Source organism: Thiobacillus denitrificans ATCC 25259 (assembly GCF_000012745.1).
In the GTDB taxonomy this organism is placed as follows: domain Bacteria; phylum Pseudomonadota; class Gammaproteobacteria; order Burkholderiales; family Thiobacillaceae; genus Thiobacillus; species Thiobacillus denitrificans_B.
Genome location: NC_007404.1, coordinates 455,119 through 567,119 on the forward strand (window position 1 = coordinate 455,119; position 112,001 = coordinate 567,119).

Sequence of the window (112,001 nt, forward strand, 5' to 3'; positions counted from 1 at the left end):
TCGAGCGTCTCGCGGTTATAGCGCGCGCCGTGGCAGACGTCGCAGGGCACGTAGATGTCCGGCAGGAAATGCATCTCGACCTTGATCACGCCGTCGCCCTGGCAGGCCTCACAGCGCCCGCCCTTGACGTTGAAGCTGAAGCGGCCGGGGCCGTAGCCGCGTGCGCGCGCCTCGGGCACGCCGGCGAAGAGTTCGCGGATCGGCGTGAAGAGCCCGGTATAGGTCGCCGGGTTCGAGCGCGGCGTGCGGCCGATCGGCGACTGGTCGACGTTGATCACCTTGTCGAAGTACTCGAGGCCCTGGATCTCGTCGTGTGGCGCGGGCTCCGTGCTCGAGCCATAGAGATGGCGCGCGACCGCGGCGTAGAGCGTGTCGTTGATGAGCGTCGATTTGCCCGAACCCGACACGCCCGTGATGCACACGAAGAGCCCGACGGGGAGGCGCATCGTGACATTCTTGAGATTGTTGCCGCGGGCATTCGTGACGACGAGCTGCCGTTCGGGATCGGCCCGCCGCCGCTTCTTCGGGATGTCGATGCGCAGCCGTCCCGACAGGTACTGGCCGGTCAGCGAATCGGCGCTGAGCCGGATTTCCTCGGGACTGCCCTCGGCGACGACTTCGCCGCCATGGACACCCGCGCCCGGACCCATGTCGACGACGTAGTCCGCCGCGCGGATCGCATCCTCGTCGTGCTCGACGACCAGCACCGAGTTGCCGATGTCGCGCAGGTGCTTGAGCGTCGCCAGCAGGCGATCGTTGTCGCGCTGGTGCAGGCCGATCGACGGCTCGTCGAGCACGTACATGACGCCCGTGAGGCCCGAGCCGATCTGCGAGGCCAGACGAATGCGCTGCGCCTCGCCGCCCGAGAGGGTGTCGGCCGAGCGGTCGAGCGAGAGGTAGTCGAGGCCGACGTTGTTGAGGAAGCCGACGCGGGCGATGATTTCCTTGACGATCTTGTCGGCGATCTGCGCCCGCTGGCCGTCGAGCTCGAGCCCTGCGAAGAAGGCCTGCACCTGTTTCAGCGGCAGGGCGCTGACCCGGTAGATGGGCGCGCCGCCGACCATCACGTGGCGCGCCTCTTCGCGCAGGCGCGTGCCGTCGCAGGCGGGGCAGGGCTTGTTGTTCTGGTATTTGGCGAGTTCCTCGCGCACCGCCATCGAGTCCGACTCGTGGTAGCGCCGCTCCATGTTGGCGAGCACGCCTTCGAACGGGTAGCGCTTGGTCGTGAAGCCGCCGCGCGGCGCGAGCGTCTGGAACGCGATCGCTTCCTTGCCGCTGCCGTTCAGGATCACCTCGCGGATGCGCGCCGGCAACGCGTCCCACGGCGTGTCGAGGTCGAAGCCGTAATGCAGCGCGAGGCTCTGCAGCATCATGTAGAAGAATTGGTTGCGTTTGTCCCAGCCCTTGATCGCGCCGCTCGCGAGCGAAAGATGCGGAAAGGCAACGACCCGCGCCGGGTCGAAGAAGGTGATCGAGCCGAGGCCGTCGCAGGTCTCGCACGCGCCCATCGGATTGTTGAACGAAAACAGGCGCGGTTCGAGTTCGGGCAGCGCGTAGCTGCAGACCGGACACGCGAACTTCGCGGAGAAGAGATGCTCCTCGCCGCTGTCCATCTCGACCGCGAGCGCGCGGCCGTCGGCATGGCGCAGCGCGGTCTCGAAACTCTCGGCGAGACGCTGCTTGGCGTCGGGCCTGACCTTGAGGCGGTCGACGACGACCTCGATCGTGTGTTTCTTGTTCTTGTCGAGCTTGGGGACCGCGTCGATCTCGTGCACCTTGCCGTCGACGCGCACGCGCACGAAGCCCTGCGCGCGAAGCTCGGCGAAGAGTTCCAGGTTCTCGCCTTTGCGGCCGACGACGAGCGGCGCGAGGATCATGAGCTTCGTGTCCTCGGGCAGCGCGAGCACCGCGTCGACCATCTGCGAGACGGTCTGCGCGGCGAGCGTGATGCCGTGCTCGGGACATTGCGGATCGCCGACGCGCGCATAGAGCAGCCGCAGGTAGTCGTGGATTTCGGTGACCGTGCCGACCGTGGAGCGCGGGTTGTGGCTCGTCGCCTTCTGCTCAATCGAAATCGCCGGACTCAGACCCTCGATCAGGTCGACGTCGGGCTTTTCCATCAATTGCAGGAACTGCCGCGCGTACGCCGACAGCGATTCGACGTAGCGCCGTTGCCCTTCGGCGTAGAGCGTGTCGAAGGCGAGCGAGGATTTGCCCGACCCCGACAGACCCGTGATCACGACCAGCTTGTCGCGCGGTAGGTCGAGGTTGACGTTCTTGAGATTGTGCGTGCGTGCGCCGCGGATGCGGATGAATTCCATGGGATGACGGCCATCGGTTAGGGCGGCGGGCGTAATTCGCAACCTGCTAATATAACGGACTTCCGCAATTCACCGAATCCAGTCGTGGCCCACATCGACCTGAGCGAGAGCATGAACCGCGCTGAGAAGCGCGCCGCATCCGGTCTCGCAGTGATTTTCGGGTTGCGTATGCTGGGCATGTTCCTGATCCTGCCGGTGTTTGCGCTCTATGCCGAACACCTGCCGGGGGGGCAGAGCCACACCCTCGTCGGGCTTGCGCTCGGCATGTACGGCCTGACCCAGGCCATACTCATGATTCCCTTCGGCATGGCGTCGGACCGCATCGGGCGTAAAAAGGTCATCATCTTCGGCCTCGTCCTGTTCGCCCTCGGCAGCTTCGTCGCCGCCGCGGCCACCGATATCTACTGGACGATTGCCGGCCGCGCCTTGCAGGGCGCCGGGGCGATCTCGGCGGCGGTGACCGCGCTGCTGGCCGACCTCACGCGCGAGGAGCATCGCACCAAGGCGATGGCGACCATCGGCTCGACGATCGGCGTCGCGTTCGCGCTGTCGCTGGTCGCCGGTCCTGCGCTCAACCGGGTGATCGGCGTACCGGGCATCTTCGCGCTTACCGGCGTGCTCGCGCTCACCGCGATCTGGGTCGTCAAGGCCTGGGTGCCCGATCCGGTCGACACCCATTTTCATGCCGACGCCGAGGCCAATCCGGCGAAACTCCTCGACGTTCTGAAGGACGCGCAGCTCCTGCGGCTCGACTTCGGCATTTTCTCCCTGCATGCCGCGCAAATGGCGATGTTCGTCGTGGTGCCGGTGGCGCTCAAGAATAGCGGCCTCGACGCCGCGCAGCACTGGATCGTCTACCTGTCGGTATTGCTCGGCTCCTTCGTACTGATGATTCCGGCGATCGTCTACGGGGAAAAGCGCGGCCAGTTGAAGCCCGTCTTCGTCGGCGCGGTCGCGCTGATGTTGCTGGCCCAGATCGGCTTGGCGCTCGGCATCAGCCACTTCTGGGGCATCGTCTGGGCGCTATTCTTCTACTTCGTCGCGTTCAATCTGCTCGAAGCCAGCCTGCCCTCGCTGATCTCCAAGCTTGCCCCGGCGTCGGCCAAGGGAACCGCGATGGGGGTCTACAACACGGCGCAGGCGCTCGGACTCTTCTTCGGCGGCGTATTCGGCGGCTGGCTGGCGCAGCACTACGGCTTCAGCGCGGTCTTCGTGTTTTGCGTGATCCTGATGGCCATCTGGCTGCTCGCCAGCGTGTCGATGGCGTCGCCCCCGGCGATCAAGACCCGCATGTTTCGCGTCGGCACGATGGCGAGCGATCGGGCGGCCTTGCTGAAGGCTCAGCTCGCGGGTGTGCCGGGCGTCGTCGAGGCCGCCGTGCTTGCCGAAGAAGGGGTCGCCATGCTCAAGGTCCGGATTTCGGGCTGGGACGAGGCGGGCGCGCGGAGCCTGCTGGAAGCGGCCACCGCCTGAAAGCCGGCCTGATAGAATTCGCAGGGCCCAAGCGCGCACAATCCAACTCATCACGGGGAAAAACATGGCATCCGTCAACAAAGTCATCCTGGTCGGCAATCTCGGACGCGACCCCGAGATGCGCTACCTGCCGAGCGGAGAGGCCGTCGCCAACCTCGCGATCGCGACGACCGACAAATACAAGGACAAGAGCGGCCAGATGGTCGAGCAGACCGAGTGGCACCGCGTCAGTTTCTTCGGCCGTACCGCCGAGGTGTGCGGGCAGTACCTGAAAAAGGGTTCGCAGGTCTACGTCGAAGGCTCGATCCGCACGCGCAAGTACACCGACAAGGAAGGCGTCGAGAAATACGCGACCGAGATCCGCGGCGACCGGATGCAGATGCTGGGTAGCCGCAGCGGTGGCGGGGGTGTGGCCGACATGGACGACGGCTTCAACCAGGCGCCGCAGCGCAGCCAGCCGCGTGGCAACGCCCCCGCCGGCTCGCAGCGCCCGGCGAGCAGCGGATTCGACGACATGGACGACGATATTCCGTTCTGATCCCATCCCGCAGGGCCGGCGCACCACGGCGCATACAACGATAACGCGGGGAGAGCGCACATCGCGCAGAAGAAAGTGGACAGCACGAGGCTTGCCGGCGTTTGGTTGATCGGGACATTGCTTCTCGGTCAGGGTAGTGCGTTCGCGCAGGTCGATGAAGCCGATTTCTTCGACGAACTGCCTGTCGTGCTGTCGGCGTCGCGCCTGTCGCAGCCCGTGAGCGACGCCCCCACCGCGGTGAGCGTCATCGATCAAGAGATGATTCGGGCGTCGGGGTTTCGCGACATCCCCGAGTTGCTGCGCCTGGTGCCGGGTTTTTCGGTCGCTTACACCGAGGACAACACCTGGACCGCGGGCTACCACGGGCTCGCCGACGCCTATTCGCGGCGCTTTCAGGTGCTGGTCGACGGGCGCTCGATATACAGTCCGCACTACGGCGCGGTTTACTGGACCGACCTGCCGCTCTCGATCGACGACATCGAGCGCATCGAGGTCGTGCGCGGCCCCAATGCGGCGATTTACGGCGCGAACGCTTTTGTCGCCGTCATCAACATCATCACCAAGGCGGCTGCGCAGGTTCCGGGCGCCTTCGTGTCCATGCAGGCCGGCGAGCAGGACATGCGCGGGATCACGGTGCGCCAGGGCGGCGGAAGCGGCGACCTGCGCTACCGGCTTACGGCCTCTGCGCAGCAGCGCGACCGCTTCGAGCGTGACGTGGTAGGCAAGCTCGATCCAGAAGGCCCACTTTCCGACGACAACGGGCGCTACTTCGAGGCGAGCAGGACCTATTTCGTCAACGGCCGCGTCGATCGGCAAATCACGAGGGATTCTGACCTGATGCTGCAGTTCGGCCTCTCGCGCGGTGACTGGAAAGGCGGCTCGCGTACCGCCGCGCCCGGGTCCGTGCTCGAACCGATCGACCAGGATTCGCGCGCACTTTACCTGCAACTGGCTTATCACAAGGTCGAGTCCGAGCGGCGCGAGTGGCGGCTCCAGGCCTACCACAGCCAGAACCGGTTCGACGCCGACGCCGCCGGAGACGTCGGCGTAAACGTGGTCGTGGACCAGTATCTGACCCAGTCGCGCAGCAACATCGAGCTGCAGGTGACCGAGCAGTGGACGCCGACCTTGCGCGCCGTCTGGGGCGGCGAAGTCCGCCAGGAGTCGGTCAAGAGCCCCCAGGGTTACAACTCGGACAGGACGCTGCGCGGCGAATTGGCGCGCAGCTTTGCGAACCTGGAATGGCGGGCGACCGGGCGCCTGCTGGTTCAGGGCGGCGCGATGCTCGAACACCACTACTTCACCGGCACCGACGTCTCCCCGCGCGTGGCGGCGAACTTTACCTTGGCGCCCGGGCACGTGCTCCGCCTTGGTATTTCCCAGGCCTATCGCTCGCCCACGTTTTTCGAGCAGGAGGGTAATCAGGTCATTGTCCTCGACGACGGCACGGTCGGCGACGTGGTGACGGTGCCTTCGCCGCGCCTCGCGCCCGAACGCATACTGTCGCGCGAGATTGGCTATGTCGGTTATTGGCGCCCCGCCCGGCTGGAGTTCGATCTGCGCGTGTTCCGGGACAAGATCGGAAATTTCATCGGCCAGCAAAAGAGCGATTTCTTTAGCGGCGATGCCATCCGGGTCAACGAGTTCAGATACGAGAACATCGGCCAGGCGTGGTCCCAAGGGGGCGAATTTCAACTGCGCTGGAAGCCCGTCCGACGACTGGATGTCCACGCGCACTTCGCCCGCGTCTTCACGACCGCGGACACACGGCGGGAAAACTACACCGTGGACATTCCGCTCTCCACTCCGCGCAGTTCCTGGGGTGTGCTGGCCACCTACCGGTTCGACAACGGGTGGGAGACGAGCGGCGGGGTCTGGGGAACCGACGCCGTGAAGTGGCTCACCGAGGGAGACACTACCCGGCGCTATACGCGCGTCGATGCCCGTCTTGCGAAACGCTGGAAGTGGCAGGGTCGCGAGGTGGAGGCTGCCTTGGTCGGCCAGAATCTCGGCGACGACTACGAGGAGTTTCGCGACACCAACCGCTTCAGCCGTCGCGTCTACGGCAGCCTCGCTTTGGCATGGTAGCCGCCGAGGGCGCAGCCCTGCGGCCCCGCATCTTGGGGACTTGCGGGCTGGCGAGTATAATTTGCGCAACTTCTTGATTGTCGGAGAATTTTCATGCCGATCTATGCCTACAAATGCAGTGCCTGCGGCTTCGCCCAGGATGAAATGCTAAAAGTGTCCGACGCGCCGTTGACCGTGTGTCCATCGTGCGGCAAGGACGCCTACGCCAAGCAGCTCACCGCGGCAGGGTTCGCGCTCAAGGGAACCGGCTGGTACGCCACCGATTTCAAGGGCGGTTCGAGCAAGCCCGCGGAGACCAAGACCGACGCGCCTTCGCACGCCTGCGGCACCGGTGCGTGTCCGGCATGTAACTGACGGCGCGTGCGTCAACCGGGAAGCGGGCGGTGCGAGCCGTCCGCTTCTTTGTTTCCGACGGAAGCATGAAGCGTTATTTCATTACCGGCCTGCTGATCTGGGTCCCACTGGGGATCACGCTGTGGGTGCTCGATCTGCTGATCGGCACGCTCGACCAGAGCCTCATGGTGCTGCCGGCCGAATGGCAGCCCGAAGCGTGGATCGGCATGCGCATCCGCGGCCTGGGCGTCATCCTGACGCTGCTCGTGATTCTGCTCACCGGCGTGTTCGCGACCAATTTCTTTGGCAACAAGATCATCGGCCTGTGGGAGCGCCTGTTGATCCGCATCCCGGTCGTGAAGACCATATACGGCGGGGTTAAGCAGGTGTCCGACACCCTGCTCTCGGGCAGCGGCCACGCCTTCAGGAAGGTCTTGCTCGTGCGCTATCCGCATGCGCAGGCGTGGTCGCTCGCGTTCCAGACCAACGTTCCCGACGAGGTCGCGCGTGCCTTGCCGGACGAGCACGTCGCCGTCTTCGTCCCGACCACGCCGAGCCCGGTCAACGGTTTCTATTTTTATGTGAAGAAGAGCGAGGTGATCGAACTGGCCGTGCCGGTCGACCGCGCGCTCAAATATATCGTCTCGATGGGCGTCGTTTCCGGCGACCCCCGGGGTAGCCAATAGGAAAAACGAACATGCGTACTCACTACTGCGGCGCGGTCACGGCCGCCGACGTCGGCAACACGGTCACTTTGTGCGGATGGGCGCACCGGCGACGCGATCACGGCGGCGTGATCTTCATCGACCTGCGCGACCGTGAGGGCATGGTTCAGGTCGTGGTCGACCCCGATACGCCGGCGGCATTCAAGCTCGCCGAGGACGTGCGCGCCGAATTCGTGCTGAAGATCGAAGGCAAGGTTCGTCCGCGTCCGGCAGGGACGGAGAATCCGCACCTGCCGACCGGGATGGTCGAGGTGTTGACGCTCGATCTGGACGTGCTGAACCCCTCGCTGACGCCGCCGTTCCAGATCGACGACGAGACCATCAACGAGAACATCCGACTCCAGTACCGTTACCTCGACCTGCGCCGCGAGCCGATGCAGAAGAACCTCAAGCTGCGCTATCGCGTGTCGAAGATCATGCGCGACTACCTCGATACGCACGGCTTCATGGAGGTCGAGACGCCGATGCTGACGCGCTCGACGCCCGAAGGCGCGCGCGACTATCTGGTGCCGAGCCGGGTGCACGACGGCATGTTCTACGCGCTGCCGCAGAGCCCGCAGCTCTTCAAGCAGCTTCTGATGGTCTCCGGCGTCGACCGCTACTTCCAGATCACGAAGTGCTTCCGCGACGAGGACTTGCGCGCCGACCGCCAGCCCGAGTTCACGCAAGTGGATTTGGAGACCTCGTTCATGGGCGAGGAAGCGATCATGGGCCTCGTCGAGGGCATGATTCGCGACATGATGCAGAAGGCCCAGGGCATCGAACTTCCCGCGGCCTTCCCGCGCATGAGCTACGCCGAGGCGATGAATCGATACGGGTCGGACAAGCCCGATCTGCGCGTCACGCTCGAAATCGTCGACGTCGGCGACGTCATGAGGGACGTCGCGTTCAAGGTCTTCGCCACACCTGCCAATGATCCGAAAGGTCGTGTCGCGGCGCTGCGGATTCCGGGCGGCGCGACGCTCTCGCGCAGCGAAATCGACGGCTACACCGAGTTCGTCAAGATTTACGGCGCCAAGGGGCTGGCCTACATCAAGGTCAACGACGTCGGCCAGTTGAACGAAGCGGGCCTGCAGTCGCCGATCGTCAAGAACCTCTCAGAAGCCGCCTTGCACGCGGTGATGGAGCGGACCGGCGCGCAGAACGGTGACCTGATCTTCTTCGGCGCCGACCGCGCCAAGGTGGTCAACGACGCGCTCGGCGCGCTGCGGCTCAAGATCGGCCACGAGAAAGGTCACGTCGACGGTCGCGCCTGGGCGCCGCTCTGGGTCGTCGACTTCCCGATGTTCGAATACAACGAGGACGAGAACCGCTGGGACGCGCTGCACCATCCCTTCACCGCGCCCAAGGACGGCCACGAGGACTGGCTCGCCACCGACCCCGGCAAGTGTCTGTCCAAGGCCTACGACATGGTGCTGAACGGTTGGGAAGTCGGCGGCGGCTCGGTGCGTATCCACCGCGAGAAGGTGCAGGAAAAGGTCTTCGCCGCCCTCAACATCGGCGAGGAAGAGCGCCGCGAGAAATTCGGCTTCCTGCTCGACGCCCTGCAATACGGCGCGCCGCCCCATGGCGGCCTCGCATTCGGGCTCGATAGATTGGTCACGCTGATGGCCGGGGCCGAGTCGATCCGCGACGTCATCGCCTTCCCCAAGACGCAGCGCGCCTCGTGCCTGATGACCAACGCGCCCAACGTCGTCGACGAAAAGCAGCTGCGCGAGTTGCACATCCGCCTGCGCAATCCGATCGCCGCCGACAAGGCAGCCTGAGCCGAGATGAAATTCGCCGATACCCTGAACACCCTGCCAGAGTTCACCGGCGAAGCGGTGGTCCTGAGCGACGCGGCCGGCGCCGAGCTCGGTCGGATCGCCAACGCGCCGGGCACGGCCGGCTCGTTTCGCGTCTATGCCTATCTCGCGCAGCGCTACGGCGCGATCGATGCCGAGGCGGCCGCCGAAGGCCTGGCGATCTTTGCCGAACATACCGAGGACGCGGCACGCCACCCGGGTAAGCATCCGAACGTGGACCGCCTGGTCGATATCCTCAAGACGGGCGTTCCGCTCGCGGCCCGCGTGATGTGACGCCGCACAAGATTCCCGTTTCGGTACTCGTCGTCATCTACACGGTCGACGGCGAGGTCTTGCTGCTCGAACGCGCGGACGCGCCCGGTTTCTGGCAATCGGTGACGGGTTCGCAGGATGAAGGCGAAACGCTGGAACAGACCGCGATCCGGGAAGTGCGCGAAGAAACCGGGCTCGATGCCGCACAGTTCGAGTTGAGTCCGTGGGACATCGAAACCCGCTTCGAGATCTACGAACGCTGGCGCCACCGTTACGCGCCGGGCGTGACGCACAACACCGAGCACGTGTTCGGGCTGCGGCTGCCGTCGCGCCTGCCGGTGGTACTGGCGCCGCAGGAGCACCTGCGCTATCTGTGGTTGCCGTGGCCGCGCGCTGCGGAACGCTGCTTTTCGCCTAGCAACGCAGCCGCGATTCGGCTCGTCCCCAGGCGCCTATAATTCCGGCATGAGCCAAGCGCTGCACATCGCGAGCTACAACATCCACAAGGGCATGTCGCAATTCAACCGCCGCCTGATGGTGCACGAGTTGCGCGACCGCCTCGGCGGGCTGGGAACCGACATCGTTTTTCTGCAGGAGGTGCAAGGCAGCCACGGCCTGCGCGCGAGCCGATTCCAGCACTGGCCCGGCCGCCCGCAGCACGAATTCCTCGCCGGCCAGATATACACCGATTTCGCCTACGGCAAGAATTGCGTCTACGACACCGGGCATCACGGCAACGCCATCCTGTCGCGCTACAAGATCACTTCCTGGGAAAACGAAAACATCTCGGCCCACGCTTTCGAAAGCCGCGGCATGTTGCATTGCGAGATCGAGGTGCCCGGGCTCGGCACGCCCGTGCACTGCATCAACGTTCACCTGGGCCTGACGGCGCGCGGCCGAAAGCGGCAACTCGCGATGATCGCCGACCGCGTGCACAAACTGGTCCCCGACGACGCGCCGCTGATCCTCGCCGGCGATTTCAACGACTGGCAGATGCGCGCGTGCCGCTATTTCAACGACGAGCTCGGGCTGTCGGAAGTCTTCGGTACCCACCAGGGCAAGCCGGCGCGCAGCTATCCGTCGATTTTTCCGCTGTTCCAGCTCGACCGTATCTACGTGCGCCGCTTCACGGTCAAAGCTGTCGAGGTCCATTCGGGTACCCTGTGGCGCGGGGTCTCCGATCACGCTGCGCTGACTGCGACGCTTAGCGCCGCAGCATGACCCCGCGCGGTCCCTGGTCGCGGCTGTTTTTTCGCCGCGTCGACATGGTTTCGGGCAACCACCTGCGGCTGTTGCAGAGCGGGGCCGACTACTTCCCTGCGCTGATCGCCGCGTTCGACGCCGCCCGCGCCGAAATCTATCTTGAAACCTATATCTTCAACGCCGACTCGACGGCCGAGGCCGTGCGCGACGCGCTCGTTCGCGCCGCGCAGCGCGGCGTGCAGGTGCGCGTCCTGATCGACGCGATCGGTTCGCGTGAACTGCCTGCCGCGTGGCTGGAAGCACTGAAGACGGCGGGCGTCGCCGTCCTCAAGTACCGGCCGCTGGTCACCGGCTGGCGCTCGAATCCGAAAAGTCTGCGCCGATTGCACCGCAAGGTCGCGGTCGTCGACGCGCGCATCGCTTTTGTCGGCGGCATGAATCTGCTCGACGATTTCGAGCCGATTCGCTTTCCTGTCGCGCGTTTCGACTTCAGCGTCGAAGTGCAGGGGCCGCTGATCGTGGCGATCCATCAAAGTGTGCACCACCTGTGGCGTCTGGTCGCCTTGAGCCAACTGCAGCCAATCGACCGCAAGCATTCGGTTCACCCTTCCTGGCCGACCGACGGCCGCGTCCGCGCGGCTTTCGTGACGCGCGACAGCTTTGCCCATCGGCGTGACATCGAGCGCAGCTACCTGACGGCGCTTGCGCTCGCGCGCAGCGACATCCTGATTGCGAACGCCTATTTTCTGCCCGGCAACCGCTTCCGCAAGCTGCTGAAAAAAGCCGCGGCGCGTGGGGTGCGCGTGCAGCTGCTCGTGCAGGGGCATACCGACCATCCTTTTTTTCAGGCGGCGTCGCGCGCGCTCTACCAGGATCTTCTAGTCGCCGGCGTCAGCATCCGCGAGTATCAGGCGAGCGAGTTGCACGCCAAGGTCGCGGTCGTCGATGACCACTGGGCGACGGTCGGGTCGAGCAACATCGACCCGTTCAGTCTGATGCTCGCGCGCGAGGCGAACATCGTCGTCGACGACGTGGGGTTCGCCGCCGACCTGCGCGAGCGCCTGCAGCGCGCGGTGGACGAATCGGCCGCGCTCAGTGCCGCCGACTGGAAGATCCGTCCCTGGCGCCAGCGCCTGGCCTCGCGGCTTGCCTACGGGCTCGTGCGCTTTCTGCTTGGCGTCGCGCGGCTCGGGCGCTGGCTGTAACGCTGTCGTCCCAGCCGGGTTGCGTCGGGGGCGAGGCGCTGTAGCAGCAGCGTCGCCAGCATGGCGCAAGCCGCGTCAGAGCTTCGCCGCCTCGAATGTATCGCATTGCCCCGGGTCGCCTGTCTGCATGCCGCGCGCGAACCAGCGCATGCGCTGTTCCGACGCGCCGTGCGTGAAGGATTCGGGCACGACCGTGCCACGCGTCTGCCGTTGCAGGCGGTCGTCGCCGACCCCGGCCGCAGCGGCCAGCGCCTCTTCCGCATCACCCGGTTCGAGCACCTGACGCGTCTTGTCGGCGTGATGCGCCCAGACGCCGGCGAAACAGTCGGCCTGCAATTCCATGCGCACCTGCATCGCGTTGCCCGCGGCCTCGCCGGAGCGCTGACGCGCGGCGTGTACCTGCTGCGAGACGCCGAGCAGCGTCTGCACGTGGTGGCCGACCTCGTGGGCGACGACGTAGGCCTGGGCGAAATCGCCCGGTGCGTCGTGGCGCTGCGCGAGATCGTCGAAGAAGCTCATGTCGAGATAGAGCTTCTGGTCGCCCGGGCAGTAAAAAGGCCCCATCGCCGCTTCGGCAAACCCGCACGCCGACTGCACCGCACCCGAAAACAGCACCAGCGTCGGTTGCCGATATGGCTGGCCCGACTGCTGGAACAACGTGCCCCACACATCCTCCGTGTCGGCGAGCACGACGGACATGAATTCCTTGAGTCGCTCCTCCTCGGGCGACTGCGCGACCTGCTGCTCGGTCGCCGCCGGCCCGCCCACCTGGTTGAGCACCACCGACGGGTCGACGCCGAAATACATCGCGACGAGCGCGAGCACGATCGCGCCGATCCCGCCGCCGGCCAGCCCGCGGCCGCCGATCCGCATGCCGCGCCGATCTTCGATGTTGCTGCTGCGTCGTCCGCGTTCCCAGCGCATGGCGGTTTCCTCAAGAGGTACACCCGCTTCATTGTAGCCAGCACCCCGGGAGCGGCGCAGTCGCCGGAATGGCGACGGGCCTAGCCCGCGGGGGCCCGCTGAGGTGCAACAAAACAACACTTTTTTCGCCGGCAGCGTAAAAAACAACAGCTTTTCTTGCCGGGCTGAAGCGAGTCTGGATAATCGACCTCGTCCATCAAGCGCCTTGCATGTCGGACAGCTCTGCAGAGCTTCAATCGGTTTTATTTTTCTTTATTAGGAGAAAAGCAATGAAAAAATCCCTGATCGCCCTGGCCGTCGCCAGCGCCGTCTCCGCCCCGGCTTTCGCGGCCACCAGCAACGTCGACGTCTACGGCGTGCTGAACTTCGCCGTCGCGAGCATCGATTCCGACACCGGCACCGAAGATCGCCAGCTCTCGCTTGCTTCCCAGAACAGCCGCATCGGCTTCAAGGGCGCCGAAGACCTCGGCGGCGGCCTGTCCGCGATCTGGCAGATCGAGTCGACCGTTTTTCTGGACGAAAGCGGCGGCCCCTTCGCGACCCGCAACACCTTCGTCGGCCTCAAGGGCGGTTTCGGTAGCGTTCTGCTCGGCCGTCACGACACCCCGGTCAAGATGCTGCGCGGCAAGGTCGACAACTTCGGCGACACCCTGGCCGACTCGCGCAACCTGCTGGGCGCGAACGCCGTTTCTGGCTCGTCCTCCTATGATCTGCGTCCCAACAATACCGTGGTTTACATTTCCCCGAACCTCAGCGGCCTGACCCTGATGGCAGCCTACACTGCCGATCACGGCGTTTCTGGTGCGAGCGCAACCTTCCCCAGCTGCGTGGCCGGTGCGGATTGTAACGATCGCGACGGCTACAGCGTGTCCGCCGACTACGCCAACGGTCCCCTGATGCTGGGTCTGGGCTATGAGCGTCACAACACGCTGATCAATGCGACCAACGACGAAATCGACCGCAGCATCTGGCGCGCCGTCGCCGGCTTCAACATCGCCGATTTCAAGCTGGGCGCGGTGTACGAGCGCGCGTCGGGCGACGCCGCACTGGCGTCCGACGATCGCAACGGCTGGGGCCTGTTCGCCAACTACGCGCTGGGCAACGTCGTCCTCAAGGCCAACTACCTCACGGTCGGCGACTATGAGGGTGTGAACGACAGCGGCGCCAAGCAGTACACCGTCGGCGTCGACTACAACCTGTCCAAGCGTACGACCGCCTCCCTGTTCTACGCGCAGATCAAGAACGACACGAACGCCGGATTCGACATCGGCCGCGCCCAGGGCGTGAGCGACTCGACCACTGTCGCAAATGGCGCGGATCCTTCGACCTTCGGCCTCGGCCTGAAGCACTCCTTCTGATTCAACGCCGGGGCAACCCGGTTAGAAAGACGAAGTTTAAGCGGGCTCCTTCGGGGGCCCGTTTTGTTATTGCCTGCCGATGCCGTTTACGCCACCTTCACCTCCAAGTCGTGCATGATCTCGGCGACCTTGCCGAGCAAGATCGACGCCGAACAATAGTTGTCGGCGGAGAGCTTTACGACCGCTCACGCGATTGGATCGAGCGACGCGGATGGTCGTCTGTGGCCGATGAAACGCTTCTTTGTTTGTTACACTGGGGAAGTGAAATTCACACAGTATTTTCTGTCCATGCGGCAACGGCCGGACAGGGCCTCGATCCAACTGGAGTGGATTCAGTATGTGATCGATCACCCCGAGCGGGAGGTGATTCAGTCCGATGGGCGAATTCGCCGTTGGGCATCCATAGCGGAGGTCGAAGGCCGTTACCTGCGCGTGATTCTTCTACCGGACCGGGAAACCGTCCACAACGCATTTTTCGATCGGAGATTCGTGCCATGAAGATCAAATATTTCCAGGATACCGACACGCTTTATATCGAGTTCAAATCGACCCCGGTGAGCGAAAGCAGGGATCTGGATGAGAACACCCTGCTTGACCTGGACGCGGATGGAAATGTGTGTGGCATCACGGTCGAACATGCGCGCGATCGGGCCGATATTCCGAAATTTTCTTTCGAGCAAATCGCAGCGTAGCGATTGCTGCTCGGTGACGACGACGGGCGCTTCCGCGCCCGTTTGCATTTCTAAGCTTCCACTACCTCGAAATCGTGCGTGATCTCGGCAGTCTTTCCGAGCATGATCGACGCCGAGCAGTATTTCTCGGCCGAGAGCTTGACTGCCTGCTCGACGCGCTTGGGATCGAGCGATTTGCCGGTGACGGTGAAGTGCACGTGAATGCGCGTGAATACCTTGGGATCGGTCGGCGCGCGCTCGGCGTCGATGTCCGCGACGCAGTCGCTCACCTGTTGCCGGCCCTTGCGCAGAATGTGGACGACGTCGAAAGACGAGCAGCCGCCGAGACCCAGCAGCAGCATTTCCATCGGCCGCACGCCGAGGTTCTTGCCGCCTGAATCGGGCGAGCCGTCCATCACGACGGTGTGGCCGGATTCGCTCTGGCCGGCAAAGCTGACGCCTTCGATGAGTTTGACGCGGGCTTTCATGGGGTCCTCGGGTGGATGGGTTCAGTGTGTGAAGCAGCCCTCTGCGTGAACAGCGCTGCTAGAAATTCGAGCGGAGTTTGTACCACAGAATGCCCAGCCATTCGTGCAAGGCGAAGCTGCTGTCGCGCAGACCCGCCGGCGTCGGCAGCAGATCGAGAATGCGGTCGAGGTCGGTGCTGGCGAACTGGATGCCGGCGGGGATGACTTCGAGTTCTTGCGCCTCGAACAGCGGCACCGCACGGCGCAGGTGCCAGGCGTGGGTGACGAGCGCAATGCGATGGACGCCACTCTTTTTGAGCAGCGGCGCGGACAAGCGCGCGTTGTCCCAGGTCGTGAGCGCGGCGTCCTCGACCCAGCGGGGTTCGATCCCGTAGTCGTCGCGCAAGACTTGGGCGAGGATCTGGCCTTCGGCGAGCGTTCCGCCGCCGGGGTTGCCGCCGGTGACGAGCAGCGGCAGGCCGGTCGCGCGGTGTAGCCGAACTGCGTAGCGCAGGCGTTCGAGGCTGATGCCGTTGAGCGTGTCGCCGCCGTATTCGCGCGACGCCATGCGTCGGCCGCCGCTCAAAACGACGATTGCGTCGGCCTGCAATCGTGCAGGGTCCACCGGCACGCTGATCTCGAGGCTCTTGAGCAGCAGCCCGCCGACCCAGGGGGTGGACAGGGCGTAGAGCGCGGCGGTCGATACAAGGATCAGCGACATGGCAAGACGGGGGTTACGGCGGCGAATGGCGATGCCGGCGCCGAGCACGATCACGAGCGAAAGCGGCGGCAACAGCGCAATGGCGATCAGGTCGGTGGCGAGCCAGGCTGTCATGGCGCCGATTGTATGCGAGGTGGCCGCGCGACTTGCATCCGGCGTTTGACTTTGCGCGGGCGCCGCGGTTAAAATGCCCGGCTTTCCGAGAATGTCCTCTGTGCAGAGGTTGGGTCATGAAAACCTTTTCCGCTAAATCGCATGAAGTCAAACGCGACTGGTTCGTGGTTGACGCTGATAACAAAGTGCTGGGCCGCCTCGCGTCCGAGATCGCGCGCCGTCTGCGTGGCAAGCACAAGCCGGAGTTCACCCCGCACGTCGACACCGGCGATTACATCGTTGTCGTCAATGCGAGCAAGATGGTCGTGACCGGCAACAAGGGCCTCGACAAGAAATACTATCGCCACTCGGGCTATCCCGGCGGTATCTACGAGACCAACTTCGACAAGATGCAGGCGCGCTTTCCGGGCCGTGCACTGGAAAAGGCGGTCAAGGGCATGCTCCCCAAGGGCCCGCTCGGCTATGCCATGATCAAGAAAATGAAAATCTACGCGGGCGCGGACCATCCGCACGAGGCGCAACAGCCCAAGCCCCTCGACATCAATGTTAAGGCTGCATCATGATCGGTAACTACAACTATGGTACGGGTCGTCGCAAATCGTCGGTCGCCCGCGTGTTCATCAAGGCCGGCAGCGGCAAGATCGTCGTCAACGACAAGCCCGTCGACGAGTATTTTTCGCGCGAGACCGGTCGCATGATCGTGCGTCAGCCCCTCGTCCTGACCGACAACCTCAATCGCTTCGACATCATGGTCAACGTCGCCGGTGGCGGCGAATCCGGCCAGGCCGGTGCGGTTCGCCATGGCATCACCCGTGCGCTGATCGATCTCGACGCCGGAATGAAGCCGACGCTGAAGGCAGCCGGCCTCGTCACCCGCGACGCCCGCGAAGTCGAGCGGAAGAAGGTCGGCTTCCACAAGGCCCGTCGCCGCAAGCAGTTCTCGAAGCGCTGATCGCTTCGGCGCCCGAAAAAAGCCGCCCCGAACCGGGCGGCTTTTTTTGTGCCCGGGCGAGCGGCTACCTTACAATTACTCATCCATCGCAAGGAAGTTTCACCATGATCAAGGTCGGAATTGTGGGCGGCACGGGTTATACGGGCGTCGAGTTGCTGCGACTACTGGCGCGTCACCCCGAGGTCGAATTGAAGGCGATCACCTCGCGCAAGGAGGCTGGCATGCCGGTCGCCGACATGTTTCCCAATCTTCGCGGCCGGGTGGGTCTGGCTTTTTCCACACCCGAGGAAGCAGGGCTCGAGACGTGCGACGTCGTGTTCTTCGCCACGCCCAATGGGGTGGCGATGCAACAGACGCGTGCGCTGCTCGACGCTGGCGTCAAGGTGATCGATCTGGCCGCCGACTTCCGCATCAAGGACGTCGCCGAGTGGCAGAAGTGGTACAAGATGGAGCACGCCTGCCCCGACCTGGTCGACGAGGCGGTCTATGGTCTGCCCGAGATCAACCGCGACAAGATCAAGGCGGCACGCCTGATCGCCAACCCCGGTTGCTACCCGACTGCGGTGCAGCTCGGGTTTCTGCCGCTTCTGGAAGCAGGCGTCGCCGAAACCGGTACCCTCATCGCCGACGCCAAGTCCGGCGTGTCGGGGGCGGGCCGCAAGGCCGAGACCCATATCCTCTTCGCCGAGGCGGCCGACAACTTCAAGGCCTACGCGGTCGGCGGCCACCGTCATTGGCCGGAAATCAAGCAGGGGCTGGAGATTTTTGCAGGCGGACCTGTGGGTTTTACCTTCGTGCCGCACCTGACGCCGCTCATCCGCGGTATCCACGCCACGCTCTACGCCAGGGTGAGCGCGGACGTCGACCTGCAGGCCTTGTACGAGAAGCGTTACACGGACGAGGCTTTCGTCGATGTCATGCCGGCCGGTGCCTGCCCGGAGACCCGCTCGGTCCGTGGGGCGAACGTCTGCCGCATCGCCGTGCACCGCCAGCAGGGAAGCGACATGGTGATCGTGCTGTCTGTGATCGACAACCTGGTCAAAGGCGCCGCGGGGCAGGCGGTGCAGAACATGAACATCCTGTTCGGGCTGGCCGAGGATACGGCGCTGTCGGACGTCGGCATGCTCCCCTGAGCGCGGAACTCCGCGGCCCGCTCAGGGTCTTTGCTTGACGCAAGACGGGTGAAGCGGATAATCACCCCACACTTTTTCAAGGAGCATCACCATGAATGCAACCACCGAGATGGAATCCCCGCTCGTCTTCACCGACAGCGCCGCAAGCAAAGTCAAAAGCCTGATCGACGAGGAGGGTAACCCTGACCTCAAGCTGCGCGTGTTCGTGTCGGGCGGCGGCTGCTCGGGCTTTCAGTACGGCTTCACCTTCGACGAAGCACAAAACGCCGACGATACCGTTATGGTGAAAAACGGCGTGACCCTGCTCGTCGATTCGATGAGCTTCCAGTATCTGGTCGGCGCCGAAATCGACTATTCGGAAGGCCTCGAAGGCGCGCAGTTCGTGATCAAGAACCCGAACGCCACGACCACCTGCGGCTGCGGCTCGTCCTTCTCGGCCTGAGGCGCTGCGCGCCCGGCAGAAAGCGGCTTCGGCCGCTTTTTTCGTTTCCGGTCCGGCTTCAGGCCGGATGGATCGCGCCGAGTATGCGTTCCCCGCATGCGCCTGTCACGGCAGGCAGGTTGCCGGCTTCGCCGTGCATCGTCTGCCGGGCGAGCCAAGCAAACGCGAGCGCCTCGACCCAATCCGGGTCGATGCCCAGGTCGGCAGTCGTCGTGACGCGGACGTGCGGGAGGAGCGCCGCGATGCGCCGCATCAAGGCGCCGTTGTGCGCGCCGCCGCCACAGACGTAGAGTTCTTGCGCGCCGCGGCACTCCTGCGTCACGGCGTCGCAGAGCGAGACGGCGGTAAATTCGAGCAGGGTGGCCTGTACCGTGCCCGGCTCGAGCCTCTGCCCTAGTCCGGCCAGCGTCGTGTCGAGACTTTCCAGGTTGAACTGCTCGCGCCCGGCGCTTTTCGGCGGGCGCTGCTCCAGGTAGGGGTGGCGCAGCAATGCTTGCAGGAGTCCGGCGGCCACGCTGCCCTCGGCGGCCCAACTCCCATCGCGATCGTACCGGCTTCCCTGATGCCGATGGATCCACGCGTCCATGAGCATGTTGCCCGGCCCCGTATCCCAGCCCCGGATCGGGCCATTCGGCGGAAGGTCCGTGATGTTCGCGATCCCCCCGACGTTGGCAATGACCCGGTGAATCTCGGGATGGGCCAGCACGCGGGCGTGGAAGGCCGGGACCAGCGGCGCGCCCTGGCCGCCCGCCGCGATGTCGCGGCTTCGGAAGTCCGAGACGACGGCGATGCCCGCGAGTTCGGCCAGCAGCGACGCGTTTCCGATCTGGATCGTATAGCCGTCCCCCGGCCGGTGGCGCAGGGTCTGGCCGTGGCAGCCGATCGCGCGGATTTTGGCCGGATCGATGCCCTCAAGCAGCGCTCCGACCGCTTCGGCGTAGAGACGTGCCAGAGCGTTGGCGGCAAGCGCCGCGAGATGGACTTCGTCGGCCTGCGGCGTATGGAGCGCGAGCAACTGCGCGCGCAGGTCGTCGGGATAATGGATGTATCGGGTACGGAGCAGGCGAACTTGGTTGCCGGTGCCGATCTCGGCCAGGACCGCGTCTATGCCGTCAAGGCTGGTGCCGGACATGAGGCCGACGTAGGGTTCGGCCTCATGCGTGGGAACTGCGCTCAATCGAGTGCGGCGAGATTGGTGCCGCGCAGCAGGTGGAGTTTTTCAGACCAGGCGGCGGTCTGCTGGAGGAAGCGCGCGCGCTGCGCGTCGGCCAAGGGCGGCGACCCTGGCAGCTTGACGGTCATCGGGTTCTGCGGACGTCCGGCGATACGGACCTCGTAGTGGAGGTGCGGACCGGTTGAAGCCCCCGTCGAGCCGACATAGGCGATGAGCTGGCCCTGAGCGATGCTGCGCCCCGGGCGGATGCCGGTAGCGAAGGCGCTCAGGTGTGCGTAGTAGGTTTCGAATCCGTTGGGGTGTCGCAACACGACGAGATTGCCGTAGCCGCCGCGGCGCCCGGCAAAGACGACGGTCGCGTCGCCGGTGGCCTTGACCCGCGTGCCCGTCGGGGCGCCGAAATCGACGCCGGTATGGGCGCGGTGGAAGCCGTAAACCGGATGCTTGCGCGAGTTGCTGAAGCTCGAGGTTACGCGGGAAAACTCGAGCGGCGAGCGCAGAAAGCCTTTCTTGAGCGACTCGCCCTCGGGCGTGTAGTAGTCCTCACGTCCGAACGGATCCTGGAAGAGCACGGCGCGATACGGCTTGCCGGCGTTGACGAACTCGGCTGCCAGCAGCTTGCCGGGCGAAACCGGTTCGCCGTTGCGATAGTTGACCGTATAAATCACCGAGAAGCTGTCGCCGCGGCGCAGGTCCTCGCGGAAGTCGAGATTCGTCGAGAACGTCTCGGCCATCTGGTCGGCGATCTTGTCCGGTATTCCGGCGGCGTCGGTGGCGCCGTACAACGACAGCAGGATGCGGCCCGAGCGCATCACCACGCGAGTCTCCAGCGCGTCACTGGCCTCGGTCGCCACGTAGCCGTCGCCTTCCCGGGTCACGGTCATTGTCGGCGCGCCGCGCCGCTCGAACCGCAGCGACACGAGCTGGCCGTCCTGGGTGGTCGTCGCCTGGATGCGCTTGCCGGCGCGGATTTCCGCCGCGAGCGGACGCAGCGCCTTGTTTGACACGAGCTGCTGGATCTCCAGGTCGTCAAGCTGCAGGCGGGCGAGCGCGCTCGAGAGCGTGTCGCCGGATTGGATGGTGCTCTCGCGCTCGAACGTCATGTCCCCGCTACCGGCGTAGGAAGCGGGCAGGGCGATGCCTTCGATGACCGTCTGCGGCGTAATGCTGTTGGTGTTGGTGTCGGGTGCAAGGCCGAAGGCCGCGACGACCCCAAACAACGGTAGGCTCGACAGCGTGACCAGGGTACGCAATTTGAAGCGGCGTTCCGCTCCCGTCATGCGATCGGTTAAGATTCTCAGTTTGGTGAGCGGCATGGACCGTTTCCCTTCTGTAATCGAGCCGGGAGTCTACCACAAATGCCCCTCGGCGACTTTTTTGAATTCAAACAGCGGCTTACACACGCGTTTGAGCAAGCGGTGTTGCAGGATTACGGCCAGGATCGAGTGAAACTTGACCGGTGCGGGAGAGGAATTTGATGGAGCACGCATTGCAGGAGATCAAGCGTGGCGCGGACGAACTGCTGGTCGAGGCCGAGCTCGTCGAGAAGCTGAAAACCGGGCGGCCGTTGCGCATCAAGGCAGGATTCGATCCCACGGCCCCCGATCTCCATCTTGGGCATACGGTCTTATTGAACAAGTTGCGACAGTTCCAGGTTCTCGGTCACCGGATTGTTTTCCTGATCGGGGATTTCACCGGGATGATCGGCGACCCTACCGGCAAGAATGCGACCCGCCCGCCGTTGACGCGGGAGGCGGTCGCCGAGAACGCCAAGACCTATCAGGAGCAGGTATTCAAGGTGCTCGACCCGGCCTTGACCGAGGTGCGCTTCAACTCCGAGTGGATGGAAGGCTTGGGATCGGTCGGGATGATCCGGCTCGCGGCAACGCATACGGTCGCGAGAATGCTGGAGCGGGACGACTTCCAGAAACGCTACAGCAGCCAGAAGCCGATTGCGATCCACGAGTTCCTCTACCCCCTGATCCAGGGTTACGACTCGGTCGAATTGAAGGCCGACGTCGAACTGGGCGGCACCGACCAGAAGTTCAACCTGTTGATGGGCCGGGAATTACAGAAGCACTACGGGCAGCCGCCGCAGTGCATTCTGACCATGCCGCTTCTCGAGGGCACGGACGGCGTCAACAAGATGTCGAAGTCGCTCGGCAATTACATCGGGATCAACGAGGCGCCGGGGCAGATTTTCGGCAAGCTCATGTCGATTTCTGACGCGCTGATGTGGCGTTATATCGATCTGCTTTCGTTCGAGTCCATCGCCAGGATCGAAGGCTGGCGGTCCGACGTCGCGGCCGGCCTGAACCCGCGTGAGGTAAAGGTTGCGTTCGCGCAGGAAATCGTCGGCAGGTTCCACGGGGACAAGGCCGCACGCGACGCTGTGGCCGAGTTCGAGGCGCGATTCCAGCGTGGGGTCTTGCCAGACGATATGCCCGAAGTGGATCTGCACGGCATTGACGGTGGCCTCCCGGTGCCGCAGCTGCTCAAGCAGGCGGGACTCGTTTCCAGCACCTCGGACGCGATCCGCCAGATCGCCGGCGGCGGGGTCAGGCTCGACGGCGAGCGGGTGACGGACAAAGGCCAGAGCGTGCCCGCCGGCGCGACGGTCGTCGCGCAGGTCGGCAAGCGGAAATTCGCTCGCGTGACGGTCATTTGAAAAAAGTTCTGCGATAGCTGTTGACGAAGCTTTTTTGCTCTGTAGAATGCGCACCTCTTCGATGAACAACGCAGTCGTGCGTCGAAGCAGTAACAAGGATTGACGCCGTTTAGAAGCGGCGGGTTTCGAAAATAAGTGTTGACGTATTCTGTAAGTTCTGTAGAATGCGCACCTCTCGAAACGGCGACGCTGAGTTGTGGTGTTGTTGCAATCGATTGATCTTTAACAATTTACAGCCGATAGGTGTGGGTGTTGTTGCGGCGGTCGGGCCTGGTTTTCCGGGCCTGACGACTAGCATAAATGCTCACACTTGAATCAAGAGTCGCCGAGAGGCGGCTCGAGTTTGAGTTGAGCGCCGAAGTATTTGAAGTAATTGCAGTGATTGAACTGAAGAGTTTGATCCTGGCTCAGATTGAACGCTGGCGGAATGCTTTACACATGCAAGTCGAACGGCAGCACGGGAGCTTGCTCCTGGTGGCGAGTGGCGAACGGGTGAGTAATGCGTCGGAACGTACCGAGTAATGGGGGATAACGCACCGAAAGGTGTGCTAATACCGCATACGCCCTGAGGGGGAAAGTGGGGGACCGCAAGGCCTCACGTTATTCGAGCGGCCGACGTCTGATTAGCTAGTTGGTGGGGTAAAGGCCTACCAAGGCGACGATCAGTAGCGGGTCTGAGAGGATGATCCGCCACACTGGGACTGAGACACGGCCCAGACTCCTACGGGAGGCAGCAGTGGGGAATTTTGGACAATGGGCGAAAGCCTGATCCAGCCATTCCGCGTGAGTGAAGAAGGCCTTCGGGTTGTAAAGCTCTTTCAGCTGGAAAGAAACGCTCCGGGCGAATATCCCGGGGTAATGACGGTACCAGCAGAAGAAGCACCGGCTAACTACGTGCCAGCAGCCGCGGTAATACGTAGGGTGCGAGCGTTAATCGGAATTACTGGGCGTAAAGCGTGCGCAGGCGGATTGTTAAGCAAGATGTGAAATCCCCGGGCTTAACCTGGGAATGGCATTTTGAACTGGCAGTCTAGAGTGCGTCAGAGGGGGGTGGAATTCCACGTGTAGCAGTGAAATGCGTAGAGATGTGGAGGAACACCGATGGCGAAGGCAGCCCCCTGGGATGACACTGACGCTCATGTACGAAAGCGTGGGTAGCAAACAGGATTAGATACCCTGGTAGTCCACGCCCTAAACGATGTCAACTGGTTGTTGGGGGAGTGAAATCCCTTAGTAACGAAGCTAACGCGTGAAGTTGACCGCCTGGGGAGTACGGTCGCAAGATTAAAACTCAAAGGAATTGACGGGGACCCGCACAAGCGGTGGATGATGTGGATTAATTCGATGCAACGCGAAAAACCTTACCTACCCTTGACATGTCCGGAATCCTGCAGAGATGCGGGAGTGCCCGAAAGGGAATCGGAACACAGGTGCTGCATGGCTGTCGTCAGCTCGTGTCGTGAGATGTTGGGTTAAGTCCCGCAACGAGCGCAACCCTTATCATTAGTTGCTACGCAAGGGCACTCTAATGAGACTGCCGGTGACAAACCGGAGGAAGGTGGGGATGACGTCAAGTCCTCATGGCCCTTATGGGTAGGGCTTCACACGTCATACAATGGTCGGTACAGAGGGTTGCCAAGCCGCGAGGTGGAGCCAATCCCAGAAAGCCGATCGTAGTCCGGATTGTTCTCTGCAACTCGAGAGCATGAAGTCGGAATCGCTAGTAATCGCGGATCAGCATGTCGCGGTGAATACGTTCCCGGGTCTTGTACACACCGCCCGTCACACCATGGGAGTGGAATCTGGCAGAAGTAGGTAGCCTAACCGCAAGGAGGGCGCTTACCACGCTGGGTTTCATGACTGGGGTGAAGTCGTAACAAGGTAGCCGTAGGGGAACCTGCGGCTGGATCACCTCCTTTCTAGAGAAAGCTGCTGCAACACTCACACCTATCGGTTGTCGATAAGAAGCTGTTTCGATGGATGGAACGGCGAGACCGGGCTTGTAGCTCAGTTGGTTAGAGCACACGCTTGATAAGCGTGGGGTCGCTGGTTCAAATCCAGCCAGGCCCACCAGATAGCGTGGTGGCTTGGCCGGATGCTGATTGGCTCTGAACTTTGAGAGTCGAGCAGCGCAAGGCGCGAGACGCCGCCGTGTGCTGGTGCACACAAGGCGTTGAGCAACGCCGCGATGCGAAGGCTATCGAAGTTCAGAGGGGGATTAGCTCAGCTGGGAGAGCACCTGCTTTGCAAGCAGGGGGTCGTCGGTTCGATCCCGTCATCCTCCACCACTATCCAGGGATCAGGGGTCGGGATTAAGGGTCGGGAAAAACGCAGTACCTATCTGTGTGAATCTGTGTGAATCGTAAGCAGTGAAGTCGCTGACTTTAGTGCTTACGCGTTATGCGTAACGGCTGTTCTTTAACAATTTGGAAGAAGGTGATGCATTTGTGATGAATGCATCAACATGGGTTGAAATTGTATCGACCCTGTCACCTGGAATATTGGGTTCAGTGATGAGCCTGATGCCGAGCTGGGTGGTGGGGTAGCAAACACATCTGTAATGCGAGACTGGATGATCGCAAGAGAATTCAGTCCTCAAAATTATAGGGTCAAGCGACTAAGTGCATGTGGTGGATGCCTTGGCGACTACAGGCGATGAAGGACGCGTAAGCCTGCGATAAGCTTCGGGGAGCTGGCAATAGAGCTTTGATCCGGAGATTTCCGAATGGGGGAACCCGGCCCTTTGGGCCACTCCCACCTGAATACATAGGGTGGGTAGAGCGAACGCAGTGAACTGAAACATCTAAGTAGCTGCAGGAAAAGAAATCAACCGAGATTCCCATAGTAGTGGCGAGCGAATTGGGAAGAGCCTTCATGATTTAGCATTCTTGTTAGTGGAACAGTCTGGAAAGTCTGGCCATAGTGGGTGATAGCCCCGTACGCGAAAACAAGAGTGTGGAACTAGGCATGAGACAAGTAGGGCGGGACACGTGAAATCCTGTCTGAACATGGGGGGACCATCCTCCAAGGCTAAATACTCGTAGTCGACCGATAGTGAACCAGTACCGTGAGGGAAAGGCGAAAAGAACCCCGGGAGGGGAGTGAAATAGATCCTGAAACCGCATGCATACAAACAGTGGGAGCCCCTGCTTCAAGCACCTTCGATTCTTTCGAGGAGCGAGCGCAAGCGAGCGACTCAAAAGTAATTAAGAAGGAGTGAAATGGGTGCTGCAACGCGCAGCGTTGTAGTGGCCCTGCGAGAACACCCGGAGGGTGTTTGAAGCAGGGGTGACTGCGTACCTTTTGTATAATGGGTCAGCGACTTACGTTCCGTTGCGAGCTTAACCGAATAGGGGAGGCGAAGCGAAAGCGAGTCTTAATAGGGCGCATAGTAGCGGGGCGTAGACCCGAAACCGGATGATCTATCCATGGCCAGGATGAAGGTGCGGTAACACGCACTGGAGGTCCGAACCCACTAATGTTGAAAAATTAGGGGATGAGCTGTGGATAGGGGTGAAAGGCTAAACAAATCCGGAGATAGCTGGTTCTCCTCGAAAGCTATTTAGGTAGCGCCTCATGTATCACTCACGGGGGTAGAGCACTGTAATGTTAGTGGGGGTCATTGCGACTTACTGCGGCATAGCAAACTCCGAATACCGTGAAGTGCGAGCATGGGAGACAGACATCGGGTGCTAACGTCCGGTGTCAAGAGGGAAACAACCCAGACCGACAGCTAAGGTCCCAAATGACGTGCTAAGTGGAAAACGATGTGGGAAGGCATAGACAGCTAGGAAGTTGGCTTAGAAGCAGCCATCCTTTAAAGAAAGCGTAATAGCTCACTAGTCGAGTCGTCCTGCGCGGAAGATGTAACGGGGCTAAGCACGTAACCGAAGCTTCGGATATGCACTTTGTGCATATGGTAGAGGAGCGTTCTGTAAGTCTGCGAAGGTGTCCTGTAAGGGGTGCTGGAGATATCAGAAGTGCGAATGCTGACATGAGTAGCGATAAAGGGGGTGAAAGGCCCCCTCGCCGAAAACCCAAGGTTTCCTGCGCAACGTTCATCGGCGCAGGGTGAGTCGGTCCCTAAGGTGAGGCAGAGATGCGTAGCTGATGGGAAACGGGTCAAAATTCCCGTACTTTCGTTTACTGCGATGTGGGGACGGAGAAGGTTAGGTGAGCCGGGTGTTGGATGTCCCGGTTTAAGTGCGTAGGCAGATCCCTTAGGCAAATCCGGGGGGTTAATGTCGAGACACGATGACGGTGCTCCATTGGAGCCGAAGTCACTGATACCAAGCTTCCAAGAAAAGCCACTAAGCTTCAGGTAAACGAGAACCGTACCGCAAACCGACACAGGTGGGTAGGATGAGAATTCTAAGGCGCTTGAGAGAACTCGGGTGAAGGAACTCGGCAAATTGGTACCGTAACTTCGGGATAAGGTACGCCCCGGTAGGTTGTAGCGACTTGCTCGCGAAGGCCGATGGGGTTGCAGTGAAATGGTGGCTGCGACTGTTTAATAAAAACACAGCACTCTGCAAACACGAAAGTGGACGTATAGGGTGTGACGCCTGCCCGGTGCCGGAAGGTTAATTGATGGGGTGCAAGCTCTTGATCGAAGCCCCGGTAAACGGCGGCCGTAACTATAACGGTCCTAAGGTAGCGAAATTCCTTGTCGGGTAAGTTCCGACCCGCACGAATGGCGTAACGATGGCCACACTGTCTCCACCCGAGACTCAGCGAAGTTGAAATGTTTGTGAAGATGCAATCTCCCCGCGGCTAGACGGAAAGACCCCATGAACCTTTACTGTAGCTTTGCATTGGACTGTGACGGGACTTGTGTAGGATAGCTGGGAGCCTGTGAAGCGAGGTCGCTAGATCTCGTGGAGGCGTCGTTGAAATACCAGCCTGGTGTCGTTGCGGTTCTAACCTGGGTCCATTATCTGGATCGGGGACCGTGCATGGTGGGCAGTTTGACTGGGGCGGTCTCCTCCCAAAGTGTAACGGAGGAGTACGAAGGTCTTCTAGGTACGGTCGGACATCGTACTGATAGTGCAATGGCAAAAGAAGGCTTGACTGCGAGACTGACACGTCGAGCAGGTGCGAAAGCAGGTCATAGTGATCCGGTGGTTCTGTATGGAAGGGCCATCGCTCAACGGATAAAAGGTACTCTGGGGATAACAGGCTGATTCCTCCCAAGAGTTCATATCGACGGGGGAGTTTGGCACCTCGATGTCGGCTCATCACATCCTGGGGCTGTAGCCGGTCCCAAGGGTATGGCTGTTCGCCATTTAAAGTGGTACGTGAGCTGGGTTTAAAACGTCGTGAGACAGTTTGGTCCCTATCTGCCGTGGGCGTTGGAAGATTGACGGGGGCTGCTCCTAGTACGAGAGGACCGGAGTGGACGTGCCTCTGGTGTACCGGTTATGACGCCAGTCGTATCGCCGGGTAGCTAAGCACGGAAGAGATAAACGCTGAAAGCATCTAAGCGTGAAACTTGCCTGAAGATAAGTCTTCCCTGGCACCTTGAGTGCCCTGAAGGGTCGTCGAAGACCACGACGTTGATAGGCGGGGTGTGGAAGCGCAGTAATGCGTTAAGCTAACCCGTACTAATTGCCCGTGAGGCTTGATCCTATAATTTTGAGAAGCAGTGCAAAGTGTGAAAGCACGGTACAGCTCAACCCAACACCTTCTTCCAGACACACCAAACGGTGTGATCGAACAGCCAACCAGACAATCCGAATGCGGGATTGAGGACAACCTCTCTCCCCACCCCTTTGTCTGACGACCATAGCAGAGTGGAACCACCCCTTCCCATCCCGAACAGGACGGTGAAACGCTCCCGCGCCAATGATAGTAGGCATTCGCCTGTGAAAGTAGGTCATCGTCAGACTCCTTATACCTCCGGCATCAACACCGGATACCGAAAACCCCCTCCCACAAAGAGGGGGTTTTTTATTGCGCGACGCGGGAACCGGAGCCGCGCGCTACAGCGATGTAGAATCGTCCCGTGCACACACGACTCCACAAGGACCTTTTCCCGATCCTGCGCCGTCTCGGCGACGGCCGCTTCCACTCCGGAGAAGGGCTTGCCCAGGAATTCGGCCTCTCCCGCTCCACGGTTTTCAACGTGCTTGCCCAGGCCCAGGAAATGGGTCTCACGATCCATGCGGTCCGCGGCCGGGGCTACCAGGTCCCGCGCCCGGTCGAATGGCTCGACCGGCGAGCGCTCGAGCGGGCGCTCGGCGCCCGGGCGGCACGCTATTCGTTGCACCTGCTCGATGACGTCGAGTCGACCAATGCCTGCGTAATGAGCGCAGCGCTAGGGGGCGCCCCCGACGGCACGCTCTACTGCGCCGAGCATCAGGCAAACGGCAGGGGACGGCGCGGCAGGCGCTGGCATTCGGTGCTCGGCGGCGGGCTGACCTTTTCCCTGCTGTGCCGTTTCGAAACCGGATTGCAGTCGCTGGCCGGCCTGAGTCTTGCCGCGGGACTCGCCGTCGCGCGCGCCGTCAACCGTCACAGCCGGCACCCGGCGCGTTTGAAGTGGCCGAACGACGTGTTGGTGGACCACCGGAAGCTCGCCGGGATACTCGTTGAAGTGCAGGGCGACATGCATGGGCCCGCTTTTGCGGTCATCGGTATCGGGATCAACGTGCGGCTCGACGCGGCACAAAGAGACGCGGTCGACCAGGCCTTGATCGATCTCGCCGAGATAGGCGTGACGGTCGGGCGCAACCGTTTGCTCGCGGACTGTTTACTCGAACTGGATACCGTCCTGGCGCAATTCCGCCAGCAGGGCTTCGCCGGCTTGCGTGAGGCGTGGCTCGCGCTCGACGCCTACGCCGGACGGTGCGTGACCCTCAGCCTGCCCGATGCGCGCAGCGTGAACGGCGTCGCCTCCGGCGTCGACGAAACGGGCGCCTTCCTGTTGCAGGCGCCAAACGCGAGCGTGGCGCCCTATAGCGGTGGCGAAATCAGCCTGCGTCTGGACGCGCGCCGATGAGCGGATGCCGTATCTTGCTCGACGCCGGTAACTCCAGCCTCAAGTGGGCCGTCGTCGAGGACGGAACATGGCTCGCCCGCGGCCGCAGCGACTACAGTGACCTGTCGGCCGTAGAGGCGGAATTGGACGCGGGGTCGGAATGCTTCATCGCGAGCGTGGCAAGCCGGGTCTACGAGGAGAAGCTGGCGGCCCTGCTGACGGCGGCCGGCTGTTCGGCCGTCTGGCTCAAAAGCGAAGCGGCTTTCGACGACGTGACGAACGACTATCGTGATCCGACACAGCTCGGCGTGGATCGCTGGATGGGTCTGGTCGCGGCGCGCGCGCGCCGACGCGCCCCGACGCTCGTCGTGTCGGCCGGAACGGCGATGACGGTCGACGCCTTGTCCGGCGACGGCAGCTTCCTCGGTGGACTCATCGTGCCGGGGGTGGCGTTGATGCAGCGGTCCCTGCAACAGGGGACGGCGGGCGGCGCAGCCGCCGGTGGCGCGTGGCAGGCGTTTCCCCGTTGTACTGCGGATGCGGCATATAGCGGAATCATCGCCGCGCTATGCGGGGCCGTGGAGGGCCAGCACGTGCGGCTGGCGGCGCATGAGGGCATCTCGCCGGCCTGCCTGATCACCGGCGGCGGGGCCGAGACACTGCTTCCGCATTTGGGGGTCGACGCCGAGCACGTGCCCACGCTCGTGCTCGAAGGTATCGAGCGCGTCGCGCGCGCAGGGGGGCGAGGATGAAACGTCTGGCATGGTCCCTGCTGATCGCGAACGTGCTCGCGGCCGGTTTCTTCCTCGCACGCGATCACTGGCCGACGGCGAGCGCGCCGCACAGTGCACCTTTCAACGTCGACCGGCTCAGCCTTCGCCGCGGTGACGCACCGGCTGCGACCCCGCGGCCGAGTGCGCTGCCCGTCGAGGCCTTGTGCATCGAATGGCGGGGACTTGCGGCGGACGAATTCGCCCGGGTGCGCGAACAGTTGAAGACGATGGCCGGTGAGCGCGTCATGTCGTTCACCGAGATCCCCCTCGCCACGCGCCAATGGGTGCTTTTCCCGCCGCTGCCGAGCGCCGAGGCTGCCGCCGCGAAGGCGGATGAACTCGCGGCGGCGGGCGTGCAGGACGTCTTCGTCGTGCAGGACGGACCGTGGCGTAACGCGATTTCGCTCGGCCTCTACGGCAACGAGGAGGCGACCGCGCGGCGCGTGCGCGAACTCGAGGGCAAGGGGGTGTTCGGCACGCGGGTCGAACTGCTGCCGCGTCAAGGGACGGATTTCTACTTCGTGGTCCGCAGCGACGATCCCGACACGCTGAAAGACCTCGGCGCGATCAGGCAGGCGTATCCCAACAGCCAGCAGTCGCGCATCGCCTGTCCGCGCTGAAGCGGGGCTACGGAAAAAGGGAGCCGGAGCGCAGCAGGAAGTGAAGAACGATGCCGCCGAAGACCGCGGCGCCGAACCAGGTGTTGTGCAGGAACGCGCGGAAGCATTGGCGGGGATCGCGCTCCCGGATCAGCCGCAGGTGATAGACGGCGATCGCTCCGGCCGCCGCCAGCCCCGCGTAATACCAGCCGCTGAAGTCGCGCAGCGCACCGACCCAGGCGAGCAGTGCGAGCGTCGCGGCATAACAGAAGGCGATCGCCGTGAGATCGAAGCGGCCGAACGTGATCGCGGAGGTCTTGATGCCGATCTTGAGATCGTCCGCACGGTCGACCATCGCGTACTCGGTGTCGTACGCGATCGCCCAGAACACGTTTGCCGCCAGCAGGAGCCAGGCCTCGGCCGGCACCTCGCCCCACAGCGCCGCGTAGCTCATCGGGATGCCGAAGCCGAACGCGACGCCGAGATAGGCCTGGGGGATCGCAAAGAAGCGTTTCGTGAAGGGATAGCTCCCGGCAAGAAACAGCGCGATGAGCGAAAGCTTCAGCACCAGCGCATTCAAGGGCAGGATCAGCAGAAACGCGAGCAGCGACAGGCCGGCGGCGAGCAGCAGCGCTTCCTTCGGTGACACCTTGCCAGCAGCGATCGGGCGGTCGCGCGTGCGCGCGACGTGCGGGTCGAAATCCCGATCCGCGTAATCGTTGACGACGCAGCCCGCGGACCGCATCAGCACGACGCCCATGACGAAAATCCACAGGATCAGCCAGTCCGGGTCGCCGTTGCTCGCGAGCCATTGCGCCCACAGCGTCGGCCAGAGCAGGAGCAGGATGCCGATCGGCTTGTCCAGCCGCGCCAGTTTTTCGTAAAGCGAGAGACGCTCGGTAAGTGTCATGGCGTTAATAGGGCGGGCAAAAAGACTTCACTGACCAGCAGTGGGTGGCCGTCCAGGCAAAATACCGAGCGCCGCGCCCACAGTGCGCGCTCGGCGACCTCGGCATGGCGGCGCGCGGCGCAATAAAGCGGGTGCCGCGCGTCGACCCGGCGCATCGTCATGGCCAGACGGCGGACACGGGGGGTGCGAAACAGTGCTTCGCCGAGCGGTCTCGTGCCGAGCCGGGCGATGCCGTTCCATCCGCCGCGCAAGGCCGCGCGCGGCAGCACGCTGTGCGCGAAAACGCGGGCCTTGCCATCGCCGAGGAGCAGGACGTCGCGCACGTAGGCGCTTGCATCGCGCGCGAGGCCGAGCGCGCCGCTTTCGTCGGGAAAAGGCGCCGCGACGCCGCGCAGCACCGGAAGCACGCGGAAATCACGGTAACGGGACCGCAGGCGCTGGGTGAGCGAACCGCGATCGGACAGCCAGCCGCGCAGCGTCCGCGGCGCCTGGAAGGCATGGGGCAGCCAGCCATACTGCAGACCGGCCTGCCGGCAAACGTCGTCGCGCGTGGCGATCACTGCGAATCCAGGGCAAAACGCGCATTATGCCAAAGACGACGCCGTCCCCGGGCGGTGCTAGCATGGTGCCCGCCATTACGCGACCAGGAGGAGACCTGATGCCCTTGCCGATTTCGCTGCGCGCGGCGCTGGCATGCGCGGTGTTGCTGTCGCTGTTCGGCTGCTCGGGAAGCAAGCTCGTCGCGCGCGGGGCCGGACCGCTCATCGAGCACGGGGTCAGGGCGATGAACCGTGAAACCGATATCGAACTCGCCCGTGCGAGCCTCCCCGCGCAGTTGAAGATGATCGAGGCGCTGCTGCTCGCCGATCCCGGCAACGGCGCGTATCGCGTGCAGGCGGCGATGGGATTTCACGGCTACGCGCTCGGCTTCGTCGAAGCTGACGACCCGGCGCGGGCGCTCGCGCTCTACGAACGTGCGCGCGAACACGCGTTTCTCGCGCTCGAGACAGACGCCGGTCTCACGCGCGCCGCGCTTCTTGGTGATCTGACGGGGCTCGACGCAGCGCTCGCGCGCCTCGACACGGAAGCCGCGCCGGCGCTGTTCTGGGCCGCGTCGGCGTGGGCCAAGTGGATCGAGCTTCAACTCGACGAACCGGCGCGGCTCGATGAGTTGCCGCGCGTCGAGCACATGATGCGGCGCGTTCTCCAACTCGACGAGACCTATTATCACGGCGGCGCGCACGTATTTTTCGGCGTGTACTACGGCGGCCGCGCCCCCATGTTCGGTGGCGATTTCGCACGCGCGGAGACGCATTTTGCGCGCGCGAGGGCCCTGGCGCCGGGCTTCCAGTGGGTCGATGTGTACCGGGCGCGTTACCTGTTGCGCCAGCGCGGCGAGCGTGAGGCCTTTCACGCCGCGCTGACCGCCGTACGCGCGGCGGCCGCCGCTGCCGATCCGGAACTCAATCTGGCGAATGCGCTGGCCAGGAAGCAGGCGGAAGCGCTGCTCGCGCAAGAGGAGGAATTGTTTTGAGGATACGAAATGTCGTCCTGTTCGTGGGTGCCTTCTTCGCCGCGACCAGCAGCCACGCCGCCGACGCCTACGTCCTCAAGTTCGCGACGCTCGCGCCGGCCGGCTCGACCTGGATGAAGGCCTTCGACGCTTGGGGCAAGGAACTCGCGCGCGCGAGCCAGGGGCGGCTGGTCGTGAAGTTCTACCCGGGCGGCATCGCGGGCGACGAACCCGACATGCTGAAGAAGATACGCTTCGGCCAGTTGCAGGGCGCGGCGCTCGCGGGTCACGGCATCGGCGAGATTTTTCCCCCGGCGCGTATCCTCGAAGCGCCCTTCCTGTTTCGTGATCATGCCGAGATCGACGCGGTCCGTGCCCGCGTGCTGCCCGCGATCGAAAAAGGCTTTCGCGACAATCAATACGAGTTGCTCGCCTGGATGGAAGTCGGCAACGTGCACTTCTTCTCGACCAGGCCGCTCGCGAACCTCGACGAGCTCGCGCGCCGCCGCATCTGGCAGTGGCAGGGCGACCGCTTCATCGCCGCATTTTTCGACGCCAACGGCTGGGCGGCCGTGGCGCTGCCGATCACCGAAGTCTACCCGGCGCTCGCGACGGGACTCGTCGACACCGTCGTGAGCACGCCCCTCGCGAGCATCGCCCTGCAATGGTCGGGGAAGACGCCCTATATGAGCACGCGCGCGATGGCAACCGGAATCGGCGCCGTGGTCGTCTCGCGCAAGTTCTTCGGCGGTCTGCCTGCCGACTTGCAGGCCTTGCTGAAACGTACGGGCGGCCCGTTATCGCAAAGGCTGATCGCCGACACCCGGCGCGACGACAGCAAAGCGCTCGCGCTGCTGGCCCGCCGCACGCAGCCGATGACGGCGTTCCAGCAGGTCGACCTCGCGGCGCAGGCCGCGCGTGCACGCAAGACCGTCGAGGCGCTCGAAGCGGCGCGTTACCTCTCCGCCGAACTCGACCGCCAGGTGGACACCGCGCTCGCCGACCACCGCCGCGGCGCGGACTGAGGTGCCGCGCCTTCTGGGGGCCTTACGCCAACTCGAGCGGGCGCTGACCCGGCTCGAACTCGGCGTCGCGCTGCTCGCCTTCGCCGCCATGCTCGCGCTCTCACTCGCCGATATCGTCGGGCGCAACCTGCTCCATGCGACCGTGCCGGCGGGCGACGTCGTGCTGCGTCACCTCGTGCTGTGGGTCGCCCTGCCCGGCGCCGCGCTGGCGGCCGCTGCAGGCCGCCATCTGCACCTCGATCCTGCCAACCTCGCGGCCTGGCCGCGCTGGCGCAGGCTTAGCGCAATCCCCGTCAATCTGGTCGCCGCTGTCGTCTGCACGTTCCTCGCGCGTGCCGCGTGGGCGTTCTGGCTCGACGAATGGCGGCACCCCTCGGGCCAAGCCTGGCTGGCCTGGCTGAGCCTCATCCTGCCCGCTGCGTTCGCGCTGCTGACGCTGCATTTTCTGCTGCGGGCCGTCCTCGCCCGCGACGTGAAGACGCCATGACGCTGTTGCCGTTCGTGGCGCTGGCCTTGCTCGGCGTGCCGCTCTTCGTCGTGCTGGGCGCGGCGGCGCTCGTCGCGACCCGCGATGCGCAACTCGATTCCGCGCTCCTGATGGTCGAGTTCGCGCGGCTCGCCGCATCACCCAATCTGGTCGCGATTCCGCTCTTCGTGCTCGCCGGCGCGACCATGGGGCACGGCGGCGCCGGGCGCCGCCTGGTCCGCTTCTTCAACGCCTTGCTCGGATGGATGCCGGCGGGCATCGCCTGGGTTGCCGCCGCGTCGTGCATGCTCTTCACCGCTTTTTCCGGCGCGTCCGGCGTCACGATCCTCGCGCTCGGCGGTCTGCTGTATCCGATGCTCAAGGACGAGGGTTACCCGGAACGCTTCGCGCTCGGGCTCATCAGTTCGGGCGGCTCCATGGGGCTGCTGCTGCCGCCCAGCCTCGCGGTGCTGCTCTACGGCGTCGTTGCCCAGGTCGATATCGGCGATTTGTTCGTCGCCGGCCTGCTGCCGACGCTGCTGCTGTTCGTGATGGTCGGGAGTTATGCCGTCCGGCGGGGCGCGCGCGGGGCGCCGCGTCACCGCTTCCGATGGCGCGAACTCGCGGCCGCGGCGCGCGCGGGCTGGGCCGATCTGCTGCTGCCGATCGGCGTCGTTGCGGGCCTGGCTGCCGGGCTGTTGACCGTCGCCGAACTCGCCGCATGCAGTGCGCTCTACGCGCTCGTGCTCGAAACAGTGGTTCACCGCACGATCCGCGCGAAAGAACTCGCGTGGGTGGGCTACGAAGCGGCGACGCTGGTCGGCAGCATCTTCGTCATACTCGGCTTGAGCCTCGGACTGACCAATCTGCTGGTCGATGCCCAGGTGCCGATGCGCTTGCTCGATTGGGTCGTCGAGCAGGTGCACAGCCCGCTCGCTTTCCTGCTCTGGATGAACGCCGTCCTGCTCGTGGTGGGCTGCATGATGGATATCTTTTCCGCGATCGTGATCGTCACGCCGCTGCTCCTGCCGCTCGCGACCCATTTCGGGATCCACCCGCTGCACCTCGGCATCGTGGTTCTGGCGAACCTCGAGATCGGCTATCTGACACCGCCCGTGGGCATCAACCTCTACCTTGCCAGCCAGCGCTTCAAACAACCCGTGCTCACGGTGTTCCGTGCGACGCTGCCGTTCCTGCTGCTGCTGCTCGTCTGGCTGCTACTCCTCACCTACGTGCCCGCGCTGAGCCTCTGGAATCAAGGCATGCACGGTGCGGCGGCTCAGCTTCCGCTGTAGGCCTGGCGGCTTCCGAGCCAGCGCTCGACGTGGCGCGCGGCGACCTCGGGGCGCTCGCGCAGGCAGCGTTGCGCGAGGTCGCGCGCGCGCTCGAGCAAGGCGACATCGCGCTCGAGGTCGGCGAAACGCAGCATCGGCAGACCGCTCTGCCGCTGGCCGAGCAACTCGCCCGGTCCGCGCAGCAGCAGATCCTGGCGCGCGATCTCGAAGCCGTCGCTGTGTTCGAAAATCACCTTGAGCCGCGCCCGCGCGAGTTCGGACAGCGGCGTCTCGTACAACAGCACGCACACCGATTCGCGGGCGCCGCGCCCGACCCGCCCGCGCAACTGATGCAATTGCGCGAGCCCCATGCGCTCTGCGTGCTCGATCACCATGAGCGCCGCGTTGGGCACGTCGACGCCGACCTCGATCACGGTCGTCGCGACGAGCAGGTCGATCTCGTGAGACTGGAACGCCGCCATGACCGATTGCTTGTCCTCGGCCTTGAGCCGGCCGTGCACGAGGCCGATGCGCAGCCCGGGCAGCTGCTCGACGAGCGTGCCGTAGGTGTCCTCGGCGGTCTGCAGCTGCAGCTTCTCCGATTCCTCGATCAGCGGGCACACCCAGTAGGCCTGTCCGCCGCCCACACAGGCGTCGCGCACACGGGCGAGCACCTCGTCGCGGCGCGCGGCACTGACCAGCTTGGTCACGATCGGCGTGCGCCCGGGCGGGAGTTCGTCGATGGCCGAGACGTCGAGGTCGGCGAAAAAGCTCATCGCGAGCGTGCGTGGAATCGGCGTCGCGCTCATCATCAACTGGTGCGGCTCGGTGCCTTTGCCCATCAGCGCAAGGCGCTGGCCGACGCCGAAGCGGTGCTGTTCGTCGACGACGACGAGGCCGAGCCGGCAAAAGTTTCCGGCCTCCTGGAACAGGGCATGCGTGCCGAAGGCGAGGTCGGCCTCCCCGGCGGCGATCGCGCGCCACGCGGCTTCGCGTTCGGCACGGCGCTGGCTGCCCGAAACCCACCCGCTGCGCACGCCGAGCGCCGCAAGCGTCGGCGCGAGCTTGCGGTAGTGCTGCTCGGCCAGGATCTCGGTCGGCGCCATGAACGCGGCCTGCATGCCGTTCTCGACTGCCTGCAGGCAGGCGAGCGCCGCGACCACGGTCTTGCCGCTGCCGACGTCGCCCTGCAGCAGCCTGCGCATCGGATGCGGCGCGGCGAGGTCGGTACTGATTTCCTGCCAGGCGCGGGCCTGCGCCGCGGTCAGTTCGAAAGCGAGGGTGTCGACGAAGGCCGCGGTCAGGCGGCGCCGGTGCGGAAGCGGCAAAGTCGTGCGCGCCTCGCGCGCCTGGCGGGACGTCGCCAGCGACAGCTGCTGCGCCAGCAGTTCGTCGAAGGCGAGCCGCTGCCAGGCGGGGTGGGCGCGCGATTCGAGCGCATGCTGCGCGCAGCCGGGCGGCGGCTGGTGCAGCAGGCGGATGCTCGATTCCAGTTCCGCGAGGCCCAGTTCTTCGCGCCATTCGGGCGGCAGCGTCTCATCGATGGGCGCGGCGAGCGCGCGCTCGATCAGCTTGCGCAGGCTCGCCTGGCCGAGTCCGGCGGTCGTCGGGTAGACCGGCGTCAGCCCGGCCGGCAGCGGGGTGTCGTCGTCGGCCTTGGCGAAACGCGGGTGCACCATCTCCAGACCGAGGAAGCCGCCGCGGACTTCGCCATTGAAGCGGAAGCGCGCCCCGGCCTGGAACGCCTTGAGGTGGCTGGGATAGAAGTGCAGGAAGCGGACGCCGAGCACGCCGCTGTCGTCCTCGACGATCAGCGTCAGCATGCGCCGCGGACGATAGGTGACCTTCGCTTCGCGCACGCAGGCCTGCACCTGCGCGGTCTGTCCCGGCAGCAGTTCGCCGATCGGCGTGATCCGCGTTTCGTCTTCCCAGCGCAGCGGCAGGTGGAGGATCAGGTCGCTGTCGCGCTTGAGACCGAGCTTGGCGAGCTTGGCCGCAAGCGCCGGACTGACCGGAAAGGAAAACGGCGAAGCCGTCTTCAAGCGCGCGATCTAGGCAAGGGCCATGACGGCGTCGGCCTCGACCAGTGCGCCGCGCGGCAGGGCAGCGACGCCGACCGCAGCCCGCGCCGGGTAGGGGGCCTTGAAGTAGGCCGCCATGATCTCGTTGACCTGCGAAAAGTTTCCGAGGTCGGTGAGGAAGACGTTGAGCTTCACCACGTCGGCGAGCGAGCCGCCGGCCGCCGCGGCGACCGCGGCGAGATTTTTGAACACCTGATGGATCTGCGCTTCGATGCCGTCGACCAGTTGCATGGTCGACGGATCGAGCCCGATCTGCCCCGACAGGTACACGGTGTTGTCCACGCGGATTGCCTGCGAGTAGGTACCGATCGCGGCGGGGGCGTCGGCGGTCTGGATGATGCGCTTGTCCATGCTGGATCCTGAAGCAGAAGAATTTATTGGAGGGGGGCCGCGCGGCCGTCTTTCTTGCCCTTGATGCGGAAGATCCGGACGACGTCGGGCAGCATGCGCAGGCCGCGCATGACGCGCGCGAGGTGGGCGCGATTTTCGACCTGGACCGTGAAGAACAGCACGGTGTACGGGCTGCCGTCCTCTTCCTCCATCGACACGTTGCCGATGTTCGAGCCGTGTTCGGCGATCGAGGCGGCGACCTTGGCCAGAACGCCGCGCTTGTTGCCGACGACGACCTTGATCGAGACGTCGAACATGCGGCCCGGCTCGGCCTCCCATTCGACGTCGAGCCATTTCTCGGGATCGGTGCGGAAGGCGCGGATCGACGGGCAGTCGTGGGTGTGGATGATGAGGCCGCGGTCCTTGTGGATGAAGCCGAGAATCGGGTCACCCGGAATCGGATGGCAGCACTGCGCCAGTTCGACCGCGATGCCTTCGGTGCCGCGGATGCTGATCGCGTGCGGATGCGCGGGCTCGCCGGTCTTCTCGCCCTGAACGTGCAGCAGCTGGTGGGCGACGACGAGCGGCAGCTTGCGGCCGAGGCCGATCCCGGCGAAGAGTTCGTCGCGGGTCTGCAGGCCGTAGTCCTTGACGACGCGATCCCACACCGTGGGGTCGGCTTCGGCGCCCGGATGCAGCGCCTCGATCGCGTTCCTGAGCAGGCGTTCGCCGAGCGCCGCGGCTTCCTCGACCCGCGTGTTGCGCAGGTAGTTGCGGATGTGCGAGCGCGCCTTGCCGGTGACGACGAAGTTGAGCCAGGCGGCGTTGGGGCTCGCGTTCGACGCGGTCAGCACCTCGACGTGATCGCCGTTCCTGAGCTGCGTGCGCAGCGGCATCAGCTCGTAGTTGATCTTGACCGCGATGCAGCGGTGGCCGACGTCGCTGTGCACGGCGAAGGCGAAGTCGACCGCGGTCGCCCCGCGCGGCAAGGCCATGATCTTGCCCTTCGGCGTGAACACGTAGACCTCGTCGGGGAAGAGGTCGACTTTGATATGTTCGAGGAATTCGGGCGAGTCGCCGTGGTCGGCCTGGATGTCGAGCAGCGACTGCAGCCAGCGGTGGGTGCGCGTCTGCACGTCGTTCAGCGCGGTGTCGGCCGATTTGTACATCCAGTGCGACGCGACGCCGGACTCGGCGAGACGGTTCATGTCGACGGTGCGGATCTGGACTTCGATCGGCGTGCCGTTGGGGCCGAACAGGATCGAATGCAGCGACTGGTAGCCGTTGGCCTTGGGGATCGCGATGTAGTCCTTGAACTTGCCCGGAATCGGCTTGTAGAGCGCATGCAGCGCGCCGAGCGCGAGGTAGCAGGCGGGCTGGTCCCGCACGACGACGCGAAAGCCGTAGATGTCGAAGACCTCGGAAAACGCGAGGTTTTTCTCCTGCATCTTGCGGTAGATGCTGTAGAGGTGCTTTTCGCGGCCGCTGATCGCGGCCTCGATCTTGCATTGCTCGAGCTTTTCCTGCAGCGCGACCTTGACCCGTTCGACCAGCTCGCGACGGTTGCCCCGCGCGGCCTTCACCGCCTTGGCGAGCACCTGGTAGCGGTTGGGATGGCTGTAGCGGAAGCCGAGATCCTCGAGTTCCTGGTAGACCGAGTGCAGGCCGAGCCGGTTGGCGATCGGCGCGTAGATCTCCAGCGTTTCGGTCGCGATGCGGCGGCGCTTTTCGGCGGGCATCGCGCCCATCGTGTGCATGTTGTGCAGGCGATCGGCGAGCTTGACCAGGATCACGCGGACGTCCTGCGCCATCGCCAGCAGCATCTTGCGGAAGTTTTCCGCCTGCGCGTGCTGCTCGGATTCGAAGGCGAGCTTGTCGAGCTTGGAGACGCCGCCGACCAGCACCGCGACGGCCTTGCCGAAGCGGGCTTCGATCTCGCCGGCCGTCGCCGGCGTGTCCTCGACGACGTCGTGCAGCAGGGCGGCGCAGAGGGTCTGGGCGTCGAGATGCCAGTCCGCGAGGATCGCGGCGACGGCGAGCGGATGGGAGATATAGGGTTCGCCGCTCTTGCGAAACTGCCCTTCATGGGCGCTGCGGCTGAATTCGTAGGCCTGTTCGAGCTGAGCGACATCTTCCGGCCCGAGGTGGGCCAGATGCTCGCGCAGTGTGTCGAAGCCGTGCGTCATTGCCGGCGCACGCGGGGCGGGCGCCGGCTTGCGGGTGCGCGAGTTTTCAGGCGCGGCCCCGGTTGAGGATTTCACGACCGACCTTGCCTGCCGCGATCTCGCGCAGCGCGGTGACGATGGGTTTGTCCTTCGATTCGACCATGGGCTGCGAGCCCTGGGCCAGCTGGCGGGCGCGGTAGGTCACGGCCAGCGTGAGTTCGAAACGGTTGGGGATGTTGTCAATGCAATCATCGACGGTGATGCGGGCCATGGGGATACTCCTGCTTCGGGCGTTTCAAATGCGTCGGAATTCCCCGAAAAGGGCGGCGTGGCGTTTCAGCTGGCGCTGCGCTTCGAGGCGAATGCTGCGGGTGATCGCGACCAGATCCTGGAGGGCGTGGTCGAAGTCATCGTTGACGATTATATAGTCGAACGCCTCGGCATGAGCGACGTCGTGCGCCGCCGCGGCGAGCCGGCGCTCGATGATTTCCGGGCTGTCCTGGCCGCGTCCGGTCAGGCGCGTGCGCAAGGCGCTGAAGGTCGGCGGCAGGATGAATATCGACGTCGATTGCGGGAAGTGCCGCTTGACCTGCTCGGCGCCCTGCCAGTCGATCTCCAGCAGAAGGTCGCGCCCGGCGTCGAGTTCCTGCCCGATGCGGCCCCGGGAGGTGCCGTAGAAGTTGCCGTACACCTCGGCGTGTTCGAGAAATTCGCCGTCGGCCAGCATTTTCTCGAAGGTGTCGCGCGCGACGAAGTGGTAGTCGCGGCCGTCGCTCTCGCCCGGACGCGGGGCGCGCGTGGTGTGGGAAACGGACAGGCGGATCGCCGGGTCGCTCTTCAGCAGCGCCTTGACGAGGCTGGTCTTGCCGGCGCCGGAGGGGGCGCTGACGATGTAAAGAACACCAGGGCTGGCGGGGGGGGTCATGGTTGCTCCGGATCGCTCATTCAATATTCTGCACCTGCTCGCGCATCTGCTCGATCAGCACCTTGAGTTCGAGCGAGGTGCGCGAGGTCTCGACCGCGACCGACTTCGAGCCGAGCGTGTTCGCTTCGCGATGCAATTCCTGCATCAGGAAGTCGAGGCGCTTGCCGACCGCGCCGGACTGATCGAGCACGCGCCTCACCTCGGTGAAGTGGGTAGCCAGGCGCGACACTTCCTCGTCGACGTCGACCTTCTGGGCGGCGAGCGCCACTTCCTGGGCGAGCCGCTCGTGGCCGGCCTCGCCGAGGGCCTCGCGCAGGCGCTCGCCGAGTTTCTCGCGCTGGGCTGCGGCAAGAACGGGCAGCAGCGGCTTCAGGACGGCGACCTGCGCCTCGGCGGCATCGAGGCGATCGAGGATGTGCTGCCGCAGCTTGGCGCCTTCGCGGCGCCGGCTTTCCACGAGTTCGTCGAGGGCTGCGCGAAACCCGGCGAGCGCTGCCTCGTCGAGCGTCGCCTGCGATACCACGGCGTTTTGCATCGCCCCCGGCCAGCGCAGCACTTCGTTGACGCTCAAGGGGGCGGCGCCGGGGAGCCGCTCGAGCACGTCGTCCTGCCAACGCACCAGCCGCTCAAGAATGGCCGGATTCAGGCCGTTATCGGGCGGGGCGGCGGACAGGTGCGCCAGGCCGATCCTGCACTCGACCTTGCCCCGCGCCAGGCGCTGCTGAAGCAGTTCACGCAGCTGCGTTTCGAGCGGACGGAACTCATCGGCGAGGCGGAAGTGCAGTTCGAGATAACGTTGGTTGACGCTTCGCAGCTCGACATTGACGCTCGCATGGTCGACATTGAAGCTGTGGGCGGCGAACCCGGTCATGCTGGTGGTCATGGATGCAGGCTTTGAAATTGTTGTGGGCGCGGTCCGGGAGCGGTTGTCTGCCGGGCCTGCCGGAGATTTGACGAGATAATAGACGTTCGACTATGGCGACTCAACCTAACCAGGCTCTGCCCAACGGCTACCGTCTCAACGAATACACGATCATCCGCAAGATCGGCGGCGGCGGCTTCAGCATGGTCTACCTGGCGCGGGACGACGCCAACCAGTCGGTCGCGATCAAGGAGTACCTGCCGGGCGCGCTGGTGCTGCGCACCGAAGGCTCGGTCGTCGTGCAAGCGAGTTCGACCGAGAACAACAACATCTTCCGTCACGGCATGAAGTGTTTTTTCGAGGAAGGCCGTGCGCTCGCCCGTATCGATCATCCCAATGTCGTGCGCGTGGTCAACTTTTTCCGTGCCAACGACACGGTCTACATGGTCATGCGCTTCGAGCGCGGCAAGACGCTGCAGCAACATATCCAGGCCAACCGTGGCAGCATCCGTGAAAGCTTCATCCGGCGCGTGTTCGCGCAACTGCTCAACGGCTTGCGCGAGGTGCACACCCATAAGCTGCTGCATCTCGACCTCAAACCGTCCAACCTCTATATCCGGCTCGACGGTTCGCCCGTGCTCATCGACTTCGGCGCGGCGCGGCAGACGCTGACGCAGGAGGAAAGCAAGCTGCAGCCGATGTATACACCGGGTTTCGCCGCGCCCGAGCAGTATCACAATCGTGAGCGCCTCGGGCCGTGGACCGATATCTACAGTGTCGGCGCGAGCCTGTACGCCTCGCTCGCGGGCTACCCGCCGCAGGCCGCTGACGCGCGTCTGCTCAACGACAAACTGGTGCCGGCCACGGTCAACTGGCGCGGCGCCTACTCGGACCAGCTCCTCGAGACGATCGACAGCTGCCTCAAGCTCAACTACATGGAACGTCCGCAGAGCGTGTTTAGCCTGCAGAAGGTGCTGATGGACCGCAGCGCGATGATGCCGCCGCGCTCGTCCCTGCTTTCCAGCCTCAGGCGCCAGTTGAACCGCGAATTGTTCTAAAGTATCGGCCATGAAATTCACGATCTACCAGGCTTCGCGTCAGGGCGGGCGCAAGAATAATCAAGACCGCGTCGCCTATTCCTACAGTCGCGATGCCCTGCTGATGGTCGTGGCCGACGGCATGGGCGGACACATGCACGGCGAAATCGCGGCGCAGATCGCGGTGCAGACGCTGACCGAGCAGTTCCAGAAGATGGCCAAGCCCCGGCTCGGCGATCCGCTGGCCTTCCTCGCCGACACGATCACGCGCGCGCACTACGCGATCAACGATTACGCGGTCGAGCAGGACCTGCTCGAAATCCCCCATACGACGATCGTCGCGGCGATGATCCAGGACAATACGGCGTACTGGGCGCACGTCGGCGATTCGCGCCTCTATCTCTTCAGCGACGGCGACCTGATCGCGCGCACCGAGGATCACACCGCGGTCGCCCAGCTCGTGCGCGACGGCATCATTAGCGAGGAAGAGGCCGGCCATCACCCCGAACGCAACAAGGTGTCGAATTGCCTGGGCGGCTACATGACGCCGCAGGTCGAATGCAACGCGCCGATCCCGCTGCACGACGCCGACACCATGCTGATCTGCACCGACGGCATATGGGGCATGATCAGCATTCCCGAAATCTCGGCGCTGCTGCATGCGTACACGCTCGAAGACGCGGTGCGCCACCTGATGGACCACGCGGAATTCCGTGGCGGCGAGCACGGCGACAACCTGAGTCTGATCGCGATGACCTGGGGCGAGGCGCGCCTGCCGAGCAAGGATTCAATCTCGACGCTGGCCTTGCCTGACGGCGGGGTCACGACGCAAATCAATGCCCTGCGTCCCTTGCCCGGTGCCGCGGTCGTCTCCGACGACGAGATCGAGCGCGCGATCGCCGAGATCCAGCAGGCGATCCAGAAAATCTCCGGCAAATAGCACGCGCTGGGCCGCGATCTGGCGGCCTCGCCGCGCGGTAGAATCGGTGCTTTCGTTTCCGATTTCCGCCCCATGTCCGAATTGACCGCCCGCCCCAGCGGCCGCGCGCCCGACGCGCTCCGTGCGCTGCGCTTCACCCGTCGCTTCACCAAGCATGCCGAAGGCTCCGTGCTCGTCGCCATGGGCGATACCCAAGTCCTCTGCACGGCCAGCGTCGTCGACAAGGTCCCGCCGCACAAGAAAGGCAGCGGCGAGGGCTGGGTCACCGCCGAATACGGCATGCTCCCGCGCTCGACCCACACGCGCAGTGATCGCGAGGCGGCGCGCGGCAAGCAGTCGGGGCGCACGCAGGAAATCCAGCGCCTGATCGGGCGCAGCCTGCGCGCGGTCGTCGACCTGAAGAAGCTCGGCGAGCGCACGCTGCACATCGACTGCGACGTGCTGCAGGCCGACGGCGGCACGCGCTGCGCGAGCATTTGCGGCGCCTACGTCGCGGTCGCCGACGCGGTCTCCTGGCTCGTGCGCGAAGGGGCGCTCGTCGAAACGCCGCTCGTCGACAGCGTCGCCGCGGTCTCGGTCGGCGTCTACCAGGGGCAGCCCGTGCTCGATCTCGATTACCTCGAGGATTCCGCCTGTGACACCGACATGAACGTCGTCATGACCGGAAGCGGCGGCATCGTCGAGGTGCAGGGGACGGCCGAAGGCGTGGCGTTTTCGCGCACCACCCTCGAAGCCTTGCTCGACCTGGCCACGGCCGGCATCGCGCAGATCAGCGCGGAACAGGTCAGGACACTGGGGCAGCCATGAGCAAGATCGTCATCGCGTCCGGCAATCCCGGCAAGCTGCGCGAAATCGCGCGCATCCTCGCGCCGCTCGAGATCGAAGCGGTGCCGCAGTCGGATTTCGACGTGCCGGACTGCCCCGAGCCGCATGTCACCTTCGTCGAGAACTGTCTTGCCAAGGCGCGTCACGCGAGCAGGCACAGCGGCCTGCCGGCGCTCGCCGACGACTCCGGCATCTGCGTCGAGGCACTCGGCGGCGCGCCGGGCGTGTTCTCGGCGCGCTACGCCGGCGAGCCCAAGTCGGATGCGCGCAACAACGAGAAACTCATCGCCGACCTGAAGGGCAAGTCCAATCGGCGCGCGCATTACACCTGCGTCATGGTCTACGTGCGGCATCCCGACGACCCTGAGCCGGTGATCGCCGAAGGCCGCTGGTACGGTGAGATCATCGACACCCCGCGTGGCGAGAAGGGCTTCGGCTACGACCCGTATTTCCTTGTCCCAGAATTCGGCAAAACCGGCGCCGAGCTCGACGAGGACGTCAAGAATGCAGTCAGCCACCGCGGCCAGGCGCTGCGCGACCTCGTCGACAAGCTCAAGCGCCTGAAGCGGCTTGGCTGACGCCGTCGTTCGCGTCGCGGGGCGCGGGCTCACGGTCCCGCCGCCGCTGTCGCTCTACATCCACCTGCCGTGGTGCGTGAAGAAGTGCCCGTATTGCGACTTCAATTCCCACGCCGCGGAAGGCATCCCCGAAGCTGCCTACGTCGACGCCTTGCGGGCCGACCTCGAGCACGCGCTGCCCGACATCTGGGGCCGCAAGATCCACACGGTGTTTTTCGGCGGCGGCACGCCGAGCCTGTTCTCGGCCGAGGGCATCGACCGGATTCTCGCCACAGTGCGCACGCTGACGCCACTGGTGCCCGGCGCGGAAATCACGCTCGAGGCGAATCCGGGCACCATCGAAGCGGCAAAGTTCGCCGGCTTTCGTGAGGCCGGAATTACGCGAGTCTCGCTGGGCATCCAGAGCTTCGATCCGCGCCATCTCAAGGCGCTCGGGCGCATCCACGACGGGACCGAGGCGCGCCGCGCAGCCGAGCTTGCGGCCACGCATTTCGATACTTTCAATCTCGACCTGATGTACGCGCTGCCCGGGCAGACGCTCGCCGAAGCGCTCGCCGATGTCGACGCGGCGCTCGCTTTTCAGCCGCCGCATCTGTCGGCCTATCACCTCACGCTCGAGCCCAACACGCCGTTCGGCCACGCCGCCCCGCCCAACCTGCCCGACGACGACCTCGCCGCCGACATGCAGCTCGCGATCGGGGCGCGGTTGATCGACGCCGGCATGCAGCACTACGAAACCTCCGCGTATGCGAAGCCCGGCCACGCCGGTCGTCACAACCTCAACTACTGGCAGTTCGGCGACTACCTCGGGATCGGTGCCGGCGCGCATTCCAAGTTGAGCTTCCACGACCGCATCGTACGCCAGATGCGCACCAAGCATCCGCAGCAGTACATGACGGCCGTACACGGCGGCGCCCACGTCGCCGACACGCGCGCCCTCACGCGCAACGACCTGCCCTTCGAGTTCATGATGAACGCCTTGCGCCTCACCGAAGGCGTGCCGGCTGAGTTGTTCGAGTTGCGTACGGGGTTGCCGCTCAACGTATGTGCCGCCGCGCTCGCACAGGCGCGCGCGAAGGGCTTGCTCGGGGTCGAGCTCGGCCGCCTCGAGCCGACGCTGCAGGGTCAGCGCTTCCTCAACGACCTGCTGGAATTGTTTCTGCCCGCTTGACGCGCTTTCGCGGCCGCCTGCGACGTGATCCTGCCTTGGGGGGCGTCGCGCCGGCGCTGCGGACATCGAGGCCGGGCAAAAGACGCGCCCCTGCCGCGGTTGTTATCCCGCGGTGCGGCGCGGTATGCTTTTCGTTCACTCAATCTGGCCGCCTGCGGTCACCCCAGGAGATGCCCATGAAAACTGCCCTTGCGTTGTCGCTGTTGATGTTCACGTCTTCCGCCCTCGCTGCCGTGATCGGCAAGGACATCAGCTACAAGGCCGGCGATACCGTGATGAAGGGATTTCTCGCCTATGACGACGCAGTCGCGGGCAAGCGTGCGGGCGTGCTCGTGGTGCCGGAATGGTGGGGCGCGAACGACTACCCGAGAAAGCGTGCGCGCATGCTCGCCGAGGCGGGCTACGTCGCACTCGTCGTCGACATGTACGGCGAGGGCCAGGTCACCGACAATCCCAAGGATGCGGGCGCGCTCGCGGGTAACGTGAACAAGAATCCGCAGCTGGCCTACGCGCGCGTCGACGCCGCGCGCGAATTTCTCGACCGGCAGCCGCACGTCAAGAAAGGTGAAACCGCTGCCCTCGGCTACTGCTTCGGCGGCGGCGTCGTGCTCAACGTCGTGCGCGCGGGCATGCCGCTCAAGTCGGCCGTGAGCTACCACGGCGTGCTCGCGACCGACATCGCGGTGAAGCCGGGTGACATCGAGGCGAAGCTGCGTGTCTTCCATGGCGAAGCCGATCCGATCGTTCCGCCCGAGCAGGTCGAGGCGTTCAAGACCGAGATGGACAACGCCAAGGCCGACTACATGTTCGTCTCCTATCCCGGCGTCAAGCACACCTTCACCAACCGCGAGGCCGACAGCTATGCCGCCCAGTTCGGCCTGCCGCTCAAGTACGACAACGCGGCGGACAAGGACTCGTGGATACGCACGCTCGAATTCCTCAAGGTGACCCTGCACTGATGGCCGACGCCTGCGACCACGACGGCTGCCACACGCCGACGCGCGAAGGCGGCGTCGGCATCCCGCAGACCGGGGCTTTCGACCCGGTCGCGTTCGAGCGCGCGGTCAACGACATGCTCGCGGCGTGCGGCGTCGCCGCGGACTCGGTGCATACCGGGCGCACCGCGCAGCGGGTGCGCGAACTGTGGCAGAAGCGCCTGCTTGGCGGTTATGCCGTGACGCCCGCCGACGCACTCGGGGAAGGGTTTGCCGACGACCGCGACGACATGGTCGTGGTGCGCGGCATCGCGGTTCACGGGGTATGTCCGCACCACCTCGTCCCGTTTCGCGGCGTCGCGCATGTCGCCTACGTCCCGGGCGGCCGCTTGCACGGCTTCGGGCGAATCGCGCGCATGGTCGACGCGATCGGCCACCGCTTCACCTACCAGGAGTGGATGACGCGCGACATCGCCGAAGCGCTGACGACGCACGGGCAGGCGCGCGGGGCGGCATGCATCATCGAAGCCGAGCAACTGTGCCTGCTGCTCGGCGAGGACCGGCGCGGCGACGAGCGCGTCGTCACCCAGGCATTCACCGGCTGCTTCCGCGACAGCGACCAGTTGCGCAACGAATTGCTGCGCGCGACGAGCCAGCGCGAAGTGCGCTGACAGCCGGCGACGCCGAACCGACCGCACGCCAGCGGTTTGCTTGACACATACCAACCGGTATGTATGATCAAGTCATGCATGCCTCCGCCAAGACGCCCGACCTCACGCGCCAGACGCTGCTCGAAGCGGCCTTTGCCGAGATTCATCGCAACGGCTTCCAGGCTGCGTCGCTCGCGCAGATCCTCGGCGACACGGGGCTGACCAAGGGCGCGCTCTATCATCACTTCCCCGACAAGAAAGCCCTTGGCCTCGCGGTCGTCGACGAAGTGATCCGGCCGCACCTCGCGGCGATGATGTTCGCGCCGCTCGAGGAAACCGACCGGCCGCTCGAGGCGATGCAGGCCTTGCTTGCCGCGAAGGCGGCCGAGGACGACCCCGCGGTCGTTGCCTTGGGCTGTCCGCTCAACAACCTGATGCAGGAGATGAGCCCGGTCGACGAGGACTTCCGCCTGCGTCTGAATCGGGTGTTCGAAGCTTGGGTCGCGGTGCTCGCCGCAGCGCTCGGGCGCGGCCTCGGGGCAGGCCACGTGCGCGCCGACGTCGATCCCGCGGCCACCGCATTTTTCATCGTGTCGGCGCTGGAAGGCTGCGTCGGCATGAGCAAGAACACGCAGTCGGTCGCGGCTTACCGCAACTGCCTCGGGCAGTTGGCCCATTTCCTCGATACGCTGAAACCCGCGACCCATGCACCCGATCGCTGAATCCATCAGTGGAAGCCGCTACGCCAGTCTGGCCGCAGCGGACGCGGGGACGCCGCTGGCCGCGCTCGAGCAGTTCTATGCCGCGTTCAACGCGCGCGACCTGGGCCTGATGGCGCGGAACTGGGCCCGGACCGACGACATCGCCCTCGACAATCCCCTGGGCGGCATCCGTCGCGGCTGGGCCGAGATCCAGCCGCTATACGAACGGCTGTTCTCCGGGCCGGCCCGGGTTTACGTGGAGTTTCATGACTACACGTTGCACGCCGGCCCGGAGCTTTTCTATGCCGTGCGCCGCGGGCGCGGCCACTTTCGCTGCGGCGGTCACGAGATCGCCCTGGCGATCCGAACCAGCCGCGTGTTCCGCGATGCGGGCGACGGCTGGAAACAGGTGCATCATCACGGCTCGATCGAGGCTCCCGTGCTGCCCCGCTATCGGGCGGCGGTGCTGGGCGCGCAGTCCGGCCCCGGTGCGGTGAATGGAGGACGAAACGGTGAAGGATGAGGCGCGTCGACCGCGCACCTGGATCTTGCCGCCGGCGCCGTATGCGTTGGCGCTGCTGGCCGGTTGGTGGATCGATCGACATCTCTTTGCATGGCCGCTCGACCTCGGTGCCGCGACGCGCGCGAGCGGCTGGTCGCTGGTCGGCGTCGGCCTGGCCCTGTTCGCCTGGACGCTGTGGACCTTCGCGCGCCGCCATACGACGGTCAATCCCTATGCCGCGGCGTCGGCGCTTTGCACGAGCGGGCCCTTCCGCTTCAGCCGCAACCCGATTTATCTCGGCGACTGGTTCCTGCTCGGCGGCATCTCCACCCTGATCGGAACGTGGTGGCCGCTGGCCTTCGCGCCGCTGATCTGGGCCACGCTGCGTTTCGGCGTGATCCGGCACGAAGAGGCGCATCTCGAAGCCCGGTTCGGCGACGCGTACCGCGTTTACAAGACGCGTGTGCGGCGCTGGATATGACGGGCGAGCACCACTTAACCCAAGGAGGCGACATGAGTATTCTCGACACCGTCACACCCGACAACGCGACCGGCGAAGTCGCCGAGATCTACGGCCAGATTCGGCAGGCCTGGGGCCACGTCCCGGCTGCGATCCAGGTGTTCAGCGCCAACCCGTTTCTGCTGCGCCACCAGTGGGAATACTACGGCAGCATCATGCAGCATCCGACGCTCTCGCTGCCCTTGACCGCGTGCATCCGGATGCTCGTCTCACAGGCCGGTAGCTGCGACTACTGCATCGACATGAACGCCGGCATGCTGATCAACGTCGCCGGCTGGACCCCCGACGAGGTCGCCGCGACCCGCGCCGACTTCAACGACAGCCCGCTCAGCGCGCCCGAAAAACTGCTGCTCGGACTGGTCCTGAAGGCGACGCGCGACGCCCGCAGCGTCAGCACCGCCGACCTCGCGATGGCGCGCGGCGCGGGGTGGTCGGACAGCGACATCCTCGACGCCGTGAATCACGGCGCGCGCATGGTCGCCGGCGACATCGTCATCAGCGGCTTCAAGGTCGAGCGCGACTTCTGAGGCGAGGCCCTTCGCTACAGCGGCGGCAGCGACGGCCGTAGAAGCAATATGTCCGTTCTTCGGGAGACGCAATGCACGTCATCCTGCACGATAAGCCCGTCGACATACGCTTGAGCGCCGCCGCCGCGAAGGCATTGGCCCGTCGCAGCGTCCCGCTGGTCGCCGAAATGGAGCTTCTGTTTTCCTGCTTGCTGCGCAAGCGGGTCCATTTCGGCGAGCGCAGCGAGAACGCGACCGCGGTGGATGCGCGTCTCGCGGTGCGCTTCACGCCGATCATGACGCGGCGCTGCAGCGTCGCCGAGGGCGGCGCGACCCCACCGTCGGAAGGCTTTCCCCTCGAAAATCCGCGTCCCTATGTTCCCGACTGGCTCGCGATCGACTACCGGCGCGGCGAGTGGGTGGGTGAGTTCGGCTACGCGCGGGGCCCTGACTGACGGAGGCCTGGCTAAAGTATTGCCGCTGGGAGGCCGATACGAGAAGGCGAAACAGCGACAGGATGCGGCGTCTCGCTGCGGCTCCTGACAAACTCCATCGCCGGCGTAGCCGGCTTTTTTTCCGTCCGCGTCATTAGAAACCATGCACCCCGACCGTAACGCTGTCGATCTGGAATTGCAGCAGTGTCACATCCGGCTCTTCGTTCCGCTGCCGATCCTGTTTGCGTGGTATCTGTTTTGGACGGTGAAGGGGCACCCGCAGGCGAGCAACGGGCTGGCGGTCGCCGGCGCGTTCCTGGTCTTCGCATTCGTGCATTGGCTGCGTGTCAGGACGAACCCCGGGCCTTATCCCGGTCGCCAGTTCACGGCAATTGCGGTTGATCAGACGGCCTGCATGATTGGCATGATCCTCACGGGCGAACTCGGTGCAATCATCGCCTTCGTGAATCTGTGGATATCCCTGGGGAATGGCATCCGCTTCGGGGTGAAATGGATGGCATTGTCGGCCTTGTTCGCGACGACGGGCCTGATTGCAGTGGGCCTGCTGTCGGACTATTGGACGCAGCATCCGATCTGGATATTCAGCCTGCTATTGCTCAACGTCGCCATCCCCGCCTACGTCGCGAGCCTGATCCGCGGATACCACGAAAGTCGGGCCCAGCTTGCGCGCTATGCGGGAGAGATGGAGGAGATTGCGCTGACCGACACGCTCACCGGTCTGCCCAACCGGGCGGCGTTTTTTTCCCAGTTGCAGAAGGCGGTTTCGCATGCCCAGCGTACGCAGTCTTCCATTGCCCTTCTCTATTTCGACCTCGACGGCTTCAAGCAGGTGAACGACAGCCTCGGGCATGCGCACGGGGACAGCTTGTTGAAGCAGACGGCCCTGCGCGTCGGGCAGTGTTTGCGCGGAGAAGACGTGCTTGCCCGTCTCGGTGGCGACGAATTCGTCGTGCTGCTCAACGCCCAGGACAAGGAAAAGCGCGTGGAAAAGGTCGCGGCGCGGATTCTTCAGGCCGTCGCGTCGATCGATCAGGTCGACGGCCACCGCGTCGAGGTCACGGCGTCGGCCGGGATCGTCCTCGTCAGCGGCGCGCACGCCGCCGCACTCGGATCGGAAGGCATGATCCACGAGGCGGACAAGAACATGTACGCCGCGAAAAAAAAGGGCAAGAACCAGACCGTCCTGTCGTCTTTTCCTGCCGAACTCCGCCTCGTCGCCGGCCTCGACCGCTGAGGGCTTTTTTGAGCTGTTCAGGCCGCGGCCAGCGCCAATACCTCGCGCGCGTTCTGCGTCGTGACGCGCGCGACGGTTTCGGTATCCACACCGCGTAACTCGGCCAGCGTGCGCGCGATCCCCGGCAGTTCTCCTGGAGAGTTCCTGCCGCGCCCGACCCAGGCCGGCGGGATGTCGGGGCTGTCGGTCTCGAGCACGATCGCCTCGAGCGGCAATTCGACGGCGAGGCGCCGCAGCTGGTTGGCGCGTGGCCAGGTGAAGGCGCCGCCGAAGCCGAGCTTGAATCCCAGCTTGATGAATGCGTCGGCCTGCTGGCGGCTGCCGTTGAAGGCGTGGGCGATACCGCGCACAGGAATACGGCGCAGCTGCTTGAGCAGCAGGTCGCTCGCGCGGCGGCCGTGCAGCAAGACGGGCAGGTCGTAGTCGCGCGCGATCTTGAGCTGCTCGACGTAGAAATATTCCTGCGTCGCGTAGTCGAGCTCGCGCACGAACAGATCGAGCCCGATTTCGCCGACCGCGACCGGGCGCTGCATCTCGATCTGTGCGCGCAGGTCGCTCAGATGTTCGGGGCGGTGCGCGCCGATGAGCATCGGATGCAGGCCCCAGGCGGGCAGGCAGCCGCGGTAGCGCGCGCAGGTCGCCGCGACCGCAGCGAAGTTGTCGCGGGTGACGGCCGGCACGACCTGCACGACGACGCCGGCGGCAAACGCGCGCGCGTGGATCGCGTCGCGGTCGGCGTCGAACTCGGCCGCGTCGAGATGGCAGTGGGTATCGAAGAAATCGGGCATCGGGCGCCGGGTCTGGCGGCTGAAAAAACAACGGCGCCACACGGACGCCGTTGTTTCCGAAGCAGCTGACCCTAGTCGTTGCTGGCGAAGCCGAGCAGATGCAGCAGGCTCGTGAAGAGGTTGAAGATCGCGACGAACAGGGTGACGGTCGCCATCACGTAGTTGGTCTCGCCGCCGTGGATGATGTTGCTGGTCTCGTAGAGGATGAGACCCGACATCAGGAGCACGAACATCGCCGAGACCGCGAGCGACAGCGCGGGCACCTCGAAGAAGATCGCGCCGAGGCCGGCGAGGAAGGCGACCAGGATGCCGACCATCAGGAAGCCGCCCATGAAGCTGAAGTCGCGGCGGGTCGTCATGACGTAGGCCGACAGGCCGAGGAAGATCGCCGCCGTGCCGCCCATCGCCATCATCACGACCTGGCCACCGTTCGGCAGCGCGAGGTAGGCGTTGAGGATCGGTCCGAGCGTGTAGCCCATGAAGCCGGTCAGGGCGAAGACGAAGGCGATGCCGAGGCCGCTGTCGCGGAATTTGGTCGTCAGGAACAGCAGGCCGAAGTAACCCACGAGCGTGATGATGAGGCCGGGATGCGGCAGGTTCATGGCCATCGACAGGCCGGCCGTGAGTGCCGAAAACGCCAGCGTCATCGCCAGCAGCATGTAGGTGTTCTTGACGACCTTGTTGGTCGAGGTGACCGCAGTCTGGCTGCGGCCGAGGGTGGTGACTTGCGGATTCATCTAGGCTCCTCTTGAATGATTGCAACGTCGTATCGTACAGAGTCCTGAGCGCGGCACAGGTTCCCCGATGCGTCGTGCCGCGAGCATACCGTGACGGTAGCCAGCGTGCCAGCGCAGACCCTGCCGCCGTCGCGGTCTAGCATTCGGCTATTTGTCGGCCGGGCTGGGTCGCATCATCAGGTTCATGAGCTCGCCCGGCATCGGGAAGACGATCGTGTTGGAACGGTCGCCCGCGATGCTGGAGAGGGTCTGCAGATAGCGCAGCTGCATCGCCTGGGGTCGGCCGGCGAGCACTTCGGCCGCGGCGAGCAGTTTTTCCGAGGCCTGCAGCTCGCCTTCGGCATGGATCACCTTGGCGCGCCGCTCGCGCTCGGCCTCGGCCTGCCGCGCGATCGCGCGCACCATCGATTCGTCGATGTCGACGTGCTTGATCTCGACGTTCGACACCTTGATTCCCCAAGCGTCGGTTTGCGCGTCGAGGATCTGCTGTACATCCTGGTTGAGCCGCTCGCGCTCGGCGAGCATGTCGTCGAGTTCGTGCTTGCCCAGCACCGCGCGCAGCGTCGTCTGCGCAAGCTGGCTCGTCGCGACCAGAAAGTCCTCGACCTGCAGGATGGCCTTCGCCGGGTCCATGACGCGGAAGTACACGACGGCGTTGACCTTGACCGAAACGTTGTCGCGCGAGATCACGTCCTGGCTGGGCACGTCGAAGACCACGGTGCGCAGGTCGACGCGCACCATCTGCTGCAGGCCCGGAATGACGATGACGAGGCCCGGGCCCTTCACCTTCCAGAAGCGGCCGAGCATGAACACGACGCCGCGTTCGTACTCGCGCAGGATGCGCACGCTCGCGACCAGAAGCGCGATGAGCGCGAACACGACAGTCAAGCCGCCAAATTCAAACATGGTCGTTCTCCTTGTCCGGTTCCACTTCGAGGATCAGGTCGTGGCGGGCGCGCACGCGCACGCGATCGCCCCGTTTCAGCGGCGTGCCGCTGCGCACCCGCCATTGTTCGCCGTGTATGCGGGCCCAGCCTTCGCCGGCCATGTCGTCGATGACCTCTCCGCGCGCGCCGAGCATTTCCTCGGCGCCGGTCACGACGGGGCGGCTGCGGGCCTTCAGCGCCATGCCGACGGCGAAGAAGCTGAACAGCGCGCTCGCCAACGCCACCGGCACGACGAGCATCCACGGAATGCCGTAGCCCGGCGCCTCGGTGTCGATCAGCATGACCGAGCCGATCGTGAAGGCGACGATGCCGCCGAGGCCGAGCGCGCCGAAGCTCGGGATGAAGGCCTCGGAGATCATCAGCACGATGCCGAGCACCATCAGCGCGAGTCCGGCGTAGCTGATCGGCATGACCTGCAGCGCGAACAGCGCGAGCAGCAGGCAGATGCCGCCGACCACGCCCGGGAAGAACATGCCGGGGTTGGAGAACTCGTAGATCAGACCGTAGATGCCGAGCAGCATCAGGATGTAGGCGATGCTCGGATCGCCAATCACGGCAAGCAGGCGGCTGCGCCAGTCCGGCACCACCGGCTCGACCTGCGCGTCGGCCGTCGCGAGCGTCACCTCGCCGGTCGCGGTTCTGACGACGCGGCCGTCGATCTGGCGCAACAGATCCTCGATGCTGGCCGCGATCAGATCGACGACCTTGAGTTCGAGCGCTTCGGGCGCCGACAGGCTCACGGCCTCGCGCACCGCGCGTTCGGCCCACTCGGCATTGCGTCCGCGCAGCTCGGCGAGGCCGCGGATATAGGCGGCGGCGTCGTGCACGGCCTTGCGCATTTTCGGGTCACCGGGCGGCTCGCGGGCTTGGTCGCCGGCCGGCTGCGCGGGCTTGTCGCTGCCGCCAGGAGCGAGTTCGACCGGGGTCGCCGCGCCGAGATTCGTCGCCGGCGCCATCGCGGCGATGTGGCTCGCGTAGAGGATGTAGGTGCCGGCACTCGCGGCACGCGCGCCGCGTGGCGAGACGTAGGTCGCAACCGGGACCGGCGAGGCGAGGATGGCCTTGATGATGTCGCGCATCGAGGTGTCGAGGCCGCCCGGGGTGTCCATCTCGATTACGACGAGCTGGGCGCTGTCCTTGATCGCCTTGTCGATTCCGCGCAGCAGGTAATCGGCGCTCGCCGGGCCGATCGCGCCCTGTATGGTGAGGACGCGAACGGTCGCGGCCGCGGCAGGCGCGCCGAGCACGAACAGCAGGGCCAGACCCAGCAGGATTCGGAAGGGATGCGCCATCCCCTCAATCTAGACGCCCGAATCCCCGCGGTCCAATCGGGCGGCCGGGGCTTACTCCGGGTCGCGGGGCGGGCGCTCAGGGTCCGGCGGCGGAGCGAGCGAGCGCAGCCTGAGGTGCAGCGCGGCCTTGGCGAGCAGGTGGGCGGAGACCGGGGCGGTCATGAACAGGAACAGCGTCACGAGCACCTCGTGCAGGCTCAGCTCGGCCGTGACGCTGAAATGCAGCGACGAGGCGATCAGCAGACAGCCGACGCCGAGCGTCGTCGCCTTGGTCGGGCCGTGCAGGCGCGTGTAGAAATCCCTGAGGCGCGCGAGGCCGAGCGAGCCGACGAAGGTGAACGCCGCGCCGGTCAGGATGAGGAAGGACAGGACGAGGTCGAGCATGACTATTCGATGATGTCGCCGCGCAGCAGGTATTTGCACAGCGCGACCGTGCCGACGAAGCCCATCATCGCGATCAGCAACGCGGCCTCGAAATAGATCGGGTTGCCGAGGTCGATGCCGAGCAGCACGAGCAGCGCGATCGTGTTCACGTACAGCGTGTCGAGGCCGAGGATGCGGTCGGGGGCGTCGGGACCGACGATCAGCCGGAAGAAGCTGAACGCGAAGGCGAAGGCGACGAGGCCGTAGGCGATGGGAATGACGGTGTTCAGCATGATTCGAAAATCGCCTTCAGCGGCGCCTCGTAGCGGTGTTTGATCTCGGCGACCATGGCCGCGGCGTCCGCCGTGTCGAGGCTGTGGACCGTGAGCGTGCGGCGATCCGCGCTCACGAGGACCGACACGGTGCCGGGCGTGAGCGAAATGGTGTTGGCCAGCAGGCTGATCGCAAGATCGGTTTCGAGTTCCAGCGGGATGGTGATGAAGGCCGGGCGCAGGCTCGACGGCCGGCCGAGGATCAGCCGCGCGACGCGCACGCTGCCGACGACGATGTCGTACATGACGACGACGAGGTAGCGCAGCAGCACCGGCACGTTGCGCACGCGGACCGATTGCGCCCACAGCGATGCGGTCGCGAACGGGATCAGCCAGCCGAGCAGCGCGCCGAGCACCGCATGGCCGGCCGAGAAGTCGTTGACCAGCAGCAACCAGAGCAGGGCCAGCGCGAGTGTCAGCAGCGGGTGCGGCAGCAGGCGCCTCATGGCCGGTCTCCGAGCACGGCGTCGATGTAGGTCTGGGGGGCGAGCAGTTGCGCCGCCGTCGCTGCGCTGTAGTCGGCGAGCGTTCCGGCCCAGATCACCATGCCGAGTACGAGCAGCAGCAGGCCGGCCGCGGGCAGCCATTCGATGGGGCGGGGCGCGGAGAGCACCTCGGGGGTCGAGTGCGTGCGGTAGAACAGCAGGCTGCCGCTGCGCGCCAGGGCGATCACCGCGAAGAGGCTCGTCGTCAGCACGATCGCCCAGACCCACGCCAGCCACGGCGAGCCGAGTGCCGCGCGCAGCAGCATGAATTTGCCGAGAAAGCCCGACAGCGGCGGCAGGCCCGCGAGCGCGATCGCAGCGACGAAGAAGAGACCGCCGAGCACGCGCGCGCCCGGCATCGCGGCCCCCGAGTCGAAGCGGTCGCCGAGCGTGCCGCGCGCGCCCGCGATCGGCGCCGCGAGCAGGAAGAAGGCCGCCGTGCCGAGGGTCGTATGAGGCAGGTAGTAGAGGCCCGCCGCGATACCTTCGGCGCTGTCGAGGGCGAAGGCGGCGAGCAGGGTGCCGACCGAGGCGATGACCAGATAGGCGATCTGCTGGCGCAGGCTCGTGCTCGCGACCGCGCCGAGCGTGCCGGCGACGAGCGTCGCCAGCGCGAGCGGCATCAGCCAGTCGGCGAGCAGGTTGGCGACCGCCCCCGCCTCGGCACCGAACATCAGGCTGTAGACGCGCAGGATGCTGTAGGCGCCGACCTTGGTCATGATCGCGAACAGCGCCGCGACCGGCGCGCTGGTGTGTGCGTAGGCGGCGGGTAGCCACAGGTGCAGCGGCAGCAGTGCGGCCTTGAGCGCGAAGACGCCGAACAGCATGAGCCCGGCTGCCTCGACGAGCGCCAGATTCTCGGGAACCGTGCGCGCGAGCTTGACCGCCAGGTCGGCCATGTTGAGCGTGCCGGCGACGCCGTAGAGCGTGCCGACGGCGAACAGAAAGAGCGTCGAGCCGACCAGGTTGATGACGACGAAATGGAGACCCGCCTTGACGCGCAGCCTGCCGCCGCCGTGCAGCAGCAGGCCGTAGGAGGCGAGCAGCAGGATCTCGAAGAACACGAACAGGTTGAAGAGGTCGCCGGTGAGGAAGGCGCCGTTCAGGCCAAAGAGCTGCAGCTGGTAGAGCACATGGAAGTGGCGGCCCTCGACGTCGGTGCCGGCGAGCGCCTGCAGCAGGGCGAACAGCGCGACCAGCGCGGTGGCCATCAGCATCCAGGCGGCGAGGCGGTCGGCGACGAGCACGATGCCGAAGGGCGCGTCCCAGTCGCCGAGCTTGTAGACGAGCTGGGTGCCCTCGCCGGCCGTGCCCAGCAGCGCGAACGCGAGCGGCACCAGGGCCGCGGTCGCGACCAGGCTCGCGGCGCGCTGGAGCACGAGCGGCGCGCCGCGCAGCGCCAGCAGCACGATGCCGGCGACCAGCGGCAGCAGCACGGGCAGGATCGGCAGGTGCGTGCTCAGGCCGCTCATCGCGCCGTGTCCTCCCCGCTGTGGGTGCCGTCGACATGGTCGTTGCCGAATTCGGCGCGCGCCTTCAGCGCGAGCACGATGACGAAGGCCGTCATGCCGAAGCTGATCACGATGGCGGTAAGGACCAGCGCCTGCGGCAAGGGGTCGGTGTAGGCGGTCGCGTCGGAAATCACGGGCGGGACGCCGACCGCGAGCCGCCCCATGACGAACAGGAACAGGTTCACGGCGTAGGACAGGAAGGTGAGGCCGAGCACGACGGGGAAGGTCTGGCCGCGCAGTGCGAGGAACACGCCGCAGGCGGTGAGCACGCCGATGATAAGTGCGATGAGGGCTTCCATCAGCGGCGCGCCTTTCGGATGCGGCTGTCGTGCAGCGCGCCGAGCTTGACCAGGATCAGCAGCGTGGCGCCGACGACGACGAGGAAGACGCCGAGGTCGAAGGCCATCGCCGAGGCAAGTTCGAAATCGCCGACGACGGGCCATACCAGATGCCCGAAGGTCGACGTCAGGAAGGGATACCCGAACGCCCAGCTCGCGAGCCCGGTCAGCGTGGCGAGGCCGAGCCCGGCCGCGATCAACGGCTGGGTCGAGGCCGGGAAACGCTCGTGCAGGTGGGTGCTGCCGCGCGCCAGATACTGCAGGATCAATGCGACGGCGGTGACGAGCCCGGCGATGAAGCCGCCGCCGGGCTGATTGTGGCCGCGCAGCAGGATGAAGACCGCGACCAGCAGGGCGAGCGGCAGCAGCAGCCGGGAAAGCGTGGCCATGATCAGCGGGTGGCGGTCGCGGTCCCAGGCGCGGCCCGCACTGTCGCGGTCGGGTGCGTCGAGGCGCAGCGTGTCGAGCAGCGCATAGATGCCGAGGCCCGCGAGCGCAAGCACGGTGATTTCGCCGAGCGTGTCGTAGCCGCGGAAGTCGACCAGGATGACGTTGACCACGTTCTTGCCGCCGCCGCCGGGCACGCTGTTGGCGATGAAATAGCCGGCGATGGTCTCGTAGGGCCGCGTCAGCACCGCCCAGGCGAGCAGGGCGGCGCCGCCGCCGGCGACGAGCGCAAGCGCGCCGTCACGCCAGAGCCGTGCCGCGTCGCGCTCGCGGGCCGCGCGCTCCGGCAGGAAGTAGAGGGCAAGGAGCAGCAGCACGATGGTCACGACTTCCACCGACAGTTGCGTCAGCGCGAGGTCGGGCGCGGAGAATTTGACGAAGATGAGCGCGACGACGAGACCGACCACGCCGAGCGTAATGAGGGCGACCAGGCGCTGGCGGTGGTACCAGACGGTGGCGAACGCGGCAACGACGAGGCTCGCGCCGGCGAGCAGGCTCACCGGGTCGAGCGCAAGCCCCGCCCGCGTGCCCGTGAGCGGCGTCGTGCTGCCCAGCCACGGGGCGACGCCCAGGCCCAGGGCGGCGAGCAGGACAAGGAAGACCTGACGTTGCAGCGCGCCCGTGTCGAGCGCGCGGGTGATCCAGCCGGATAGCGAAAACAGGCCTTGCAGCAGCATGTTGTAGGCCACGCGCGCGTCGACGCGCTCGAGATAGCGTTCCTGCAGCGCAAACAGCGGCCGACGCAGGCGGTAGATCGTCACTCCGCCGGCCAGCGCGAGCAGGCTCATCGCCAGCGCGGGGTTGAGGCCATGCCAGAGCGCGAGATGGTATTCGGGCAGCGGAGCCTGCAGCGTGCCCGCCGCCGCAACGGCCAGCAAGGGGCCGACCGTCGGCGCCGGCACGATCCCGACGACCAGACACAGCACGACCAGGATCTCGACCGGCACCTTCATCCAGCGCGGCGGCTCGTGCGGGGTGCGCGGCAGGTCGGTCGGCTTGCCGTTGAAGAACACCTGATGGATGAAGCGCAGCGAATAGGCGACGGCGAGCGCGCCGGCCAGCGTCACGAGCGCCGGAAACACCCAGCCGCCGAGGCGGTGCTCGGACAGCAGCGCCGCTTCGGCGAAGAACATCTCCTTGGAGAGAAAGCCGTTCAGCAGCGGCACCCCCGCCATCGCCGCGGCGGCCACCATGGCCAGCGTCGCCGTGTAGGGCATGTAGTGCCACAGCCCGCTCAGACGCCGCAGGTCGCGCGTTCCCGCCTCGTGGTCGATGATCCCCGCCGCCATGAACAGCGAGGCCTTGAAGGTCGCATGGTTGATGATGTGGAACACGCCGGCCACGGCCGCAAGCGGTGTCGACATGCCGAACAGCAGCGTGATGAGTCCGAGGTGGCTGATCGTCGAATACGCGAGCAGCCCCTTGAGGTCGTGCTTGAACAGCGCGACGTAGGCGCCGAGCAGCAGCGTCGCGAGCCCCGCCCCGCTGACGAGCCAGAACCATTCGGGCGTCCCCGACAGCGCGGGGTAGAGCCGCGCGAGCAGGAACACGCCGGCCTTGACCATGGTTGCCGAGTGCAGGTAGGCCGATACCGGAGTCGGTGCCGCCATCGCGTGCGGCAACCAGAAGTGGAAGGGAAACTGCGCCGACTTGGTGAATACGCCGAGCAGGATCAGCGTGAGCGTCGGCCCATAGAGCGGATGCGTGCGGATCATCTCGCGCGCGGCGAACACGTCCGACAGCTCGTAGCTGCCGACGATGTGGCCGAGCAGCAGCACGCCGCCGAGCAGGGCGAAGCCGCCGAGTCCGGTCACGGCGAGCGCCATGCGCGCGCCCTGGCGCGCCTCCTCGCGATGCTGCCAGTAGCTGATGAGAAGAAAGGACGACAGGCTCGTGAGTTCCCAGAAGACGACGAGCTGGATCAGGTTCTCCGACAGCACGATGCCGAGCATCGAGCCCATGAACAGCATCAGATACGCGTAGAAGCGCCCCATGCTGTCGCGCGGCGACAGGTAATAGCGGGCATAGACCACGATCAGCAGGCCGATGCCGAGGATCAGGCCGGCGAACAGGAGTGCCAGGCCGTCGAGGCGGAAGGCAAGATTGAGTCCGAGCGCCGGCACCCAGTCGTGCTGCTGGATCAGCGTGTCGCCGGCAAAGGGCAAGGGGAAGAGCGGCGCGAGCAGCGCGAGCGCTGTCAGCGTGACTGCGCCGGCGGTCCAGGCGGCGCGAACGCGGCCGAAGTGTGCGGCCAGAGCGACCAGTGCGGCACCGAAAAAGGGGGTCAGTACGGCGAGGAAAAGCGTCATCGAAAGCGATCAAATGGCATGGGTCGCATGCCGCTGGGGTCGGCGTATCTTAACGTGACTTGGGAAGTCGGCCCTACGGCCAGGATGTCCGAGCGAATCGGCCGCGGCCGGAGCCACTCGGCGGGGCGTCGCGGCGCGCCCGCTCAGGCGTTGCGTTCCGTGGCTCCCGCGAGCGTGTGCAGCGCTTCGGGTGGCGTCGCGCGAAGAGAGGGCCCGATCAGGGCGTGGCGTTCGAGCAGGCGGTACATCGTCGCGCGCGAGACGCCGAGCTCGCGGGCGGCTTCCGAGACGTTGTGCTGGCAGCGGCGCAGGGCCGAGCGGATCGCATCGGCTTCGGCCTTGGCGCGCGCGCCGTCGAGCGTGAGGCCCGGTGCGCAGGCGGCGCGTCTTTCCATTCCAAGATCCTCCGGCGTCAGATAGGGGTGTTCGGCCATGATGATGCCCTGCCGGATGCGGTTGACCATCTCGCGGACGTTGCCCGGCCACGCGTACTGGTTCATCGCGCGCAGCGCCTGCTGGCTGAAGCCCTTGACCTTGCCGAGCGTCTCCCATGAAAACTTGTCGAGCAGCGCCTGCGCGAGCAGCTCGATGTCGCCGTGCCGGTCGCGCAGCGGCGGGACGACGAGTTTGACGACGTTGAGCCGGTAGTAGAGGTCTTCGCGGAACAGGTCTTTCGCCACGGCGTCCAGTAGGTCGACGTGCGATGCGGCAAGGACGCGGATGTCGAGCTGCACCGACTGCGTCGACCCCAGGCGCTCGATCACCTTGTCCTGCAGCACGCGCAGCAGATTGGCCTGCAGGCTGAGCGGCAGGTCGGCGATCTCGTCGAGGAAGAGCGTGCCGCCGTCGGCCGCTTCGATGCGGCCGATCTTGCGCTGGTGAGCGCCGGTGAACGCGCCCTTCTCGTGGCCGAACAGTTCGCTCTGGATCAGATGGGGAGGAAGCGCCCCGCAGTTGACCGCGACGAAGGGTTTTCGCGCACGCGAAGACATATCGTGGATCGCGCGTGCGGCGAGTTCCTTGCCGGTTCCGCTCTCGCCGGCGATCAGTACCGGTGCGTCGGTCTTGCTCGCCTTGCGCAGCATGTGAGCGAAGCTCAGCATTGCCGGGCTGCTGCCGACGATGCCGTATTCCTCGAGGGTCTCGAACGGCGCCTCCGGGTGCTGGAGCAGCTGCCCCTTGCCCCAGGCATGACCGAGCGAGATCGCGAGCCGCTGGCTGTCGACCGGCAGGGAATGGAAGTCGTAGACGCCGGCGAGAAAGTTGCGATGCTGGGGGCCGGGCCGCCAGAAAGCCGGGTCGGACAGCGCGATCCATTGCAGGGACCGCTGCCGGCCCACGAGCTCGAAGAGACGGTTGTTGCCGGCGCGCTGAAGTTGCACCAGACCGGCGTGGAAGGTATGGCCTTGAAGCTGCTTCGCGAGGTCCTGAAGCCCCGTCGCGCGATGCACGCGCCAGCCCTCCGCGCAGAGAAACCGATGAATCTCGCCGTGCACGCAGTCGTCGACCAACGCGACGACGTCCCGCTCAACCCAAGCCATTCTGTCTCCTCTCGGAATGACGATGCACCGCGACCGCGCATCGGCCCGGCCGCGATGTGAGCCGCGCCCGGGGCCTCCGACGGGCGCTGCCGCCATCCACAAAGTGTAGGACATCGGCTGCGGGCGGTCGGTAGGCAGGCCCTGTCACTGGTTCGCCGGACGCGGCGCCTCCTGCCTTGCCTGTCCATGGGTTTCATGCAAGCATGAAGCACCGCCTGCGGCGGGCCGTCATGAGGCTTGAGCCCCTTGCTCGGACAACGCGGTGCGGCCGCCGGGCGTAGTCGGCGGGTCTCTGAAGAATCATCAAACCCCTACACGGGCTGTCGGCCCGACCGGCTTGCCCCGGCCTGCGCCGTAAAACTACCGTGGATATTTTTCTGGAGCCATTGATGAGAACGTCGACTCAAGCGATCGCAGCGTTTCCGGTCGCGGCCGCGCCGAGGAGTGCGAAATGGATGCGCTAACCCAGTATTTCCCCGACCTCGAGACCTGGCGCGGGCCGCTCGTGAGCGTCCTGCACGTCGTGCTGATACTGGTCCTGGCCTGGCTCGCGCTGCGACTGTCGCGCAGGGGGCTCGCCCGTCTGCGCATGCGCCTGCAGCAGGATCTCGACGACTCCGAGCGCATCAAGCGCCTCAATACGCTCGAGCAGGTCTTCCGCTACGTGCTTGCGGTGCTGATCATCCTCGTCGCCGGCATGCTCGTGCTGTCGGAACTCGGCATCTCGATCGCGCCGGTGCTCGCCGCCGCCGGGGTCGTCGGCATCGCGGTCGGCTTCGGCGCGCAGAGCCTGGTCAAGGATTACTTCACCGGCCTGTTCCTGCTGCTCGAAAACCAGGTGCGCCAGGGCGACGTCGTCGAAGTCGGCGGCAAGGGCGGGCTGGTCGAGGAGATGACGCTGCGCTACATCCGGCTGCGCGATTACGAGGGGAGCGTGCATTACGTGCCCAACGGCATCATCGACACCGTCACCAACCGCAGCCGCGGCTTTGCCTTCGCGCTGATCGACGTCAGTGTCGCCTACCGCGAGGACGTCGACGCCGTGTGTGCGGTGATGCGCGAGGTCGCGGCCGACCTGCGTGCCGACCCGGAACTGTCGAGCAAGATCGTCGAGGACATCGAGATCGCAGGCGTCGAACAGTGGGCCGACTCGGCGGTCGTGATCCGGTGCCGCTTCAAGACCCTGCCGCTCGAGCAGTGGAACGTGCGCCGTGCGTATCTGCAGCGGCTCAAGAAGGCCTTCGACGCGGCGGACATCGAGATTCCGTTTCCGCATCTCACGCTTTACCAGGGTCAGAACAAGGACGGCAGCGCGCCGCCGCTGCGCCTGGAGCGGGCGCGCGGCGGGCGGACGGCGGAAAATCCGCATGCTGGCGCGGCCAGGCTGACTTCGGTCAATCCCGGCACCGGGCGCTGAGCTCGCTGCCGCCGGCGCGGCGGGCAGGCCGGTAACAGGGTGAATCCTGGAAAGATTTTGGGCATCCTCCCCGGGGGGAGGTCTACGTCCGATCGTCGCGGCTGCGCCGCGTGCGGCAGGGCGCTCAGCGCTTGCGATCGAGTTGCGTCGGGATGCGTAGACCGACCCGGGTGATACGGCCTTTGACGACGGTGCGCACGACGAACTCGAGTTTGCCGAGGCGCACGCGGTCGCCCGGGCCTGGATGACGGCGCAGCGTCCGCGTGAGGAATTGCGCGAGCGTCAGCTCTGCCGCCCCCGCGGGCAAGGGCAGGTCGTACTGGCCGGCTACGGCTGCCATCGACGCGTCGCCATGCAGAACGAAGACCCCGTAGAAATGGCGTCGCTCGAGGTGGGGCGGCGCGACCGGCGCGACCAGGAGCTCGCTCAGTGTGTCGCAGTCGGCGCTCGGCGCGAGCAGGTACAGGGTGTCGCCGGGAAGCAGCCTGCCGGCGATCTCGGGCGTCAGCGTCTCGTTTCCGCGCGCGATCGCGACCGGGCGGGCAGCGCCGGGAAGCCAGAGGGCATTGGCAGGCTGGCCAATGAGCGTGGAATTGGGCGGCAGCTTGAACCCGAGGAAAGCGTGCCCGCTCTCCGCGCTCGCTTCCAGGTCGTGTCGTTCGTTCGGCTCGGGGGCGGGCGGCACCTCGAGCTGCAGCAAGCGTGCGAACAAGGGGATCGTCCAGCCCTGTACGGTCAGCGAAATCAGCACGACGAAGAAGGCGACATCGAGAATCAGCGACGCCTCCGGGATGCCGGCGAGCAGCGGAAACAAGGCAAGAACGATGGGCACGGCGCCGCGCAGGCCGACCCAGGCGATGAAAATCTGCTCGCGCCCGGAAAAACGGAAGGGCAGCAGGCAAAGCCCGACCGCCACGGGTCGTGCGACCAGCATCAGCACCAGCGCGATAGCCAGCCCCGCCGCGGCGTTGTCGACGAGCTCGTGCGGCGACGCCAGTAACCCGAGCATCAGGAACATGCCTATCTGCGCGAGCCATGCCAGGCCATCGTGCACCTGCAGGATGTTGCTCGCCTCCCGCGGATTGCGGTTGCTGACGACGACGCCGCACAAGTAGATCGCAAGAAAGCCGCTTCCGCCGAGTACCGTCGTAAGACTGTAGGACAGCAGCCCGCCGGCCAGAATCATCATCGGATACATGCCGCGTTCGAGCCGCAGCCGGTTGGTCAACCAGACGAGCAGTGCCCCGCCGCCGAGCCCGGCGATCAGGCCAAGGCCCAACTGCTGAATCAGCAGTGCGAGCGTTTCCCAGCCCGGGGTCGAGCGTCCCGCGGTGATCAAGGCGATGAAGGCGAGCGTGAGCAGGGCTGCCATCGGATCGTTGCTGCCGGATTCGATTTCGAGCGTCGCCGCCAGGCGCTCCTTGAGCGTGAGGCCCTTGGCGCGCAACAGCGCGAATACCGCGGCGGCGTCGGTCGATCCGACCACCGCGCCGACGAGCATGCCTTGCAGATAGCTGAAGTCGAGCACCCAGGCGGCGAAGAACCCGGTGACCACGCAGGTGATCACGACGCCGGCGGTCGCGAGCGTCGCGGCCGGGCGCAGGCTGCCCCTGAAACTTTCCGCCCGCGTATTGAGTCCGCCGTCGAGCAGGATGACGGCAAGCGCGACGCTGCCGGCCATGTAGGCGAAGCCGCTGTGGTTGAATACGATTCCGCCCGGGCCGTCCTCGCCCGCCAGCATGCCGACGGCGAGAAACACCAGCAGCAGCGGCATGCCGATGCGGTAGGAGAGTGCGCTTGCGAGCACGGCCACGAGCAGCAGGACCGCGCCCGCGAGTACGAGCTGGTTGATGAGTTCCATGGAGGGCGCCCTCAGGCCCGACCTCGCCCCGTGGCAGCGCGGCGGGACGTGCATACCGTGCGGCGGGTCGCGGCGCACGGAAACCGAGGTGTCAGCATAGTTGCCGGCATCGGTCCCGGCGGCCGTCCTCGGGAGAATGTGCCAGTCTGTATGATCGGGCGGCCGGTGTTGTTGGCCGGTCCAAGCCCGGCGGCGGTCCGTCGGCCTCGCCTCTTCAGCCTGTGATGTGGAGAAAAGCTCATGCCGGACATCGTCGTCGTATGGCTTTCGCTTCTTGCCAGCCTCGCCGTGATCGGCGTGGCCGGGGTGCGGCTTTCTCGCTACGGCGACGTCATCGCCGAGAAAAGCGGCATGAGCCGTGGCTGGGTGGGGCTGATCCTGCTGGCCTCGGTGACCTCGCTGCCGGAACTCGTGACCGGGGTTTCCGCGGTGACCGTCGCGGGCGTCCCCGACATCGCCGTCGGCAACATTTTCGGCGCCTGTGTCTTCAATCTCGGCTTCATCGTGGTGCTCGACTTTCTCTGCCGCAAGGAATCGATCTATACCCGCGTGCGCCAGAGCAACGTGCTGGCGGCGGGCTACGGCGTCGCCCTGATCGGGTTCGCCGGATTCAACCTCTTGCTCTACCGCGACGCCGCGATTCCCGCACTCGGGCATGTCGGCCTCTATTCGCCGATCATCCTGCTGCTGTATTTCCTCGCGATGCGCTCGCTCTATCGCCACGAGAAGGCGCACCTCGCTGACGCGGTCGAGGCGCGCGTGGACTCGTATCCGCAGATGAGCCTCAAGCAGGCGGTCCGGGGCTATGCCGTGGCCGCGCTGGTGGTCGTGGCGGCGGGTGTCTGGCTGCCCCACATCGCGGCGGACCTGGCCGAGGCGATGAATTGGAAGCAAAGCTTCGTCGGCACCCTGTTCGTCGCCGCCGTGACGACGACGCCGGAAATCGTCGTCACGGTTTCCGCCTTGCGCATGGGCGCCGTCGACTTGGCCATCGGCAACCTGCTCGGCAGCAATCTGTTCAACGTCGCCATTCTCGCCGTCGACGATTTCGCCTACATGCCTGGCCCGCTGTTCGCCGACGTCTCGATCTCGCATGCCGCCTCGGCCTTCTCGGCGATGATGATGAGCGGACTTGCGATCGTCGGCCTCGTCACGCGGCCGACGTCGCAGGTGTTGCGCTCGGTGAGCTGGATCAGCCTGCTGCTGCTCGCCGTCTACCTGCTGAACAGCCTCTTCCTCTATCTCTATGGACACTGACGCAGACACCGCCCGCCAGGCCTGGCATCGCCTCGACACCGAGGCCGCGGCCGCGCAGTTCGACAGCGACCTGAACCGGGGGCTCTCGGCGCAGGTGGCCGCCCAGCGTCTGGCGCAACAGGGCCCCAACGCGCTCCAGGAGGGCGGCCGTCGCCACCCGTTGGCGATGCTCGCCTCGCAGTTCACCGATTTCATGATCCTGGTGCTGATCGCCGCCGCCGTGATCGCGGGCATCGTTGGCGAGCCGGAGGACACGATCGCGATCGTCGTCATCGTGTTCCTCAACGGCATCATCGGCTTCGTCCAGGAATATCGCGCCGAGCGTGCGATGGCCGCGCTGAAGAAGATGAGCAGCCCGCAGGCGCGCGTGATCCGCGACGGCCAGGCGGCCTGGATCGACGCGCGCGAACTCGTGCCGGGCGACGTCGTCGAGCTCGAAGCCGGCAACATCGTTCCCGCCGACCTGCGGCTGATCGAGCTCTCCGCGTTCAAGGTCGACGAATCGGCGTTGACAGGCGAGTCGCAGGCGGTCGAGAAGCAGCACGCGCAACTGAGCGAGGTCGAGCTGCCGCTCGGCGACCGGCTCAACCTCGCGTACAAGGGCACGGTCGCGACCTACGGCCGGGCGCGCGGGCTCGTCGTCGCCACCGGCATGCAGACCGAGCTGGGCAGGATCGCGACGCTGCTGGCGGGCGAAGCGGGCAAGACGCCGCTGCAGAAGCGCCTGGCGCGTTTCGGCCAGCATCTGGCGCTCGTCGTGCTCGCGATCTGCGCGATCATCTTCGTCGCCGGCTGGCTGCGCGGCGAGCCGCCGCTGGTGATGCTGCTGACCGCGGTCAGTCTTGCGGTCGCCGCGATCCCCGAGGCGCTGCCGGCCGTCGTGACGATCTCGCTCGCGCTCGGCGCCGCGCGCATGGTGCGGCAGAACGCGCTGATCCGGCGGCTGCCCGCGGTCGAGACGCTCGGCTCGGTCACCTATATCTGCTCGGACAAGACCGGCACGCTGACCGAAAACCGGATGCGCGTCGACCGCCTGCAGGCCGCCGGCGAGACGCGACCGGGATTGCAGGAGGACGGCGGGGCGCCGTGGCACGAGCTCGGGCTCGCGATGGCGCTATGCAACGACGCCGTCGCCGACGCCGACGGCAGCCTGAGCGGCGACCCGACCGAGACGGCGCTGCTCGACGCGGTGCTGTCGGCTGGCCTCGATCTCGCGGCGCTGCGTCAGGCGCTGCCGCGCGAGGGCGAGCTTCCGTTCGACTCGGAGCGTGCGCGCATGAGCACCGTGCATCGCGAAGGCGAGGGCGCGCTCGTGCTCGTGAAAGGCGCCCCCGAGAGCCTGCTGCCGCGCTGCGTCGATGGGCTCGGACCGTCAGGGCGCGCACCGATCGACACGGACGCGCTGCACGACGAGGCCGAAAGGCTCGCCGCGGACGGCTTGCGCGTCCTCGCCTTCGCGCTCAGGCGCTTGCCACGCATGCCGGACACGCTCGACGTCGACACGCTCGAATCGGGACTGAGCTTCGTCGGACTGGCCGGGCTGATCGACCCGCCCCGTCCCGAAGCGGCCGAGTCGGTTGCGGCGTGCAAGGCCGCCGGCATCATCCCGGTCATGATCACCGGCGACCATCCGGCGACCGCGCGCGCGATCGCGAGCCGGCTCGGCATCATCGACGCCGACGCCAAGGTGCTGACCGGTGCCGAACTCGCGAAGCTCACGCTTGCGGAGTTCGAGCGCGAAGTCGATACCGTGCGCGTCTACGCGCGCATCAACCCCGAGCAGAAGATCAAGATCGTGCAGGCCTTGCAGGACAAAGGCGAGTTCGTCGCGATGACCGGCGACGGCGTCAACGACGCGCCGGCGCTGAAGATGGCCGACATCGGCGTCGCGATGGGCAAGGGCGGCACCGACGTCGCGCGTGAAGCCGCGCACATGACGCTGCTCGACGACAATTTCGCGACCATCGTGCACGCCGTGCGCGAAGGGCGGCGCATCTTCGACAACATCCGCAAATTCGTCAAATACACGATGACGAGCAATTCGGGCGAGATCTGGACCATCTTTCTCGCGCCGTTCATGGGCCTGCCGATCCCGCTGCTGCCGATCCACATCCTTTGGATCAATCTCGTGACCGACGGCCTGCCCGGGCTCGCGCTCGCCAACGAGCGGGCCGAGCGCGACGTCATGGCGCGGCCGCCGCGTCCGCCGAAGGAAAGCATCTTCGCCCACGGCATGTGGCAGCACATCCTGTGGGTCGGCCTGCTGATGGGCGGCGTGTCGCTACTGACCCAGGCGTGGGCGATCCACACCGAATCGGCGCACTGGCAGAGCATGGTGTTCACGGTGCTGACGCTGTCGCAGCTCGGCCACGTGCTCGCGATCCGCTCCGAGCGTGAATCCCTGTTCCGCCACGGCGTGTTCTCCAACCGCATGCTGATCGCCGCGCTCGCAGTGACCTTCGCGCTGCAGATGGCCGTGCTCTATGTGCCCTGGCTCAACCCGATCTTCAGGACCGCGCCGCTGAGCGCGGGCGAGCTCGGTGCCTGTCTCGCGCTGTCGTCGGTCGTTTTCATCGGCGTCGAGATCGAGAAGTGGCTGGTGCGCCGGGGCTGGCTCTACGGCGGAAATTGAGCGGCGCGCGCGGGGCGCCGCAGGCATTCAGCCGCCCAGCACTTCGGCGCGCAGGGCCGACACCGCCGCGCGCACCGCTTCGAGATCGCCCGGAGGAACCCGCGCGTACTCGGCGCCGCTCAGCTTGATCGCGTGCTGCTGGCGCCGCAGTTCGCGGTAGGCATCGGCCGCGCCCTGCGCGAGCGTCGCTGGAACGAGGCCGGCCGCGCCGGCGCGCAGGAGCAGCGCGATATTGCCCACGTTGTCGGCCATTTCGGGATGCGCCGCGCTGTGCCGCAGCACGAGGTATTGCACGCAGAATTCGACGTCGACGATGCCGCCGCGGTCGTGCTTGAGGTCGAACAGTTCGCTCGCGTTGACGTGACCCGCGTGCATTTTCTCGCGCATCGCGCGGACCTCGGCGCGCAGCGCCTCCGCGTCGCGGGGCAGGCACAGCACTTCGCGGCGCAAGGTCTCGAAGCGCGCGCCGATTTCGCCGTCGCCGCAGACGAAGCGCGCCCGCGTCAGCGCCTGATGCTCCCATACCCAGGCGTGCTGCAACTGGTAATCGCGGAACGCCGCCATCGAACTGACGAGCAGCCCCGAGGCGCCGTCAGGGCGCAGCCTGAGGTCGGTTTCGTAGAGGATGCCGGCCGACGTAAGCGTGCCGAGCCAGGTGTTGATGCGCTGCGCGAGCCGTGCATAGGTTTCCTGTGCGCGCGGGTCGGCGTCGTCGTAGAGGAACACCAGGTCGAGATCGGACGCGTAACCGAGCTCCTTGCCGCCGAGCTTGCCGTAACCGACGACGGCGAAGCGCGGCGCGTCGCGGTGACGTGACTTGAGGCCTGCCCAGCAGCGGCCGAGTGTTTCGGCGAGCAGCGTGTCGGCCAGATACGACAGGTGATCCGACAGCGCTTCGAGGGTCAGGCGCCCGGCGACGTCCTGCGCCAGCAGGCGCAGCGTTTGCACCTGCTTGAAGCGGCGCAACGCGTCCATCTGCGCCTCGGTGTCGTTCGGCTGGGCGTCGAGCTCGTCGCGCAGCTGCGCGGCGAGCGTGGGCCAGTCGGGCAGCGCCAGCAGCGACTGCGGCGCGATCAGCTCGTCGAGCAGTTGCGGTTGCCGCGTGATGAGCTGCGCGGCCCAGGGGCTCGCGGCCAGCAGCCGTACGAGCTGGCGTAGCGCGGCCGGATATTCGGCGAGCAGGGCGAGGTAGGTGGCGCGGCGCGCGATCGATTGCACCAGCCGCGCGAAACGCTCGAGCGTGGCCTGCGGGTCGCGCTGGCTGCCGATGACTTCGAGTGCCGGCGGCAGCAGCGCGTTCAGCCGCAACTGGGTCGATTCGGGCAGCCGCGCGCTCGCCTCGCGCAAGGCCTCGAGCGTCGCCAGCACCTGCGCGGCATCGTCGTAGCCGGCGTTCTCCAGCAAGGCCGTTGCCGCTTCGACGCCGGCCGTGCCACAGCACACGGCGGTGAGCGGATGGCTCATCTGGTCGGTCTGCGGCGCGGCGAACGCCTGCTCGAAGTGCCGCGTCACGCGGCTGCGGTGGCGGTCGAGCGCGGCAACGAGCGTGCCGTAATCGGCGACGCCCATCGCCTCGGCAAGCATCGCCTGCGAATCGGTATCGTCGGGCAGGCGCTGGGTCTGCGCGTCGTCGAGATACTGGATGCGGTGTTCGAGGCGGCGCAGAAAGTCGTAGGCCGCCGCGAGTTCCTGCCGCGCGTCGGCCGCGAGCAGCCCGCTTTTCGCGAGTTCGCCGAGCACCGTGAGCGTCGGCCGCTGCTGCAGCGTGCGGATCTGGCCGCCGCGTATGAGTTGGAACACCTGCGCCGTGAACTCGATTTCACGGATGCCGCCGGGACCGAGCTTGACGTCGGTCGCCATTTCGCGGCGCACGACTTCGCGGCGGATCTGCGCGTGCAGCTCGCGGATCGCGGCGAAGGCCTCGAAATCGAGGTACTTGCGGAATACGAAAGGTCGCACGACCGCGGCGAGTGCGTCGTGATGCCCGCCCGTCAGCGGCCGTGCCTTGATCCAGGCGTAGCGCTCCCAGGGCCTGCCGTGCGCGACGAGATAGTCCTCGAGCATATCGAAACCCATCGCGAACGGCCCGGACTCGCCCCATGGCCGCAGCCGCAGGTCGACGCGGAAGACGTAGCCGTCGGCGGTGTTCTCGCCGAGCGCCGCGGTGAGCTTGCGCCCGAGGCGGACGAAGAATTCGTGATTGCTGATCGAGCGCACCGCGGCGTCGCCGTCCGCCGCGGTCTCGCCTTCCTCGGGATAGAGATAGATCAGGTCGATGTCGGACGAGACGTTGAGTTCGCCGCCGCCGAGCTTGCCCATGCCGACGACGACCATGCGCTGCGGCGCGCCGTCGGCGCCGCGCGGCTCGCCGTGGCGCGCGGCGAGCGTCGTGTGGTGGAACGCGAGTCCAGTCTCGATGCTCGTTTCGGCGAGCGCGCTCCAGGTCGCGACGACTTCGCCCAGATCGGCGCTGCCAGCGAGGTCGCGCGCGGTCGTGACGAGCCAGACGCGCTGACGCAACTGGCGCAGGCGCCGGTGCAGGCTGTCCTCGTCGACGCACGGCGGCTCGCTCAGAAAAGCCACCATCGCATCGCGCCCGAAAGGCCGCTCGAGCATGGGCACGAGGGCCTCTGCAAGGGCGGGCTGCGCGGCGAGCAGGCGGCGGCCGAAACGCGAGCAGCGGGCAAGCCGTTTCAGTGCGGGATTGCTCATGGCATGGATTAGAATTTGTGCTTTATCGGACACTCTAACAGCGGAGAGCTTGTATGGCAGCCATCGAGTCGGTACTGACCGAAACCCGTGTATTCCCGCCTGCCGAGGCTTTCGTCACGCAGGCCAACGTCGCCGGGATGGAGGCCTACCAGGCGCTGTGCCGCCGCGCCGAAGCGGACTACGAGGGGTTCTGGGCCGAGCTCGCCCGCCAGCACATCGACTGGAAGACGCCGTTCACGCGCACGCTCGACGAAAGCGACGCACCGTTCTATCGCTGGTTCGACGACGGCGAGCTGAACGTTTCCTACAACTGCCTCGATCGCCATCTGGCGACCCGGGGCGACAAGACCGCGCTGATCTTCGAGGCCGACGACGGCAGCGTCCGCACGGTCACCTACAAGGAACTGCACGCGCGCGTCTGCCAGTTCGCCAACGGCCTGAAATCGCTCGGCGTCGGCAAGGGCGACCGCGTGATCGTCTACATGCCGATGAGCATCGAAGCGGTCGTCGCGATGCAGGCCTGTGCGCGCATCGGCGCGATCCATTCGGTCGTGTTCGGCGGCTTCTCGGCGAAGAGCCTGTTCGAGCGGATCGAGGACGCGCAGGCCAAGCTCATCGTCACGGCCGACGAATCGCTGCGCGGCGGCAAGGCCGTGCCGCTCAAGCGGGCGGCCGACGAGGCGCTGGCCATGGGCGACACCTCCTGCGTCGAGCGCGTCGTCGTCTACCGCCGTTCCGGCGGGGAGGTGAACTGGTCGGCGCGCGACCTCTGGTGGCACGAACTGACCCAGACCCAGGCCGAGACCTGCGAGCCGGTCTGGGTGTCGGCCGAGCACCCGCTCTTCATCCTCTACACTTCGGGGTCGACCGGCAAGCCGAAGGGGGTGCAGCATTCGACCGGCGGCTACCTGCTCGGCGCGCTGCTGTCGATGCTTTGGGTATTCGACGCCAAGGCCGACAACGACGTGTACTGGTGCACGGCCGACGTCGGCTGGATCACCGGGCACACCTACGTCGCCTACGGCCCACTCGCGCTCGGCATGACCGAGGTCATCTTCGAGGGCATCCCGACCTATCCGCACGCCGGGCGCTTCTGGGAAACCATCGCCAAACATAAGGTCACGACCTTCTACACGGCGCCGACCGCGATCCGCAGCCTGATCAAGCTCGGTTCCGAACTGCCCGCGCAATACGATCTGTCGTCGCTGCGTCTGCTCGGAACGGTCGGCGAGCCGATCAATCCGGAGGCCTGGATGTGGTACCACGAGGTCATCGGCGGTGGCCGCTGTCCGATCGTCGATACCTGGTGGCAGACCGAGACCGGTGCCCACATGATCGCGCCCTTGCCGGGCGCGGTGCCGACCAAGCCGGGCTCGTGCACGCTGCCGCTGCCCGGCATCATGGCCGCGGTCACCGACGAGCACGGCGGGCCGGTCGCGAAGGGTCAGGGCGGCTATCTCGTGATCAAGCGGCCCTTCCCGTCGCAGCTGCGCACGCTGTGGGGCGACCCGGAACGTTTCAAGAAGACCTATTTTCCCGAGGAGATGGGCGGCAAGACCTACCTCGCAGGCGATTCGGCGCACCGCGACGACGACGGCTATTTCTGGATCATGGGTCGCATCGACGACGTGCTGAACGTCTCGGGCCATCGCCTCGGCACGATGGAGATCGAATCGGCGCTGGTGTCCAATCCGCGCGTCGCCGAAGCGGCGGTCGTCGGGCGCCCGCACGAGGTCAAGGGCGAGGCGGTCGTCGCCTACGTCGTGCTCAAGGGCGCGCGTGCGGTCGGCGACGAAGCGAAGGACATCGCGCGCGAACTGCGCGACTGGGTCGGCAAGGAGATCGGCCCGATCGCCAAGCCCGACGAGATCCGTTTCGGCGAAAACCTGCCGAAGACGCGCTCAGGCAAGATCATGCGCCGGCTGCTCCGGGCGATCGCCAAGGGCGAGGAAATCACCCAGGACGTCTCGACCCTCGAAAACCCGGCGATCCTCGATCAGCTCAAGGAAGCCGTGAAATAAGCGCCGCGGACGCGGCGCGGCGCTGCCTCGTACCCGGTGCCCACCGCGCCCGTCTGCCCGGAAGCCGCGCGGCACCGAGCGCTTTGCCCGAGCGTGCCTCCGACGCCCATGCCGGCACGACCGAGACGCGCGTCGGAATTCTTTCCACCGCCACCGCACTGAGCACCGCCAGCGTCTGGCTGTTATCTGCGGTGCCACGGGCACGCCCGCCCGTTGCCTACATGCAAGCGGCGAAAGGCGCGCGTTTTTGTCGGAGTCCTTTACATGGCCTCGACGGCGAAACGGCGAAGACGCGGGGTATCTGACGTCTTTTGATTCATAAAAACAAGGACCAGGGTCTTTGTATTTGCCTGTCGGCTCGATTCTTGCGGCCATCAAAAGGCCATGCCTAACGCGTGGTCAAATTGTCTACAGAGGAGACAGGTCAAATGGAACTTCCAAAGCTTACCCGCACGCTGTTCCGTACCCTGATGGTCTCAGGGGCGCTGAGCGTTGCTCCGCAGGCCAACGCGCTCGACATCGATGCCCTGACCCTCGCGGCAGACGGCTGGATCGTCAATACCAACTATTGGACAACCAACCAGAACGCGACGCTCACGACCAGCGAAGTGGCAAATCTGGTTGATCCGATGAGCCCGCCCGACCTTGGCGTCGCGTACAAGCAGGATTACGACATGCTGCCGCCGGACGACGGCAGCGCGGCGATGTACTACTCGACGTCGTTCTCGGGCGATCCGAACGATGCAACGATCAGCTGGGATGCAGGTGCAATGTATTACATCGCCTGCCCGTCCTGTTACCTGCTGGTGAAGGATGGCAGCGCCATTCCCTCCCAGTACGTTTTCGACATCAGCGGGTGGGACGGCCAGGAGGCGATCAATCTGTCCAATTTCTGGGCGAACACGCCGGGCGCGATTTCCTTCGTTGCGATCTACAACAACGCCCAACCGGGTGGCGGTGGCGGCGGCACGATCACGCCGATCCCCGAAGCCGACACCTACGCCATGATGCTGGCCGGCCTGGGTCTGGTCGGATTCGCTGCAAGGCGCAGATTGAGCTGAAGTCAACGCCCAGTGAAACAGCGCCGCCACGGCGCTGTTTTTTTTCCCCACCCATGGCCGACTGTCACGGCGTTCCGCGCGCGGGCCGTTGACGCCGGCTGCAGGCCTGACGGCGATCCTGCAACCGCCTGCGGCGGTTCCCGCCCGGGCGGGAGCGACGATCTCATCCGCGCCATTCCTTCCCCGGCCCGGCTTCCTCCAATCCTACAGCGACGTGCGGTCTTCTCCGCTACTGGCCCTCGGCGTCGATTTCTAGAGTTCAAGGCGTTGCCGTTCACATACGGCAATGAACCGCGGCCCACTCTCGACACGTCTCGGGCGAACCCTGGCGTGCCTGGGGTGGCTGCTTTCGCGCCCCGCCATCTCATTGCACGGAGGTAAGTCATGAGTCTTAAAAATACCAACCGCACTCTCTTATGCAGCCTGATGTTCCCGGCCGCGCTGCTGCTCGCCCCGCAGGCCCAAGCACTGGACCTCACGCCCGACCTTGCCGGCGCCTGGACCTCGCTCGATACCGACGCGCTGCAGGCCGACGAGGTCGAAAGCCTGGTCGGTGCCCCTTCCGGGTCGCTCGGCCTGGCATACAAGGTCGACGTCGAGGGCGGCGCCGAGGATGGAACCGCCACGGGTTTCTACGACACCACGTTCACATTCGAAACCACCGGTGACGCCACGGGTGCGACGATCACCCAAAGCGGAATGTCAATCATCGACTGCCCATCGTGCTATCTCGTGGTCAAGGACGGCAACCATCAGCCGGCTCAATATCTCTTTGATATCAGCGGCTGGAACGGAACTGACGATATCAACCTGTCCGGGTTCTGGCAGGATCCTGCGCAAGGTGCGATCTCGCACATCGCGATCTGGAACGGCGACGGTAACGGCGGCGGCGGTGGCGGCGGTGGCGTCGTACCGATTCCGGAGGCCGAGACCTACGCCATGATGCTCGCCGGGCTGGGCCTGATCGGCTTCGTCGTGCGTCGCCGCAGGGCCTGAGCGGTCACCTCCCGAAAAAGCGCCGCGGGTCGGCGCTTTTTTTTGGTTTTTTTCCGAAAGGACCAAAAAAATTTCGCGTGGGCAGGGCTACCAGAGGGCGCGCGGGAGTGAGGGCGGCGTTTCGTAAGTAGTTGAAAAGTCGCAATGTAAAAGACAACGTGTGTGTGAGTACTCACCTAAAGTCTGTCGGGATGTCGACGTTATTGATGGAATCCCGAAAGGGCAAACCCGCCGCGAGGCGGGGGCGCAAAGCGACCGGTCTCGAAAGAGATAGCGGCGCTGCCGTGGATGACCCGTGCTGGGTCCCCAGCGTGTGCATGCCTGTCGGGAGTTCTTCGAACGCCAGGAGCCCCCATGTCACGTCACAGCCCATTCCCTGTCCACCTTTCCGCCACGCACCGCGCCGAGCGCGACGGCTCCGCCCGCCTCGGCCTAAGCCTGCTGGCGGCCGCCATGCTCGCGAGCTACGCCGGTCTCGGCGAAGCCGCGCCGCAGGCCACGCCGCCGGCTACGGTCGCGAAAGCGCAACCCTATCTCGGCTGGGCCAAGGGCCGGCTGCTCGTCGCGCCGCGAGCGGGCTTGCCCCCCGGCCAGCTCGACAAGGCACTCAGAAAGGTAAACGGGCGCTCGGCGACCCACATCAAGCCCTTGAACGTGCACGTCGTCGAGTTGCCGGTGGGTGCCGACGAGGTGAGCGCGGCGCGCGAGTTGCGCAAGAACCGCAGCTTCAAATACGTCGAACTCGACATGGCGGTTGCGGCGGCGGCTACGGTGACCGATCCCGCCTACGGCAACAGCTGGGCGTTGCCGAAAATCCAGGCACCGACCGCGTGGGACAGCAGCAACGGCAGCGGTGTGACCGTCGCCATCCTCGATACCGGCCTCGACGCCGTCCACCCCGATCTCGTCGCCAACGTCGTACCGGGCTGGAACGTCTACGACAACAACTCCAATACCGCCGACGTCAACGGTCACGGCACCTGGGTCGCCGGCGTCGCGGCGATGGCGGCGAACAACGCCAAGGGCAGCGCGGGCGTGGCGTGGGGCGCGAAGATCATGCCGATACGCATCGCCGATGCCAATGCCTACGCCTACTGGAGCACGGTCGCGCAGGGCATTTACTGGGCGGCGGACAACGGCGCCAAGGTGGTCAACATCAGCTACAACGGCGTGTCGGGAAGCTCGACCGTGCAGTCCGCGGCGCAGTATCTGCGCGGGAAGGGCGGCGTCGTGATCGTGGCGGCCGGCAATAGCGGCGGCCTGGAGAGCATCGCCGCCAACGACTCGCTGCTCACGGTCGCGGCGACCGATCAGAACGACGTACGTGCGAGCTTCTCCAGCTACGGCGCCTATGTTGACCTGTCCGCGCCGGGGGTGAATCTCTATACGACGACGGTCGGCGGCGGCTTCGCCAACGCGTCGGGCACCTCGTTTTCCAGTCCGGTCGTCGCCGCGACGGCCGCGCTGATGCTGTCGGCCAACGCCAAGCTTGCGCCTGCCGACGTGGACCGCATTCTCAAGGCGACCGCTCGCGATCTCGGTACGGCGGGCTATGACCAGTACCACGGCACGGGCCGCGTCAATGCCGCGTCGGCCGTGCAGAGCGCCAAGCAGACGATCGCGGCGGACACCCAAGCGCCAACGGTCAGCATCGCGTCGCCGACTGGTGGCCAGGTTTCCGGCGTGGTCCCGGTCGACGTCCTGGCGTCGGACAACGTCGGTGTGACGCGCGCCGACTTCTACGTCAACGGCCAGCTCGTCGCGACCGATGCGCTGGCGCCGTTCGCCTTCGCCTGGGACACGACGACCAAAGCGGACGGCAGCTACACCCTGAGCGTGCAGGCCTACGACGCCGCCGGCAACCGCGGGACGTCGCCTTCGGTCACCGTCACCAGCGGCAACGACAGCGCCGCCCCGACGATCGCCAGCTTCAGCCTGACCGACGGCATGAAGCTCTCGGGCAAGCAGATGGTCAAGGTCAGCGCGAGCGACAACCAGAAGGTCGCAAAGATTTCCTTGGTGATCGACGGCAAGGAAGTCGCCACCGCGTTCGGCGGTTCGCTCAGCTACAACTGGAATACCAACAAGCTGGCGCGGGGTGCGCACACCGTGACCGTGCGCGTGACCGACAACTCGGGCAACGTCACGACGAAGACCGTGACGGTCTACAAGTGAGCTGCCACACATGGCCGAATAGGGGAGCGCCCTTCGGGGCGCTTTTTTTCGCCTTATTGAACCGGCGGCCGGGCGAGTGCGGCCGCGACGCTGACCAGTTCCATGACCACCGTGTGCAGCCGCCCGGGCGACTTCAAGGCGCCGTTCTCCTCGTCGAACGCCCGATCAGCGTGCGGCAGCGAGAACTGCCCGGGCAGGACCACGACGCCGAGTGTATTCAGGATCTGGCGCAGGTGCGGCAGCATGCGCATGCCGCCGTACTGCCCGGGCGACGCGGCCAGGATCGCGGCGACCTTGTCCTGGTAGGGCAGCAGGCCCGATTCGCCCTGCCACTCGCGTGACACCCAGTCGAGCGTGTTCTTCAACAGCGGCGGCACCGAGCTGTTGTATTCGGGGCTCGCGATCAGCAAGGCATCGTGCGCCTTGAACAGGGCCTTGAGGCGTAGCGCATTGTCGGGCAGTCCGTCGCGCGCCTCGTCGTCGCCGTTATAGAGCGGCAGCGGGTAGTCGGCGAGGTCGATCAGCGTGGTTTCGGCGCCGGCCGCCTGGCAGGCGTCGGCGGCGAGCAGGATCAGCTTGCGGTTCCACGAGTCGCGGCGGATGCTGCCGGAAAAAGCCAGAATCTTGGGCATGGCGGGTCCTGGAGTGCAAACACCGCATTGTAGCGAGGCCCGTCTAAAGCGCCCCGGGGCGATGGCCGCGCCGGGGCAAAACCGGCACAATCGCCGATTCGTTCAGGAACGCGGGGACCCGGGGTGACGGGCGACACGACTGCAGCAAGCGAGCGCATGCGGCTCGACAAATGGCTATGGGCGGCGCGCTTCTTCAAGACGCGGAGCCTCGCGGTGCAGGCCATTGCGCATGGCCGGGTGCGGCTCGACGGCGAGCGGGTCAAGCCGGCGCGCGAAGTGAAGTGCGGCGACCGGCTCGATATCCAGATCGAGGTGCTCGAGTGGTCGGTGACCGTGCGCGGCCTGAGCAAGCAACGCGGTCCCGCGGCCGTCGCGCAGATGCTCTACGAGGAAGACCCGTCGAGCATCGCGCGCCGCGCCGAGCGCCGGCAGCAGCACGCGCTCGCGCCGAATCCCGCCGCCGCGATCAAGGGCCGGCCGACTAAGCGCGACCGCCGCCACATCCACCGCTTCACCGGCGGTTCCTGAATGGAGGCCTAAGCGGCGCCGGCACGGCCGTGTTTCCCGCAAGCCACGGCTAAACGCATAGAATCGCGGGATCCGCGAGTTTGCTGCGTTCATGACCGTTTTCCCCGTACCGCCCGCTCTCTGGCGCCGCCTGTGGCGCGGACTGCTTGCGCTCGCGGCGCTGGGCGTCGCAGGCGTCGTCGCGGCCGTGGCGCTGATGTTTCTCTATGTGCTGCCGAACATCGCCGACCACCGCGATACGGTCGCCGCGTTGATGTCGCGTGCGGTCGGCCAGCGCGTCACGCTCGAGGCGGTGTCCGGCGTGTGGCAGCGCGCACGCCCGGAGTTCCGTCTGCGTGGCGTGCGCCTGCACGACGAAGCGGGCGAGACGACGCTCCTGCTGCCCGAACTCGAGGCCGAATTCGCCTGGCGTTCGCTGCTGTTCCTCGAGCCGCGCTTCAGCCGCATCGAACTGCAGGGGCTCGCGCTCGACGTGCGGCGTGACCGCAGCGGCCACTTCTACGTCGGCGGGATCCCGCTAAATCCGGGCGATCCGCACGGTGGATTTTCCGGCTGGCTGCTACGCCAGGGGCGGGTCCACGTCGGCCAGGCGACGGTGACCTGGCGCGACGCCCTGCGCGGCGCGCCGCCGCTGACGTTCGAGGGCGTCGATTTCACGCTCAGCAAGGTGCGGCGCGAACATCGCCTGCAGGTCGCGGCGATTCCGCCCACCACGCTCGCGCGCCCGCTGCGTGTCGACGCGCGATTCCGCGCCCGCGACGTCGACGACGTCGCGACCTGGAGCGGGCGGATCAGCGCCACCGTTGCCGGGGTTTCATTTCCCCAGCTTGCGAAGTGGCTCGCGCTTCCCTATCCGCCGCAGCAGGGTTGGGGCGCGGTGCACGCGGACTTCACCTTGGCGCGCGGGGCGATCACCGGTGTTGAAGCAGCGGTCGACCTGCGCGAGATCGAAACGACGCTCGGCGAGGGCTTGCTGCCGCTGCGGCTCGCACGCCTGCACGGGCGCGCGGCCTGGCAGCGTGTGCGCGGCGGGCAGCGTCTGAGCTTCGAAGACATCCGCGTGGCGGAGGCAGGCGGCGCGCCCGGGGCGCCGTTCGACGTCGGCGTGGCCTGGGGCGAAGGCGGGCGCGAAGTCACGGCGCGCTCCTTCAACCTCGGGCGCCTGCAGTCGCTCCTTCCGCGGCTGCCAATCGAGGCCACGCTTCGGTCGCGGCTCGCCGCGCTGCGCCCGCAAGGCCAGCTCGATGTCTTGCAGCTGCGCTGGGCCGGCGCGAAGCCGACACTCGACGACTTCGCCGTCAAGGCGCATTTCCGCGGTCTGGCGATACGCGCGGTCGACAAGCGTCCGGGCGTGCGCAACCTGAGCGGGCGCATCGAAGGCGACGCGCACGCGGGCGCGTTCGAGATCGAGTCGCGGCGTGTCGGGCTCGATCTGTCGGCGTGGTTCCGCGAACCCGAGTTCGCGCTCGACACGCTCCACGCGCGCGGCAGCTGGAACAAGACCGCGCGCGGCCAGCGCCTGACGCTTGCCGCTGCACGCTTCGACAACGCCGATGCGGCGGGGACGGCGACGGGACAGTACGAACGCATTCCGGGGCAGCGCGGCATCATCGATCTGAACGCGCATCTGGATCGCGCGCGCGGGACCGCGGTCTACCGCTATTTTCCGAAGACGATCGGCGAGCGCACCGTCGACTGGGTCAGGCGCGGCGTCGTCGCCGGCGGCTCGGACGACGTGCGGCTCAAGCTCAGGGGCGACCTCGCGCGTTTCCCATTCGCCGACGGCGACGGCGTGTTCCGCGTCGACGTCAAGGTCAGTGACGGCGTGATCGACTACCTGCCAGGGTGGCCGCGCATCGAAGGCATCGACGCCCACCTCGCTTTCGCGGGCAAGACAATGGAAGTCAGCTCGAACACCGCGCGCATTTACGGCGTCGCGCTCGCCCCGGTGAAGGTCGTCATTCCCGATCTCATCCATCACGACGAGCTGCTGCAGGTCGACGGCGAGGCAGCCGGTCCGGTCGAAGACTTCATTCGGTTTGCCAACGCGAGTCCGCTCGGCGACCGCCTACGCGTCTTCACCGCCGGCCTCAAGGGCACCGGAAACATGAAGCTTGCGCTCGGTCTGCGCGTGCCCTTGCGCCGCAGTGCGGACGTCAGCGTCGCCGGACGGCTTTCCTTCCTCGACGACAGCCTGGCGTCGAGCGCGTGGCCGCGGCTCGAGAACGTGCGCGGCGACGTCGACTTCACCGGCGACAGCCTCAGCGCGCAGAACCTCGGCGCGCGATTCCTCGGTGGCCCGCTGCGCCTCGACGCGCGCACGGTCGGCGACGAGGTGCGCATCGTCACCCGCGGCCGCGCGACGGCGCCGGGCATCGCGGCGTGGCTCGGCCCGACCTGGGGCAGCCGCCTCAGCGGGCAGACCGTTTGGGACGGCGAACTCGTGCTTGCGCCGGGCGGCGAGCGCATGCGTGTCCAGTCCGACCTCGTCGGCCTGCGCAGTGCACTGCCGGCACCGCTCGCGAAAGCCGCCGCCCAGCCGCTGCCCTTGCGCGTGACGGGCCAGCCTCATGCCGACGGCCGGCAATACGACGTGCGCCTCGGCACGCGCCTCGGCGCGGCCTGGCACGCGTCGGCGGCCGGCGTGACGCAGGGCGAGGTCCGCTTCGGCAGCGCCGCGACGCTGCCGGACGAACCCGGCCTGCGACTCGCTGGACGCGCGCCGAACCTCGACCTTTCGGCCTGGCTCGAGCTGATGCCGCGCGGCGAGGGGGCGGCGCTGCCCATATCGTCAGTCGATCTCGGGTTCGACGCGTTCGACCTGGCCGGACGCCGCTTTGAGGACCTGCGCCTCCAGGGAGGCGCGCAAGGCGGCGCGCTGCGGACACAGGTCACGGCACGCGGCATGGACGGCGTGCTGACCTATGGCGCCGGAGACGACGGGCGGGCGCGCGTCGCCGCCCGGTTCCGCGAACTCACCATTCCGGCGCCTGCGCCGGCGGGCGCGTCGACCGATCCCCAAACGAACATGAAGGCGAGTGATTTTCCCGCGCTCGAAATGCGTGTCGATGATTTTCGCCTGCAGCAGCGCCCGCTCGGCCGGCTCGATCTCGTCGCCCATGGCGCACCCCAGGGGCTCATCATCGAGAACCTGAAGCTCGCGCACGCCGACAGCGTGTTCGCCATGAACGGGGTGTGGCGTGACAGCGGCGCCGGGGAGACGCGGGGAGAGCTGAGCCTCGAGGTCGTGGACGCGGGCAAGTTTCTGGCGCGCTTCGGCTATCCGGACACGCTGCGCGGCGGCCGTGCGAGCGTACGCGGCGACGCCGCGTGGGAAGGGTCGCCGGCCGATTTCTCGTTCGCAAGCCTTGCCGGACAGCTCGCGTTCAGCGCGAAAGGCGGGCAGTTCCTGCGTGTCGAGCCGGGCGTCGGCAAACTGCTCGGTGTGCTGAGCCTGCAGTCGCTGCCGCGCCGATTGAACTTCGATTTCCGTGATATCTTCAACAAGGGCTATGCCTTCGACGACATCGGGGCGACGCTGCGGGTCGCCCGCGGGGTCGTCTACAGCGACGATTTGAAGATGCGTGGTCCGGCGGCGAAGGTCAACATGTCGGGCCTTGCCGATCTCAACCAGGAGTCGGTGCAGTTGCGGGTCAAGGTGATTCCCAAAATGTCCGAAGGAGTGGCCGTCGCGGGCGCCCTGCTCGGCGGGCCGCTTGCGGGCGTGGGGGCACTCGCGGCGCAAAAGCTGCTGCGCGACCCGCTCGAAGAGGTCATCAGCCAGGAATACATGGTGACCGGGCCGTGGCAGGCGCCCGACGTCAAACGTCTCGCCAAAACCAAGGTCGAATCCAAACCCCCCGTAGCCGAACCCTGATGTGGAACCGTAGATGACGACAAAAAAGCCAGCAAAAACCACCGTCGCGCGTCCCAAAGGCGCCCAGGTCAAAAAACTCGCGCCCCAGCCGGGCGCGGTTCGCGTCGCCGCGATCCAGATGGCTTCGGGACCGAGCGTGCCTGCCAACCTCGCCGAAGCCGAGCGGCTCATCGAACTCGCGGTCCAGGCGGGCGCGCGTCTCGTCGTGCTGCCCGAATTCTTCTGCATCATGGCAATGAAGGACAGCTACGTCGTGAAGGCGCGCGAGGCCGAAGGCGACGGCCCGATCCAGACCTTCCTCGCGCGCATGGCGAAGAAGCACAAGGTCTGGCTGATCGGCGGCTCGGTCCCGCTCGAGGCGAGCGTGCCGAACAAGGTACGCAACAGCTGCCTGGTCTACGACGAGCGCGGCAAGCAGATCGCCCGCTACGACAAGATCCATCTCTTCGGCCTCGACCTCGGCAACGAGCGCTATCAGGAAGCCAAGCTCATCGAACCCGGAGACAAGGTCGTCGTCGTCAACAGCCCGTTCGGCCGCATCGGTCTGTCGGTCTGCTACGATCTGCGCTTCCCCGAGCTCTATCGTGCGATGCCGGATGTCGACATCATTGTCGTGCCGTCGGCCTTTACCGCGACGACCGGACGCGCCCACTTCGAAACACTGGTCCGCGCGCGGGCGATCGAGAACCTCGCCTATGTGATCGCCCCGGCGCAGGGCGGCTACCATCTTTCCGGCCGCGAAACCCACGGCGACAGCATGATCGTCGACCCCTGGGGCGTCGTGCTCGACCGCCTGCCGCGCGGCTCGGGCGTCGTCATCGCCAACATCAACCCGGCCTATCAGGCCAGCCTGCGCAAGAGCCTGCCGGCGCTGCAGCATCGCTTCATCCCCTGTCAGCAGATAGCGGTCGATGTCGTCGAGCGGCGCGCCGTGGCCAAACGCGAGCCCACGAGCAAACAGGACAAGCCATGAACCCGACCGACGCCTTCGTTCCGATCCAGTCCGCCGAACAGCTGTTCCGTTCGGCCGAAGCCACCCTGCTGACGCCGAACGGCCTCGACGCCGACAAGCTCGCACCGGTGTTCGGCCGTCTGCTCACGCACGACGTCGACTACGCCGACCTCTACTTCCAGTACAGCCGCTCCGAGGGCTGGAGCCTTGAGGAAGGCCAGGTCAAATCGGGCAGCTTCAACATCGACCAGGGCGTCGGCGTGCGGGCGATCTGCGGCGAGAAGACCGCCTTCGCCTATTCCGACGACATCAGTCTCGACGCGCTCGGCGCCGCGGCCGACGCGACGCGCGCGATCGCGCGGGCCGGACAGAACCGCAGCTTCGGCATGGTGCACCGCGGCGAAGGCCGTCTGCTCTACAACGCGGTCGATCCGCTCGTGAGCCTCGACGATGCAGCCAAGGTCGCGCTGCTCGAACGGCTCGAAAAGAAGGCGCGCGCGATGGATCCGCGTGTGATCCAGGTCATGGCAAGCCTCGCCTCGGAATACGAAGTCGTCTTCATCGCGCGTTCCGACGGCCATCTCGCGGCCGACGTACGCCCGCTCGTACGCCTGTCGCTGCAGGTCATCGCCGAGCAGGACGGCCGGCGCGAGCAGGGCTCGGGCGGTGGCGGTGGGCGCTTCGACTACAGTTATTTCACCGACGACATCCTCGAGAAATACGCGCGCCAGGCCGTGCATCAGGCGAGCGTCAATCTCGAGGCGCGCCCGGCCCCTGCGGGCAGCATGACCGTCGTTCTCGGCGCCGGCTGGCCCGGCATCCTGCTGCACGAGGCGATCGGACACGGCCTCGAAGGCGACTTCAACCGCAAGGGCAGCTCGGCCTTTTCCGGCCGCATCGGCGAGCGCGTCGCCGCCCCCGGCGTGACCGTCGTCGACGACGGTACGATCCCGCTCAGACGCGGCTCGCTCAACGTCGACGACGAAGGCAACCCGACCCAGCGCACCACGCTGATCGAGGACGGCGTCCTCACCGGCTACATGCAGGACATGATGAACGCGCGGCTCATGGGCATGCAGCCGACCGGCAACGCGCGCCGCGAATCCTTCGCCCACCTGACCATGCCGCGCATGACCAACACCCTCATGCTCGGCGGCGACAAGCATCCGCACGAGATCATCGCCTCGGTCAAGAACGGCCTCTACGCCGTCAACTTCGGCGGCGGCCAGGTCGACATCACGAGCGGCAAGTTCGTCTTCTCCGCCGCCGAGGCTTACATGATCGAGAACGGCAAGATCAGCTATCCGGTGAAAGGCGCCACCCTCATCGGCAACGGCCCCGAGGTGCTGACGCGCGTCTCGATGATCGGCAACGACATGGAGATGGATTCCGGCGTCGGGACGTGCGGGAAGGAGGGGCAGAGCGTGCCGGTCGGGGTGGGACAGCCGACGCTGAGGATTGATGGGTTGACGGTTGGCGGAACGGCCTGACAGCGTCTAAAAAGAACAAGCAGCGCGGCGCACCGCTAGAGGGGCGTCCGGATAACAAGAAAACGCATAACAACCTGAGGAGGAGAAATCATGCGTGCATTTCCCATAGCGTATGTCTTGTTTTTGAGTACGTCCGCGTTTCCTCTTGCAGCCCAGGCAGTCGCTGTTTCCGAGCTTCCAGCGTCGATCCAGTCCTGCATCACGTCAGGAAGTTGTGTGGTCAATTATCCGGGTGCTTACGATTCCGGAACAGCGAGCGCTTTTGAGATGTTTGACCTGTCGAGCCAGAAGTGGAATTGGCTAGTGCGATATAACCTGGTACCTCCGTCGGGCCAAACCGTCATCGGAGGAGGGCCGAACACCGCTTACAGCGGCTACTTGTGGATGCAGGTCGCAAGCAGTTACAGCGCTTCTGAGGCAGCCCACCCGGTCACCGTTTTTCTGGACAAGGTGACACCCGCACCCGACAGCATGTTTGACCAAAGCGGAGATTTGTCCCTGCTCGTGACGACCGCCGACTTGTTGGCAGGCGGCGCCTACTCGACGCTGGAAGACCACGGTGAGTATGGATACTTCGGTTCGGGGAGCTTGTCCGGTGAGCTCCCGCTGATCTGCCTTGCAGAGGGTTGCAAGATCGAGGCACGGCTTAATCTGTTGCAGTTGAACTACGCGAACGCGGGGTCGACGATCGTGATGACCGGCTTTGACGCCTCGGATATGCGCGGACTGGTTTATTCGCAAGGCTCGTACTATTTCGATGGCGAACCACCCTACGGCACGAAACAGGCCTTTTACATCGCCGCTGTTCCGGAACCCGGAATGGCGTGGCTGTTTGGTTTTGGCCTGCTCGGCGTTGGCGCCGTGGCACGGAGCCGGCGAACGGGCTTATAGACGGATCGGGCCGCGCAAACCCGTTAGCCACGGCCGCCGGCTTTTGGTAGACTCCGACGCATGATTCGTGCCGATACGTTCTTTTTTAGCCGCTTTTATCCCACGCCGCTGGCGGTCGGGAGGCGCTGAAGCGAACAGCACGGCCTTCACGAAACCGCCAGCCCGCTGGCGGTTTTTTTGTCTGCCGAGCCGCCGCGGGTAATCAAAACGAACGGAGCCTGAACATGTCTGCCACCCGAACCGACGACACCCGCATCGAGCAAAGCGGCGAACTGCTTGCGCCGATGCAGATCATGCGCGAGCTGCGCGCGAGCGAGGCCGTCCATGCGCACGTCGCGCGCGCGCGCGGCGCGATCCACGACGTCCTGCGTGGCGCCGACGACCGCATGTTCGTCGTCGTCGGCCCCTGCTCGATCCACGACCCCGAGGCCGCGCTCGACTACGCGCGCAAGCTCAAGCCCCTCGCTGACGAGCTCGCGCACGAACTCATCGTCGTGATGCGGGTGTATTTCGAGAAGCCGCGCACGACCGTCGGCTGGAAAGGGCTCATCAACGATCCCCATCTCGACGAGAGCTTCGACATCAACGAGGGCCTGCGGCTCGCGCGAAAATTGTTGCTGGAGATCAACGAAATCGGACTGCCCTGTGCGACCGAATTCCTCGACCTGATCTCGCCGCAGTACATCGCCGACCTCGTGAGCTGGGGTGCGATCGGTGCGCGCACGACCGAGTCGCAGTCGCATCGCCAGCTCGCGTCGGGGCTGTCGTGTCCCGTCGGCTTCAAGAACGGCACCGACGGCAGTCTGCGGATCGCGGTCGACGCGATCAAGGCCGCGGCGGCGCGCCACCATTTCATCTCGGTCACCAAGTCGGGCCACGTCGGCGTCTTCAGCACCTCGGGCAACGAGGACGCCCACGTCATCCTGCGCGGCGGCAAGGCGCCGAACTACGACGCGGCGAGCGTCAATCTCGCGAGCGGCGAGCTGGCGGCGGCGGGTCTCAGACAGCAACTGATGATCGATTTCTCGCACGCCAATTCGAGCAAGCAGTACCAGCGCCAGATCGAAGTCGCCGCCGACGTCGCCGCTCAAATCGCGGGCGGCGACACCCGCATCATCGGGGCGATGGTCGAGAGCCACCTCAATCCGGGCCGTCAGGACCTCGTCCCGGGGCAGTCGCTCGAGTATGCGAAGTCGATCACCGACGCGTGCATCGGGTGGGAGGACACGATTCCCCTGCTGCGCACGCTCGCCGACGCGGTGAAAAAACGCCGGCTGGCCGCGCCGGCGGATGAGGAATGAGCGCGCTTACGGGGTAAAATGCGCGTGGCGGGCCTCCCCGCATGGCTAAGTCGTGAATCGGGTCAGGTCCGGAAGGAAGCAGCCACAGCGATCCATGCCAGTGCCGGGGTTCTGGCTCGCCATTCCTGGCCGCATTCGGGCGGATACTGCGTTGTCGCGCCTTGCCGTACTGATCTGTACTGTCTGCGGCGCGCCGCCTTGCCTCCGCCCGAATGCGGCCAGGAATGGCCATAGCCACCGACATCACCCATGACTGACCTCTTCGGCGAATCCGCTTCCCCCGCAATGGCGCTGGCGCGCAAATGGCGGCCGCGCGCGTTTGCCGATCTGCGCGGCCAGGAGCATGTCGTGCAGGCGCTGTCGAACGCGCTGACCCAGGGGCGACTGCATCACGCCTACCTGCTCACCGGCACGCGCGGCGTCGGCAAGACCACGCTGGCGCGGATTCTCGCCAAGTGCCTGAATTGCGAAAGCGGCGTGAGTGCGACGCCTTGCGGGACCTGCTCGGCGTGCACCCAGATCGACGCGGGACGCTTCGTCGACCTGCTCGAGCTCGACGCGGCGTCGAACACCGGCGTCGACAACATGCGCGAGGTGCTCGACAACGCGCAATACGCGCCGACCGTCGGCCGCTACAAGGTCTACATCATCGACGAAGTGCACATGCTCTCGAAGCCGGCCTTCAACTCGATGCTGAAGACGCTTGAAGAACCGCCCGCGCACGTCAAGTTCATCCTCGCGACGACCGATCCGCAGAAGATTCCGGTGACGGTGCTGTCGCGCTGCCTGCAGTTCAACCTCAAGCCGATGACGCCCGCGCTCGTGGCCGGGCACCTCGGTGACGTGCTCGCCCAGGAGCGCGTCGACGCGGAACCTGCCGCGCTGAACCTGCTCGCGCGCGCGGCCGCCGGCAGCATGCGCGACGCGCTCTCGCTGACCGACCAGGCGATCGCCTACGGCGGCGGCAGGATCGAGGCGGCAGCGGTCGAGGCGATGCTCGGCACCGTGCGTCGCGATTATCTGTTCGACCTGCTCGACGCGCTGGCGGCGGGTGACGGCGACGCGCTCATGACGCAGGCGCGCCTGCTCGCCGAACGCGGCATCGCGTTCGACGCGACGCTGCAGGACCTTGGCAACCTGCTGACCCAACTGGCGCTCGTGCTGCACGCGCCGGGCGCCGTCGAGGACGGCGCGGACGCCGAGCGGACACGCGCGGCCGCCGAAAAGCTCGACGCCGAAACGGTTCAGCTCTATTACCAGATCGCGCTGAACGGCCGCCGCGACCTGCCTTACGCGCCCGACGAGTTTTCCGGGTTCTGCATGACGCTGCTGCGCATGCTGGCCTTCGCGCCGGCGACCGATCCCACGCCGCGCAGCCCGGGGGGCGGACGCGCCCCTGTCGCCTCGGCGGACTCGACGCCGGCCGCTGCCCCCCTCGCCGCACCTGCGCCGGCCCGCGTCCCGGCCGCAGCGCCAGCGCCTTTGCAGCAACCGGAAGCCGCCCGCCAGGTGGCCTCCGCTGAGCCGCTCGCAGCCGAGGACGCCGACTCCCCTCGCGCTGCTGCGGCTCCGCCGGACGCGCCGTTCGTCGCCGCCGAGCCGGCACCCGCTGCGCAATGGGACTGGCTCGCCGTCGTCGCGGGGCTCCGGCTCGGGGGCATGGCCAAGATGCTCGCCGACCATTGCGAACTCGTCGCGCAGACAGGCGACTCGGTCACGCTGCGGGTCGGCGAAGCGCACAAGCATCTGCTCGACCGCGCCTATCAGGACCGGCTCACTGGCGCGCTGCGCGAGAAGTACGGGCCGGCGCTCCAGATCACCTTCGAGGTCGGCAGCGCGGCAGATCAGACGCCGCAACAGGTGCGCACGCGGATCAAGGAAGCGCGCCAGGCCGAAGCCATCGCCGCGATCGAGGCGGACCCGTTCGTGCGCGAACTGGTCGAGCAGTTCGGCGGCCAGGTCGAGGCTTCAACCATCCAGCCGCTGGCGCCCTGAGCCGGCAGGCCTCAGCGCGCGGGCGAGCACGCGATCAACATTGACCCGACTCGGGACATCAGGAGAAACAGCATGATCAAGGGCGGCATCGGCAACATGATGAAGCAGGTGCAACAGATGCAGGAGAACATGGCCAAGATGCAGGCCAAGCTCGCCGAGATCGAAATCGAGGGGCAGAGCGGCGCCGGCATGGTCAAGGTCACGATGACCTGCAAATACGACGTGCGTCGCGTCGCGATCGACCCGAGCCTGATGTCCGACGACAAGGAAATGCTCGAGGACCTCGTCGCGGCGGCCGTCAACGACGCCGTACGCAAGGTCGAGACGACCGTGCAGGAAAAGATGGCCGGCGTCACCGCCGGCCTGCCGATTCCACCCGGGATGAAGCTGCCTTTCTGAGCGGCCCGAGCGCGAGATGCAACCCGCCGCGCTGGAAAGCCTGATCAACGCGCTGCGCGTGTTGCCGGGGGTAGGCCCCAAGTCAGCGGCGCGCATGGCCTATCACCTGCTCCAGCGCGACCGGCGCGGCGCGGAGACGCTGGCCGGCGCGCTCGGTCATGCATTGACCCATCTGCACCACTGCCGCCTGTGCAACAATTTTTCCGAAGCGGAAGTCTGCGAGGTCTGCGCGAGCACGCGGCGCGACCGGCGGCAGCTCGCCGTGGTCGAGATGCCGGCCGACTTCAACATGATGGAAGCCACGCAAAGCTACAATGGGCTGTACTTCGTGCTGATGGGGCGGCTGTCGCCGCTCGACGGCATCGGGCCGCGCGAGATCCATCTCGACCGCCTGATCAACCGTGCGCTCGACGGCACCGTAGAGGAAGTCATACTCGCGACCAACTTCACGCCCGAGGGTGAGGCGACCGCCCACACGATAGGCGAGTTGCTCAAGGCGCGCGGCCTCAAGGTCAGCCGCCTGGCGCGCGGCGTGCCGGTCGGCGGCGAACTCGAATACGTCGACAGCGGCACGCTCGCCCAGGCGGTGCGCGACCGCCGCGCGCTGTAGGCGGCGCCGCACCGCGACGCCCCCGGGCGACGCAGGATAAAAAACGGACACACTCACTTTCGGATGACGCAATGGAACTGACCGCACTGACCGCCCTTTCCCCCCTCGACGGCCGCTACGGCGGCAAGACTGCCGCGCTCCGCGACTTCTTCAGCGAGTACGCGCTGATCAAGTACCGCGTCATCGTCGAGATCGAATGGCTGAAGGCGCTCGCGGCCGAACCCGCGATCACGGAGGTCCCGGCCTTCTCCGACGGTGCGATCGCGCTGCTCGACGCCATCGCCGACCGTTTTTCTGTCGCGGACGCGGAGCGCGTGAAGGCGATCGAGGCGACGACCAACCACGACGTCAAGGCGGTCGAATATTTCCTCAAGGAAAAAACCCGGGACAACGCCGAGATCGGCGCGGTCTCCGAGTTCATCCATTTCGCGTGCACCTCGGAAGACATCAACAACCTGTCGCACGCGCTGATGCTCAAGGGCGCGCGCGACGCGGTCCTGCTGCCCGCGCTGGAGAAGCTCATCGCGCGCCTGAGCGACCTCGCCCACGAACTCGCCGACCTGCCGATGCTGTCGCGGACCCACGGCCAGCCGGCGTCGCCGACCACGGTCGGCAAGGAGCTCGCCAACGTCGTCTACCGTCTGCGGCGCGCCTGGGACGGCATCGGCGCGGTCGAGCTGCTCGGCAAGATCAACGGCGCCGTCGGCAATTACAACGCCCATCTGTCGGCCTACCCCGACCTCGATTGGGAAGGCTTCGCGAGCGATTTTGTCGGCCATCTCGGGCTCAGCTTCAATCCCTATACCGTACAGATTGAGCCGCACGACGCGATGGCCGAGCTTTACGACGCGATCGCGCGCACCAACACCGTACTCATCGACCTCGACCGCGACGTCTGGGGCTACATCTCGCTCGGCTACTTCAAGCAGAAGACCAAGGCCGGCGAGGTCGGGTCGTCGACGATGCCGCACAAGGTCAACCCGATCGACTTCGAGAACAGCGAGGGCAACCTCGGTCTTGCCAACGCAGTCCTGCGCCATCTCGCTGAAAAGCTCCCGGTCTCGCGCTGGCAGCGCGACCTCACCGACTCGACCGTGCTGCGCAACATGGGGGTCGGCTTCGGCTACAGCCTGCTCGCCTACGAATCCTGCCTGCGCGGCCTTGGCAAACTCGAGGCGAACCCCGCGGCGCTGGCGACCGACCTCGACGCCAACTGGGAAGTGCTCGCCGAGCCCATCCAGACCGTCATGCGCCGCTACGGCGTCGCCAACCCCTACGAGCAGTTGAAGGACCTCACGCGCGGCAAAGGCGGCATGAGCCGCGAGACGCTGCATGCGTTCATCGACGGCTTGGCGATCCCCGCGGGCGAGAAGGACCGCCTGAAAGCCATGTCACCGGCGTCCTACACGGGCAAGGCGGCGGAGCTGGCGCGGCAGATCTGATTCGCGACAATCGAAACGGAGGCCTCATGTCTGAACATGCTCTCGACGTCGGCCTGGCCGACTTTACCCAATGGGTGCTCGAGGAGTCGAAGCGCCGCCCGGTCGTCGTCGACTTCTGGGCGCCGTGGTGCGGGCCGTGCAAGTCGCTCAAGCCTGTGCTCGAGAAGCTCGCGGCCGAATATGGCGGCAAGTTCCTGCTCGCCAAGGTCAACTCCGACGATAACCAGGAACTCGCCGCGCGCTACGGTGTGCGCGGCATCCCAAGCGTCAAGGCGTTCATCGACGGCCAGCAGGTGGACGAGTTCTCGGGCGCGCTGCCCGAGGGCGAGGTGCGCGCGTTTCTCGACCGGCTGATTCCGAGCCCCGCCGAGGCGCTGCGCGAGCAGGCCGCCGATGCCCGCGCCCGAGGCGACTCGGCGGCCGCCCTCGAGCGCCTGGCCGAGGCGTCCAGACTCGATCCTGCCCACCTCGGCGTGCGTCTCGACGCGGCAGAAAACATGCTCGACCTCGGCGAGGCGGATGAAGCGAGCCGCCTGCTCGCCAGCGTGCCGGACGACGCCGATCCGCGTGTGGCGCAGCTGAAGGCGCGCCTGCGGTTCACCGGCGCGGCGGGCGAGGACGAGAACGCGCTGCGGGCGCGCCTGGCGGCGAACGAGAATGACCACGGCGCACGGCTCCAGCTCGCCAACCTGCTCGTCGCCGCGGGTCAATACGAAGCGGGCATGGACGCGTTGCTCGAAATCGTGCGCCGCGACCGCAGTTTCGAGGACGATGTCGGCCGCAAGACGCTGCTTTCGGTGTTCAACCTGCTTGGCCCGGGCGAACTGGTGAGCCGCTACCGTCGCCTGCTGGCAAGCGCGCTCAATTGAGGCGAAGAGGTAGGGCTCGGGCGATGCGCGGCCGGGAGGCCACGAAATCAACAGGGCCTGGGCCTCACCGGCCCTGAATCCCGACCCCTGACCCCTGACCCGCGACCCCTACTCCAGCGCGACGTAGCGCACCTCGATGATCTCGACCTCGCGACGCCCGTCGGGCGTCTGCACCACGACGGTGTCGCCCTCGCGCGCCTTCAGCAGTGCGCGCGCCATCGGCGACATCCAGGCGATGCGCCCGCGGCTCGCGTCGGCTTCGTCGAGGCCGACGATCGCGTAGGTGGATTCGCTGCCGTCCGCGTCGGCGACGGTGACGGTCGCGCCGAAAAACACCTGGTCGGTCGCCGCGCGCGTCGCCGGGTCGACGACCTCGGCGTGCTCGAGCCGCTTGGACAGGAAGCGGATGCGGCGGTCGACTTCGCGCAGACGCTTCTTGCCATAGATGTAGTCGCCGTTTTCCGAGCGATCGCCGTTGCTTGCCGCCCACGAGATCGTTTCGACGAGCTTGGGGCGCTCGACCTTCCACAGCTGATTGAATTCGGCGTCGAGCCGCGCGTAGCCGGCCGGCGTCATATAGTTCTTGGCGCCAGCCGGCAGGGCCGGTGCGGCGATCTCGGCGCCGTCGTCCGCGTCGTCGGCGTCGGTTTCCTTGACGAAAGCTTTGTTCATCGGCCCAGTAGGTAAGCAAGCAGGGAGAGCAGCAGCGACGAGAGAATGACGCTGGTGAAGGGGAAGTAGAATGTCCGGCGGCCGCGCGCGATGCGCACGTCTCCCGGCAGCCGGCCGAAGCCGAGCCGAGTGAGCCAGGGGGTGAGCAGTCCGAGCACCAGCAGGGCTGCAAGCAGCGTAAGCAACCACTTCAACATGAGGAGATTTTAGTCGATGGACGCGCCCCAGTTCGAACGCACCCGGATATTGCTCGATCCAGCCGAGCAGGCTCGGCTCGCGCGCGCACACGTCCTCGTCGCGGGGCTCGGCGGCGTCGGCTCGTATTGCGCGGAGGCGCTTGCCCGCGCCGGGGTGGGGCGGCTGACCCTCGTCGACCACGACGTCGTCGCCGCGTCGAATATCAACCGCCAGCTTCCCGCGCTGCTGTCGACGGTCGGGCAGGCCAAGGTCGACGTCATGGCCGCGCGCATCCGCGACATCAATCCGGCGTGCGAAGTCGTCGTCGTGCGCGAATTCCTGATCCCCGAGACCGTCGCCGAGCGCGTCCCGGCCGACGTCGACTTCGTCGTCGACTGCATCGACTCGCTCAACTGCAAGGTCGCGCTCGTCGCGAGCAGCGTCGAACGCGGGCTCAACGTCGCTTCGAGCATGGGCGCGGGGAACAAGCTCGACCCGAGCCGCATCCGGCTGGCTGACATTTCGAAAACCAGCATGTGCGCGCTCGCCGCGGTCATGCGCAAGCGGTTGCGCAAACGCGGCATCGCGAAAGGCGTGCTGACCATTTTTTCGGACGAACCCGGGCGCGCGCCGCTGCCGCCGCAGCCGGTCGAGGGGCGCGGTCGCGCGCGCGCGGTCAACGGCACGATCAGCTACATGCCGCCCTTGTTCGGCCTCATGCTGGCGGGGGCAGTCGTTCGGAAGATGATCGCTGGCGGGTCGGCAGCCACGGAAGCCCCGGCGGTCGCCCCGCCGCCGCAAAACCCGGGCGAAAAAAACGCCGGCGCGGCCGGCGTCTGAGCGGACAGGGAATCCGCTCAGGCGGGGTCGGCCTTGCCTGCGGCGCGTACGCGTAGAACCACGAGGCCGAGCGCGGCGAGCAGCATGGCCCAGGTTTCGGGCTCGGGAACCGCGAGCGTCGCGGCGCCGATGATGTAGGACCCGGCAGGAAGGCCGAACAGCCCGCTGCCTATGGCCTCGCCCTCGATCTGCAGCGTGTAGTTGCCGACGCCGAAATAGGTGCCGGTTGGCAGCATCAGGAGGTCTCCCCCCGAGACCGGGGTGAAGGTCACGTAGGGCGTGCTGCTTGCGCCTTTGAAGATGATCGCGCTGAGCCCCGTGATGTCGGTGATGTTGCCCAGAGAAAGATCGAAGACGCCGGAACCGGCGTAAAGCCCGCCGGTGATGTCAAAGCTGAGGGCGTGATCGATCGTGCCCGCGTCGGCGACCGCGAAGAGCTCGCCGTAGAGTTCGCCGCCGTCGAAGGCGCCGAGATAGTGTGTGTCGACTAGTTGCAGCGTGACCGCCTGGGCGCTGCTCGCCAGGGCTAGACCGGCCAGAAGACCGAGTGTGCGCAGTGTCATGAATACTCCTCCAAACAGGATCGGGGTTTATGTTTGTTATGGAGGCCGGAAAAGCAAGAACGGTGCCGCCCCGGAGACGTGTTGATTCGTCAGCGCATTCGCCCTCGGCGAGTGCGGGGATGTAAAGAAGTCCGACGCCCATATCAGACAATTCCGACTTGACGCCCCGGGGGGCGCGCTCCGAGCATTCGTGCGGAGCCGACCTCTATCCGCCGCCGGGCGTATTGCTCGAGGGCGCCCGATCAGGACGGATCGGGGGCCGCGTCGTCGAGCAGGCCCGTCGGCAGGCCGTCGACGCTGACCTGGTTTTTCTCCCGCCAGTACTCGACAAGGCCGACCGGCCCTTTCTTTTCGACCCAGCGCGCAAGGGTTTCGCGCTCGCCGAGGTAGCGGTAGCGCGGCACCGCGTAGCCGCACGAGGTCTGCACCGAGTCGATGTCGAGCACGATGATTTGCCGCTCGCCGGGCAGGTCGGCGAAGTGGTGACGAAGCGCGGCCCACTCTGCGTCCTGGCGACGCACGACGCGGCCGCGGCCGTAGGCGCGCAGGATCAGCGGATCGGCGTCGAAGCTGCACCACATCATCGTGAGTCGGCCGTCGTGCCTGAGGTGGGCCGCGGTTTCGTTGCCGCTGCCGGTGAGATCGAGGTAGGCGACGCGCACGTCGGACAGCACGCGCACGCTGTCCATGCCCTTGGGCGAGAGGTTGAGGCGGCCATCGGCCGTGCCGCTCGCAGTGAAAAAGACCTTCTGGGCGGCGATGAAGGCGCGGTGTCGGGCCTCGAGTGCGGGATAGAAACGTGCCATCAGTTGATCTGCCGCTTGAGAAACTCGTTGAGGATGCGCAGGCGCGTGACGCTGTCGTTCATTTCGAGCAGGTTCTGCTTCACGCTGAGTTTCAGCGGAAGGACCTCCGACAGCCGGTAGCTGACCCAGACCGCGTCGTCGTAGGCGTGCGGCGCAGGGAAGCGTGCGTCGCCGTACTCATCCACGATGTGGCGCAGGATTTCAACCGCCAGGCCGAGCTCGTCGGGAACCGCGGTGGGCGGCTCGGCACTCACGTCCTCGACGCTCGCCACGAGCAGCCCATCCGGCTCGACGGCGCTGCGGCGGATGACGAAACGGTGTGCGGCCTGCGTCTCGATATGGAAAATGCCGGCCTCGGGCATGTCCCACTCGGTGATCCGCACGACCGTGCCGACCGGGTAGGGCACGGCAGGCGTTCCGGTTTCCCGCCCCTCTCGGATCGCGCAGATGCCGAAGACAGAGTCCTCCGCGATCGCGCGCTTGACCATGTCGATATAGCGCTGCTCGAACACCCGCAGCGGCAGCCGCCCGCCCGGAAAGACCAGGGTGTTGAGCGGAAACAGAGGCAGCCCTGCTTGCGCCACCCGGCCGCTCACCCCTCTTCGGCCCAGCGCGGGATCAAGGCGTGCGCGATGTCGAGCTGGTCGAGGATGCGCGCGACGATGAAGTCGACGACGTCCTCGATCGAGCGCGGACGGTGATAGAACCCGGGATTGGCCGGCAGGATCACGGCATTCATGCGCGACAGCGCGAGCATGTTCTCGAGATGGAGCGTGGAAAACGGCGCCTCGCGCGGCACGAGCACGAGCTTCTTCTGCTCCTTCAGCATCACGTCGGCGGCACGTTCGATCAGGTTGTCCGCAAGGCCGTGCGCGATCGCGGCGAGTGTGCCCATCGAACACGGACAGACGACCATCGCGTCGGCCGGGTTGGAGCCCGAGGCGACCGGCGCGTTCCAGTCTTCACGTCCGAACACGCGCAACTGGCCGTCGCCCACGCACAGGCTTTCGCGAAGCTGCCCTTCGAGATCGCACGGCCGCGCGGGAAGCGCGATGCCGAGTTCCTGCTTGGCGACGACGTGCGCCGCCTGGGACAAAAGCAGGTAGACGCGGACGTCGGCGGCGAGCAGGCATTCGAGCAGACGCAGGCCGTAGGCCATGCCCGAGGCGCCGGACAGCGCGAGTGTGACGGTCTTGGGGGCGGTGTGCATGGCGCGGATTGTCGCCCGGATGCGGTCAATAATCTACTGCGCGGCGCCCGCGGCGGGCGGCCCGCCGGCGTCGGGGGCTGCGCGCAGGCGCGCGACGACGACGCCGTTTACGGTGCCGAAGATCAGCGCGGCGGCGGCGAATACCGGGATGAGGCCGATCAGCGCCGCGCCCGGCAGGAGCCACCAGCCGGCGAGCGCGAGCTGTCCTCCGATGTGTCCGAAAGCCGCAAGTATCGAGAGGCTGACCGGTCCGAAATAGCGTGCGGGCAGATGGCGCGCGAGTCCGAGAACGAGCAGGCTGACCGTCGCCCCCGCCGCGGACAACCAGAAGCCGGGCGCGAACAGACTGCCCAGGAGCAGACTGCCGGCCAGCACGCGCATCGCCGAGACCCAGGCCGCAGTCCGCCAGCCGTATTGCAGCAGCACGAGCAGCACGACGATGTTGGCAAGGCCGGGCTTGATCCCGGGCACCGGACTCGGGATCGCCGCTTCGGCGAGCGTGATGCCGATCGCCACCGCCGCGAGCCGCGCGATCCTGCGGTCGTCGGCGGTGACGGGGAGCTCAATAACCGAGCGTGTCATAGGCCGGCTTGCGGCCGCGGATCTCCACGCTGACCTGGTTCGGCAGGCATAGCGCCGCCTGGCCCGAGAGCGAGAGCCAGCCTTGCTTGACGCAGAGCTGGCGCGGCGACGGATCGGCGAGCACACGCGCGCGCCCCGGCTCGATCTGGATGCGCGTGATGCCGAGCGGCCCGGCGACGGCGAAGATTTGCCCGCGGGTGAGCGGGGCGGTCTGTACGATCTGGCCAGCCGCGCGAATGACGGCGGTGTCGCCACGATCGCCGTTCCACGCGTAAAAGGCGAGGGCCGCCACGAGCACGCCGCCGGCGGCGACGACCGCGAAATCGCCGGCGCGTAAGAGCATCAGGACAGCTCCCGGTGGCGCACCAGCACCTGCTCGCGCGCCTGGAACGCCGCAGCCAGCGTCTCGGCGAAGTAGACGCTGCGGTGGCGTCCTCCGGTGCAGCCGATCGCCACGGTCAGGTAGGCGCGGTGGTCGCGAATGAAGCAGGGCAGCCAGTTTTCGACGAAACCGCGGATGTCGGCGAGCAGCGCCATCGCGTCCGGGCTCGCTTCGAGGAATTCCCTCACCCCCGGGTCGCGCCCGGTGAATGGGCGCAGCTCCTCGACATAGTGCGGATTGGGCAGGCAGCGGACGTCGAACACGAGGTCGGCGTCGAGCGGGATGCCGTGCTTGAAGCCGAAGGATTCGAACAGCAGCGTGATGCGCGAGCGATCCGGTCCGACCAGATCCTTGATCCACAGCCGCAGTGCCGACGCGGAGAGGTCGCTCGTGTCGATGCGGTGCGCGAGCGGCGCGACGTCGGCGAGCGTCTCGCGTTCGAGCTGGATCGCTTCGGGCAGCGACACCGTGTCGCTGGACAGCGGGTGACGCCGGCGCGTCTCGGAAAAGCGTTTGACCAGCGACAGCGTCTTCGCTTCGAGGAAAATCACCCTGAGATCGGCGCCCTGCGCGCGCAGGTTCTCGGCGATCTGCGGCAATTGCGCAAAACTCGCGCCGCTGCGCGCGTCGATCGCGATCGCGACCCGCGCGTAGCCTTCCTGCTTCAGGTATTCGACCAGCGGCTGCAGCATCGCGAGCGGCAGGTTGTCGACGCAGTAGTAGCCGACGTCTTCGAGCACTGCAGTGGCGATGCTCTTGCCCGAGCCCGACAGTCCGGACACCAGAACGATCTGCATCAGTCTTCCCCGTTGATCGCCGCCTGCTGGCGCTTGATGAATTGCTCGACCGGGTTGATCCCACGCGTCTTGAGGATGTGGTTGCGCACCGCGACCTCGACCAGGACCGCGAGGTTGCGGCCTGCCGCGACCGGCACGCGGACCTTGGGAATCGCGACGCCGAGTATCGTCTGCGTCGACGCTACCATGTCGAGGCGGTTGAGCCCGACCTCGCCGATCTCCTCAGGATGCACGAGTTCGACGATGAGCCGCAGGTTCTGGTGCGGCTTGACCGCCATTTCGCCGAACAGGAAGCGGATGTTGAGGATGCCGAGGCCCCGCACCTCGAGGAAGTCGCGGATCAGTGGCGGGCAGCTGCCTTCGAGCGTTTCGGGCGCGACGTGCTTGAGTTCGACGACGTCATCGGCGACCAGGCGATGGCCGCGCGTGATCAGCTCGAGGGCGAGTTCGCTTTTGCCGACGCCGGCGTCGCCCTTGATCAGGATGCCCGTCCCGAGCACTTCGAGAAACACGCCGTGGACCGATACGGTCTCGGCGAGCTGCTGCCGCAGATAGTGGCCGAGCGTCGACATCAATACCGGGCTTGGCAGCGACGACGTGAAAAGCGGCGTCTGGGTGCGCTCGGCGCCCTCGAGCAGCACAGCGGGCACGCCCTCGCCGTTGGCAACGACGACGGCGGCGAGTTCGCTCGAGAACAGATGGGCGATGGCGTCGCGCAGCCCGATGTCGGTGAGGCTGCGCAGGTAGTTCATCTCGGCGTTGCCGAGCACCTGGATGCGGTTGGGGTGGACGAAGTTGAGGTGGCCGATCAGCGCGACGGTCGGCTCCGAGGAAAGGCTGCGTTCGCCGCCCTGCTGGGCCGCGGCCCATTGCAGGTCGACTTGTCCCGCCATGTCGCGGAACAGGGTCTCGACCGAAACGCGCGCGCCTTCCTCCATGCGCCGCTAACCGGACCAGGCCGCGACCAGTGCGATCAGATCCGAAGGCGAGGCGGCTTCGAACATGCGGGCACGCATGCCTTCGTCACCGAACAACTGCGCGAGTTCGCCGAGGATCTGCAGATGCGCTTCGTTCGCGTCCTTCGGGACGAGCAAAACGAAACACAGCGAGACCGGTTGGTTGTCGGGCGCGTCGAACTCGAGCGGCGTGCTCAGGCGGTAGAACGCGCCGGCCGCGTCCTGAAGCCCCTTGATGCGGCCGTGCGGAATCGCGATGCCGTAGCCGAGCGCCGTGGAGCCGAGCCGTTCACGCTCGAACAGGCTGCTGAATATGTCGGACGCCTTGAGCCCGTGCGTCTGCGCGAACAGTTCGGCCGCATGCTCGAACAGCTTTTTCTTGCTGCTGAACGAGACGTCCAGAAGCGTGGTGGCAGGAGTGAGAAGGGGGGCGATTAGGTTCATGCCTGTTGCGAGGCCCGGATGTAAGGCCCGCGATCGCGATTATACGCCCGGAGCAACCCCCGGGCGCGGCCATTCGGCCGGGCCGTCAGGCCGGGTTTTCGGTCGGCTGGTGCTTGAGGCCGCCAGCTTCCTGATGGACCTCGGACAGTTTTTCCTTGTGCTTGACGATCTGGCGATCGAGTTTGTCGGCGAGGAAATCGATCGCGGCGTACATGTTGCCGTCTTCGCCGCGGGCATGGAAATCATGTCCCTTGACGTGCAGCGTGGCCTCGACCTTGTGGACCAGTTTTTCGACCTGCATGATCACGGTGACGTTGATGACGTGGTCGAAGTGGCGCTTGACGCGGTCGAGCTTCTCGGAAACGTAGTTGCGGATGGCTGGGGTCACTTCCAGGTGATGGCCGGAAATCGTCAAATTCATAAAGCCTCCTAGTCTGCGGGTGAATACTGAAAGCCGGACCGATGCCGTTTTTCAGGAGCAAACCCTCGCTCGATTTCATTCTGAGACGAAAGCCGGAGACATTCAAGCGCCTCGCTCCATTGCCGCCGGGCGGCCTCGGAGGGGCGCGTGACGCCTCAGAGGGCGCGGCGCATGTTGGCCGGAGGGATCTGCAGCGACTCGCGGTATTTGGCTACCGTTCGGCGCGCGACGACGATGCCCTGCTGGCCGAGGACGTCGGCGAGCTGACCGTCGGACAACGGCTTCTTGCCGCTTTCGGCGGCGATCAACTGCTTGATCAGCGCGCGGATCGCGGTCGACGAGCACGCGCCGCCGTTGTCGGTCGCGACGTGGCTGCCGAAGAAGTACTTGAGTTCGTAGAGGCCGCGCGGGGTCATCATGAATTTCTGCGTCGTCACGCGCGAGATCGTCGATTCGTGCAGATCGACCGCGTCGGCGATCTCCCGCAGCACCAGCGGCCGCATCGCGACCTCGCCGTGCTCGAAGAAATGCTTCTGCCGATCGACGATCGCCTGAGAGACGCGCAGGATCGTGTCGAAGCGTTGCTGGACGTTCTTGATCAGCCAGCGCGCCTCCTGTAGCTGGCTCGCGAGCTGGCTGCCGCCCGATTCGCGATGTCGCGCCAGGATGTCGGCGTAGACGCGGTTGACCCGCAGCTTGGGCATCGCGTCGGCGTTCAGGCTCGCGATCCACATGCCCTTGACCTTGCGCACGTAGACGTCGGGGATGACGTAGTGCGTCTGTTCGGCGCTGAAGGCCGAGCCGGGCCGCGGATTGAGCGAGAGGATCAGCGCGCGCGCCGCGCGCAGCGTCGGATCGTCGATCCCGAGCATTTTTTTCAGCTTGCCGACGTCGCGCGCCGCCAGCAGCTCGAGATAGTGCGTGGTGAGCCGCATCGCTGCCGCGCGCACCGGCGTGTCGTCGGGAAGGGCGCGCAGTTGCAGCGTCAGGCATTCGGCCAGATTGCGCGCGCCGACGCCGGTCGGGTCCATGTTCTGCAGGTGCTTGAGCGCGGTTTCGACTTCCTCGTGCTCGAGGTCCTCGAGTTCGTCGCGCAGGCTCGCCGTGATGTCTTCGAGCGGCTGGGTGAGGAAACCGGCTTCGTCGAGATCGTCGATGAGTGCGGCGACGAGCACGCGGTCGCGCACGGTGAGCGGGCTCACGATCAGCTGGTTGAGCAGGTGTTCGCGCAGCGTCGCGCCCGCGACCGAACCTTGGGCGTAATCGCCGTCCTCGTCCTCGTCGGCACTGCCGGCGCTGTAGTCGTTCCAGTCGGAGTCGTCGAGCGTCGTCACGGGCTCCGCCTCGGCGCGCTCGAGTTGCGGCGTTTCGCTGCTTTGCGCTTCGGCTTCCGCGGTGTGCGCCGGTGCTTCGGTCGCGGCGTGGTTCGCCTCGTCGTCGTCCTCGCGTTCGAGCAGCGGATTGTCCTGCAGCATCTGCTCGAGTTCCTGGTTCAACTCGAGCGTCGACAGCTGCAGCAGCCGGATCGACTGCTGCAGCTGAGGCGTCAGCGTGAGATGCTGACCGAGCTTGAGCTGGAGGCTGTGTTTCATGGATTCTGACTACGGCAAAAATCGTGCCGACTTGAACGGAGTGTAGCGCGTTTCCCGTTTCGTCTCATCAGAGACGGAAATTTTCGCCGAGGTAGAACTTGCGTGCGTTCTCGTCCTGGATGATGTGCTCGGGCGTGCCGGCGGTCAGCACGCGGCCGTCGTTGATGATGTATGCGCGGTCGCAGATGCCGAGCGTCTCCCGCACGTTATGGTCGGTGATGAGGACGCCGATTTCGCGTTCGACCAGGAAATGGACCAGCTTCTGGATGTCGAGCACCGCGATCGGGTCGACACCGGCGAAGGGCTCGTCGAGCAGGACGAAACGCGGGTTGATCGCGAGCGCCCGTGCGATCTCGACGCGCCGGCGTTCGCCGCCCGACAGGCTGACCGCCGAGGCCTCGCGCAGGTGGGCGATGTGCAGGTCCTCGAGCAGGTTGTCGAGGTGCTCCTCGCGCTCCTCCTCGCTGTAGGGCTTGAGTTCGAGAATGGCGAGGATGTTTTCCTCGACCGTCATCTTGCGGAAGATCGACGGCTCCTGCGGGAGGTAGGAGAGGCCGAGGCGCGCGCGCTGGTGGATCGCCATGTGGGTGAGGTTGTGCGTGTCGAGGTGCACGGTGCCGCCGTCCGCGGCGACCAGGCCGACGACCATGTAGAAGCAGGTCGTCTTGCCGGCCCCGTTGGGGCCGAGCAGCCCGACGACCTCGCCGCTTTTGACGTCGAACGACACGTCGTGCACGACGGTGCGCTTGCCGTAGGTCTTGCGCAAGCCTTGAACCGATATCTGACTCATGGTTGCGCTGCCGGCTGCTCGCCGCGCGGTTTGGGGCGGATGACCGCGCGTACGCGCCCGCCCGGGCTACCGGCGCCGTTCTGGCCGACGACCTTGTAAAAACCGCTGTCGCTGTTGTACGAAATCCGCGCGCCGCGCAGCTCGTCCTCGCCTCGGCGCAGTCGTGCGTCGCCGATGAGGTCGAGTTCGCTCGTCGTGTTGTCGAATTCGATGCGCGCCGCGAAGCCCTCGATGAATTCGTCGCGCCCGTCGACCTTCTGCCGGAACGCGACGGGGCGCCCGGTCGCGCTGACCTTGTCGAGGCCCGCGGCGTTCTGCGTCAACTGCATGCGGTCGGCGCGCAGCGTCAGGGTGCCCTGGGTGAGAATCACATTGCCCTGGTAGACGCTGACTTTTTTGATGTCGTCGAGCGTCACTGTGTCCGCTTCGAGATTGATCGGCTTGTCGCGGTCGGCGGTCTCGGCATGCGCAGGCGCGGCCAGGAGCGCGAGCCAGAGCGCGGCGCACAGGGGGGTGATCGGGGTTCGCATGGCGCTAGTTTCTCCGGGGAAGGTAACGGGTGTGGACCCGTCCGCTCAGTTTGATCACGCGAAGCCGCGCGTCGTAGTGCATGGCGCCTGCGCGCACGGTCAGCAGGTCGTCGCGGATGTCGACGGGCCCCGGCGACCGCAGCTGGTCCTGCTCGGGAAACACGAGCAGCCGTGCGGTGCGCAGGGTCATGGCCGACTGCCCCGCGTGGGCGGCGCGGACGACGTTGACGTCGCCGCGCAGGTCGACCTCGTCGCCGGTCGGCGAGATCGTCGCTTCGCGCGCCGCGGCGCGGATTTCGCCGGCTTCGGGATCGATCTGCACGAAGCGCGGCAGCTCGAGCTCGGTGAGCCTGCTGCCGGTGTAGTGCTTGAGCCGTTTGGCCGAGAGGCGGTATTGCGGACGTCCGGTCGCGTCGGTGCGCAAGGCGTCGAAGTTTTCCATGATGCCCTCCGGATCGCTTTCAGCGGCGTGTTCGGGCGCAGGCGTGACCTGCACGGCGCGCTCGATCGCGAAGCTCAACGCGGCGAGCAACAGCAGAATCGCGAGCGGCAGCCACAGCGAACCCCGGGAAATCATTGCGTCGGACCGGCCGCCCGCAGCCCGCGGGCCTTCATTGCAGGTAGGGGGCGAGCGCCGCGTCGAGCGTGCCCTGGGCGCGCATCAGGAATTCGCAGGCTTCGCGGACCGCGCCGCGCCCGGCCTCGCGCCGCGTTGTGTAATGGCTGTGGGCCTTCACCAGTTCGGGGGCTGCGGGGACGGTGATCGCGAGACCGGCGCGGCGCATGACCGGCAGGTCGACCACGTCGTCGCCCATGTAGGCCGTGGCCTCGGGGTCGATGGCGAGTTCGCGGCAGAGCGCCTGGTAGACGACCAGCTTGTCGTGCGCGCCCTGATGAACGATGTCGATGCCGAGGTTGCGCGCGCGGTGCTCGACCACGCGCGACGTCCGCCCGGTGATGATTGCAAGCGCGACGCCGCTGCGCTGAAGCATCTTGAGGCCGTGGCCGTCGAGCGAGTTGAAGCCCTTGTATTCCTGTCCGTCGTCGGCGAGGAACAGCGTGCCGTCGGTCATGACGCCGTCGACGTCGAAGGCGATGAGGCGGATTTTTCGCGCCCGGGCGATCGCGTCGTCGGCCATCACACCACCCCCGCTTTCAGCAGGTCGTGCATGTTGAGGGCGCCGACCAGGCGATTGTCGGCGTCGACGACGAGCAGACCGTTGATTTTCAGCGTCTCCATTTTCTCCACTGCCGCGGCGGCGAGTTCGTCCGCGCGGATCGTCTTCGGGTTCGGTGTCATGAGGTCGGCGATTTTCGCGTGCTGGATGTCGAGAGCATGTTCGAGCGTCCGACGCAGGTCGCCGTCGGTGAAGAGCCCGACGACGCGGTCGTCGGCATCGACCACGGCGGTCATGCCCAGGCCCTTTTTGGTCATTTCGAACAGCGCGGCCTTGAGCGTCGCGTCGCGCCCGACTTTCGGCAGCGCGTCGCCGCCGTGCATGACGTCGGCGACATGAACGAGCAGCCGCCGCCCGAGGCTGCCGCCCGGGTGGGTGCGCGCGAAATCGTCGGCCGAAAAACCGCGTGCGTCGAGCAGGGCGACCGCGAGCGCGTCTCCGAGCGCGAGTGCCGCCGTCGTGCTCGCGGTCGGCGCGAGGTTGAGCGGACACGCCTCCTTGTCGACCTTGGCGTTGAGGTGGGCATCGGCCTCGCGCGCGAGCGTCGACGCCGGGTTGCCGGTCATCGCGACGAGCTTCGCGCCGCGTCGCTTGATGAGCGGCACGATGCAGACGATCTCGCTGCTTTCGCCGGAATTGGACAGCGCGAGTACGACGTCGTCGTGCGCGATCATGCCGAGGTCGCCGTGGCTCGCTTCCCCGGGATGCATGAAAAATGCCGGCGTTCCGGTCGACGCGAGGGTGGCGGCGATCTTGCTACCGACGTGCCCCGATTTGCCCATCCCGGAGACGACGACCCGCCCGGTGCAGGCGAGGATCAGGCGAACGGCGTCGGCAAATCCGTGATCGAGACGTGTCGAAACGGTATGCAGCGCGTCGGCTTCGATCTCGAGGACCTGACGCGCGAGCGCGAGTGAATGTTCGGCGGAGAGGGATTGGACTTGCATGGGCGGCAAGTATACTAAACGCCGCGTTTACGCCGCCCATTTCCTTGCGTCCGGCCGAGCGTATCGCGCCCCCCCGAATAACACTCAGCCATCGACGACCGCATGCCCTTCACGAGGACGCCGACTTCAGCACCCACCCGCGCCACCGACACTTCGCATGCACTCCGGTAGCAGCCTTCAGCTCGTCCTGATCCTGCTCGCGGTGGCGGTGCTGGTGGCGGCCGCGGCGCGTGCGCTGCGCCTGCCGACCATGCTCGCCTATCTCGTCACCGGGATCGCGATCGGCCCGTTCGCGCTCGGCTGGATTCCGGACAGCGACGAGGCGCGTTATCTGGCCGAATTCGGCGTCGTGTTCCTGATGTTTTCGATCGGCCTCGAATTCAGCCTGCCGCGTCTGATGACAATGCGCATGACCGTGTTCGGCTTCGGCGGCGCACAGGTCGTGCTGACCATTGTCCTCAGCGCCGCGGTCGCCTGGATGCTCGGATTGCCCCCGCTCGCCGCGCTCGCCGTCGGCGGCATCATGTCGATGTCGTCGACCGCGATCGTCTCGAAAATGCTGACCGAACGGCTCGAGGTGCAGACCTCGCACGGACGCCAGATCTTCGGGGCGCTGCTGTTTCAGGATCTCGCAGTGGTGCCGCTGCTGATCCTGATCCCGGCTTTTGCCAAGGAATCGGACGCGATGGCCGCGACCCTCGGTCTGGCCTTGCTCAAGGCGACGGTCGTCCTCGGCTTCCTACTGTTCGTCGGTCAGCGCGTCATGCGGCCGTGGTTCCAGTGGGTCGCGGGGCACAAGTCGCCCGAGCTTTTCACCCTCAATTTGCTGCTTTTCACGCTCGGCCTCGCCTTCCTGACCGAGAGCGCCGGCCTGTCGCTGGCGCTCGGGGCCTTCCTCGCTGGCATGCTGGTGTCCGAGACCGAATACCGCTACCAAGTCGAGGACGACATCAAGCCTTTCCGGGACGTGCTCCTGGGCCTGTTCTTCGTCACGATCGGCATGCGTCTCGACCCCACGCAGGTGATGCTCGACTGGGCCGACGTGCTCATGATCGTCGCGGCGATCGTCATCGGCAAGGGCGTGCTCGTCGCGGGTCTCGCAATGGCCTTCGGCAGTGGCCGGCCGACCGCGTGGCGCACCGCTCTTGGGCTCGCGCAGGCGGGCGAATTCGGCTTCGTTCTGCTCGCGCAGGCGGCCGACCTCAGGCTGCTCGGCGTCGAGGTCGCCCAGCCGCTGCTCGCCGCGATGGTGCTGTCGATGCTGATCGCTCCGCTGCTGATCCACCGGATGGACACCCTCACGCGGCTTCTTGCCGGCAGCGAGTGGTCCGGGCGCGCCAAGGAAGTGCACGACATTTCGATCAAGAGCTTCGGCAAGACCCGCCACGTGATCGTCTGCGGCTACGGGCGCAGCGGCCAGAATCTGGCGCGCCTGCTCGAGGCCGAAGGCATCACCTTTATCGCACTCGACGCCGACCCCGAGCGCATCCGCGCGGTCGCAGCGTCAGGCGTTTCGGCCGTCTACGGCGATGCGAGCCGGCGTGAAGTGCTGGTCGCCGCGGGCTTGAGCCGGGCGCAGGCCGTCGTTGTCACCTATTCCGACGTGCATTCGAGCATGGCCATCCTGCGTCATGTGCGCGAGCTGCGACCGGAGGTCCCGGTCATCGTGCGCACGATCGACGACACCCATATCGACGCCTTGAAGGCGGCCGGCGCGGCCGAAGTCGTGTCGGAAGTGATGGAAGGCTCGCTGATGCTCGCCTCGCACGCGCTGATGCTGCTCGGCGTGCCGCTCGCCCAGGTGCTGAGGCGGGTGCGTGACGTCCGCGACACGCGTTACGCGCTGATGCGCGGGTTTTTCCGTGGCGCGAGCGACGTCGACCACGAACTCGACCAGCAGAGCCAGCCGCGCCTGAACACCGTGCTGATCACCCAGGGCTCGGCCGCGGCGGGGCACACGCTCGCGGAACTGGCCTTGGACGAATTGGCGGTCGAGGTGGTCGCGATCCGCCGTCAGGGCATCAAGGGCGTCGACCCGCAGCCCGAGGCCGAAATCCGCGTGGGCGACGTGCTGGTGTTACGGGGCGGCGCCGGGGGGCTGGCGGCGGCGGAGTTCAGGTTATTGCAGGGCTGAAGCGTTCTCCGAGCGCTAGTCCGGTCGGGACGCCCTCAGCGACGGACCGAAAAGAAACGCGGGACTTATACGCCCATGCAAACGGTGTACGTGGTGGAATCGGCCACACTGGTCGTTGCAGTGGCCGCCCCCGCCGTGCTGGCCACCGTGCCGACCATTAGGGAGCCTGTCGCCGTATTGCCGTCATCGAGTTGGGCATCGAGTTGTTTGGCATGTCTTCCCAGGATGGAGCCGGAACAGATGAAATAAGTGCCGGTCATCCCTGTGAAGGGAGCGGTGCTCTGGACGCCAATGATCCCACCGGCGGCATTCCGTGGCTGATAATCGGTAGCGGCTAGACTAGTTGTTCCAGGCGCTAGCCCGGCCAGACGTACGTGCTGCCAGAACAAAAAGGTTTCTTTGGGTGTGGTTTCGTTCGCGCTGTCCCAGCTGCCTTCGATGACACCATCACCATCGCCCGCCCCGGGAGTCACGGCCGTCGTCCCCACATGGGCGACAGCCGCACTGTCATCACCTGGAAGCGCCTTGAACCGGTCCTGATAGCCGTAGATGAATACCGGAACGTTACGAAAATCAGAGGCGAGGTTTTTCACCCGTGCGCTATTGATAAGTTCCTGCCCCTTCAAAATTCCACCGAGCAGCAGGCCGATAATGACCAGCACGATCGCGATTTCGATCAGCGTGAAGCCAGCTTGGCGGCGGGCGAATTGGCGGGGGCGCATGGTGAATCTCCGGTCTGGAATCGCGTGCCGGAGGGCGTGCAAAATTTATGCCTCGTCGGCGACACCCTCGTAAATGGCTGTTCCAAAAAACGAAAAAAATTGAGGTCTGCGTCGGTGCATGGGCGGTGATGTCGAAAACACGACGTGTGCGGCGAACTGCCGTCACCGACCCCGATGCTCGATTTAAGGCAGGAAATGCCGTTAGCATGGCATGCTCCGTTCCGACTTCCCGGTCCAGCCTTCCTCGTCGATGCACGAACCTACCCCAAACGCCCCGCCCATGCCCTGGCTCAGTACGCTGGCTGTCCGTTTGACGCGCGTCGCCCCAGGTCGCTGGCTTGCGCTGATGCTGCTCGCCCTGCACGCGGCCGTCGCGTTCGATGCCGAAGCGGCTATAAGCCGCGGATTCCTGCTCGCGCATTACGGGCTGTTCCTGCTCTGGCAGCCGCTGGTGAGGAGCGAGGCCCGCATCGAGCCGCGGCTCGCGCTGCCTGTGTTTGCGATGGCCGCCCTGCTCGTGCTGGTCGACAGCCCTTGGGTCCTCGCGCTGTGGCTGGCGGTGCTCGCCGGGCTGGTCGGTGCCGTCGCGGCCTCGCACGACGGGCGTCGGCAGCACCTGCCTTATCTACTCGCGCTCGCGTACCTGCTCGCCTTGCTGCTCGCCTGGGTGTTGCCGCAAAGCCTCGGCGACACGGCCTTGCCCGACGAACTCCAATTTGCCGTGCGCTACGGGCTGCCGCTGCTGCCGCTTGCCATTCTGTTCCTGCCGGGTGAACGCCAGCGCGGTGCCTCGTCGACGCTCGACTTCATCTACGGGCTCATGCTGTCGCTGCTCGTGATCGTGATGGCGCTCGGCGTGTTCGCGGTCGTCGCGGTCGCGAAGGTGGGCTACGCGTGGGCGCTCGTGCAGACGCTGCTCGGTATGGCGGCGCTGCTGCTTGCGCTGTCGTGGCTGTGGAACCCGCGCGCCGGCTTTACCGGCCTCGGCCAGCTGACGTCGCGCTACCTGCTCTCGGTCGGGCTGCCGTTCGAGGGCTGGGCCCGGCGGCTGGCGACGCTCGCCGAACGCGAACGCGATCCCGAGTCCTTCGTGCGCGATGCACTCGCCGACCTGCACGAACTGACCTGGATCAGCGGCGGCCGGTGGCAGGCGGCGCGCGGCGAAGGCCACTTCGGGGACCAGGCGCCGCACCGGGTCGAGCACGCCTTCCACGGCCTCGCGCTCGCCTGGTATGCGCCGCGCCCGCTGACGCCTTCGCTCGCGCTGCACGTGCGCCTGCTGTCGCAGTTGCTCGGCTATTTCTATGCCGCCAAGGTGCGTGAGCAGACCTTGCGCGAGCAGGCCTACAGCCAGGCGATTCACGATACCGGCGCGCGGCTCACCCATGACGTCAAGAACATCCTGCAGTCGGTAAAGACGCTGCTCGCCGCGGTCGATACCGCGACCCCGGAGGACAGCGACCGCCTCCTGGCCTTGATGAAGCGCCAGGTGCCACAGCTCGTCGCGCGCCTGTCGCAGACCGTCGA

At 66.0% G+C, this 112,001-nt stretch carries 105 protein-coding genes, 2 tRNA genes, 3 rRNA genes, 1 other RNA gene and 1 riboswitch (2 of these 112 only partly in view); of the genes, 64 read left to right on the forward strand and 47 right to left on the reverse strand.

Annotation, left to right across the window (positions count from 1 at the left end; translation table 11 throughout):
* A protein-coding gene (gene uvrA, locus TBD_RS02185; protein WP_011310948.1) for an excinuclease ABC subunit UvrA crosses the window boundary here: on the reverse strand, positions 1 to 2,321 show its 5' portion. The gene continues 502 nt to the left of window position 1, outside the view; the window shows 2,321 of its 2,823 coding nt (coding positions 1-2,321); it begins with the start codon at positions 2,319 to 2,321; its stop codon lies off the left edge, out of view.
* Positions 2,322 to 2,432: 111 nt separating this feature from the next.
* On the opposite strand from uvrA, the gene TBD_RS02190 reads away from it, so the two are divergent.
* From TBD_RS02190 to clsB, 10 genes are all read left to right on the forward strand, one after another.
* A complete protein-coding gene (locus TBD_RS02190; protein ID WP_011310949.1) occupies positions 2,433 to 3,794 on the forward strand; it encodes an MFS transporter in 1,362 nt (453 codons plus the stop codon).
* Positions 3,795 to 3,858: 64 nt separating this feature from the next.
* Positions 3,859 to 4,332 carry a single-stranded DNA-binding protein gene (gene ssb, locus TBD_RS02195; protein WP_011310950.1) on the forward strand — a complete coding sequence of 158 codons (474 nt, stop codon included), beginning with the start codon at positions 3,859 to 3,861 and terminating at the stop codon, positions 4,330 to 4,332.
* A 75-nt stretch (positions 4,333 to 4,407) separates the two neighbouring features.
* Positions 4,408 to 6,420 carry a TonB-dependent receptor plug domain-containing protein gene (locus tag TBD_RS02200; RefSeq protein ID WP_011310951.1) on the forward strand — a complete coding sequence of 671 codons (2,013 nt, stop codon included), beginning with the start codon at positions 4,408 to 4,410 and terminating at the stop codon, positions 6,418 to 6,420.
* A gap of 93 nt (positions 6,421 to 6,513) precedes the next feature.
* Positions 6,514 to 6,774 carry an FmdB family zinc ribbon protein gene (locus TBD_RS02205; RefSeq protein WP_011310952.1) on the forward strand — a complete coding sequence of 87 codons (261 nt, stop codon included), beginning with the start codon at positions 6,514 to 6,516 and terminating at the stop codon, positions 6,772 to 6,774.
* A gap of 65 nt (positions 6,775 to 6,839) precedes the next feature.
* The gene (locus TBD_RS02210) at positions 6,840 to 7,439 is read left to right on the forward strand and encodes a DUF502 domain-containing protein (RefSeq protein ID WP_041432241.1); all 600 of its coding nucleotides are present in this window, start codon (positions 6,840 to 6,842) and stop codon (positions 7,437 to 7,439) included.
* An 11-nt stretch (positions 7,440 to 7,450) separates the two neighbouring features.
* The gene (gene aspS, locus TBD_RS02215) at positions 7,451 to 9,244 is read left to right on the forward strand and encodes an aspartate--tRNA ligase (protein ID WP_011310954.1); all 1,794 of its coding nucleotides are present in this window, start codon (positions 7,451 to 7,453) and stop codon (positions 9,242 to 9,244) included.
* A gap of 6 nt (positions 9,245 to 9,250) precedes the next feature.
* Positions 9,251 to 9,556 (forward strand): DUF2322 family protein, encoded by a 306-nt coding sequence (locus tag TBD_RS02220; RefSeq protein WP_011310955.1) that lies wholly within the window; start codon positions 9,251 to 9,253, stop codon positions 9,554 to 9,556.
* Positions 9,553 to 9,993: a dihydroneopterin triphosphate diphosphatase gene (nudB, locus tag TBD_RS02225; protein WP_011310956.1), complete on the forward strand. Its 441-nt coding sequence runs from the start codon at positions 9,553 to 9,555 to the stop codon at positions 9,991 to 9,993. The genes TBD_RS02220 and nudB overlap by 4 nt, the downstream gene beginning before the upstream one ends.
* A 7-nt stretch (positions 9,994 to 10,000) precedes the next feature.
* On the forward strand, positions 10,001 to 10,756 hold the full coding sequence (locus tag TBD_RS02230; RefSeq protein ID WP_011310957.1) for an endonuclease/exonuclease/phosphatase family protein: 756 nt from the start codon (positions 10,001 to 10,003) through the stop codon (positions 10,754 to 10,756).
* A complete protein-coding gene (gene clsB / locus TBD_RS02235; protein WP_011310958.1) occupies positions 10,753 to 11,943 on the forward strand; it encodes a cardiolipin synthase ClsB in 1,191 nt (396 codons plus the stop codon). Before TBD_RS02230 ends, clsB begins: the two co-directional genes overlap by 4 nt.
* Before the next feature lie 75 nt (positions 11,944 to 12,018).
* Here clsB and ypfJ read toward each other — a convergent pair whose 3' ends face one another.
* Positions 12,019 to 12,867 carry a KPN_02809 family neutral zinc metallopeptidase gene (ypfJ, locus tag TBD_RS02240; protein WP_011310959.1) on the reverse strand — a complete coding sequence of 283 codons (849 nt, stop codon included), beginning with the start codon at positions 12,865 to 12,867 and terminating at the stop codon, positions 12,019 to 12,021.
* 269 nt (positions 12,868 to 13,136) lie between these two features.
* Here ypfJ and TBD_RS02245 point away from each other — a divergent pair, with 269 nt between their 5' ends.
* Positions 13,137 to 14,225 carry a porin gene (locus TBD_RS02245; RefSeq protein WP_011310960.1) on the forward strand — a complete coding sequence of 363 codons (1,089 nt, stop codon included), beginning with the start codon at positions 13,137 to 13,139 and terminating at the stop codon, positions 14,223 to 14,225.
* 494 nt (positions 14,226 to 14,719) lie between these two features.
* Positions 14,720 to 14,917, forward strand: a complete 198-nt coding sequence (locus TBD_RS02255; protein WP_011310962.1) for a DUF2283 domain-containing protein — start codon at positions 14,720 to 14,722, stop codon at positions 14,915 to 14,917.
* A gap of 50 nt (positions 14,918 to 14,967) precedes the next feature.
* On the opposite strand, the gene TBD_RS02260 is transcribed toward TBD_RS02255, so the two are convergent.
* Together TBD_RS02260 and TBD_RS02265 are read right to left on the reverse strand one after the other, a co-directional pair.
* On the reverse strand, positions 14,968 to 15,384 hold the full coding sequence (locus TBD_RS02260; protein WP_011310963.1) for an OsmC family protein: 417 nt from the start codon (positions 15,382 to 15,384) through the stop codon (positions 14,968 to 14,970).
* Between the two features lie 58 nt (positions 15,385 to 15,442).
* Complete coding sequence (locus tag TBD_RS02265) at positions 15,443 to 16,198, reverse strand: YdcF family protein (protein ID WP_011310964.1); 756 nt, start codon at positions 16,196 to 16,198, stop codon at positions 15,443 to 15,445.
* 116 nt (positions 16,199 to 16,314) lie between these two features.
* Here TBD_RS02265 and rplM point away from each other — a divergent pair, with 116 nt between their 5' ends.
* The 4 genes from rplM to erpA all read left to right on the forward strand — a co-directional run bounded on the left by rplM (position 16,315) and on the right by erpA (position 18,725).
* Positions 16,315 to 16,761 carry a 50S ribosomal protein L13 gene (rplM, locus tag TBD_RS02270; protein WP_011310965.1) on the forward strand — a complete coding sequence of 149 codons (447 nt, stop codon included), beginning with the start codon at positions 16,315 to 16,317 and terminating at the stop codon, positions 16,759 to 16,761.
* Positions 16,758 to 17,150 (forward strand): 30S ribosomal protein S9, encoded by a 393-nt coding sequence (gene rpsI / locus TBD_RS02275; RefSeq protein ID WP_011310966.1) that lies wholly within the window; start codon positions 16,758 to 16,760, stop codon positions 17,148 to 17,150. The genes rplM and rpsI overlap by 4 nt, the downstream gene beginning before the upstream one ends.
* A gap of 104 nt (positions 17,151 to 17,254) precedes the next feature.
* Positions 17,255 to 18,283, forward strand: coding sequence for an N-acetyl-gamma-glutamyl-phosphate reductase (gene argC / locus TBD_RS02280; RefSeq protein WP_011310967.1), 1,029 nt, complete (start codon positions 17,255 to 17,257; stop codon positions 18,281 to 18,283).
* 91 nt (positions 18,284 to 18,374) lie between these two features.
* Positions 18,375 to 18,725: an iron-sulfur cluster insertion protein ErpA gene (gene erpA, locus TBD_RS02285; RefSeq protein WP_011310968.1), complete on the forward strand. Its 351-nt coding sequence runs from the start codon at positions 18,375 to 18,377 to the stop codon at positions 18,723 to 18,725.
* Between the two features lie 58 nt (positions 18,726 to 18,783).
* Here erpA and TBD_RS02290 read toward each other — a convergent pair whose 3' ends face one another.
* Together TBD_RS02290 and TBD_RS02295 are read right to left on the reverse strand one after the other, a co-directional pair.
* Positions 18,784 to 19,902 (reverse strand): anhydro-N-acetylmuramic acid kinase, encoded by a 1,119-nt coding sequence (locus TBD_RS02290; RefSeq protein WP_011310969.1) that lies wholly within the window; start codon positions 19,900 to 19,902, stop codon positions 18,784 to 18,786.
* Positions 19,899 to 21,215, reverse strand: coding sequence for a peptidoglycan DD-metalloendopeptidase family protein (locus TBD_RS02295; protein WP_011310970.1), 1,317 nt, complete (start codon positions 21,213 to 21,215; stop codon positions 19,899 to 19,901). The genes TBD_RS02290 and TBD_RS02295 overlap by 4 nt, the downstream gene beginning before the upstream one ends.
* Positions 21,216 to 21,376: 161 nt before the next feature.
* On the opposite strand from TBD_RS02295, the gene tyrS reads away from it, so the two are divergent.
* The 9 genes from tyrS (at position 21,377) to TBD_RS02340 (ending at position 30,939) form a co-directional block, all read left to right on the forward strand.
* Complete coding sequence (tyrS, locus tag TBD_RS02300) at positions 21,377 to 22,567, forward strand: tyrosine--tRNA ligase (RefSeq protein WP_011310971.1); 1,191 nt, start codon at positions 21,377 to 21,379, stop codon at positions 22,565 to 22,567.
* A 384-nt stretch (positions 22,568 to 22,951) separates the two neighbouring features.
* Positions 22,952 to 24,486 (forward strand): 16S ribosomal RNA (locus TBD_RS02305).
* 77 nt (positions 24,487 to 24,563) lie between these two features.
* A tRNA-Ile gene (locus tag TBD_RS02310) sits at positions 24,564 to 24,640 on the forward strand.
* Positions 24,641 to 24,779: 139 nt separating this feature from the next.
* Positions 24,780 to 24,855: transfer RNA gene (locus tag TBD_RS02315), tRNA-Ala, on the forward strand.
* Between the two features lie 319 nt (positions 24,856 to 25,174).
* Positions 25,175 to 28,195, forward strand: a 23S ribosomal RNA gene (locus tag TBD_RS02320).
* A 146-nt stretch (positions 28,196 to 28,341) separates the two neighbouring features.
* Positions 28,342 to 28,454 (forward strand): 5S ribosomal RNA (gene rrf / locus TBD_RS02325).
* The 16S, 23S and 5S rRNA genes sit together here with 2 tRNA genes alongside, the layout of an rRNA operon.
* A 117-nt stretch (positions 28,455 to 28,571) precedes the next feature.
* Complete coding sequence (locus TBD_RS02330) at positions 28,572 to 29,567, forward strand: biotin--[acetyl-CoA-carboxylase] ligase (protein WP_011310972.1); 996 nt, start codon at positions 28,572 to 28,574, stop codon at positions 29,565 to 29,567.
* Positions 29,564 to 30,298 carry a type III pantothenate kinase gene (locus tag TBD_RS02335; protein WP_011310973.1) on the forward strand — a complete coding sequence of 245 codons (735 nt, stop codon included), beginning with the start codon at positions 29,564 to 29,566 and terminating at the stop codon, positions 30,296 to 30,298. Before TBD_RS02330 ends, TBD_RS02335 begins: the two co-directional genes overlap by 4 nt.
* The gene (locus TBD_RS02340; protein ID WP_011310974.1) at positions 30,295 to 30,939 is read left to right on the forward strand and encodes a hypothetical protein; all 645 of its coding nucleotides are present in this window, start codon (positions 30,295 to 30,297) and stop codon (positions 30,937 to 30,939) included. The genes TBD_RS02335 and TBD_RS02340 overlap by 4 nt, the downstream gene beginning before the upstream one ends.
* A 7-nt stretch (positions 30,940 to 30,946) precedes the next feature.
* Here the strand turns inward: TBD_RS02340 and ubiA are convergent, their stop codons facing one another.
* On the reverse strand, positions 30,947 to 31,828 hold the full coding sequence (gene ubiA / locus TBD_RS02345) for a 4-hydroxybenzoate octaprenyltransferase (protein ID WP_011310975.1): 882 nt from the start codon (positions 31,826 to 31,828) through the stop codon (positions 30,947 to 30,949).
* Positions 31,825 to 32,388, reverse strand: coding sequence for a chorismate--pyruvate lyase family protein (locus TBD_RS02350; RefSeq protein WP_011310976.1), 564 nt, complete (start codon positions 32,386 to 32,388; stop codon positions 31,825 to 31,827). The genes ubiA and TBD_RS02350 overlap by 4 nt, the downstream gene beginning before the upstream one ends.
* Positions 32,389 to 32,486: 98 nt before the next feature.
* On the opposite strand from TBD_RS02350, the gene TBD_RS02355 reads away from it, so the two are divergent.
* From TBD_RS02355 to TBD_RS02370, 4 genes are read left to right on the forward strand one after another with little or no spacing between them, the layout of a single operon-like run.
* Positions 32,487 to 33,362: a TRAP transporter TatT component family protein gene (locus TBD_RS02355; protein ID WP_011310977.1), complete on the forward strand. Its 876-nt coding sequence runs from the start codon at positions 32,487 to 32,489 to the stop codon at positions 33,360 to 33,362.
* Entirely contained in the window at positions 33,359 to 34,366 is a 1,008-nt protein-coding gene (gene dctP / locus TBD_RS02360; RefSeq protein ID WP_011310978.1) for a TRAP transporter substrate-binding protein DctP, read from the forward strand. Before TBD_RS02355 ends, dctP begins: the two co-directional genes overlap by 4 nt.
* Before the next feature lies 1 nt (position 34,367).
* On the forward strand, positions 34,368 to 34,853 hold the full coding sequence (locus tag TBD_RS02365) for a TRAP transporter small permease subunit (protein WP_011310979.1): 486 nt from the start codon (positions 34,368 to 34,370) through the stop codon (positions 34,851 to 34,853).
* Positions 34,850 to 36,127: a TRAP transporter large permease gene (locus TBD_RS02370; protein WP_011310980.1), complete on the forward strand. Its 1,278-nt coding sequence runs from the start codon at positions 34,850 to 34,852 to the stop codon at positions 36,125 to 36,127. The genes TBD_RS02365 and TBD_RS02370 overlap by 4 nt, the downstream gene beginning before the upstream one ends.
* On the opposite strand, the gene recG is transcribed toward TBD_RS02370, so the two are convergent.
* The 6 genes from recG to TBD_RS02400 are packed head-to-tail and all read right to left on the reverse strand — an operon-like array spanning position 36,112 to position 42,490.
* A complete protein-coding gene (recG, locus tag TBD_RS02375; protein ID WP_011310981.1) occupies positions 36,112 to 38,148 on the reverse strand; it encodes an ATP-dependent DNA helicase RecG in 2,037 nt (678 codons plus the stop codon). The genes TBD_RS02370 and recG overlap by 16 nt on opposite strands.
* Before the next feature lie 9 nt (positions 38,149 to 38,157).
* Entirely contained in the window at positions 38,158 to 38,538 is a 381-nt protein-coding gene (locus TBD_RS02380; RefSeq protein ID WP_011310982.1) for a Rid family detoxifying hydrolase, read from the reverse strand.
* 23 nt (positions 38,539 to 38,561) lie between these two features.
* Positions 38,562 to 40,703: a RelA/SpoT family protein gene (locus TBD_RS02385; protein WP_148202995.1), complete on the reverse strand. Its 2,142-nt coding sequence runs from the start codon at positions 40,701 to 40,703 to the stop codon at positions 38,562 to 38,564.
* A gap of 46 nt (positions 40,704 to 40,749) precedes the next feature.
* Positions 40,750 to 40,953 carry a DNA-directed RNA polymerase subunit omega gene (gene rpoZ / locus TBD_RS02390; RefSeq protein WP_011310984.1) on the reverse strand — a complete coding sequence of 68 codons (204 nt, stop codon included), beginning with the start codon at positions 40,951 to 40,953 and terminating at the stop codon, positions 40,750 to 40,752.
* A 24-nt stretch (positions 40,954 to 40,977) separates the two neighbouring features.
* Positions 40,978 to 41,607, reverse strand: a complete 630-nt coding sequence (gmk, locus tag TBD_RS02395) for a guanylate kinase (protein WP_011310985.1) — start codon at positions 41,605 to 41,607, stop codon at positions 40,978 to 40,980.
* A gap of 16 nt (positions 41,608 to 41,623) precedes the next feature.
* Positions 41,624 to 42,490 carry a YicC/YloC family endoribonuclease gene (locus TBD_RS02400; protein ID WP_011310986.1) on the reverse strand — a complete coding sequence of 289 codons (867 nt, stop codon included), beginning with the start codon at positions 42,488 to 42,490 and terminating at the stop codon, positions 41,624 to 41,626.
* A 92-nt stretch (positions 42,491 to 42,582) separates the two neighbouring features.
* Between TBD_RS02400 and TBD_RS02405 the strand changes: the two genes are divergently transcribed.
* The 13 genes from TBD_RS02405 to TBD_RS02465 all read left to right on the forward strand — a co-directional run bounded on the left by TBD_RS02405 (position 42,583) and on the right by TBD_RS02465 (position 52,523).
* Complete coding sequence (locus tag TBD_RS02405; RefSeq protein WP_011310987.1) at positions 42,583 to 43,527, forward strand: serine/threonine protein kinase; 945 nt, start codon at positions 42,583 to 42,585, stop codon at positions 43,525 to 43,527.
* Positions 43,528 to 43,537: 10 nt separating this feature from the next.
* Entirely contained in the window at positions 43,538 to 44,446 is a 909-nt protein-coding gene (locus TBD_RS02410) for a PP2C family protein-serine/threonine phosphatase (RefSeq protein ID WP_011310988.1), read from the forward strand.
* A 72-nt stretch (positions 44,447 to 44,518) separates the two neighbouring features.
* Entirely contained in the window at positions 44,519 to 45,253 is a 735-nt protein-coding gene (gene rph, locus TBD_RS02415) for a ribonuclease PH (protein ID WP_011310989.1), read from the forward strand.
* Positions 45,250 to 45,849 (forward strand): RdgB/HAM1 family non-canonical purine NTP pyrophosphatase, encoded by a 600-nt coding sequence (gene rdgB, locus TBD_RS02420; protein ID WP_011310990.1) that lies wholly within the window; start codon positions 45,250 to 45,252, stop codon positions 45,847 to 45,849. Before rph ends, rdgB begins: the two co-directional genes overlap by 4 nt.
* Positions 45,842 to 47,020, forward strand: a complete 1,179-nt coding sequence (hemW, locus tag TBD_RS02425) for a radical SAM family heme chaperone HemW (protein ID WP_011310991.1) — start codon at positions 45,842 to 45,844, stop codon at positions 47,018 to 47,020. Before rdgB ends, hemW begins: the two co-directional genes overlap by 8 nt.
* A gap of 176 nt (positions 47,021 to 47,196) precedes the next feature.
* Complete coding sequence (locus TBD_RS02430; RefSeq protein WP_011310992.1) at positions 47,197 to 47,979, forward strand: dienelactone hydrolase family protein; 783 nt, start codon at positions 47,197 to 47,199, stop codon at positions 47,977 to 47,979.
* Complete coding sequence (folE, locus tag TBD_RS02435) at positions 47,979 to 48,626, forward strand: GTP cyclohydrolase I FolE (protein ID WP_011310993.1); 648 nt, start codon at positions 47,979 to 47,981, stop codon at positions 48,624 to 48,626. The genes TBD_RS02430 and folE overlap by 1 nt, the downstream gene beginning before the upstream one ends.
* A 74-nt stretch (positions 48,627 to 48,700) precedes the next feature.
* A complete protein-coding gene (locus TBD_RS02440; protein ID WP_238376484.1) occupies positions 48,701 to 49,327 on the forward strand; it encodes a TetR/AcrR family transcriptional regulator in 627 nt (208 codons plus the stop codon).
* Positions 49,311 to 49,829: a YybH family protein gene (locus TBD_RS02445; protein WP_011310995.1), complete on the forward strand. Its 519-nt coding sequence runs from the start codon at positions 49,311 to 49,313 to the stop codon at positions 49,827 to 49,829. The genes TBD_RS02440 and TBD_RS02445 overlap by 17 nt, the downstream gene beginning before the upstream one ends.
* Entirely contained in the window at positions 49,804 to 50,289 is a 486-nt protein-coding gene (locus tag TBD_RS02450) for a methyltransferase family protein (RefSeq protein ID WP_011310996.1), read from the forward strand. Before TBD_RS02445 ends, TBD_RS02450 begins: the two co-directional genes overlap by 26 nt.
* A gap of 32 nt (positions 50,290 to 50,321) precedes the next feature.
* Complete coding sequence (locus tag TBD_RS02455; protein ID WP_011310997.1) at positions 50,322 to 50,855, forward strand: carboxymuconolactone decarboxylase family protein; 534 nt, start codon at positions 50,322 to 50,324, stop codon at positions 50,853 to 50,855.
* A 71-nt stretch (positions 50,856 to 50,926) separates the two neighbouring features.
* Entirely contained in the window at positions 50,927 to 51,289 is a 363-nt protein-coding gene (locus TBD_RS02460) for a hypothetical protein (protein WP_011310998.1), read from the forward strand.
* Positions 51,290 to 51,431: 142 nt separating this feature from the next.
* Positions 51,432 to 52,523, forward strand: a complete 1,092-nt coding sequence (locus TBD_RS02465) for a GGDEF domain-containing protein (RefSeq protein WP_011310999.1) — start codon at positions 51,432 to 51,434, stop codon at positions 52,521 to 52,523.
* Between the two features lie 17 nt (positions 52,524 to 52,540).
* Here the strand turns inward: TBD_RS02465 and TBD_RS02470 are convergent, their stop codons facing one another.
* From TBD_RS02470 to TBD_RS02520, 11 genes are all read right to left on the reverse strand, one after another.
* Positions 52,541 to 53,311: a TatD family hydrolase gene (locus TBD_RS02470; RefSeq protein ID WP_011311000.1), complete on the reverse strand. Its 771-nt coding sequence runs from the start codon at positions 53,309 to 53,311 to the stop codon at positions 52,541 to 52,543.
* Between the two features lie 71 nt (positions 53,312 to 53,382).
* Positions 53,383 to 54,048, reverse strand: coding sequence for a Bax inhibitor-1/YccA family protein (locus TBD_RS02475; RefSeq protein WP_011311001.1), 666 nt, complete (start codon positions 54,046 to 54,048; stop codon positions 53,383 to 53,385).
* A 147-nt stretch (positions 54,049 to 54,195) separates the two neighbouring features.
* Positions 54,196 to 54,954 (reverse strand): slipin family protein, encoded by a 759-nt coding sequence (locus tag TBD_RS02480; RefSeq protein ID WP_011311002.1) that lies wholly within the window; start codon positions 54,952 to 54,954, stop codon positions 54,196 to 54,198.
* On the reverse strand, positions 54,947 to 56,287 hold the full coding sequence (locus tag TBD_RS02485) for an NfeD family protein (RefSeq protein ID WP_011311003.1): 1,341 nt from the start codon (positions 56,285 to 56,287) through the stop codon (positions 54,947 to 54,949). Before TBD_RS02485 ends, TBD_RS02480 begins: the two co-directional genes overlap by 8 nt.
* A 51-nt stretch (positions 56,288 to 56,338) precedes the next feature.
* Positions 56,339 to 56,671 carry a Na+/H+ antiporter subunit G gene (locus TBD_RS02490; protein ID WP_011311004.1) on the reverse strand — a complete coding sequence of 111 codons (333 nt, stop codon included), beginning with the start codon at positions 56,669 to 56,671 and terminating at the stop codon, positions 56,339 to 56,341.
* 2 nt (positions 56,672 to 56,673) lie between these two features.
* The gene (locus TBD_RS02495; protein WP_011311005.1) at positions 56,674 to 56,943 is read right to left on the reverse strand and encodes a K+/H+ antiporter subunit F; all 270 of its coding nucleotides are present in this window, start codon (positions 56,941 to 56,943) and stop codon (positions 56,674 to 56,676) included.
* On the reverse strand, positions 56,937 to 57,428 hold the full coding sequence (locus TBD_RS02500; RefSeq protein WP_011311006.1) for a Na+/H+ antiporter subunit E: 492 nt from the start codon (positions 57,426 to 57,428) through the stop codon (positions 56,937 to 56,939). Before TBD_RS02500 ends, TBD_RS02495 begins: the two co-directional genes overlap by 7 nt.
* A complete protein-coding gene (locus tag TBD_RS02505) occupies positions 57,425 to 58,939 on the reverse strand; it encodes a monovalent cation/H+ antiporter subunit D (protein ID WP_011311007.1) in 1,515 nt (504 codons plus the stop codon). Before TBD_RS02505 ends, TBD_RS02500 begins: the two co-directional genes overlap by 4 nt.
* Positions 58,936 to 59,277, reverse strand: coding sequence for a Na+/H+ antiporter subunit C (locus TBD_RS02510; protein ID WP_011311008.1), 342 nt, complete (start codon positions 59,275 to 59,277; stop codon positions 58,936 to 58,938). Before TBD_RS02510 ends, TBD_RS02505 begins: the two co-directional genes overlap by 4 nt.
* Complete coding sequence (locus TBD_RS02515) at positions 59,277 to 62,072, reverse strand: monovalent cation/H+ antiporter subunit A (RefSeq protein WP_011311009.1); 2,796 nt, start codon at positions 62,070 to 62,072, stop codon at positions 59,277 to 59,279. The genes TBD_RS02510 and TBD_RS02515 overlap by 1 nt, the downstream gene beginning before the upstream one ends.
* A 143-nt stretch (positions 62,073 to 62,215) precedes the next feature.
* A complete protein-coding gene (locus tag TBD_RS02520) occupies positions 62,216 to 63,613 on the reverse strand; it encodes a sigma-54 dependent transcriptional regulator (protein ID WP_049750202.1) in 1,398 nt (465 codons plus the stop codon).
* Positions 63,614 to 64,064: 451 nt separating this feature from the next.
* Between TBD_RS02520 and TBD_RS02525 the strand changes: the two genes are divergently transcribed.
* Positions 64,065 to 65,030 carry a mechanosensitive ion channel family protein gene (locus TBD_RS02525; RefSeq protein WP_011311011.1) on the forward strand — a complete coding sequence of 322 codons (966 nt, stop codon included), beginning with the start codon at positions 64,065 to 64,067 and terminating at the stop codon, positions 65,028 to 65,030.
* Positions 65,031 to 65,154: 124 nt separating this feature from the next.
* Here the strand turns inward: TBD_RS02525 and TBD_RS02530 are convergent, their stop codons facing one another.
* The gene (locus tag TBD_RS02530) at positions 65,155 to 66,891 is read right to left on the reverse strand and encodes a potassium/proton antiporter (protein WP_011311012.1); all 1,737 of its coding nucleotides are present in this window, start codon (positions 66,889 to 66,891) and stop codon (positions 65,155 to 65,157) included.
* A 240-nt stretch (positions 66,892 to 67,131) separates the two neighbouring features.
* Between TBD_RS02530 and TBD_RS02535 the strand changes: the two genes are divergently transcribed.
* A complete protein-coding gene (locus TBD_RS02535) occupies positions 67,132 to 68,148 on the forward strand; it encodes a sodium:calcium antiporter (protein WP_011311013.1) in 1,017 nt (338 codons plus the stop codon).
* On the forward strand, positions 68,138 to 70,780 hold the full coding sequence (locus tag TBD_RS02540; protein ID WP_011311014.1) for a cation-translocating P-type ATPase: 2,643 nt from the start codon (positions 68,138 to 68,140) through the stop codon (positions 70,778 to 70,780). The genes TBD_RS02535 and TBD_RS02540 overlap by 11 nt, the downstream gene beginning before the upstream one ends.
* A gap of 27 nt (positions 70,781 to 70,807) precedes the next feature.
* Here the strand turns inward: TBD_RS02540 and glnE are convergent, their stop codons facing one another.
* A complete protein-coding gene (gene glnE / locus TBD_RS02545; RefSeq protein ID WP_425314939.1) occupies positions 70,808 to 73,507 on the reverse strand; it encodes a bifunctional [glutamate--ammonia ligase]-adenylyl-L-tyrosine phosphorylase/[glutamate--ammonia-ligase] adenylyltransferase in 2,700 nt (899 codons plus the stop codon).
* Positions 73,508 to 73,545: 38 nt separating this feature from the next.
* Here glnE and acs point away from each other — a divergent pair, with 38 nt between their 5' ends.
* The 4 genes from acs (at position 73,546) to TBD_RS02565 (ending at position 79,745) form a co-directional block, all read left to right on the forward strand.
* A complete protein-coding gene (acs, locus tag TBD_RS02550; RefSeq protein ID WP_011311016.1) occupies positions 73,546 to 75,513 on the forward strand; it encodes an acetate--CoA ligase in 1,968 nt (655 codons plus the stop codon).
* 428 nt (positions 75,514 to 75,941) lie between these two features.
* A complete protein-coding gene (locus TBD_RS15070) occupies positions 75,942 to 76,574 on the forward strand; it encodes a PEP-CTERM sorting domain-containing protein (RefSeq protein ID WP_011311017.1) in 633 nt (210 codons plus the stop codon).
* Between the two features lie 384 nt (positions 76,575 to 76,958).
* A complete protein-coding gene (locus TBD_RS15075) occupies positions 76,959 to 77,570 on the forward strand; it encodes a PEP-CTERM sorting domain-containing protein (protein WP_011311018.1) in 612 nt (203 codons plus the stop codon).
* Positions 77,571 to 77,781: 211 nt separating this feature from the next.
* Positions 77,782 to 77,857: riboswitch (cyclic di-GMP riboswitch) on the forward strand.
* A gap of 67 nt (positions 77,858 to 77,924) precedes the next feature.
* Positions 77,925 to 79,745: a S8 family serine peptidase gene (locus TBD_RS02565; RefSeq protein WP_011311019.1), complete on the forward strand. Its 1,821-nt coding sequence runs from the start codon at positions 77,925 to 77,927 to the stop codon at positions 79,743 to 79,745.
* A 53-nt stretch (positions 79,746 to 79,798) separates the two neighbouring features.
* On the opposite strand, the gene TBD_RS02570 is transcribed toward TBD_RS02565, so the two are convergent.
* Positions 79,799 to 80,377 carry an NADPH-dependent FMN reductase gene (locus TBD_RS02570; RefSeq protein ID WP_011311020.1) on the reverse strand — a complete coding sequence of 193 codons (579 nt, stop codon included), beginning with the start codon at positions 80,375 to 80,377 and terminating at the stop codon, positions 79,799 to 79,801.
* Positions 80,378 to 80,533: 156 nt separating this feature from the next.
* Here TBD_RS02570 and TBD_RS02575 point away from each other — a divergent pair, with 156 nt between their 5' ends.
* The 12 genes from TBD_RS02575 to TBD_RS02625 all read left to right on the forward strand — a co-directional run bounded on the left by TBD_RS02575 (position 80,534) and on the right by TBD_RS02625 (position 94,731).
* Positions 80,534 to 80,905, forward strand: a complete 372-nt coding sequence (locus TBD_RS02575) for an RNA-binding S4 domain-containing protein (RefSeq protein WP_041432875.1) — start codon at positions 80,534 to 80,536, stop codon at positions 80,903 to 80,905.
* Positions 80,906 to 80,996: 91 nt separating this feature from the next.
* Complete coding sequence (locus TBD_RS02580; RefSeq protein WP_011311022.1) at positions 80,997 to 84,782, forward strand: YhdP family protein; 3,786 nt, start codon at positions 80,997 to 80,999, stop codon at positions 84,780 to 84,782.
* A gap of 13 nt (positions 84,783 to 84,795) precedes the next feature.
* Positions 84,796 to 85,755 (forward strand): carbon-nitrogen hydrolase family protein, encoded by a 960-nt coding sequence (locus tag TBD_RS02585; protein WP_011311023.1) that lies wholly within the window; start codon positions 84,796 to 84,798, stop codon positions 85,753 to 85,755.
* Entirely contained in the window at positions 85,752 to 87,224 is a 1,473-nt protein-coding gene (gene tldD / locus TBD_RS02590; protein WP_011311024.1) for a metalloprotease TldD, read from the forward strand. Before TBD_RS02585 ends, tldD begins: the two co-directional genes overlap by 4 nt.
* A gap of 90 nt (positions 87,225 to 87,314) precedes the next feature.
* Positions 87,315 to 88,115 (forward strand): PEP-CTERM sorting domain-containing protein, encoded by an 801-nt coding sequence (locus TBD_RS02595; protein WP_011311025.1) that lies wholly within the window; start codon positions 87,315 to 87,317, stop codon positions 88,113 to 88,115.
* Positions 88,116 to 88,339: 224 nt separating this feature from the next.
* A complete protein-coding gene (locus TBD_RS02600) occupies positions 88,340 to 89,416 on the forward strand; it encodes a 3-deoxy-7-phosphoheptulonate synthase (RefSeq protein ID WP_011311026.1) in 1,077 nt (358 codons plus the stop codon).
* 26 nt (positions 89,417 to 89,442) lie between these two features.
* Positions 89,443 to 89,540: signal recognition particle sRNA small type (gene ffs, locus TBD_RS14175), an RNA gene on the forward strand.
* A 125-nt stretch (positions 89,541 to 89,665) separates the two neighbouring features.
* Entirely contained in the window at positions 89,666 to 91,411 is a 1,746-nt protein-coding gene (dnaX, locus tag TBD_RS02605; RefSeq protein ID WP_011311027.1) for a DNA polymerase III subunit gamma/tau, read from the forward strand.
* A gap of 75 nt (positions 91,412 to 91,486) precedes the next feature.
* Positions 91,487 to 91,810, forward strand: a complete 324-nt coding sequence (locus TBD_RS02610) for a YbaB/EbfC family nucleoid-associated protein (protein ID WP_202943219.1) — start codon at positions 91,487 to 91,489, stop codon at positions 91,808 to 91,810.
* A 16-nt stretch (positions 91,811 to 91,826) separates the two neighbouring features.
* Positions 91,827 to 92,420, forward strand: a complete 594-nt coding sequence (gene recR, locus TBD_RS02615; RefSeq protein ID WP_011311029.1) for a recombination mediator RecR — start codon at positions 91,827 to 91,829, stop codon at positions 92,418 to 92,420.
* A 71-nt stretch (positions 92,421 to 92,491) separates the two neighbouring features.
* Complete coding sequence (gene purB, locus TBD_RS02620) at positions 92,492 to 93,862, forward strand: adenylosuccinate lyase (RefSeq protein WP_011311030.1); 1,371 nt, start codon at positions 92,492 to 92,494, stop codon at positions 93,860 to 93,862.
* Between the two features lie 26 nt (positions 93,863 to 93,888).
* Complete coding sequence (locus TBD_RS02625) at positions 93,889 to 94,731, forward strand: thioredoxin family protein (protein ID WP_011311031.1); 843 nt, start codon at positions 93,889 to 93,891, stop codon at positions 94,729 to 94,731.
* A gap of 108 nt (positions 94,732 to 94,839) precedes the next feature.
* Here TBD_RS02625 and greB read toward each other — a convergent pair whose 3' ends face one another.
* A complete protein-coding gene (greB, locus tag TBD_RS02630) occupies positions 94,840 to 95,403 on the reverse strand; it encodes a transcription elongation factor GreB (protein ID WP_011311032.1) in 564 nt (187 codons plus the stop codon).
* Positions 95,400 to 95,600 carry a DUF2905 domain-containing protein gene (locus tag TBD_RS02635; protein ID WP_011311033.1) on the reverse strand — a complete coding sequence of 67 codons (201 nt, stop codon included), beginning with the start codon at positions 95,598 to 95,600 and terminating at the stop codon, positions 95,400 to 95,402. Before TBD_RS02635 ends, greB begins: the two co-directional genes overlap by 4 nt.
* A 16-nt stretch (positions 95,601 to 95,616) precedes the next feature.
* Here TBD_RS02635 and TBD_RS02640 point away from each other — a divergent pair, with 16 nt between their 5' ends.
* On the forward strand, positions 95,617 to 96,420 hold the full coding sequence (locus TBD_RS02640; protein ID WP_011311034.1) for a tRNA threonylcarbamoyladenosine dehydratase: 804 nt from the start codon (positions 95,617 to 95,619) through the stop codon (positions 96,418 to 96,420).
* Positions 96,421 to 96,437: 17 nt separating this feature from the next.
* Here TBD_RS02640 and TBD_RS02645 read toward each other — a convergent pair whose 3' ends face one another.
* From TBD_RS02645 to TBD_RS02720, 16 genes are all read right to left on the reverse strand, one after another.
* The gene (locus TBD_RS02645) at positions 96,438 to 96,983 is read right to left on the reverse strand and encodes a PEP-CTERM sorting domain-containing protein (RefSeq protein WP_011311035.1); all 546 of its coding nucleotides are present in this window, start codon (positions 96,981 to 96,983) and stop codon (positions 96,438 to 96,440) included.
* Between the two features lie 242 nt (positions 96,984 to 97,225).
* A complete protein-coding gene (locus TBD_RS02650) occupies positions 97,226 to 97,789 on the reverse strand; it encodes a pyridoxamine 5'-phosphate oxidase family protein (RefSeq protein WP_011311036.1) in 564 nt (187 codons plus the stop codon).
* Entirely contained in the window at positions 97,789 to 98,385 is a 597-nt protein-coding gene (locus TBD_RS02655; protein ID WP_148202996.1) for an LON peptidase substrate-binding domain-containing protein, read from the reverse strand. Before TBD_RS02655 ends, TBD_RS02650 begins: the two co-directional genes overlap by 1 nt.
* On the reverse strand, positions 98,382 to 98,999 hold the full coding sequence (locus tag TBD_RS02660) for a flavin prenyltransferase UbiX (RefSeq protein WP_011311038.1): 618 nt from the start codon (positions 98,997 to 98,999) through the stop codon (positions 98,382 to 98,384). Before TBD_RS02660 ends, TBD_RS02655 begins: the two co-directional genes overlap by 4 nt.
* Before the next feature lie 33 nt (positions 99,000 to 99,032).
* On the reverse strand, positions 99,033 to 99,581 hold the full coding sequence (locus TBD_RS02665; protein WP_011311039.1) for a Gx transporter family protein: 549 nt from the start codon (positions 99,579 to 99,581) through the stop codon (positions 99,033 to 99,035).
* Positions 99,562 to 99,924, reverse strand: coding sequence for a NusG domain II-containing protein (locus tag TBD_RS02670; protein ID WP_011311040.1), 363 nt, complete (start codon positions 99,922 to 99,924; stop codon positions 99,562 to 99,564). The genes TBD_RS02665 and TBD_RS02670 overlap by 20 nt, the downstream gene beginning before the upstream one ends.
* The gene (gene rapZ, locus TBD_RS02675; RefSeq protein WP_011311041.1) at positions 99,924 to 100,760 is read right to left on the reverse strand and encodes an RNase adapter RapZ; all 837 of its coding nucleotides are present in this window, start codon (positions 100,758 to 100,760) and stop codon (positions 99,924 to 99,926) included. The genes TBD_RS02670 and rapZ overlap by 1 nt, the downstream gene beginning before the upstream one ends.
* Positions 100,760 to 101,698, reverse strand: coding sequence for an HPr(Ser) kinase/phosphatase (gene hprK, locus TBD_RS02680; RefSeq protein ID WP_011311042.1), 939 nt, complete (start codon positions 101,696 to 101,698; stop codon positions 100,760 to 100,762). The genes rapZ and hprK overlap by 1 nt, the downstream gene beginning before the upstream one ends.
* 6 nt (positions 101,699 to 101,704) lie before the next feature.
* Entirely contained in the window at positions 101,705 to 102,160 is a 456-nt protein-coding gene (locus TBD_RS02685; RefSeq protein WP_011311043.1) for a PTS sugar transporter subunit IIA, read from the reverse strand.
* A gap of 85 nt (positions 102,161 to 102,245) precedes the next feature.
* A complete protein-coding gene (gene hpf / locus TBD_RS02690; RefSeq protein ID WP_011311044.1) occupies positions 102,246 to 102,581 on the reverse strand; it encodes a ribosome hibernation-promoting factor, HPF/YfiA family in 336 nt (111 codons plus the stop codon).
* A 155-nt stretch (positions 102,582 to 102,736) separates the two neighbouring features.
* Positions 102,737 to 104,173 (reverse strand): RNA polymerase factor sigma-54, encoded by a 1,437-nt coding sequence (locus TBD_RS02695; protein WP_011311045.1) that lies wholly within the window; start codon positions 104,171 to 104,173, stop codon positions 102,737 to 102,739.
* Positions 104,174 to 104,240: 67 nt separating this feature from the next.
* The gene (gene lptB / locus TBD_RS02700) at positions 104,241 to 104,963 is read right to left on the reverse strand and encodes an LPS export ABC transporter ATP-binding protein (protein WP_011311046.1); all 723 of its coding nucleotides are present in this window, start codon (positions 104,961 to 104,963) and stop codon (positions 104,241 to 104,243) included.
* A complete protein-coding gene (lptA, locus tag TBD_RS02705; RefSeq protein ID WP_011311047.1) occupies positions 104,960 to 105,493 on the reverse strand; it encodes a lipopolysaccharide transport periplasmic protein LptA in 534 nt (177 codons plus the stop codon). The genes lptB and lptA overlap by 4 nt, the downstream gene beginning before the upstream one ends.
* A 4-nt stretch (positions 105,494 to 105,497) precedes the next feature.
* Entirely contained in the window at positions 105,498 to 106,070 is a 573-nt protein-coding gene (gene lptC, locus TBD_RS02710; RefSeq protein WP_011311048.1) for an LPS export ABC transporter periplasmic protein LptC, read from the reverse strand.
* A gap of 34 nt (positions 106,071 to 106,104) precedes the next feature.
* Positions 106,105 to 106,632, reverse strand: a complete 528-nt coding sequence (locus tag TBD_RS02715) for a KdsC family phosphatase (RefSeq protein WP_011311049.1) — start codon at positions 106,630 to 106,632, stop codon at positions 106,105 to 106,107.
* Positions 106,632 to 107,618 carry a KpsF/GutQ family sugar-phosphate isomerase gene (locus tag TBD_RS02720; protein ID WP_011311050.1) on the reverse strand — a complete coding sequence of 329 codons (987 nt, stop codon included), beginning with the start codon at positions 107,616 to 107,618 and terminating at the stop codon, positions 106,632 to 106,634. The genes TBD_RS02715 and TBD_RS02720 overlap by 1 nt, the downstream gene beginning before the upstream one ends.
* 157 nt (positions 107,619 to 107,775) lie before the next feature.
* Between TBD_RS02720 and TBD_RS02725 the strand changes: the two genes are divergently transcribed.
* Positions 107,776 to 109,752, forward strand: a complete 1,977-nt coding sequence (locus tag TBD_RS02725) for a monovalent cation:proton antiporter family protein (protein ID WP_011311051.1) — start codon at positions 107,776 to 107,778, stop codon at positions 109,750 to 109,752.
* A gap of 65 nt (positions 109,753 to 109,817) precedes the next feature.
* Here the strand turns inward: TBD_RS02725 and TBD_RS02730 are convergent, their stop codons facing one another.
* Complete coding sequence (locus TBD_RS02730) at positions 109,818 to 110,474, reverse strand: prepilin-type N-terminal cleavage/methylation domain-containing protein (RefSeq protein WP_011311052.1); 657 nt, start codon at positions 110,472 to 110,474, stop codon at positions 109,818 to 109,820.
* 280 nt (positions 110,475 to 110,754) lie between these two features.
* Between TBD_RS02730 and TBD_RS02735 the strand changes: the two genes are divergently transcribed.
* A protein-coding gene (locus TBD_RS02735; RefSeq protein ID WP_148202997.1) for a sensor histidine kinase crosses the window boundary here: on the forward strand, positions 110,755 to 112,001 show its 5' portion. 472 nt of this gene lie beyond the right edge of the window; only the first 1,247 of its 1,719 coding nucleotides appear in the window; its start codon is at positions 110,755 to 110,757; its stop codon lies off the right edge, out of view.

What these genes read in the sequence shown, in the direction of transcription:
- TBD_RS02190 (WP_011310949.1), top strand. Translation starts at nt 2,433, where the DNA reads ATGAACCGCGCTGAGAAGCGCGCCGCATCCGGTCTCGCAGTGATTTTC.
- ssb (WP_011310950.1), top strand. Translation starts at nt 3,859, where the DNA reads ATGGCATCCGTCAACAAAGTCATCCTGGTCGGCAATCTCGGACGCGAC.
- TBD_RS02205 (WP_011310952.1), top strand. Translation starts at nt 6,514, where the DNA reads ATGCCGATCTATGCCTACAAATGCAGTGCCTGCGGCTTCGCCCAGGAT.
- TBD_RS02210 (WP_041432241.1), top strand. Translation starts at nt 6,840, where the DNA reads ATGAAGCGTTATTTCATTACCGGCCTGCTGATCTGGGTCCCACTGGGG.
- aspS (WP_011310954.1), top strand. Translation starts at nt 7,451, where the DNA reads ATGCGTACTCACTACTGCGGCGCGGTCACGGCCGCCGACGTCGGCAAC.
- TBD_RS02220 (WP_011310955.1), top strand. Translation starts at nt 9,251, where the DNA reads ATGAAATTCGCCGATACCCTGAACACCCTGCCAGAGTTCACCGGCGAA.
- TBD_RS02230 (WP_011310957.1), top strand. Translation starts at nt 10,001, where the DNA reads ATGAGCCAAGCGCTGCACATCGCGAGCTACAACATCCACAAGGGCATG.
- clsB (WP_011310958.1), top strand. Translation starts at nt 10,753, where the DNA reads ATGACCCCGCGCGGTCCCTGGTCGCGGCTGTTTTTTCGCCGCGTCGAC.
- ypfJ (WP_011310959.1), bottom strand. Translation starts at nt 12,867, where the DNA reads ATGCGCTGGGAACGCGGACGACGCAGCAGCAACATCGAAGATCGGCGC.
- TBD_RS02245 (WP_011310960.1), top strand. Translation starts at nt 13,137, where the DNA reads ATGAAAAAATCCCTGATCGCCCTGGCCGTCGCCAGCGCCGTCTCCGCC.
- TBD_RS02255 (WP_011310962.1), top strand. Translation starts at nt 14,720, where the DNA reads ATGAAGATCAAATATTTCCAGGATACCGACACGCTTTATATCGAGTTC.
- TBD_RS02260 (WP_011310963.1), bottom strand. Translation starts at nt 15,384, where the DNA reads ATGAAAGCCCGCGTCAAACTCATCGAAGGCGTCAGCTTTGCCGGCCAG.
- TBD_RS02265 (WP_011310964.1), bottom strand. Translation starts at nt 16,198, where the DNA reads ATGACAGCCTGGCTCGCCACCGACCTGATCGCCATTGCGCTGTTGCCG.
- rplM (WP_011310965.1), top strand. Translation starts at nt 16,315, where the DNA reads ATGAAAACCTTTTCCGCTAAATCGCATGAAGTCAAACGCGACTGGTTC.
- rpsI (WP_011310966.1), top strand. Translation starts at nt 16,758, where the DNA reads ATGATCGGTAACTACAACTATGGTACGGGTCGTCGCAAATCGTCGGTC.
- argC (WP_011310967.1), top strand. Translation starts at nt 17,255, where the DNA reads ATGATCAAGGTCGGAATTGTGGGCGGCACGGGTTATACGGGCGTCGAG.
- erpA (WP_011310968.1), top strand. Translation starts at nt 18,375, where the DNA reads ATGAATGCAACCACCGAGATGGAATCCCCGCTCGTCTTCACCGACAGC.
- TBD_RS02295 (WP_011310970.1), bottom strand. Translation starts at nt 21,215, where the DNA reads ATGCCGCTCACCAAACTGAGAATCTTAACCGATCGCATGACGGGAGCG.
- tyrS (WP_011310971.1), top strand. Translation starts at nt 21,377, where the DNA reads ATGGAGCACGCATTGCAGGAGATCAAGCGTGGCGCGGACGAACTGCTG.
- TBD_RS02335 (WP_011310973.1), top strand. Translation starts at nt 29,564, where the DNA reads ATGAGCGGATGCCGTATCTTGCTCGACGCCGGTAACTCCAGCCTCAAG.
- TBD_RS02340 (WP_011310974.1), top strand. Translation starts at nt 30,295, where the DNA reads ATGAAACGTCTGGCATGGTCCCTGCTGATCGCGAACGTGCTCGCGGCC.
- ubiA (WP_011310975.1), bottom strand. Translation starts at nt 31,828, where the DNA reads ATGACACTTACCGAGCGTCTCTCGCTTTACGAAAAACTGGCGCGGCTG.
- TBD_RS02355 (WP_011310977.1), top strand. Translation starts at nt 32,487, where the DNA reads ATGCCCTTGCCGATTTCGCTGCGCGCGGCGCTGGCATGCGCGGTGTTG.
- TBD_RS02370 (WP_011310980.1), top strand. Translation starts at nt 34,850, where the DNA reads ATGACGCTGTTGCCGTTCGTGGCGCTGGCCTTGCTCGGCGTGCCGCTC.
- TBD_RS02380 (WP_011310982.1), bottom strand. Translation starts at nt 38,538, where the DNA reads ATGGACAAGCGCATCATCCAGACCGCCGACGCCCCCGCCGCGATCGGT.
- TBD_RS02385 (WP_148202995.1), bottom strand. Translation starts at nt 40,703, where the DNA reads ATGACGCACGGCTTCGACACACTGCGCGAGCATCTGGCCCACCTCGGG.
- rpoZ (WP_011310984.1), bottom strand. Translation starts at nt 40,953, where the DNA reads ATGGCCCGCATCACCGTCGATGATTGCATTGACAACATCCCCAACCGT.
- gmk (WP_011310985.1), bottom strand. Translation starts at nt 41,607, where the DNA reads ATGACCCCCCCCGCCAGCCCTGGTGTTCTTTACATCGTCAGCGCCCCC.
- TBD_RS02400 (WP_011310986.1), bottom strand. Translation starts at nt 42,490, where the DNA reads ATGACCACCAGCATGACCGGGTTCGCCGCCCACAGCTTCAATGTCGAC.
- TBD_RS02405 (WP_011310987.1), top strand. Translation starts at nt 42,583, where the DNA reads ATGGCGACTCAACCTAACCAGGCTCTGCCCAACGGCTACCGTCTCAAC.
- TBD_RS02410 (WP_011310988.1), top strand. Translation starts at nt 43,538, where the DNA reads ATGAAATTCACGATCTACCAGGCTTCGCGTCAGGGCGGGCGCAAGAAT.
- rph (WP_011310989.1), top strand. Translation starts at nt 44,519, where the DNA reads ATGTCCGAATTGACCGCCCGCCCCAGCGGCCGCGCGCCCGACGCGCTC.
- rdgB (WP_011310990.1), top strand. Translation starts at nt 45,250, where the DNA reads ATGAGCAAGATCGTCATCGCGTCCGGCAATCCCGGCAAGCTGCGCGAA.
- TBD_RS02430 (WP_011310992.1), top strand. Translation starts at nt 47,197, where the DNA reads ATGAAAACTGCCCTTGCGTTGTCGCTGTTGATGTTCACGTCTTCCGCC.
- folE (WP_011310993.1), top strand. Translation starts at nt 47,979, where the DNA reads ATGGCCGACGCCTGCGACCACGACGGCTGCCACACGCCGACGCGCGAA.
- TBD_RS02440 (WP_238376484.1), top strand. Translation starts at nt 48,701, where the DNA reads ATGCATGCCTCCGCCAAGACGCCCGACCTCACGCGCCAGACGCTGCTC.
- TBD_RS02445 (WP_011310995.1), top strand. Translation starts at nt 49,311, where the DNA reads ATGCACCCGATCGCTGAATCCATCAGTGGAAGCCGCTACGCCAGTCTG.
- TBD_RS02450 (WP_011310996.1), top strand. Translation starts at nt 49,804, where the DNA reads ATGGAGGACGAAACGGTGAAGGATGAGGCGCGTCGACCGCGCACCTGG.
- TBD_RS02455 (WP_011310997.1), top strand. Translation starts at nt 50,322, where the DNA reads ATGAGTATTCTCGACACCGTCACACCCGACAACGCGACCGGCGAAGTC.
- TBD_RS02460 (WP_011310998.1), top strand. Translation starts at nt 50,927, where the DNA reads ATGCACGTCATCCTGCACGATAAGCCCGTCGACATACGCTTGAGCGCC.
- TBD_RS02465 (WP_011310999.1), top strand. Translation starts at nt 51,432, where the DNA reads ATGCACCCCGACCGTAACGCTGTCGATCTGGAATTGCAGCAGTGTCAC.
- TBD_RS02470 (WP_011311000.1), bottom strand. Translation starts at nt 53,311, where the DNA reads ATGCCCGATTTCTTCGATACCCACTGCCATCTCGACGCGGCCGAGTTC.
- TBD_RS02475 (WP_011311001.1), bottom strand. Translation starts at nt 54,048, where the DNA reads ATGAATCCGCAAGTCACCACCCTCGGCCGCAGCCAGACTGCGGTCACC.
- TBD_RS02480 (WP_011311002.1), bottom strand. Translation starts at nt 54,954, where the DNA reads ATGTTTGAATTTGGCGGCTTGACTGTCGTGTTCGCGCTCATCGCGCTT.
- TBD_RS02485 (WP_011311003.1), bottom strand. Translation starts at nt 56,287, where the DNA reads ATGGCGCATCCCTTCCGAATCCTGCTGGGTCTGGCCCTGCTGTTCGTG.
- TBD_RS02490 (WP_011311004.1), bottom strand. Translation starts at nt 56,671, where the DNA reads ATGCTCGACCTCGTCCTGTCCTTCCTCATCCTGACCGGCGCGGCGTTC.
- TBD_RS02495 (WP_011311005.1), bottom strand. Translation starts at nt 56,943, where the DNA reads ATGCTGAACACCGTCATTCCCATCGCCTACGGCCTCGTCGCCTTCGCC.
- TBD_RS02500 (WP_011311006.1), bottom strand. Translation starts at nt 57,428, where the DNA reads ATGAGGCGCCTGCTGCCGCACCCGCTGCTGACACTCGCGCTGGCCCTG.
- TBD_RS02505 (WP_011311007.1), bottom strand. Translation starts at nt 58,939, where the DNA reads ATGAGCGGCCTGAGCACGCACCTGCCGATCCTGCCCGTGCTGCTGCCG.
- TBD_RS02510 (WP_011311008.1), bottom strand. Translation starts at nt 59,277, where the DNA reads ATGGAAGCCCTCATCGCACTTATCATCGGCGTGCTCACCGCCTGCGGC.
- TBD_RS02515 (WP_011311009.1), bottom strand. Translation starts at nt 62,072, where the DNA reads ATGACGCTTTTCCTCGCCGTACTGACCCCCTTTTTCGGTGCCGCACTG.
- TBD_RS02520 (WP_049750202.1), bottom strand. Translation starts at nt 63,613, where the DNA reads ATGGCTTGGGTTGAGCGGGACGTCGTCGCGTTGGTCGACGACTGCGTG.
- TBD_RS02525 (WP_011311011.1), top strand. Translation starts at nt 64,065, where the DNA reads ATGGATGCGCTAACCCAGTATTTCCCCGACCTCGAGACCTGGCGCGGG.
- TBD_RS02530 (WP_011311012.1), bottom strand. Translation starts at nt 66,891, where the DNA reads ATGGAACTCATCAACCAGCTCGTACTCGCGGGCGCGGTCCTGCTGCTC.
- TBD_RS02535 (WP_011311013.1), top strand. Translation starts at nt 67,132, where the DNA reads ATGCCGGACATCGTCGTCGTATGGCTTTCGCTTCTTGCCAGCCTCGCC.
- TBD_RS02540 (WP_011311014.1), top strand. Translation starts at nt 68,138, where the DNA reads ATGGACACTGACGCAGACACCGCCCGCCAGGCCTGGCATCGCCTCGAC.
- acs (WP_011311016.1), top strand. Translation starts at nt 73,546, where the DNA reads ATGGCAGCCATCGAGTCGGTACTGACCGAAACCCGTGTATTCCCGCCT.
- TBD_RS15070 (WP_011311017.1), top strand. Translation starts at nt 75,942, where the DNA reads ATGGAACTTCCAAAGCTTACCCGCACGCTGTTCCGTACCCTGATGGTC.
- TBD_RS15075 (WP_011311018.1), top strand. Translation starts at nt 76,959, where the DNA reads ATGAGTCTTAAAAATACCAACCGCACTCTCTTATGCAGCCTGATGTTC.
- TBD_RS02565 (WP_011311019.1), top strand. Translation starts at nt 77,925, where the DNA reads ATGTCACGTCACAGCCCATTCCCTGTCCACCTTTCCGCCACGCACCGC.
- TBD_RS02570 (WP_011311020.1), bottom strand. Translation starts at nt 80,377, where the DNA reads ATGCCCAAGATTCTGGCTTTTTCCGGCAGCATCCGCCGCGACTCGTGG.
- TBD_RS02575 (WP_041432875.1), top strand. Translation starts at nt 80,534, where the DNA reads ATGCGGCTCGACAAATGGCTATGGGCGGCGCGCTTCTTCAAGACGCGG.
- TBD_RS02580 (WP_011311022.1), top strand. Translation starts at nt 80,997, where the DNA reads ATGACCGTTTTCCCCGTACCGCCCGCTCTCTGGCGCCGCCTGTGGCGC.
- TBD_RS02585 (WP_011311023.1), top strand. Translation starts at nt 84,796, where the DNA reads ATGACGACAAAAAAGCCAGCAAAAACCACCGTCGCGCGTCCCAAAGGC.
- tldD (WP_011311024.1), top strand. Translation starts at nt 85,752, where the DNA reads ATGAACCCGACCGACGCCTTCGTTCCGATCCAGTCCGCCGAACAGCTG.
- TBD_RS02595 (WP_011311025.1), top strand. Translation starts at nt 87,315, where the DNA reads ATGCGTGCATTTCCCATAGCGTATGTCTTGTTTTTGAGTACGTCCGCG.
- TBD_RS02600 (WP_011311026.1), top strand. Translation starts at nt 88,340, where the DNA reads ATGTCTGCCACCCGAACCGACGACACCCGCATCGAGCAAAGCGGCGAA.
- dnaX (WP_011311027.1), top strand. Translation starts at nt 89,666, where the DNA reads ATGACTGACCTCTTCGGCGAATCCGCTTCCCCCGCAATGGCGCTGGCG.
- recR (WP_011311029.1), top strand. Translation starts at nt 91,827, where the DNA reads ATGCAACCCGCCGCGCTGGAAAGCCTGATCAACGCGCTGCGCGTGTTG.
- purB (WP_011311030.1), top strand. Translation starts at nt 92,492, where the DNA reads ATGGAACTGACCGCACTGACCGCCCTTTCCCCCCTCGACGGCCGCTAC.
- TBD_RS02625 (WP_011311031.1), top strand. Translation starts at nt 93,889, where the DNA reads ATGTCTGAACATGCTCTCGACGTCGGCCTGGCCGACTTTACCCAATGG.
- greB (WP_011311032.1), bottom strand. Translation starts at nt 95,403, where the DNA reads ATGAACAAAGCTTTCGTCAAGGAAACCGACGCCGACGACGCGGACGAC.
- TBD_RS02635 (WP_011311033.1), bottom strand. Translation starts at nt 95,600, where the DNA reads ATGTTGAAGTGGTTGCTTACGCTGCTTGCAGCCCTGCTGGTGCTCGGA.
- TBD_RS02640 (WP_011311034.1), top strand. Translation starts at nt 95,617, where the DNA reads ATGGACGCGCCCCAGTTCGAACGCACCCGGATATTGCTCGATCCAGCC.
- TBD_RS02645 (WP_011311035.1), bottom strand. Translation starts at nt 96,983, where the DNA reads ATGACACTGCGCACACTCGGTCTTCTGGCCGGTCTAGCCCTGGCGAGC.
- TBD_RS02650 (WP_011311036.1), bottom strand. Translation starts at nt 97,789, where the DNA reads ATGGCACGTTTCTATCCCGCACTCGAGGCCCGACACCGCGCCTTCATC.
- TBD_RS02660 (WP_011311038.1), bottom strand. Translation starts at nt 98,999, where the DNA reads ATGCACACCGCCCCCAAGACCGTCACACTCGCGCTGTCCGGCGCCTCG.
- TBD_RS02665 (WP_011311039.1), bottom strand. Translation starts at nt 99,581, where the DNA reads ATGACACGCTCGGTTATTGAGCTCCCCGTCACCGCCGACGACCGCAGG.
- TBD_RS02670 (WP_011311040.1), bottom strand. Translation starts at nt 99,924, where the DNA reads ATGCTCTTACGCGCCGGCGATTTCGCGGTCGTCGCCGCCGGCGGCGTG.
- rapZ (WP_011311041.1), bottom strand. Translation starts at nt 100,760, where the DNA reads ATGCAGATCGTTCTGGTGTCCGGACTGTCGGGCTCGGGCAAGAGCATC.
- hprK (WP_011311042.1), bottom strand. Translation starts at nt 101,698, where the DNA reads ATGGAGGAAGGCGCGCGCGTTTCGGTCGAGACCCTGTTCCGCGACATG.
- TBD_RS02685 (WP_011311043.1), bottom strand. Translation starts at nt 102,160, where the DNA reads ATGAACCTAATCGCCCCCCTTCTCACTCCTGCCACCACGCTTCTGGAC.
- hpf (WP_011311044.1), bottom strand. Translation starts at nt 102,581, where the DNA reads ATGAATTTGACGATTTCCGGCCATCACCTGGAAGTGACCCCAGCCATC.
- TBD_RS02695 (WP_011311045.1), bottom strand. Translation starts at nt 104,173, where the DNA reads ATGAAACACAGCCTCCAGCTCAAGCTCGGTCAGCATCTCACGCTGACG.
- lptB (WP_011311046.1), bottom strand. Translation starts at nt 104,963, where the DNA reads ATGAGTCAGATATCGGTTCAAGGCTTGCGCAAGACCTACGGCAAGCGC.
- lptA (WP_011311047.1), bottom strand. Translation starts at nt 105,493, where the DNA reads ATGCGAACCCCGATCACCCCCCTGTGCGCCGCGCTCTGGCTCGCGCTC.
- lptC (WP_011311048.1), bottom strand. Translation starts at nt 106,070, where the DNA reads ATGATTTCCCGGGGTTCGCTGTGGCTGCCGCTCGCGATTCTGCTGTTG.
- TBD_RS02715 (WP_011311049.1), bottom strand. Translation starts at nt 106,632, where the DNA reads ATGGCCGACGACGCGATCGCCCGGGCGCGAAAAATCCGCCTCATCGCC.
- TBD_RS02720 (WP_011311050.1), bottom strand. Translation starts at nt 107,618, where the DNA reads ATGCAAGTCCAATCCCTCTCCGCCGAACATTCACTCGCGCTCGCGCGT.
- TBD_RS02725 (WP_011311051.1), top strand. Translation starts at nt 107,776, where the DNA reads ATGCACTCCGGTAGCAGCCTTCAGCTCGTCCTGATCCTGCTCGCGGTG.
- TBD_RS02730 (WP_011311052.1), bottom strand. Translation starts at nt 110,474, where the DNA reads ATGCGCCCCCGCCAATTCGCCCGCCGCCAAGCTGGCTTCACGCTGATC.